At 71.0% G+C, this 112,243-nt stretch carries 110 protein-coding genes and 1 tRNA gene (2 of these 111 only partly in view); 62 read left to right on the forward strand and 49 right to left on the reverse strand.

Translation table 11 applies throughout. From position 1 onward, the window contains the following. Positions 1-338, reverse strand: the 5' portion of a protein-coding gene (locus tag ORG17_RS05640; RefSeq protein WP_214526488.1) for a class I SAM-dependent methyltransferase. It extends 274 nt beyond the left edge of the window; 338 of the gene's 612 nt are visible here — the first part of the coding sequence; the start codon lies at positions 336-338; its stop codon lies off the left edge, out of view. A 61-nt stretch (positions 339-399) separates the two neighbouring features. On the opposite strand from ORG17_RS05640, the gene hflX reads away from it, so the two are divergent. Further along, positions 400-1,941: a GTPase HflX gene (gene hflX / locus ORG17_RS05645; RefSeq protein WP_214524019.1), complete on the forward strand. Its 1,542-nt coding sequence runs from the start codon at positions 400-402 to the stop codon at positions 1,939-1,941. Positions 1,942-2,140: 199 nt separating this feature from the next. Here the strand turns inward: hflX and lexA are convergent, their stop codons facing one another. Further along, entirely contained in the window at positions 2,141-2,785 is a 645-nt protein-coding gene (gene lexA, locus ORG17_RS05650; RefSeq protein ID WP_027464773.1) for a transcriptional repressor LexA, read from the reverse strand. 235 nt (positions 2,786-3,020) lie between these two features. Here lexA and ORG17_RS05655 point away from each other — a divergent pair, with 235 nt between their 5' ends. From ORG17_RS05655 to ORG17_RS05725, 15 genes are all read left to right on the forward strand, one after another. Beyond that, positions 3,021-3,398, forward strand: a complete 378-nt coding sequence (locus ORG17_RS05655) for a LysM peptidoglycan-binding domain-containing protein (RefSeq protein WP_111057444.1) — start codon at positions 3,021-3,023, stop codon at positions 3,396-3,398. A gap of 64 nt (positions 3,399-3,462) precedes the next feature. Then, entirely contained in the window at positions 3,463-4,569 is a 1,107-nt protein-coding gene (locus tag ORG17_RS05660) for a histidinol-phosphate transaminase (RefSeq protein WP_214526487.1), read from the forward strand. Further along, entirely contained in the window at positions 4,566-5,168 is a 603-nt protein-coding gene (gene hisB / locus ORG17_RS05665; RefSeq protein WP_027464776.1) for an imidazoleglycerol-phosphate dehydratase HisB, read from the forward strand. Before ORG17_RS05660 ends, hisB begins: the two co-directional genes overlap by 4 nt. After that, positions 5,165-5,803 (forward strand): imidazole glycerol phosphate synthase subunit HisH, encoded by a 639-nt coding sequence (gene hisH / locus ORG17_RS05670; protein ID WP_071405609.1) that lies wholly within the window; start codon positions 5,165-5,167, stop codon positions 5,801-5,803. Before hisB ends, hisH begins: the two co-directional genes overlap by 4 nt. Positions 5,804-5,900: 97 nt before the next feature. Further along, positions 5,901-6,647 (forward strand): bifunctional 1-(5-phosphoribosyl)-5-((5-phosphoribosylamino)methylideneamino)imidazole-4-carboxamide isomerase/phosphoribosylanthranilate isomerase PriA, encoded by a 747-nt coding sequence (gene priA, locus ORG17_RS05675; RefSeq protein WP_214526486.1) that lies wholly within the window; start codon positions 5,901-5,903, stop codon positions 6,645-6,647. 4 nt (positions 6,648-6,651) lie between these two features. After that, a complete protein-coding gene (locus ORG17_RS05680) occupies positions 6,652-7,467 on the forward strand; it encodes an SseB family protein (RefSeq protein WP_027464778.1) in 816 nt (271 codons plus the stop codon). A 115-nt stretch (positions 7,468-7,582) separates the two neighbouring features. After that, positions 7,583-8,458, forward strand: coding sequence for a ParA family protein (locus ORG17_RS05685; protein WP_017885900.1), 876 nt, complete (start codon positions 7,583-7,585; stop codon positions 8,456-8,458). Beyond that, positions 8,442-9,245, forward strand: a complete 804-nt coding sequence (locus ORG17_RS05690) for a segregation and condensation protein A (protein WP_171907825.1) — start codon at positions 8,442-8,444, stop codon at positions 9,243-9,245. Before ORG17_RS05685 ends, ORG17_RS05690 begins: the two co-directional genes overlap by 17 nt. Continuing rightward, entirely contained in the window at positions 9,235-9,924 is a 690-nt protein-coding gene (gene scpB / locus ORG17_RS05695; protein ID WP_027464780.1) for an SMC-Scp complex subunit ScpB, read from the forward strand. The genes ORG17_RS05690 and scpB overlap by 11 nt, the downstream gene beginning before the upstream one ends. A gap of 1,252 nt (positions 9,925-11,176) precedes the next feature. Next, a complete protein-coding gene (locus ORG17_RS05700) occupies positions 11,177-11,992 on the forward strand; it encodes a pseudouridine synthase (RefSeq protein ID WP_250892209.1) in 816 nt (271 codons plus the stop codon). 58 nt (positions 11,993-12,050) lie between these two features. Then, a complete protein-coding gene (locus ORG17_RS05705; RefSeq protein ID WP_051596539.1) occupies positions 12,051-13,163 on the forward strand; it encodes a prephenate dehydrogenase in 1,113 nt (370 codons plus the stop codon). A gap of 197 nt (positions 13,164-13,360) precedes the next feature. Beyond that, positions 13,361-14,056, forward strand: coding sequence for a (d)CMP kinase (gene cmk, locus ORG17_RS05710; protein WP_051596569.1), 696 nt, complete (start codon positions 13,361-13,363; stop codon positions 14,054-14,056). 145 nt (positions 14,057-14,201) lie between these two features. Continuing rightward, positions 14,202-15,722: a ribosome biogenesis GTPase Der gene (der, locus tag ORG17_RS05715; RefSeq protein WP_027464783.1), complete on the forward strand. Its 1,521-nt coding sequence runs from the start codon at positions 14,202-14,204 to the stop codon at positions 15,720-15,722. A gap of 122 nt (positions 15,723-15,844) precedes the next feature. After that, positions 15,845-16,471 carry a hypothetical protein gene (locus ORG17_RS05720; RefSeq protein ID WP_214526484.1) on the forward strand — a complete coding sequence of 209 codons (627 nt, stop codon included), beginning with the start codon at positions 15,845-15,847 and terminating at the stop codon, positions 16,469-16,471. A 159-nt stretch (positions 16,472-16,630) separates the two neighbouring features. Continuing rightward, positions 16,631-17,152 carry a hypothetical protein gene (locus tag ORG17_RS05725; RefSeq protein ID WP_071244988.1) on the forward strand — a complete coding sequence of 174 codons (522 nt, stop codon included), beginning with the start codon at positions 16,631-16,633 and terminating at the stop codon, positions 17,150-17,152. A gap of 240 nt (positions 17,153-17,392) precedes the next feature. Here ORG17_RS05725 and ORG17_RS05730 read toward each other — a convergent pair whose 3' ends face one another. Both ORG17_RS05730 and ORG17_RS05735 read right to left on the reverse strand, forming a co-directional pair. After that, entirely contained in the window at positions 17,393-19,549 is a 2,157-nt protein-coding gene (locus ORG17_RS05730) for a RecQ family ATP-dependent DNA helicase (protein ID WP_250892192.1), read from the reverse strand. A 75-nt stretch (positions 19,550-19,624) separates the two neighbouring features. Further along, on the reverse strand, positions 19,625-21,100 hold the full coding sequence (locus tag ORG17_RS05735; protein ID WP_214526483.1) for a hypothetical protein: 1,476 nt from the start codon (positions 21,098-21,100) through the stop codon (positions 19,625-19,627). A 70-nt stretch (positions 21,101-21,170) separates the two neighbouring features. Between ORG17_RS05735 and ORG17_RS05740 the strand changes: the two genes are divergently transcribed. The 3 genes from ORG17_RS05740 (at position 21,171) to ORG17_RS05750 (ending at position 22,790) form a co-directional block, all read left to right on the forward strand. Beyond that, positions 21,171-22,001: an endonuclease/exonuclease/phosphatase family protein gene (locus ORG17_RS05740; RefSeq protein WP_214526482.1), complete on the forward strand. Its 831-nt coding sequence runs from the start codon at positions 21,171-21,173 to the stop codon at positions 21,999-22,001. Further along, on the forward strand, positions 21,998-22,579 hold the full coding sequence (locus ORG17_RS05745) for a hypothetical protein (RefSeq protein ID WP_214526481.1): 582 nt from the start codon (positions 21,998-22,000) through the stop codon (positions 22,577-22,579). The genes ORG17_RS05740 and ORG17_RS05745 overlap by 4 nt, the downstream gene beginning before the upstream one ends. Positions 22,580-22,716: 137 nt before the next feature. Then, positions 22,717-22,790, forward strand: a tRNA-Pro gene (locus ORG17_RS05750). A gap of 94 nt (positions 22,791-22,884) precedes the next feature. Here ORG17_RS05750 and ORG17_RS05755 read toward each other — a convergent pair. From ORG17_RS05755 to ORG17_RS05765, 4 genes are all read right to left on the reverse strand, one after another. Beyond that, positions 22,885-23,661 carry a hypothetical protein gene (locus ORG17_RS05755; protein WP_214526480.1) on the reverse strand — a complete coding sequence of 259 codons (777 nt, stop codon included), beginning with the start codon at positions 23,659-23,661 and terminating at the stop codon, positions 22,885-22,887. Further along, positions 23,658-24,182: a hypothetical protein gene (locus ORG17_RS05760; protein WP_214526479.1), complete on the reverse strand. Its 525-nt coding sequence runs from the start codon at positions 24,180-24,182 to the stop codon at positions 23,658-23,660. The genes ORG17_RS05755 and ORG17_RS05760 overlap by 4 nt, the downstream gene beginning before the upstream one ends. 263 nt (positions 24,183-24,445) lie before the next feature. Continuing rightward, positions 24,446-24,841, reverse strand: a complete 396-nt coding sequence (locus tag ORG17_RS18490; RefSeq protein WP_214526506.1) for a GNAT family N-acetyltransferase — start codon at positions 24,839-24,841, stop codon at positions 24,446-24,448. A 296-nt stretch (positions 24,842-25,137) separates the two neighbouring features. Further along, complete coding sequence (locus ORG17_RS05765) at positions 25,138-25,443, reverse strand: hypothetical protein (protein ID WP_214526478.1); 306 nt, start codon at positions 25,441-25,443, stop codon at positions 25,138-25,140. A gap of 82 nt (positions 25,444-25,525) precedes the next feature. Between ORG17_RS05765 and ORG17_RS05770 the strand changes: the two genes are divergently transcribed. Beyond that, the gene (locus ORG17_RS05770; protein ID WP_214526477.1) at positions 25,526-25,909 is read left to right on the forward strand and encodes a hypothetical protein; all 384 of its coding nucleotides are present in this window, start codon (positions 25,526-25,528) and stop codon (positions 25,907-25,909) included. A gap of 70 nt (positions 25,910-25,979) precedes the next feature. On the opposite strand, the gene ORG17_RS05775 is transcribed toward ORG17_RS05770, so the two are convergent. The 3 genes from ORG17_RS05775 to ORG17_RS05785 are packed head-to-tail and all read right to left on the reverse strand — an operon-like array spanning position 25,980 to position 28,683. Next, positions 25,980-26,642 (reverse strand): ABC transporter ATP-binding protein, encoded by a 663-nt coding sequence (locus ORG17_RS05775; RefSeq protein WP_214526476.1) that lies wholly within the window; start codon positions 26,640-26,642, stop codon positions 25,980-25,982. Next, the gene (locus tag ORG17_RS05780; protein ID WP_214526475.1) at positions 26,639-27,931 is read right to left on the reverse strand and encodes a hypothetical protein; all 1,293 of its coding nucleotides are present in this window, start codon (positions 27,929-27,931) and stop codon (positions 26,639-26,641) included. The genes ORG17_RS05775 and ORG17_RS05780 overlap by 4 nt, the downstream gene beginning before the upstream one ends. Further along, complete coding sequence (locus ORG17_RS05785) at positions 27,919-28,683, reverse strand: cupin domain-containing protein (RefSeq protein WP_214526474.1); 765 nt, start codon at positions 28,681-28,683, stop codon at positions 27,919-27,921. Before ORG17_RS05785 ends, ORG17_RS05780 begins: the two co-directional genes overlap by 13 nt. A gap of 750 nt (positions 28,684-29,433) precedes the next feature. On the opposite strand from ORG17_RS05785, the gene ORG17_RS05790 reads away from it, so the two are divergent. Next, on the forward strand, positions 29,434-30,273 hold the full coding sequence (locus tag ORG17_RS05790) for a helix-turn-helix domain-containing protein (RefSeq protein WP_214526473.1): 840 nt from the start codon (positions 29,434-29,436) through the stop codon (positions 30,271-30,273). A gap of 253 nt (positions 30,274-30,526) precedes the next feature. Here the strand turns inward: ORG17_RS05790 and ORG17_RS05795 are convergent, their stop codons facing one another. The 5 genes from ORG17_RS05795 to ORG17_RS05815 form a co-directional block, all read right to left on the reverse strand. Further along, positions 30,527-34,372 carry a TIM-barrel domain-containing protein gene (locus tag ORG17_RS05795; protein ID WP_214526472.1) on the reverse strand — a complete coding sequence of 1,282 codons (3,846 nt, stop codon included), beginning with the start codon at positions 34,370-34,372 and terminating at the stop codon, positions 30,527-30,529. 329 nt (positions 34,373-34,701) lie between these two features. After that, positions 34,702-36,507, reverse strand: coding sequence for a histidine-type phosphatase (locus ORG17_RS05800; RefSeq protein ID WP_214526471.1), 1,806 nt, complete (start codon positions 36,505-36,507; stop codon positions 34,702-34,704). Between the two features lie 128 nt (positions 36,508-36,635). Further along, positions 36,636-36,821, reverse strand: a complete 186-nt coding sequence (locus ORG17_RS05805) for a hypothetical protein (protein ID WP_214526470.1) — start codon at positions 36,819-36,821, stop codon at positions 36,636-36,638. A gap of 89 nt (positions 36,822-36,910) precedes the next feature. Continuing rightward, positions 36,911-37,894 (reverse strand): zinc-binding alcohol dehydrogenase family protein, encoded by a 984-nt coding sequence (locus ORG17_RS05810; RefSeq protein ID WP_214526469.1) that lies wholly within the window; start codon positions 37,892-37,894, stop codon positions 36,911-36,913. Next, positions 37,891-38,385: a MarR family transcriptional regulator gene (locus tag ORG17_RS05815; RefSeq protein ID WP_111046573.1), complete on the reverse strand. Its 495-nt coding sequence runs from the start codon at positions 38,383-38,385 to the stop codon at positions 37,891-37,893. The genes ORG17_RS05810 and ORG17_RS05815 overlap by 4 nt, the downstream gene beginning before the upstream one ends. 44 nt (positions 38,386-38,429) lie before the next feature. Between ORG17_RS05815 and ORG17_RS05820 the strand changes: the two genes are divergently transcribed. Together ORG17_RS05820 and ORG17_RS05825 are read left to right on the forward strand one after the other, a co-directional pair. Beyond that, entirely contained in the window at positions 38,430-38,852 is a 423-nt protein-coding gene (locus tag ORG17_RS05820) for an ester cyclase (RefSeq protein ID WP_110864774.1), read from the forward strand. A gap of 531 nt (positions 38,853-39,383) precedes the next feature. Further along, entirely contained in the window at positions 39,384-39,611 is a 228-nt protein-coding gene (locus ORG17_RS05825; RefSeq protein WP_214526468.1) for a hypothetical protein, read from the forward strand. Positions 39,612-39,790: 179 nt separating this feature from the next. Here the strand turns inward: ORG17_RS05825 and ORG17_RS05830 are convergent, their stop codons facing one another. Then, positions 39,791-40,273, reverse strand: coding sequence for a MarR family winged helix-turn-helix transcriptional regulator (locus ORG17_RS05830; protein WP_214526467.1), 483 nt, complete (start codon positions 40,271-40,273; stop codon positions 39,791-39,793). 55 nt (positions 40,274-40,328) lie between these two features. Here ORG17_RS05830 and ORG17_RS05835 point away from each other — a divergent pair, with 55 nt between their 5' ends. After that, positions 40,329-41,519 carry an FAD-dependent monooxygenase gene (locus tag ORG17_RS05835; RefSeq protein ID WP_214526466.1) on the forward strand — a complete coding sequence of 397 codons (1,191 nt, stop codon included), beginning with the start codon at positions 40,329-40,331 and terminating at the stop codon, positions 41,517-41,519. Positions 41,520-41,576: 57 nt separating this feature from the next. Beyond that, the gene (locus ORG17_RS05840; protein WP_214526465.1) at positions 41,577-41,915 is read left to right on the forward strand and encodes an ASCH domain-containing protein; all 339 of its coding nucleotides are present in this window, start codon (positions 41,577-41,579) and stop codon (positions 41,913-41,915) included. Positions 41,916-41,948: 33 nt separating this feature from the next. Here ORG17_RS05840 and ORG17_RS05845 read toward each other — a convergent pair whose 3' ends face one another. After that, positions 41,949-42,383: a winged helix-turn-helix transcriptional regulator gene (locus ORG17_RS05845; protein ID WP_307859265.1), complete on the reverse strand. Its 435-nt coding sequence runs from the start codon at positions 42,381-42,383 to the stop codon at positions 41,949-41,951. Positions 42,384-42,507: 124 nt separating this feature from the next. Between ORG17_RS05845 and ORG17_RS05850 the strand changes: the two genes are divergently transcribed. After that, a complete protein-coding gene (locus tag ORG17_RS05850) occupies positions 42,508-43,161 on the forward strand; it encodes an FMN-dependent NADH-azoreductase (protein WP_214526464.1) in 654 nt (217 codons plus the stop codon). A 9-nt stretch (positions 43,162-43,170) separates the two neighbouring features. On the opposite strand, the gene ORG17_RS05855 is transcribed toward ORG17_RS05850, so the two are convergent. Beyond that, a complete protein-coding gene (locus tag ORG17_RS05855) occupies positions 43,171-43,881 on the reverse strand; it encodes an SDR family oxidoreductase (RefSeq protein ID WP_214526463.1) in 711 nt (236 codons plus the stop codon). Between the two features lie 55 nt (positions 43,882-43,936). Here ORG17_RS05855 and ORG17_RS05860 point away from each other — a divergent pair, with 55 nt between their 5' ends. Continuing rightward, complete coding sequence (locus ORG17_RS05860) at positions 43,937-44,332, forward strand: MerR family transcriptional regulator (RefSeq protein ID WP_027464801.1); 396 nt, start codon at positions 43,937-43,939, stop codon at positions 44,330-44,332. A gap of 10 nt (positions 44,333-44,342) precedes the next feature. Here ORG17_RS05860 and ORG17_RS05865 read toward each other — a convergent pair whose 3' ends face one another. Beyond that, complete coding sequence (locus tag ORG17_RS05865; protein ID WP_214526462.1) at positions 44,343-44,720, reverse strand: VOC family protein; 378 nt, start codon at positions 44,718-44,720, stop codon at positions 44,343-44,345. Positions 44,721-44,816: 96 nt separating this feature from the next. Then, positions 44,817-45,512 carry a helix-turn-helix transcriptional regulator gene (locus tag ORG17_RS05870; RefSeq protein ID WP_214526461.1) on the reverse strand — a complete coding sequence of 232 codons (696 nt, stop codon included), beginning with the start codon at positions 45,510-45,512 and terminating at the stop codon, positions 44,817-44,819. Between the two features lie 100 nt (positions 45,513-45,612). On the opposite strand from ORG17_RS05870, the gene ORG17_RS05875 reads away from it, so the two are divergent. From ORG17_RS05875 to ORG17_RS05890, 4 genes are all read left to right on the forward strand, one after another. Next, the gene (locus ORG17_RS05875) at positions 45,613-46,176 is read left to right on the forward strand and encodes a hypothetical protein (protein WP_214526460.1); all 564 of its coding nucleotides are present in this window, start codon (positions 45,613-45,615) and stop codon (positions 46,174-46,176) included. 239 nt (positions 46,177-46,415) lie between these two features. After that, a complete protein-coding gene (locus ORG17_RS05880; protein WP_214526459.1) occupies positions 46,416-47,486 on the forward strand; it encodes a magnesium and cobalt transport protein CorA in 1,071 nt (356 codons plus the stop codon). Positions 47,487-47,659: 173 nt separating this feature from the next. Further along, the gene (locus ORG17_RS05885; protein WP_214526458.1) at positions 47,660-48,472 is read left to right on the forward strand and encodes an HAD-IIB family hydrolase; all 813 of its coding nucleotides are present in this window, start codon (positions 47,660-47,662) and stop codon (positions 48,470-48,472) included. Next, positions 48,469-49,683, forward strand: coding sequence for a glycosyltransferase family protein (locus ORG17_RS05890; RefSeq protein WP_214526457.1), 1,215 nt, complete (start codon positions 48,469-48,471; stop codon positions 49,681-49,683). The genes ORG17_RS05885 and ORG17_RS05890 overlap by 4 nt, the downstream gene beginning before the upstream one ends. A gap of 99 nt (positions 49,684-49,782) precedes the next feature. On the opposite strand, the gene ORG17_RS05895 is transcribed toward ORG17_RS05890, so the two are convergent. After that, entirely contained in the window at positions 49,783-50,814 is a 1,032-nt protein-coding gene (locus tag ORG17_RS05895; protein ID WP_214526456.1) for an LLM class flavin-dependent oxidoreductase, read from the reverse strand. 63 nt (positions 50,815-50,877) lie between these two features. Beyond that, positions 50,878-51,270 (reverse strand): VOC family protein, encoded by a 393-nt coding sequence (locus ORG17_RS05900; protein WP_214526455.1) that lies wholly within the window; start codon positions 51,268-51,270, stop codon positions 50,878-50,880. Positions 51,271-51,340: 70 nt separating this feature from the next. Here ORG17_RS05900 and ORG17_RS05905 point away from each other — a divergent pair, with 70 nt between their 5' ends. Together ORG17_RS05905 and ORG17_RS05910 are read left to right on the forward strand one after the other, a co-directional pair. Beyond that, entirely contained in the window at positions 51,341-52,207 is an 867-nt protein-coding gene (locus ORG17_RS05905; protein WP_176708483.1) for an SMP-30/gluconolactonase/LRE family protein, read from the forward strand. A gap of 281 nt (positions 52,208-52,488) precedes the next feature. Next, positions 52,489-53,496: an SPFH domain-containing protein gene (locus ORG17_RS05910; RefSeq protein ID WP_250892204.1), complete on the forward strand. Its 1,008-nt coding sequence runs from the start codon at positions 52,489-52,491 to the stop codon at positions 53,494-53,496. Positions 53,497-53,684: 188 nt separating this feature from the next. On the opposite strand, the gene ORG17_RS05915 is transcribed toward ORG17_RS05910, so the two are convergent. The 5 genes from ORG17_RS05915 to ORG17_RS05935 all read right to left on the reverse strand — a co-directional run bounded on the left by ORG17_RS05915 (position 53,685) and on the right by ORG17_RS05935 (position 59,333). Next, positions 53,685-54,953: a sugar ABC transporter permease gene (locus ORG17_RS05915; RefSeq protein WP_214526454.1), complete on the reverse strand. Its 1,269-nt coding sequence runs from the start codon at positions 54,951-54,953 to the stop codon at positions 53,685-53,687. Then, positions 54,950-55,714, reverse strand: a complete 765-nt coding sequence (locus ORG17_RS05920) for an ATP-binding cassette domain-containing protein (protein ID WP_110864792.1) — start codon at positions 55,712-55,714, stop codon at positions 54,950-54,952. Before ORG17_RS05920 ends, ORG17_RS05915 begins: the two co-directional genes overlap by 4 nt. Positions 55,715-55,843: 129 nt before the next feature. Further along, the gene (locus ORG17_RS05925) at positions 55,844-56,959 is read right to left on the reverse strand and encodes a sugar ABC transporter substrate-binding protein (protein ID WP_071246748.1); all 1,116 of its coding nucleotides are present in this window, start codon (positions 56,957-56,959) and stop codon (positions 55,844-55,846) included. A gap of 149 nt (positions 56,960-57,108) precedes the next feature. After that, positions 57,109-58,281 carry an ROK family transcriptional regulator gene (locus tag ORG17_RS05930; protein WP_214526453.1) on the reverse strand — a complete coding sequence of 391 codons (1,173 nt, stop codon included), beginning with the start codon at positions 58,279-58,281 and terminating at the stop codon, positions 57,109-57,111. A gap of 116 nt (positions 58,282-58,397) precedes the next feature. Then, positions 58,398-59,333, reverse strand: coding sequence for a ketopantoate reductase family protein (locus ORG17_RS05935; RefSeq protein ID WP_214526452.1), 936 nt, complete (start codon positions 59,331-59,333; stop codon positions 58,398-58,400). A gap of 78 nt (positions 59,334-59,411) precedes the next feature. On the opposite strand from ORG17_RS05935, the gene ORG17_RS05940 reads away from it, so the two are divergent. After that, the gene (locus ORG17_RS05940; RefSeq protein ID WP_214526451.1) at positions 59,412-59,978 is read left to right on the forward strand and encodes a TetR/AcrR family transcriptional regulator; all 567 of its coding nucleotides are present in this window, start codon (positions 59,412-59,414) and stop codon (positions 59,976-59,978) included. 4 nt (positions 59,979-59,982) lie between these two features. Here ORG17_RS05940 and ORG17_RS05945 read toward each other — a convergent pair whose 3' ends face one another. The 4 genes from ORG17_RS05945 to ORG17_RS05960 are packed head-to-tail and all read right to left on the reverse strand — an operon-like array spanning position 59,983 to position 63,752. Beyond that, positions 59,983-60,927 carry a hypothetical protein gene (locus ORG17_RS05945; protein ID WP_301565386.1) on the reverse strand — a complete coding sequence of 315 codons (945 nt, stop codon included), beginning with the start codon at positions 60,925-60,927 and terminating at the stop codon, positions 59,983-59,985. After that, a complete protein-coding gene (locus ORG17_RS05950) occupies positions 60,924-61,886 on the reverse strand; it encodes an NAD-dependent epimerase/dehydratase family protein (RefSeq protein ID WP_214526450.1) in 963 nt (320 codons plus the stop codon). The genes ORG17_RS05945 and ORG17_RS05950 overlap by 4 nt, the downstream gene beginning before the upstream one ends. Further along, a complete protein-coding gene (locus ORG17_RS05955; protein ID WP_071246757.1) occupies positions 61,883-62,530 on the reverse strand; it encodes a MerR family transcriptional regulator in 648 nt (215 codons plus the stop codon). Before ORG17_RS05955 ends, ORG17_RS05950 begins: the two co-directional genes overlap by 4 nt. A gap of 40 nt (positions 62,531-62,570) precedes the next feature. After that, positions 62,571-63,752 carry an epoxide hydrolase family protein gene (locus tag ORG17_RS05960; RefSeq protein WP_214526449.1) on the reverse strand — a complete coding sequence of 394 codons (1,182 nt, stop codon included), beginning with the start codon at positions 63,750-63,752 and terminating at the stop codon, positions 62,571-62,573. 92 nt (positions 63,753-63,844) lie between these two features. Between ORG17_RS05960 and ORG17_RS05965 the strand changes: the two genes are divergently transcribed. Then, positions 63,845-64,438 carry a MarR family winged helix-turn-helix transcriptional regulator gene (locus tag ORG17_RS05965; RefSeq protein ID WP_071246762.1) on the forward strand — a complete coding sequence of 198 codons (594 nt, stop codon included), beginning with the start codon at positions 63,845-63,847 and terminating at the stop codon, positions 64,436-64,438. Next, positions 64,435-65,355, forward strand: a complete 921-nt coding sequence (locus ORG17_RS05970; protein ID WP_111038929.1) for an NmrA family NAD(P)-binding protein — start codon at positions 64,435-64,437, stop codon at positions 65,353-65,355. Before ORG17_RS05965 ends, ORG17_RS05970 begins: the two co-directional genes overlap by 4 nt. Here the strand turns inward: ORG17_RS05970 and ORG17_RS05975 are convergent. The 4 genes from ORG17_RS05975 to ORG17_RS05990 form a co-directional block, all read right to left on the reverse strand. Next, on the reverse strand, positions 65,324-65,632 hold the full coding sequence (locus ORG17_RS05975; protein WP_214526448.1) for a hypothetical protein: 309 nt from the start codon (positions 65,630-65,632) through the stop codon (positions 65,324-65,326). The genes ORG17_RS05970 and ORG17_RS05975 overlap by 32 nt on opposite strands. A 5-nt stretch (positions 65,633-65,637) precedes the next feature. Continuing rightward, entirely contained in the window at positions 65,638-65,883 is a 246-nt protein-coding gene (locus ORG17_RS05980) for a hypothetical protein (protein WP_071246768.1), read from the reverse strand. A gap of 240 nt (positions 65,884-66,123) precedes the next feature. Next, complete coding sequence (locus ORG17_RS05985) at positions 66,124-66,480, reverse strand: nuclear transport factor 2 family protein (RefSeq protein ID WP_250892190.1); 357 nt, start codon at positions 66,478-66,480, stop codon at positions 66,124-66,126. A gap of 59 nt (positions 66,481-66,539) precedes the next feature. Continuing rightward, on the reverse strand, positions 66,540-72,011 hold the full coding sequence (locus ORG17_RS05990; protein WP_214526447.1) for a discoidin domain-containing protein: 5,472 nt from the start codon (positions 72,009-72,011) through the stop codon (positions 66,540-66,542). A 150-nt stretch (positions 72,012-72,161) separates the two neighbouring features. Between ORG17_RS05990 and ORG17_RS05995 the strand changes: the two genes are divergently transcribed. Then, positions 72,162-73,316, forward strand: coding sequence for a low temperature requirement protein A (locus tag ORG17_RS05995; protein ID WP_214526446.1), 1,155 nt, complete (start codon positions 72,162-72,164; stop codon positions 73,314-73,316). 194 nt (positions 73,317-73,510) lie between these two features. On the opposite strand, the gene ORG17_RS06000 is transcribed toward ORG17_RS05995, so the two are convergent. Next, complete coding sequence (locus tag ORG17_RS06000; RefSeq protein ID WP_250892189.1) at positions 73,511-75,340, reverse strand: BCCT family transporter; 1,830 nt, start codon at positions 75,338-75,340, stop codon at positions 73,511-73,513. Positions 75,341-75,394: 54 nt separating this feature from the next. Beyond that, complete coding sequence (locus ORG17_RS06005; protein ID WP_214526445.1) at positions 75,395-75,679, reverse strand: YrhK family protein; 285 nt, start codon at positions 75,677-75,679, stop codon at positions 75,395-75,397. A 353-nt stretch (positions 75,680-76,032) separates the two neighbouring features. On the opposite strand from ORG17_RS06005, the gene ORG17_RS06010 reads away from it, so the two are divergent. The 4 genes from ORG17_RS06010 to ORG17_RS06025 are packed head-to-tail and all read left to right on the forward strand — an operon-like array spanning position 76,033 to position 81,712. Further along, positions 76,033-77,304 (forward strand): ABC transporter substrate-binding protein, encoded by a 1,272-nt coding sequence (locus ORG17_RS06010; RefSeq protein WP_214526444.1) that lies wholly within the window; start codon positions 76,033-76,035, stop codon positions 77,302-77,304. A 25-nt stretch (positions 77,305-77,329) separates the two neighbouring features. Further along, a complete protein-coding gene (locus ORG17_RS06015) occupies positions 77,330-78,286 on the forward strand; it encodes a carbohydrate ABC transporter permease (protein ID WP_214526443.1) in 957 nt (318 codons plus the stop codon). Then, the gene (locus ORG17_RS06020) at positions 78,283-79,200 is read left to right on the forward strand and encodes a carbohydrate ABC transporter permease (RefSeq protein WP_214526442.1); all 918 of its coding nucleotides are present in this window, start codon (positions 78,283-78,285) and stop codon (positions 79,198-79,200) included. Before ORG17_RS06015 ends, ORG17_RS06020 begins: the two co-directional genes overlap by 4 nt. Before the next feature lie 10 nt (positions 79,201-79,210). Further along, a complete protein-coding gene (locus ORG17_RS06025) occupies positions 79,211-81,712 on the forward strand; it encodes a glycoside hydrolase family 31 protein (RefSeq protein ID WP_214526441.1) in 2,502 nt (833 codons plus the stop codon). A gap of 69 nt (positions 81,713-81,781) precedes the next feature. Here the strand turns inward: ORG17_RS06025 and ORG17_RS06030 are convergent, their stop codons facing one another. The 4 genes from ORG17_RS06030 to ORG17_RS06045 are packed head-to-tail and all read right to left on the reverse strand — an operon-like array spanning position 81,782 to position 85,087. After that, positions 81,782-82,828, reverse strand: coding sequence for a LacI family DNA-binding transcriptional regulator (locus ORG17_RS06030; protein WP_214526440.1), 1,047 nt, complete (start codon positions 82,826-82,828; stop codon positions 81,782-81,784). A 54-nt stretch (positions 82,829-82,882) separates the two neighbouring features. After that, positions 82,883-83,596 carry a GAF and ANTAR domain-containing protein gene (locus ORG17_RS06035; RefSeq protein ID WP_071405801.1) on the reverse strand — a complete coding sequence of 238 codons (714 nt, stop codon included), beginning with the start codon at positions 83,594-83,596 and terminating at the stop codon, positions 82,883-82,885. Further along, positions 83,593-84,306: a GAF and ANTAR domain-containing protein gene (locus tag ORG17_RS06040; RefSeq protein ID WP_214526439.1), complete on the reverse strand. Its 714-nt coding sequence runs from the start codon at positions 84,304-84,306 to the stop codon at positions 83,593-83,595. Before ORG17_RS06040 ends, ORG17_RS06035 begins: the two co-directional genes overlap by 4 nt. Further along, positions 84,299-85,087, reverse strand: a complete 789-nt coding sequence (locus ORG17_RS06045; RefSeq protein ID WP_071246782.1) for a helix-turn-helix transcriptional regulator — start codon at positions 85,085-85,087, stop codon at positions 84,299-84,301. Before ORG17_RS06045 ends, ORG17_RS06040 begins: the two co-directional genes overlap by 8 nt. A 185-nt stretch (positions 85,088-85,272) precedes the next feature. Between ORG17_RS06045 and ORG17_RS06050 the strand changes: the two genes are divergently transcribed. From ORG17_RS06050 to ORG17_RS06065, 4 genes are all read left to right on the forward strand, one after another. Continuing rightward, positions 85,273-85,605: a hypothetical protein gene (locus ORG17_RS06050; RefSeq protein WP_111057382.1), complete on the forward strand. Its 333-nt coding sequence runs from the start codon at positions 85,273-85,275 to the stop codon at positions 85,603-85,605. After that, on the forward strand, positions 85,599-86,639 hold the full coding sequence (locus ORG17_RS06055; RefSeq protein WP_214526438.1) for an AraC family transcriptional regulator: 1,041 nt from the start codon (positions 85,599-85,601) through the stop codon (positions 86,637-86,639). Before ORG17_RS06050 ends, ORG17_RS06055 begins: the two co-directional genes overlap by 7 nt. 134 nt (positions 86,640-86,773) lie before the next feature. Then, the gene (locus ORG17_RS06060) at positions 86,774-87,883 is read left to right on the forward strand and encodes a fatty acid desaturase family protein (protein ID WP_111235189.1); all 1,110 of its coding nucleotides are present in this window, start codon (positions 86,774-86,776) and stop codon (positions 87,881-87,883) included. Positions 87,884-87,887: 4 nt separating this feature from the next. Beyond that, a complete protein-coding gene (locus tag ORG17_RS06065; protein ID WP_307858961.1) occupies positions 87,888-88,109 on the forward strand; it encodes a cold-shock protein in 222 nt (73 codons plus the stop codon). 595 nt (positions 88,110-88,704) lie between these two features. On the opposite strand, the gene ORG17_RS06070 is transcribed toward ORG17_RS06065, so the two are convergent. Beyond that, complete coding sequence (locus ORG17_RS06070; RefSeq protein WP_214526437.1) at positions 88,705-89,385, reverse strand: hypothetical protein; 681 nt, start codon at positions 89,383-89,385, stop codon at positions 88,705-88,707. A 198-nt stretch (positions 89,386-89,583) separates the two neighbouring features. Here ORG17_RS06070 and ORG17_RS06075 point away from each other — a divergent pair, with 198 nt between their 5' ends. From ORG17_RS06075 to ORG17_RS06115, 9 genes are all read left to right on the forward strand, one after another. Continuing rightward, entirely contained in the window at positions 89,584-90,099 is a 516-nt protein-coding gene (locus ORG17_RS06075; protein WP_071246381.1) for a GNAT family N-acetyltransferase, read from the forward strand. Continuing rightward, positions 90,096-90,767, forward strand: coding sequence for an HAD-IA family hydrolase (locus tag ORG17_RS06080; protein WP_214526436.1), 672 nt, complete (start codon positions 90,096-90,098; stop codon positions 90,765-90,767). Before ORG17_RS06075 ends, ORG17_RS06080 begins: the two co-directional genes overlap by 4 nt. Positions 90,768-90,796: 29 nt before the next feature. After that, complete coding sequence (locus ORG17_RS06085; protein WP_214526435.1) at positions 90,797-92,557, forward strand: AMP-binding protein; 1,761 nt, start codon at positions 90,797-90,799, stop codon at positions 92,555-92,557. 12 nt (positions 92,558-92,569) lie between these two features. Continuing rightward, entirely contained in the window at positions 92,570-93,109 is a 540-nt protein-coding gene (locus ORG17_RS06090; RefSeq protein ID WP_214526434.1) for a GNAT family N-acetyltransferase, read from the forward strand. Between the two features lie 31 nt (positions 93,110-93,140). Further along, positions 93,141-94,001, forward strand: coding sequence for a hypothetical protein (locus tag ORG17_RS06095; protein ID WP_214526433.1), 861 nt, complete (start codon positions 93,141-93,143; stop codon positions 93,999-94,001). Between the two features lie 49 nt (positions 94,002-94,050). Next, positions 94,051-94,536, forward strand: a complete 486-nt coding sequence (locus tag ORG17_RS06100) for a luciferase domain-containing protein (RefSeq protein WP_250892187.1) — start codon at positions 94,051-94,053, stop codon at positions 94,534-94,536. Positions 94,537-94,707: 171 nt separating this feature from the next. Further along, positions 94,708-95,640 carry an ABC transporter ATP-binding protein gene (locus ORG17_RS06105; protein WP_214526432.1) on the forward strand — a complete coding sequence of 311 codons (933 nt, stop codon included), beginning with the start codon at positions 94,708-94,710 and terminating at the stop codon, positions 95,638-95,640. Further along, complete coding sequence (locus ORG17_RS06110; RefSeq protein ID WP_214526431.1) at positions 95,637-96,500, forward strand: ABC transporter permease; 864 nt, start codon at positions 95,637-95,639, stop codon at positions 96,498-96,500. The genes ORG17_RS06105 and ORG17_RS06110 overlap by 4 nt, the downstream gene beginning before the upstream one ends. A 95-nt stretch (positions 96,501-96,595) precedes the next feature. After that, positions 96,596-97,084 (forward strand): hypothetical protein, encoded by a 489-nt coding sequence (locus ORG17_RS06115; RefSeq protein WP_214526430.1) that lies wholly within the window; start codon positions 96,596-96,598, stop codon positions 97,082-97,084. An 8-nt stretch (positions 97,085-97,092) separates the two neighbouring features. Here the strand turns inward: ORG17_RS06115 and ORG17_RS06120 are convergent, their stop codons facing one another. Continuing rightward, entirely contained in the window at positions 97,093-97,698 is a 606-nt protein-coding gene (locus tag ORG17_RS06120; RefSeq protein ID WP_214526429.1) for a dihydrofolate reductase family protein, read from the reverse strand. A gap of 104 nt (positions 97,699-97,802) precedes the next feature. Between ORG17_RS06120 and ORG17_RS06125 the strand changes: the two genes are divergently transcribed. After that, entirely contained in the window at positions 97,803-99,746 is a 1,944-nt protein-coding gene (locus tag ORG17_RS06125; RefSeq protein WP_214526428.1) for a family 43 glycosylhydrolase, read from the forward strand. Between the two features lie 217 nt (positions 99,747-99,963). Next, the gene (locus tag ORG17_RS06130; RefSeq protein ID WP_081827251.1) at positions 99,964-101,376 is read left to right on the forward strand and encodes a protein kinase domain-containing protein; all 1,413 of its coding nucleotides are present in this window, start codon (positions 99,964-99,966) and stop codon (positions 101,374-101,376) included. A gap of 549 nt (positions 101,377-101,925) precedes the next feature. Here the strand turns inward: ORG17_RS06130 and ORG17_RS06135 are convergent. Then, positions 101,926-102,723, reverse strand: coding sequence for an SDR family NAD(P)-dependent oxidoreductase (locus ORG17_RS06135; protein ID WP_214526427.1), 798 nt, complete (start codon positions 102,721-102,723; stop codon positions 101,926-101,928). 110 nt (positions 102,724-102,833) lie between these two features. Between ORG17_RS06135 and ORG17_RS06140 the strand changes: the two genes are divergently transcribed. After that, positions 102,834-103,739 (forward strand): AraC family transcriptional regulator, encoded by a 906-nt coding sequence (locus ORG17_RS06140; protein WP_214526426.1) that lies wholly within the window; start codon positions 102,834-102,836, stop codon positions 103,737-103,739. 6 nt (positions 103,740-103,745) lie between these two features. Here ORG17_RS06140 and ORG17_RS06145 read toward each other — a convergent pair whose 3' ends face one another. From ORG17_RS06145 to ORG17_RS06160, 4 genes are all read right to left on the reverse strand, one after another. Further along, complete coding sequence (locus ORG17_RS06145; protein ID WP_214526425.1) at positions 103,746-104,231, reverse strand: tetratricopeptide repeat protein; 486 nt, start codon at positions 104,229-104,231, stop codon at positions 103,746-103,748. After that, entirely contained in the window at positions 104,228-105,037 is an 810-nt protein-coding gene (locus tag ORG17_RS06150; protein WP_214526424.1) for a DUF6807 domain-containing protein, read from the reverse strand. Before ORG17_RS06150 ends, ORG17_RS06145 begins: the two co-directional genes overlap by 4 nt. 10 nt (positions 105,038-105,047) lie before the next feature. Then, positions 105,048-105,737, reverse strand: a complete 690-nt coding sequence (locus ORG17_RS06155) for a class I SAM-dependent methyltransferase (protein ID WP_214526423.1) — start codon at positions 105,735-105,737, stop codon at positions 105,048-105,050. Between the two features lie 182 nt (positions 105,738-105,919). Further along, entirely contained in the window at positions 105,920-106,669 is a 750-nt protein-coding gene (locus tag ORG17_RS06160) for a FadR/GntR family transcriptional regulator (RefSeq protein WP_027465119.1), read from the reverse strand. A 240-nt stretch (positions 106,670-106,909) separates the two neighbouring features. On the opposite strand from ORG17_RS06160, the gene ORG17_RS06165 reads away from it, so the two are divergent. The 5 genes in view from ORG17_RS06165 to ORG17_RS06185 are tightly spaced (at most 25 nt apart) and all read left to right on the forward strand, a layout consistent with a single transcriptional unit that may run on beyond the window. Beyond that, on the forward strand, positions 106,910-108,328 hold the full coding sequence (locus tag ORG17_RS06165) for an MFS transporter (protein WP_027465118.1): 1,419 nt from the start codon (positions 106,910-106,912) through the stop codon (positions 108,326-108,328). Next, positions 108,325-110,091: a dihydroxyacetone kinase family protein gene (locus ORG17_RS06170; RefSeq protein ID WP_214526422.1), complete on the forward strand. Its 1,767-nt coding sequence runs from the start codon at positions 108,325-108,327 to the stop codon at positions 110,089-110,091. The genes ORG17_RS06165 and ORG17_RS06170 overlap by 4 nt, the downstream gene beginning before the upstream one ends. Positions 110,092-110,116: 25 nt before the next feature. Further along, positions 110,117-110,602 carry a ribose-5-phosphate isomerase gene (locus tag ORG17_RS06175; RefSeq protein WP_214526421.1) on the forward strand — a complete coding sequence of 162 codons (486 nt, stop codon included), beginning with the start codon at positions 110,117-110,119 and terminating at the stop codon, positions 110,600-110,602. Continuing rightward, positions 110,602-111,423: a triose-phosphate isomerase family protein gene (locus ORG17_RS06180; protein WP_214526420.1), complete on the forward strand. Its 822-nt coding sequence runs from the start codon at positions 110,602-110,604 to the stop codon at positions 111,421-111,423. Before ORG17_RS06175 ends, ORG17_RS06180 begins: the two co-directional genes overlap by 1 nt. Beyond that, positions 111,420-112,243, forward strand: partial view of a sugar phosphate isomerase/epimerase family protein gene (locus ORG17_RS06185; RefSeq protein ID WP_214526419.1) — the 5' portion only. The gene runs 22 nt beyond the window's last position; the window shows 824 of its 846 coding nt (coding positions 1-824); it begins with the start codon at positions 111,420-111,422; the stop codon falls past the right edge of the window. Before ORG17_RS06180 ends, ORG17_RS06185 begins: the two co-directional genes overlap by 4 nt.

Below are 112,243 nucleotides of genomic sequence, written 5' to 3' on the forward strand. Positions count from 1 at the left end.
ATCGTGACGTTCGACGCACCGGCAGCAGCCGCGTTGGCGCGCGCGAGCCCGAGCACCCGCTCGTTGACGTCGACGCCCCACACGTGGGCGTCGGGGGACTGCAGGGCCATGGTGATCGCGATCGGGCCCCAGCCGCAGCCGATGTCGAGCAGGGCACCGTCGGCAGCCGGTGCCGGCACCGAACCGAGCAGGACCTTCGTGCCTCGGTCGACGCCGTCGGGGCTGAAGACCCCAGCCGCGGTCGACAGGGTGAGGGGCTGACCGGCGAGCGTGACGTGCACCTGGCGCGGCCGGAGTTCGCTCTCGGGGGTGGCCGAGAAGTAGTGGTCGTTCGCCATGGATGAACCGTACCGGCAACCGAGTGTGTCGAAGGGCGTCCGGAGGTAGCCTGTGCACAGGATGACGGATACCCATCAGCAGAACCACCAGACCAACGACGACAGCGCAGACGGTGTCGTCGAGAGGGTGTTGCGCAACGCAGACCACCGCGCAGCATCGTCCATCTTCGCACCCGCCCAGGCCATCCAGACGCAGTCGGTCGACGACCGCAGCTGGACCGGCGACGGCGACCAGTACGACCGTGAGGACCGTGCGGCGTTGCGCCGTGTCGCCGGCCTCTCCACCGAACTCGAGGACGTCACCGAGGTCGAGTACCGCCAGCTGCGGCTCGAGCAGGTCGTCCTCATCGGCGTGTACCCCCAGGGCGACGCGCAGGACGCCGAGAACTCCCTGCGCGAGCTGTCCGCCCTGGCCGAGACGGCCGGCGCGGTCGTGCTCGACGGGCTCCTGCAGCGCCGGCCCCACCCGGACGCCTCGACCTACCTCGGCAAGGGCAAGGCCGAGGAACTCGCGATGATCGTGAAGGCCACCGGCGCCGACACCGTGATCGCGGACACCGAGCTCGCTCCCTCGCAGCGCCGTGCGCTCGAGGACGTCGTGAAGGTCAAGGTGATCGACCGCACGGCCGTGATCCTCGACATCTTCAGCCAGCACGCCAAGAGCCGCGAGGGCAAGGCGCAGGTCGAACTCGCCCAGCTCGAGTACCTGCTGCCGCGACTGCGTGGTTGGGGTGACTCGATGTCCCGGCAGGCCGGTGGCCAGGTCTCCGGCGGTGCGGGCATGGGTTCGCGTGGCCCCGGTGAGACCAAGATCGAGCTGGACCGCCGACGCATCCACACCCGGATGGCCAAGCTCCGCCGCCAGATCGCCGGGTTCCGCCCCGCGCGCGAGGCCAAGCGTGCCGAGCGCAACCGCAACGAGGTCCCCAGTGTCGCGATCGCGGGCTACACCAACGCCGGCAAGTCCTCGCTGCTCAACCGGCTGACGAGCGCGGGCGTGCTGGTGCAGAACCAGCTGTTCGCGACGCTGGACGCCACGGTCCGCCGGACCGAGAGCACCAAGGGTCGTGAGTACACGTTCGCCGACACCGTCGGCTTCGTGCGCAACCTGCCGCACCAGCTCGTCGAGGCCTTCCGCTCCACCCTCGAAGAGGTCGGCGACGCCGACGTCATCGTGCACGTGGTCGACGGCTCGCACCCCGACCCCGGGGCGCAGCTGTCCACCGTGCGCGAGGTCATCGGCGACGTCGGTGCGGGTGACATCCCGGAGATCGTCGTCTTCAACAAGGCCGACCTGATCGACGACGCGCAGCGCCTCGTGCTCATCGGACTCGTGCCGGACGCGGTGTTCGTGTCGGCACGCACCGGCGAGGGCATCCCGGAGCTCCTCAGCGTCATCGAGGATCGCCTGCCCGAGCCCGACGTCGACCTGACGATCGTGGTGCCGTACGACCGCGGCGACCTGGTGTCGTCGCTGCACGACACCGGTTCGGTCGAGTCCGTCGACTACGTCGAGGACGGCACGCGCCTGCGGGTGCGCGTCTTCCAGCGGCAGGTCGCCGAGCTCGAGCCCTACGTGGTCACGCCGGTCCCGACGGTCTGACGCTCGGCTCCGGCGGGCGCTGGAGAGCGCTGCCGCGCGGCCTGGAGGCCCGTCACGGGTAAGCCGGACGCCGTCGCCTCACCGAGACGCCCCGCAACACACGAAACGCCGCCGAATCCGGCGGCGTTTCGTCATGCAGGGGGCGTCGTACGGTGACGACGGCGTCTCGCGTCGGTGCAGCGCGGGTCGCGGGCCGTGGTCAGAGGGAGCGGAGGACCGCGACGACCTTGCCGAGGACCGAGGCCGCGTCGCCGAGGATCGGCTCGAAGGCGGAGTTGCGCGGCAGCAGCCACGTGTGACCGTCGCGCTGGCGGAAGACCTTGACCGTCGCCTCTTCGTCGAGCATGGCCGCGACGATGTCACCGTTCTCGGCGGTCTGCTGCGACCGGACGACGACCCAGTCGCCGTCGCAGATCGCGGCGTCGATCATCGACTCACCGACGACCTTGAGCATGAAGAGCTCGCCGGTGCCGACGAGCTGTCGGGGGAGCGGGATGATCTCGTCGACGTGCTGCTCGGCGGTGATCGGGACACCGGCGGCGATCCGGCCGACGAGCGGCACGAGCGTGGTGGCGTCGATGTCCGGGCCGCCGACGTCGGACGACGGCTCGTCGACCAGGACCTCGAGCGCACGCGGACGGTTCGGGTCGCGCCGGATCCAGCCCCCGAGCTCGAGCTGGCCGAGCTGGTGGGAGACGCTGGAGAGCGAGGAGAGCCCGGCGGCGTCGCCGATCTCGCGCATGCTCGGCGGGTAGCCCCGCGAAGCGATCGACGCACGGATCGCGTCGAAGATCGCCTGCTGCTTCGGCGTCAGCGGCTTCTGGCCCCGCAGTTCGTCCACCACGTCGTCTCGCTTTCGTCGGTGCCGGTCCGGCCGCGGCGGGAATGTCGGTGGTCCCCGTCAGGCTTGTCCCAGTCGATCGAAACAGTATCCGACCAGCCAGGGTCGGACAAACACCTGTTCGAGCGTGTCGCAAGAAAACCCCGCAGAAATCCCCTCCAGGACTTGTGCGTCGTCTGATTCGAAACTATGTTCGGTACACGACTTCGGTTCCACCGAACGGGAAGGCAAGAACGACATGAGCACCATCGCCATCGCTGACATCCAGCGCACCGCGGCGCCCGCCGTGCGTACCCGCCTGCGTCTGACGCGTCGCGGCCGCATCGTCTTCACGACGCTCGCCGCGCTCCCGCTCCTCATCGTCGTCGCGCTCGGCGTGCTGAACGGTGGGCAGGCCTCCGCCGGTGACGCCACCGCCGGCGGCGCCCGCACCCAGTTCGAGACCGTGACGATCCAGCCGGGCGAGACGCTCTGGCAGCTGGCCGAGCAGACGGCCCCCGACTCGGACCCGCGCGACTTCGTGCAGGACGTCGTGAGCCTCAACGCGCTCGACGGCTCCGCGCTGCAGGCCGGCGAAGAGATCTCCATCCCCACCAAGTACACCGACGGCGAGTAGTCACTCGGGCAGCGCCGTCCGGACGGCTGGTCGTGGCACGGTGACAGCGGCCTACGATGGATCGGTGGCATTCACGCTCGAAGACCTCCCGATCCGAGACGACCTGCGCGGGCAGAGCCCCTACGGCGCCCCGCAGAAGCACGTCCGTGTGCAGCTCAACGTCAACGAGAACACGCATCCCGTTCCGGACGACGTCGCTGCCGACATCGTCGAGTCGATCCGGCAGGCCCTGCTGACGGTCAACCGGTACCCGGACCGCGAGTTCACCGAGCTCCGGCAGTCACTCGCCGACTACCTCGGGCACGACCTGACCGCCGAGCAGCTCTGGGCGGCGAACGGGTCCAACGAGGTGTTGCAGCAGCTCCTCCAGGCGTTCGGCGGGCCCGGTCGCTCGGTGCTCGGGTTCCCGCCCACCTACTCGATGCACTCGATCCTCGCGTCGGGCACCGGCACCACGTGGATCCCGGCCCAGCGGAACGACGAGTTCCGCATCTCGCCCGAGACCGTCGTGGCGGCCATCCGTGCGCACCAGCCGGACATCGTGTTTCTGTGCGGGCCGAACAACCCGACGGGCACGCCGCTCGAGATCGAGACGATCGCGGCCGCCTACGACGCGACGGATGGCATCGTGATGGTGGACGAGGCGTACGCCGAGTTCATGCCGTCCGACGCTCCGAGTGCCCTCACGCTGCTGCCCGGTCGCGAGCGCCTCGTGGTCTCCCGCACGATGAGCAAGGCGTTCGCGTTCGCCGGTGCCCGGGTCGGGTACATGGCCGCGCACCCCGCCGTCGTCGACGCCGTCCGGCTGGTCCGGCTGCCCTACCACCTGTCCGCGCTGACCCAGGCGGCGGCGATCGCGGCACTCCGGCACGCCCCCGAGATGCTGGCGATGGTCGATGACATCAAGGGGCAGCGCGACCGCATGGTCACCGAGCTCCAGGCCATGGGGTACCGCACCTACGAGACCTGGTCGAACTTCGTCCTGTTCGGTGGTGTGGCCGACCCGCACGCCGCGTTCGAAGCGCTGCTCGAGCGTGACGTCATCGTGCGCGACCTCGGGATCCCGAACCACCTGCGGGTGAGTGCGGGGACCGAGGCCGAGACGACCGCGTTCCTCGACGCCATGCGGCAGGTCGCCGCCGAGCAGCCGCCGGTTAGGGTTGAGGCATGACCGCCCGCACCGCCTCGATCAGCCGTTCGACGAGCGAATCGAGTGTCGAACTCGAGCTCGACCTGGACGGCACCGGGACCTCGTCGATCTCGACCTCCGTCCCGTTCTTCGACCACATGCTGACCGCGTTCAGCAAGCACTCCCTGATCGACCTGCGCGTGCGCTCCACGGGTGACACCGACATCGACGTGCACCACACGGTCGAGGACACCGGGATCGTGCTCGGACAGGCGATCAAGCAGGCCCTCGGCGACCGCTCCGGCATCGGCCGCTACGGCGACGCCCTCGTGCCGCTCGACGAAGCGCTGGCCCAGGCCGTCGTCGACGTCTCCGGGCGCCCGTTCCTGGTGCACTCCGGCGAGCCCGCGGGCTTCGAGTTCCACCGCATCGGTGGCCACTTCACCGGCTCGATGGTCCGCCACGTGTTCGAGGCGATCACGTTCAACGCCGGCATCACCGTCCACGTCCGCGTGCTCGAGGGCCGCGACCCCCACCACATCGCCGAAGCCGAGTTCAAGGCGTTCGCCCGAGCCATGCGCAAGGCGGTCGAACTGGACCCGCGCGTCGACGGCATCCCCTCGACGAAGGGCGCCCTGTGACCGCCGCCAAGCCGAACGTCGTCGTCCTCGACTACGGGTCAGGCAACGTCCACTCCGCCGCCAAGGCGCTCGAGCGCGCCGGGGCCGAGGTCACCCTGACCTCCGACAAGCAGGCGGCGCTCAAGGCCGACGGCCTGCTCGTCCCCGGTGTCGGGGCGTTCGCCGCCGTGATCGACCAGCTCGAGGGCGTGCAGGGTGGCGAGATCGTCGACCACCGTCTGGCCGGCGGGCGACCCGTGCTCGGCATCTGCGTCGGCATGCAGGTCCTGTTCTCGCGCGGCATCGAGCGTGGTGCCGACGTCGAAGGGCTCGGTCAGTGGCCCGGCACCGTGCAGGAGATCCAGGCCGAAGTGCTGCCGCACATGGGCTGGAACACCGTGCAGGCCCCCGAGGACTCCGTGCTGTTCGACGGGCTGCACGACGAACGCTTCTACTTCGTGCACTCCTACGGGGTGACCGACTTCCCGCTCGAGGCGTACGGGCCGTTCCGTGCGCCCCGTCTGACGTGGGCCGAGCACGGGCAGCCGTTCATCGCCGCGGTCGAGAACGGACCGCTCACCGCCACGCAGTTCCACCCCGAGAAGTCCGGCGAGCCGGGCATCCGCCTGCTCTCCAACTGGGTGCGTTCGCTCTGAACCCGGCCATTGCCGGGCGCGACGGCCGTGCCGAACGCGCACCGGGCCTCCCGGCCGTCCGCAACCCCTTCTCCACCGCAACGAAACCGACAGGACCATGACCGACCTCACCGACACCCCGCCCCTCGTCCTGCTGCCGGCGGTCGACGTCGTCGACGGACAGGCCGTGCGACTCACCCAGGGCGAGGCGGGGAGCGAGACCGGCTACGGCGACCCCGTCGCCGCTGCCCGGACCTGGCGTGACCAGGGCGCCGAGTGGATCCACCTCGTCGACCTCGACGCGGCGTTCGGCCGTGGCGACAACCGCCGGGTGATCGCGCACGCCGTCCGCGAGGTCGAGGGCGTCTCCGTCGAGCTGTCCGGCGGCATCCGTGACGACGCCTCGCTCGAAGCGGCACTGGCGACCGGTGCGGCACGCGTGAACCTCGGGACCGCGGCGCTCGAGAACCCCGACTGGGCCGCCCGTGTGATCGGTGAGTACGGCGAGCAGATCGCCGTCGGGCTGGACGTCCGCGGCACCACGCTCTCGAGCCGCGGCTGGACCGAGGACGCCGGTGACCTGTGGGAGGTGCTCGACCGGCTGGAAGCCGCCGGTTGTGCCCGCTACGTGGTGACCGACGTCACCAAGGACGGCACGCTGCAGGGGCCGAACGTCCAACTGCTCCGCCAGGTGTGCGACCGGACCGACCAGCCCGTGGTGGCCTCGGGCGGGATCTCCACGCTCGACGACCTCCGTGCGCTCCGCGAACTCGTGCCGTACGGGCTCGAGGGCGCGATCATCGGCAAGGCGCTGTACTCCGGGGCGTTCACGCTGCCGGCCGCACTCGACATCGCCTCCGAGTAACGCCGTGGCGGGCATCTCGAACGGCCGTGGCACCGGGCCCGACGCCGACGACGCGCACACCCCCGGCGGGGCCGCGGACTCGGCGGGCTTCTCGTGGGAAGGCCGCACGTTCGACCACCACGACACCGCGTTCGCCGACGACGACGGACTCGCCGACCCCGCGGTGGTCGCCGCGATCGGTGCGCTCGCCGGGGGTGCCTCCCAGGCGGCGATCGTCGAGTCGCTCCGCACCGCCCGCCTGCTCATCCCACTCATCGCCGAGGCCGGCGACGTGGGGGAGACCGACGAGGGCAAGCTCGTCGACAAGACCCAGGAACTCTCGATCGTGACGGTCGCCGGTCCGGACGGTCGCAGCGTCATGCCGGCGTTCACCTCGGTCGACGCCATGCACGCGTGGGACCCGGACGCGCGTCCGGTGCCGGTGGAGTCCCGCCGTGTGGCGATGGCCGCTGCGAGCGAGGACACCCAGCTCGTCGTGCTCGACCCGAAGTCGCCGACCGAGTTCGTGCTGCGTCGTCCGGCGGTGTGGGCGCTCGGGCAGGACCTGCCGTGGGCCCCGTGCTTCGAGGACCCCGAGGTGGCCCGCGCCTTCGCCGCCTCGGTCGAGGGTGAGTCGAGCGTCGCCCGTGTCGAACTCGCGCCGGGCGACCCGGTCGGCCGGTTCGCCGGGCCGGAGCTGACGGTGGGCCTGGCACTGCACCCGGGGCTCGACCGAGAGCAGGTCGGCGAGCTCGTCGGTCGGCTGCAGCAGCGGTGGTCGACGGACCCCGTGATCGCCGAGCGGGTCGACAGCATGCGCGTCGCCCTGCGCGCTGCCTGACGAGCAGCAGCAACAGCGCAGCAGCAGCGACCGTGGCCAGGCTGCCAGCCAGCAGCGCAGCGCTCGCGCGGCGGTGCGACCCGGCCCAGCCCGAGGTCGCCGGTACGATGACGGGGTGAGCCCGAACCCGACGACCAACCCCACCGGCGCGACCACCCACGGTCCGACGGGGCGTCCCGTCCGGGACTTCCCCGTGCCCGAGGAGCTCGACAGCACCGGACCCGCCCGCATCATCGCGCTCTGCAACCAGAAGGGCGGCGTGGGCAAGACCACGACGGCCATCAACCTGGGCGCCGCGCTCGCCGAGTACGGCCGCAAGGTCCTGGCCGTCGACTTCGACCCGCAGGGCGCGCTGTCCGCCGGCCTCGGGGTCCGGACCCACGACATCCACACCGTGTACGACCTGCTGATGGGTGCCGTGAAGGACCCGAACCAGGTCATCCAGCCGACGAACACCCCCGGCCTCGACGTCATCCCGGCGAACATCGACCTGTCCGCGGCCGAGGTGCACCTGGTCAACGAGGTCGCCCGCGAGCAGATCCTGGCAAGCGTGCTGCGCAAGGTCGCGAACGACTACGACGTGATCCTGGTCGACTGCCAGCCGTCGCTCGGCCTGCTCACCGTGAACGCCCTGACCGCGGCGCACGGCGTGCTCATCCCGCTCGAGTGCGAGTTCTTCGCGCTCCGCGGTGTCGCCCTGCTCATCGAGACGATCGACAAGGTGCGCGACCGCCTCAACCCGGCGCTCAAGCTCGACGGCATCCTGGCGACCATGTACGACTCGCGCACGCTGCACTCCCGCGAGGTCATGGAGCGGGTCGTCGACACCTTTGACGACCGCGTGCTCGACACCGTCATCGGCCGCACCGTGAAGTTCCCGGACGCCACGGTGTCCGCACGTCCGATCACGCAGACCGCGCCGGACCACCCTGCCGCCCACGCCTACCGGCAGCTCGCACGAGAGCTCGTCCAGCGTGGCGCCGTCGCCTGACGCGGGGTTCCGGGTCCGGCTCGCCAACTTCGACGGACCGTTCGACCTCCTGCTCTCGCTCATCACGAAGCACGAGCTCGACATCACCGAGGTGTCGCTCGGTGCCGTGACCGGGGAGTTCATCCAGTACGTCCGGCAGGCCGAGTCCGCCGACGAGCTCGACGAGGCCAGCGAGTTCCTGGTCGTCGCGGCGACCCTGCTCGACCTGAAGATCGTCGGGCTGTTGCCCCAGGGTGAGCTCGTGGACGCCGAGGACGTCGCCCTGCTCGAGGCTCGCGACCTGCTGTTCGCCCGACTGCTGCAGTACCGGGCGTTCAAGCAGGCCGCCGACTGGTTCGGGGAGCGCTGGGGCGTCGAGTCGCGCCGGCACGTCCGCAGCGTCCGGCTCGAGGAGCGGTTCCGTGCGCGGACGCCGGAACTCGTCTGGACCCTGTCGGTGCAGGACTTCGCAGCACTGGCCGCGCTGGCCTTCGCCCCGCGGGAGATCCCGACCGTCGGCCTCGACCACCTGCACGCCCCGCTCATCAGCATCCGCGAACAGGCCGCGATCGTCGTCTCGATCCTCCGCACCCGTGATGGTGAGGGCGTCTCGTTCCGTGAACTGGTCGCGGGCGTCGACCAGACGGGTATCGTGGTGGCTCGCTTCCTCGCGATCCTCGAGCTGTACCGGAACGCGTCGATCTCGTTCGAGCAGCTCGAGCCGCTCGGGGAGCTGACACTGCGGTGGACCGCCGAGGACTGGTCCGACGAGAGCCTCGCGAACCTGGGAGCCGACTATGACGGATGACGTGCACGACACGTCCAGCGCCGAACCCGGCGGCGCCGACGAGATGGCCGACGCCCGCGCGATCGAGCACGAGATCCACGAGCGCACCGCATCGCAGGCCCACCCGACCATCCCCATCGACCGCCAGCTCGAGGCCATCCTGATGATCGCCGACCAGCCGCAGTCGCTCGTCGCCCTCGGCGCTGCGGTCGGTTCGCCCGTCCCCGCCGTCCGCCAGGCGATCGACCGCCTGGTCGCCGACTTCGACGGCGTCGACGGCACGATCCGCCGCGGCTTCGAGCTCCGCGAGGTCGGTGGCGGCTGGCGCTTCTACGTCCGCGCCGACCTGGACCCCGTGGTCGAGCAGTTCGTCGAGGCCGAGCGCCCCTCGCGGCTGTCGCAGGCCGCGCTCGAGACCCTGGCGGTCGTCGCCTACAAGCAGCCGATCACCCGCTCGCAGATCGCTGCGATCCGCGCCGTCAACGTCGACGGCGTCGTCCGAACCCTGGTGGCACGCGGCCTCATCGAGGAGTCGTTCACCGACGCCGAGACCGGCGCCATCAACTACGTCACGTCCGACCTGCTCCTGCAGCAGCTCGGCATCAACTCGCTCGACGAGCTGCCGCTCATCTCGCCCCTCCTGGACGACGGTGCGGACGGCTTCGAGCAGAACGAAGGGATCCCCGATGGCAGGGTTTGACGACCGGGGGCGCGGCGCGCCCCGAGACCGAGACGACCGCAACGGACGCTCAGGAGGCCCGGATCGCTCCGGCCGCCCGACCGGCGGACGCGGCGGGGCCGGTTCCAGTGCCGGTGGCCGCTCCGGCGGGTACGGTCGCGACGACCGCGGGGGCGCACGCCCGCCGCGTGACGACGACCGCCGTGGCGGGTACCCGTCGCGTGACGACCGTGGCGGCGACCGCGGCGGGTACCGCGGGGCCTCGGCTCCGCGTGACGACCGTGGTGGCTACCGGGGTCGCGACGACCGTTCCGGTGGTGGAGACCGTGGTGGCTACCGCGGCAACTCCGCTCCGCGTGACGACCGTGGTGGCTACCGGGGTCGTGACGACCGTGGGGCTTCCGCGCCGCGCGACGACCGCGGTGGCGACCGTGGCGGCTACCGCGGCAACTCGGCTCCGCGTGACGACCGTGGCGGTTACCGGGGTCGCGATGACCGATCCGGTGGCGGCGACCGTGGTGGCTACCGCGGCAACTCCGCTCCGCGTGACGACCGCGGTGGGTACCGCGGCCGTGACGACCGTGGGGCTTCGGCTCCGCGTGACGACCGTGGTGGCTACCGGGGCCGCGACGACCGCGGGACCTCCGCTCCGCGCGACGACCGTGGTGGGTACCGCGGCCGTGACGACCGTGGGGCTTCGGCTCCGCGCGATGACCGTGGTGGGTACCGCGGCCGTGACGACCGTGGTGCTTCGGCTCCGCGCGACGACCGTGGCGGCTACCGGGGTCGCGATGACCGATCCGGTGCCGGCGACCGTGGTGGCTACCGCGGCAACTCCGCTCCGCGTGACGACCGCGGTGGGTACCGCGGCCGTGACGACCGCACCTCGGCCCCGCGCGACGACCGTGGTGGCTACCGCGGCCGTGACGACCGAAACTCCGCCCCGCGGGACGACCGTGGTGGCTACCGGGGCCGTGACGACCGTGGTGCTTCGGCCCCGCGCGACGACCGCGGTGGGTACCGCGGCCGCGACGACCGTGGCAGCTCCGCGCCGCGTGATGACCGCCGCACCCCGGACGTCCAGCAGAGCCGCGTCTGGCACAACGGCCGCCGCTACGTCGGCGGCACCACGAGTGTGCGCAACAGCGACCGCACCACGCCGAAGCCGAGCGGGCAGCGCGACGACCGGGGCAACCCGGCCGAGGGCACGCCCGAGCGGCCGATCATCGAGGACTGGGACGCGGCGGACGGAACGGCGCCTGCCGGGGCCGAGCTGGGCCTCCAGGCAGAGGGTGAGCGCCTGCAGAAGGTGATCGCCGCTGCCGGCGTGGCATCCCGCCGGGTCGCGGAGAACCTGATCGTCGAGGGCCGCGTGACGGTCAACGGCGAGGTCGTGGACGCCCTCGGGCGTCGCGTCGACCCCGAGAAGGACGCGATCAGCGTCGACGGCGTGCCGGTGCAGATCGACTCGTCGCGGCGCTACATCGTGCTGAACAAGCCGACCGGTGTCGTCTCGAGCCTGCAGGACGAGCGCGGCCGCCGCGACCTGACGGAGTTCGTGGACCGCTACGAGGAGCGCCTGTTCAACGTCGGCCGTCTCGACACCGAGACCTCCGGGCTGCTCGTCCTGACGAACGACGGCGACCTGGCACACGTGCTGGCGCACCCGTCGTTCGGCGTGCAGAAGACGTACATCGCGAAGGTCCACGGCAACGTGAACCCCGCCGTGGTGCAGCGCCTGACCGAGGGCGTCGAGCTCGAGGACGGTCCGATCAAGGCCGACAAGGTGCGGTTGCTCGAGTCCTCGCGGGGTGAGTCGCTCGTCGAGATCACGCTGCACTCCGGCCGCAACCGCATCGTCCGTCGCATGCTCGAGGCCGTCGACCACCCGGTCCTCGAACTCGTCCGCCGGTCGTTCGGACCGCTGCACCTGGGCAGCCTGCCTCCCGGCAAGATGCGCGAGCTCGGCACGGTCGAGGTGGGCAAGCTGCTCAGCACCGTCCGTGACGCGAAGCCGTCCGCTCGTGACGACCGCGACGTCGCCCTCGACCAGGACGACGACGAGTACGAGGACGAGTCGGCGGACTGATCGACCCCGACGCTCGGGCATCGACCGATGCCCGAGCCTCGATCGGTAGGCTTGCCCGGTGACCGACGTGACCCCGACCGACATCGACCGCCGTCTGCGCGGCCCGGTCCGGGTCGTCGGTGCCGGGTTGCTCGGCGCCTCGATCGGTCTGGCCCTGCGCGAGAAGGGTGTGGACGTCGTCCTCGACGACGTCTCGCCCGCCGCGCTGGCGCTCGCCGTGGACTACGGCGCCGGGCGTCGACCGGCCGCCGGCGACCAGCCGGAGCTCGTCGTCGTCGCGGTACCGCCGGACGTCGTCGCGACCGTGGTGGAGCGCGAGCTCGCCGCCCACCCCGACGCCGTGGTGACCGACGTCGCCAGCGTGAAGTCCGGGCCGCTCGCTGCCCTGGTGGCGGCCGGGGCCGACGTCTCCCGCTACATCGGGTCGCACCCGATGGCCGGACGCGAGCGCAGCGGTCCGACCGCCGCCCGCGCCGACCTGTTCGTCGGTCGTCCGTGGGTGATCGCCGGGCACGACGGCATCACGTACCAGCGTGCCGCGGTGGTCGAGGACCTCGCGCTCGACGTCGGTGCCACCGTCGTGCCGATGGACCCGGAGTCGCACGACCTCGCCGTCGCGTACGTCTCGCACGCGCCGCAGCTCGTGTCGACGCTGATGGCCTCGCGCCTGCGGGACGCCCCCGACGGGTCGCTCGGCCTGGCCGGCGGCGGCGTGCGCGACGTCACCCGGATCGCCGCGAGCGACCCGGGGCTCTGGGTGCAGATCATCGGGGCGAACGCCGGGCACATCCGGCCGGTGCTCACCGACCTGCGCGACGACCTGTCCCGTGTGATCGACGCGCTCGGCGACCCGGACGGTGCCGGATCGCCGCGCACCATCGCCGAGACGATCGCCGACGGCAACCGCGGGGTCGAACGGCTCCCCGGCAAGCACGGCACCACCAAGCGCTTCGCCCAGGTGGTCGTCCTGGTCGACGACACCCCCGGGCAGATCGCCGCACTCCTGACGTTCATCGGGGAGATCGGCATCAACCTCGAGGACATGCGCCTCGAGCACTCACCGGGCGCACAGATCGGCATCGTCGAGGTGTCGGTGCTGCCCGAGCAGGAACAGCGACTCGTCGAGGAACTCGAGGGGCGCGGATGGAGGATCGCAGCAGCATGGGCCTGAACGACGACACGAACGACTCCGGCGTGATCAGTGGACGCGCTCCGGCCGGTGGGACCGACGGGCCCGACTCCGGCTTGCCGACGCCGACCCCGACTCCTGGCGACGGGGCACGCGGCGGTGCTGAGGGTGGCCCCCTCGGTGGTCCGGCCGGCGGCCTCGGCGAACCCGGCGGGGAGCCCGGTTCGACCAGCGCCCCGATGCCGTCCGGCCTGGCCGACGGCGCCTACGTGGCGAAGATCGTCATCGCGGTCGACGGCCCCGCCGGCAGCGGCAAGTCGAGCGTCTCCCGCGCGGCCGCCCGCGCCCTGGGCTACGGCTACCAGGACACCGGCGCCGCCTACCGTGCACTCGCGTGGCACGCCCTGCAGCAGCGGGTCGACCTCGACGACGCCGCGGCGATCCTGGCGAGCTGGGACACCTTCGACTACGCCATCGGCACCGACCCCGACGACTACTACGTCAAGGTGGGGGAGACCGACGTGACCGAGGCCATCCGCACCCCCGACGTCACCGGCGCGGTCGCCCACATCGCGAAGCTCCCGGACGTCCGGAAGCGCCTGGTCCAGCTGTTCCGGAACGTGATGCGGAAGACCGACGCCCCGGGCATCATCACCGAGGGCCGGGACATCACCACGGTCGTCGCACCCGATGCCGAGGTCCGGATCCTGCTGACGGCCGACGAGTCCGTTAGAATGGCCCGACGCTCGGCAGAGGTCACGACCCAGTCGGCCGCCGAGACCTCCGCAGCACTCGCTCGTCGCGACGCGGCGGACGCGAAGGTCGTCGACTTCATGAACGCCGCCGACGGCGTCACGACGCTCGACTCCACCGACCTCGACTTCGACCAGACCGTGCAGGCGGTCGTCGACCTGGCCCGTGCGGCCACGCACTGACGCAGACCGGACCGCCTCGGCGGGCCGATCACGCACTGACGCAGACCGGACCGCCTCGGCGGGACGGTCCACCACGGCCGGACCCCCGGCCCGGCCGGCAACGGCCACCGACACCGCGGCCCCGGCCGCTCGCGAGGAACCCAAGATGGCTCAGCTGGACAACCCGGACAACGACGACTTCCCCCAGTACGACGACGCCCTCGGCGAGCGGCTCGCCGGACTCGACGAGGCCGAGGCCGAGCAGCGCGCGACCGCGCTCCGCGCCGGGCTCGAGGAGTACGACCTCGAGGACGAAGACCTCGCCCTGCTCGAGGCCGGTCAGGTCGGCGAGGACGGCGTCCACTACCTGCCCGCCTACCCGGTGCTCGCGATCGTCGGCCGCCCGAACGTCGGCAAGTCCGCGCTCGTGAACCGCATCCTCGGTCGTCGTGAGGCCGTCGTGCAGGACGTCCCCGGCGTCACCCGCGACCGTGTCAGCTACAAGGCCGACTGGAACGACAAGCGCTTCACCCTCGTCGACACCGGCGGATGGGAGCCCGGCGCCGAGGGCATCAACGCCTCGGTCGCCGCACAGGCCGAGGTCGCGATCGACCTCGCCGACGCCGTGCTGTTCGTCGTGGACGTCACGGTCGGGATCACCGCCACCGACGAGCACGTCGTCAAGATGCTCCGCGGCACCGACCGCCCCGTCATCGTCGTCGCGAACAAGGCCGACGACGAGCGCCGTGAACTCGACGCCTACGAACTCTGGAACCTGGGGCTCGGCGAGCCGCACCCGGTGTCGGCCCTGCACGGCCGCGGCGTCGCGGACCTGCTCGACCTGATCATCAAGACGCTGCCCGACACCTCGGCCGTCGCCAAGCAGGAGGTCGGCGGCCCCCGCCGCGTGGCCATCCTCGGCCGCCCGAACGTCGGCAAGAGCTCGCTGCTCAACAAGGCCGCCGGTGAAGAGCGGGTCGTCGTGAACGACATCGCCGGCACCACCCGCGACCCGGTGGACGAGCAGATCGAGCTCGGCGGCAAGGTGTGGCGCTTCGTCGACACCGCCGGCATCCGCAAGCGCGTCCACATGCAGCAGGGCGCCGACTTCTACGCCTCGCTCCGCACCACCGCCGCGCTCGAGAAGGCCGAGGTCGCCGTCGTCGTCCTCGACGTCACCGAGCCGGTGTCCGTGCAGGACCTCCGCATCATCGACCTCGTCCTCGAGTCCGGCCGTGCCCTCGTGCTGGCCTACAACAAGTGGGACCTGCTCGACGACGAGCGACGCCGTTACCTGGAGCGCGAGATCGAGCAGGACCTGGCGCACGTCGCCTGGGCCCCGCGCGTGAACATCTCGGCCCGCACCGGCCGTCACCTCGAGAAGCTCGTGCCGGCACTCGAGACCGCCCTCGAGTCGTGGGACACCCGCATCCCGACCGGCAAGGTCAACGCCTTCATCGCCGAGCTCGTGCAGGAACACCCCCACCCCGTGCGCGGCGGCAAGCAGCCCCGCATCCTGTTCGGGACCCAGGCGTCGAGCCAGCCGCCGACCTTCGTGCTCTTCACGTCGGCGTTCCTCGACCCGCAGTACCGACGCTTCATCACGCGTCGCCTCCGCGAGGTCTGGGGATTCTCCGGCACGCCGATCAACGTCAACATGCGGGTGCGCGAGCGCCGGAAGCGCTGAGTCCTCCCACCCGTCACGCAGAACGCGCCCCGATCCGTCGGGGCGCGTTCTGCGTTCTGCGTTCGCGCTCGGCCTGGAGGCCCGCGGCCGGTCCGGCACGCCCGTGCGGCATCATTGGGGGCGTGCGTACCGGGCCGTGGGCAGCGGACCGACGTCGGCTCGCCCTGGCGGGCGTCCTCGTCGGTGTGGTCGTCGTGGGTTCGGTGTCCCTCTGGACGATCTCGCACACGTCCGACGACGGCGACACGGTCACCCGTGCCGACCCCGTGCCCTCCGAGCCGGCGCAGTCGCCCGACGTCCGACTGCCGCCGTCCAACGGCCTCGAGGAACCGATCGAGCCCGAACCCGTCCGTCCGGTCGACGGCTCGCCCATCGACCCGTGGTGGCGCCGCGTCCCGCCGGTGTCCGGTGACATCGTCGGCATCGGGGCTGCGGCCTCCGGGCACGTCCGGATCGCCGCGAACACGAGTGACGAGACCCTCGCGGTGGAGATCGACCACCTGGAGACCGGCGGGGACGGCCCCGTCGACGTCGTGCTGTCTGCGGGGACGGTGCGCGGTGGTTCGAAGCCGGTATGGACGCCGGCCGGGGAGTCCTACGACCTGTTCCAGGCCGCGGGGGTCGAACAGGGACTGACCGTCGTGCTCAGCGATCCGTGGTCACTGCCCGACGAGGTCCGTTCCCTGGTCCTGCTCGACGCCGGCACCGGCACCGTGCTGGGCGGCGCGGCACTCGTCCCGTCGGACTGAGCGGGGCGCACTGGCCGACGCCGGGGCCGTGCCGTGCTGTGTTGAACCGACGCCGGACGACACTGTCGTGGTCGTCCGACGTCGACAGTGTCGTTCCGCATCGGTGCTCGTGGCTGTGCCGCGTCCGCTGCCGCCGCCGGGATGGGGCACGATGTACTGGTGACGCAGCAGAACGACGGACTCGGTGTGCTCGCCGACCGCGTGTGGTGCCGTCTGCGGCTCGACCGGTTGGCCGGAGGCCGGCAGTCCGGGTACGTGATCCGCGAGGACATGCTCGGACACCCCGACACCGTCCGCTCGTTCCGGTGGATCCGGTGGCTGCTCGTCGCCGAGACCGTCGTGGGACTCACCGCCATCGTGGTCGCCGTGCTGCTGACCCGCGCGGGGGAGTCCCTGTCGTGGGCGGTGTGGTTCCGGTCCACCGTGGTGCTGCTCATCACCCTGACGCTCTACGTGTTCGCCTGGCGGGCGCAGCTCGGGTACTACTGGGCGTACCAGCGGCTGCGGTTGTTCAGCCGGATCTTCCCGATCGTGACGCTGATCGTCGCGGCGATCCCCGGGCTCTACCCGTTCTGGATGGTCATCGAGCAGATCCTGTTCTCGGTGCTCATGGTCGGCATCGGCGACGTGCTGACGAGCGACCACATGCGGGCGACGTTCCCGAAGCCCGCGCGACGGTAGGGCTCCGGTGGGCGGGTACCGACGCCGAGCGACGATGTCGGTGTCGTACGACGTCGGTGGTGTCGCTTCTTGCGGGCGCGGGTTGTTGCGCACGCTCGGGAGCGACGATGTCGGTGTCGTACGACGTCGGTGATGTCGTTCGGCGTCGACGCTCGCGCGGGCGGACCGGCACCACGACAGAACACGAGTCGATCGACACGTGGACTGTCGCAAAACAGGTGCAGGGGCGGCGCGACCGGGCTACGCGACCGTGGCCAGGGCGAACGGGAGCACGGCGGAGGCCCCGGCGCGCCGGAGCTCCCGGCCGGCCACGGTCATCGTCCACCGGCTGTCGACCAGGTCGTCGACGAGCAGCACCGGGCCCTCGTGCGCCTGCAGTGCTGCGGCGAGCGACGGATCGACCACGAAGGTGTCCCACACGCCGGACAGACGGTAGGCGCTGTTCGTCGCACCGTCGCCGCGGGGGGTCCCGCCAGCGCGGCCGAGCGTGCCGAGGAACTGCAGCCGCCCGATCGTGGACAGCGCCTGGGCGAGGGACCCCACGAGCTCGGGCCGTGACCGCGAGGACATCGCCACGACACCGGTCGGCCGGGTCTCCCACGGCCAGTCCTTGAGCGCCCGGACACAGCCGTCGACGAGCTCGCGCGAGATCGGGGCATCGGGGGTGGACGTCGAGAACAGCGCACGCAGGGGACCGCCCCAGCCGAGGTCGGTCAGACGGGCCACCGCACGGCCGGACTGCACGAGCTCGTCCGCGCCGATCTTGCCCCGCACCGAGACCCCGAGCGACGACATCCCCGAGGGCCACTGGGCACGCGGGGCGATCTCGACGCCGACCTTGTCGAGCGCGGCCGCCGCTCCGGACGAGTCGGTGTCGGACACGGCGGTCGGGAACCACGCCCCGGCGCAGTTGTCGCACCGGCCGCAGGGCTCGGCCGAGGGGTCGTCGAGGTCCTGCTGCAGCAGCTGCATGCGGCAGGCCGAGGTCGACTCGTAGTCGAGCATCGACGCTGCCTCGGCAGCACGGGCCGCTGCGACCCGCTCGTACCGGGGTGCGTCGTACTCCCACGGCTGCCCGGTCGACACCCAGCCGCCGGTGACGCGTCGGACGGCGCCGTCGACGTCGAGCACCTTGAGCAGGAGTTCGAGGGTGGAACGCTTGATGTCGACCAGGCCCTCGAGCGCCACGGTCGACATCGCGGTGTCGGTGGACAGGGCGCCGAGCACGGCGGCGGCTCGGGCCTCGGTCGGCATCGAGGCGCTGGCGAAGTACTGCCAGATCTCGCGGTCCTCACGCCCGGGCAGGAGCAGGACGTCGGCGTTGTCGGTCGCACGACCCGCACGACCGATCTGCTGGTAGTAGGCGACGGGCGACGAAGGAGCCCCGACGTGCACGACGAAGCCGAGGTCGGGCTTGTCGAACCCCATGCCGAGCGCGCTCGTGGCGACCAGGGCCTTCAGCTCGTTGCCCTTGAGCTGCTGTTCGAGCTGTTCGCGCTCGTCGGTGTCGGTGCGCCCCGTGTAGGCACGGACGGCGTACCCGTTGTCGCGCAGCAGCCGTGCGATGTCCTCGGCCGCCGAGACGGTCAGCGTGTAGATGATGCCGCTGCCGGGCAGGTCGCCGAGGTGCGCGAGGAGCCAGCCGAGCCGCTGCCGGGCATCGGGCAGCGTCAGGACGCCGAGGCGCAGGGACTTGCGAGCCAGGGACCCGCGGATGGTGAACACCGGGTCGGCCGGACCGGCGGTGAGCTGTTCGGCGACGTCCTCGACCACGCGCTCGTTCGCCGTCGCGGTGGTGGCCAGGACGGGGACGCCGTGGGGGAGCGACCGGATGAGCTCGGCCAGTCGGCGGTAGTCCGGCCGGAAGTCGTGGCCCCAGTCCGAGATGCAGTGCGCTTCGTCGACCACGAGCATGCCCATCCGGGCGATCAGGGTCGGCATCTGCTCGTCGCGGAACTTCGGGTTGTTCAGGCGCTCGGGGGAGACGAGGAGCACGTCGACCTCGTCACGGGCGAGGGCGGCCTGGGTCTCGCCCCACTCGTGGGCGTTCGCGGAGTTGATCGACACCGCACGGACACCGGCCCGCGCGGCAGCGGCGACCTGGTCGCGCATCAGGGCGAGCAGCGGCGACACCAGGACGGTCGGGCCGCCCCCGCGTCGGCGCAGCAGCAGCGTCGCGAGGAAGTACACCGCGGACTTGCCCCACCCGGTGCGCTGCACGACCAGAGCGCGCTGCCGGTGCTCGACCAGCGCCGAGATCGCCTCGAGCTGGCCGGGGTGGAACACCGCGTCGGGGCGCCCCGTGAGCGCAGCGAGCGCCTGCTGCGCCTCGGCGGCGATGTCCGCAGAGGGGGAGACGGAAGACGACGCGGTGGACCCGACACCAAGACCAGACATGCCCCCATGCTGTCAGCACCGACCGACGAAACCCGACCCGAGCCTCCTATCTGTGGACAACTCGACGGGGCGCGCTTACTGGTACGTGACCAACGACGGCGTCGGCTGCACGTCCTGCATGGTCTGCGCGGGCGTCAGCATGGGCGTGTCCTCGTCGTAGAAGTTCTTCCAGCCCCAGTGCAGCCCCTCCGGCGCGCCCTGGTGCAGTGCCTTCCACGTCGCCTGCTTGTCCGGCTGCGACCCCTGCCCGTCGACGTGCACGAGCATGTCGAGCTCCGGGTGGGTCTGCAGTGCGGAGCGGTCCTGGATCATCGACAGCCGGAACTGGTGCAGCACCAGGGCCTTCGGCGGCAGCCCCTCCTTCTGCACCAGCGCAGCCAGCCACGAGGAGACCTCGTTCACCTCGGACGCCGAGACGCTGCCGATCTGCTGCAGGGGCACCTGGTCCTTCGTCAGCCGCCACTCCGGGTCGAGCGCCAGCCACACGCCCGGCCTCTTCAGCAGCGACTCGTACTTCTTGGCCTGCGACAGGAAGTCCGACCGCCCGGGCTGCAGGTCGATGATGACCGGCATGTCCGCCTCGTGCGCGGCGTCGACGTAGGGCTCGAGCGTCGACACCGGCAGCTCCGTCGAGTAGTCGCCGTCGGCTCCGGCGTCCCCGGCGGCGACGGTCGCGATGACCTCCATCGCGGGCGTCACGAGCTCGTCGGACTCGGCCCGGTACGGCTTCGCGACCTGCTCGGCGCGCTGCACGGTCTGCTTCGGCCCCTGCTCGCCGAGCACGCCCAGCGCCGGCGCCCCGGGAGCCCCGTACAGCGCGACGTACCGGTGCCCGTCGAACGGCCGCTGGCCGCCGTTCCGCAGCTGGAACCCACCCTTGGCAGCCCGGACCGTCCACTCCGGGTCCGGCAGCGCGTCGAACGCCGCGCCGACCAGGACGGTCGGGTGCTTCGCCCGCTCGTGCAGCGCCGTCACCACGTCGGGTGCGGCAGCCGGGTCGGTCACGCCCTCCGGCATGGTCACGACGCGGGCGCCGGCGGCCTTCGCGGTCGCCACGGCGGCAGCGTCCGCACTCGCGTCCGCCACCACCACCGTCGCCTGCCGGGAGGCCCGGGTCGACTCCGGCGCGTCACCGCCGTCCGTCGCCTGCCGCTGTTCGACGTCCGTGTCGACCGACACGTCGCCCTCGGCCTGGTACCAGTCGGCACCGAGCCGGTCGAGCTCGCGGGCGACGGCAGCGCTCGTGTTCTCGGCCGTCAGCAGCACCGGGACGTGGGCGCTCGCCGCAGCCTTCGCCGCACCACGGATCCCGTCGGTGTCGCCGGCCCGGGCGACGACCGCTCCGGGAGCACTCGCGAACAGGGCCTTGCTGACGCGGACGGACCGGGCGGCGGCGTCCGAGGCGTCGGCCACCGAGACGGTGTCGGCCGAGGCCTTCGCCAGGGTCGGGCGGCTCGTGTCCGGTCCGCTCGACGTGCACCCGGCGGCTCCGAGCAGCAGCCCGGAGACCGCGATCGCGAACAGGAAGCGAGGGGTGGAACGAGAACGCATCGAGCCACCATACGAGCCAGACGGAGAGGTCCCTGGGAATCCGACGGGTGTCGTCTCGTAGAAGGGAGGCATGCCCCACCACCCCGACGACCGCCCGCTCATCGGACCGGTCCGGTCGCCCGAGGTGCACTGCATGACGCTGAACGTGCGTCGCCGCGTGCCGCGACAGCCGACCCACCCGGACGCCTGGGATCGTCGCCGCGACGCCGTGCTCGCGCTCGTCACGTCCGAAGCGCCCACCGTCCTCGCCGTCCAGGAGGCCCTGCCCACGCAGGCAGACGACCTGAGGTCCGGCCTCGGGGCGGGTTGGGAGCCCGTCCTGGCCGGGCGGGGAACGCGCGGCGGTGGCGAACAGGTCGGCCTGTTCCTCGACCGTTCCCGCCTCGACGTCGTCGAGCGCCGCACCTGGGCACTCTCCCGCACACCCCACCGCTCCGGCTCGCGGTCGTGGGCCACGTCCTTCCCCCGGCACGCCGTCGGAGCCGTCGTCGACGACCGCGCGACCGGCGTCAGGTTCCTGGCGATCGCCACCCACCTCGACGTCGCCTCGTCGTGGGCCCGGCTGCGGTCCGCCGAACTGCTCGGCCGGATCGTCCGGCAGCGCGGCCTGCCCGCCGTGGTCATGGCCGACTGGAACAGCCCCGCCGGTTCCGCACCTTGGCGAGCCCTGGCGGAGGCGGGGGTCGAGGACAGCTGGGGGCGGGCCTCCAGGCAGGTGGGTGAGCCCTACGGGACGTACCCGCACTACGGGAGTCCGCGCGTCGGTGGCCGGCGGATCGACGGGGTGCTCGTGACGTCTGAAGCACAGGTGGACCGCGTCGCGGTCGACGTGCGGCGGCCGGGCGGCGTGTGGCCGTCCGACCACGCCGCCGTGCACGCGGTCGTGCGGTGGGCGTCGTGATCCGCACGCTCGGACCGACGTTCCTGCGGCCGCGGTTCCTGGCGGCCGACGTGGTGCGGGCGCTGACGCTCGTGAGCGTCGTCGTGGCGAGTGTCGGGTGGGGCGGGACGGCGTTCCCGGTCATGGCGCTGGCGCTGCTCGGCGTCGTGGTGCCGCGGATGCTCGGGCTGCGGCCGGCCTTCGACGTGGCGGTGTGCGTGCTCGTGCTCCTCGCCGGGTGGTCGAGCGTGCTCGAGTGGTACACGACCGTCTTCCTGTGGGACAAGTTCATGCACGTCGTGCTGACGGGGCTGCTCGCGGCGGTGCTCTACGTCATCGGTGCCGATCTGCGGGCGGTACCCGCCCCGCACGCCGAGCGCCGGGTGGTCGTCGCGGTGCTCGCGCTGTGTGCGGGACTCGCGGTCGGGGCGGTCTGGGAGATGGGGGAGTGGCTCGGGCACAACTTCGTCGACTCGAAGATCTTCGTCGGGTACGACGACACGATCGGGGACCTGGCGGCCGACGGGTCCGGCGGGTTGCTCGTCGGGCTCGGGTTGCCGTGGTTGGCGGCGCGGCGCGAGGTGGTGCGGCCGGGCTGAGCGTGTCGTTCGGGTCGCGTTGCTCCGACTCGCCGTGGCACGGAGGGGGTCTGACGTCCGCTATGCTGGACCGGTCGCTCGCGCTCCGGTCGGACGCGGGCGAGGATCCTCCGGGGTCCTGAGTTCTCCGGAACTCGCGGGCTGTGGCGCAGCTTGGTAGCGCACTTGACTGGGGGTCAAGGGGTCGCAGGTTCAAATCCTGTCAGCCCGACCGAAAAGCCCCGATAGGACCGAGGTTCTATCGGGGCTTCGTCGGTCGTCTCAGAATCGAACCCTCGTAGTCCCCTCCTGATGAGTCGGGCAACTCATGCAGGGTGGAGCAGATGACGTTCTTCGACGTAGCGCTCGCCGGGTCTGAGGATCGAAAAAAGATCGTCTTCTTGATGTGCTTTGTCTTCTGCCACGAGGGCGTGCAGCGTGCGCCGTAAGTTGGCGCGCATTCCTGGCCTGACCCATGAGCGAAGCTTGCTGAAGGAAGCGCCTTCCGTGCCCGCGCGGTAGAGCAGAACCAAGCAGTACTCCCCTGCGCGTAGATCGCGCAGAACCCGAGGGAATCCGTTGACCTCCTGAACGGCCGGGACCTCCCTGGTCACGAGTCGGTCGATGGTGCGCTGTGCTTCGTCCGGGCCGACGGAGTGATACACGCGCATGAACTCCGCGAGCACCCAGCTCATCAAGCCGACGATGAGAGTGGCGTCCATCAGGTTCGGGTCAATGTCGGCTCCGAGGTGCGCCACATCACGGTCGTTTCTGATGGTGTAGATGATCTGGAGCGCCCGGGGGATGTGCTTGCGCACGCTTGCATCACCTGAGCCGTTGAGAAGTGTCAGTAAGAGCTGGTCAACCTTCGGCAGGGTCTTCCCTACCGGCGTGTACTTGCCACCAGGCTGCGTGGCCCACTGCAGTATGCGAAAGGCCGCTTCTGCGAATCGGGCACCCTCCACGGCGTTGGGACGGTGGTCGCCGAGGTAAAAACGCCTCTTTGACTCGAAGAACCCGTTCATCAGTTCATCCACGAGCTCGGTTGGCACACCGCTTCTGATGAATCCGTCGGTGACGGCTGAGAGGTCGGCGGCACTCACGCGGCAGAGACTCCGAGGGTGACCAGGTAGTCCAACCCGGCCTTGGCGACCTTGAATCGGCTGCCAACCTTGAAGGCGCGCTTCGCGGCGAGGTTGTTCTTCATCGACTGAGATGCGTTCGACAGCTTGACCCCTTGCTCGATCAGGAGCTTGTGCGCCTCGTTGGTGGAGAAGGTGCCGTCGGGGGTGGTCTTCGCGTGGTAGTAGCCGGCGAGCAAGATCTGGTCAGTCCCCGACTTGCTAGAGAGCGAGTGAAGTACTTGACCGAAAGGCTCGTCGACGGGGGAGGAAGCTCCACCTGCCGTCGTCCCGAAGTTTCCCGTCAAGTTGCCTGAACTGGCGGCGGCGGTGGCAGCGGGCACAGTGTCCACGACCGTGGGACCCTGCTCGATCAGGCGCGAAAGCAGCGCGGCGATAGACTCAGCGTACTGTGACACGAAGTCTTGGTGGCCGTCGACTTCCAGTTCTCCGGTTGCAAGGCTGATGCGGATGCGTCCCTGCGGTTCTGAGTTCGCGGTCATGGTCTCTCCTCCGGGTGAAGTTGGTAGCTGGGTCTACGCCAGCATCATCAGCATGATTCGCACTGACGAGCTTGTCAAGACCGAGTGTGAGCCAGTTTGCTCGCGTTTCTCCGCTTCTGTTGGGCTTTATCCGCATGCGGCGTAGTCATCAGTGAGGCGTGATGTTCAGCGCAAGTATTTGTATGCAGTAGGCGCTACTTCGCGTAAAAGGCTTCTGATCTGGGGTTTATCAGGTTGCAGTAGCAAGTGATCGCGGTCTATACCTAGTACAAATCACCGATGGATGACCGAGGTACGACGACGGACTGTAGGGCTACCTGCTCAGTGCTGCTTGCGGCCCGCGCAGGCGCAAGCGCCGTGGGCAAGAAGGCTTCCCAGCGGCCCTCGACGTCGACCTGAGCGCTCGGGGGCGCGAGCCCGGTCCTTCCCACCACGTGCATCGAGGCGGTGTGATCGGGATGGATGAGAGCCCGGATGTGTCGGACGTCGACCGAACGCAACCACATCACGACGGTTGATGTTGCCTCTACGGCGAGCCCTCGACCCTGTTCTTCTGACGTGACCAGCCAGGCGAGGTCTGCCTCGAGGCCGTCCTCCTTGCGTCCGAGGGTGGCTTGCCCGAATCCGATCGCGGGTCCGCCGCAGGCAGGGCGGACGATTCAGTTCGGCCAACCCGCGTGCCGTCCTCAGACTGGCCCTGGGATTGGCGGCGGTACCGTGCGCCCAGTTCGTCCAGGGTTGGTGGCTCGCCGCCAGTGAACCGGTAGAGCTCTGTTGGAGCCAGGGCGGTCAGCATCTCGGCTGCGTGGTCAACGGCAAGCGGTTCCAGGGCGAGACGATCCGAATCCAGGGGATCAGCCTGTGGCCACGACATGACCCGAGCCTCGCAGATCGCGAACGGCACGGGGTCTCCCGCAAAACATCCACAGTGACCACGGCCTGACTCCGCACCTGCTCACGAGAGCGGCTGTCGCCGGATCCACACGGTCACCCCGAGGTGACCGATGCCGGTCGCAGCGAGACAGACCATTCCCCACCCGATGACGCTGTGCCCGGTGGCGAGGAAGAAGATCCCGAAGGCGAGGACGAGGGCGACCAGGAGCGCACCGCAGAGGAGTAGCAGCAGGCTGGTCACGGGGCTGGCGTTCAAGGTGAGCTGCGCGTCACGCACCCAGGCCGGGGTCCGCACACGATTCACGAGGATCGCGACCGTACCCACCAGGACTGCGATGCTCGCTGCGAGCAGACCTGCTTCAGCCATGCCGAGATGGTACCGGCGAAGGTGCATGCTTCGGCTGGTCTGCGGCCTCGAACGCCCCGGCTGACGCTGACAAGATGAGTTCGTGCAGATCGAAGAAGTGGACGAGCGGCACTACGGCAGCGAAGGCGAGCGCGACACGTTCGTCGTGCACTTCTTCCATGCTCCGAGGGGCGAGACGGTTGCGCCCGACTGGGACGCCACGAGTTGGTCGGTCAGTGTGATTCGCGTCACCGACGCGACGTACCGTGCGGCGTTTGCACAGGCCCGGCGGATCGCCGCTGGCGAGGTGTTGCCGACACTGTTCTCGGTGTCCCTCGAGACCGCGGGGCCGAACGGCCCGGGAATCCTGCGACTGTTCGGGACCGACCTCAACGTGGAGGGACTCGAGCTCGAGCCCGATTCGCATGCGGCGAAACGGGAGATGTTCGCCGAGTTCTTCAGCCGCGACCGTACTGCGCACGCGTGATCGGGGATCTGGAGCGCAACCGCTGACGGACTGGAGGCCCGGTGCCAGCTGGCACCGTGCCTCCAGTCCGTCACGTGCCGCGCGCGATGAGCTGCTCGTGTTGTAGCTGCAGTCGACGTCCACATCGCTGTGCAACGCGCTCACTGTGGGTGACGATCACGAACTTGGTTCCCGCTTGCTGCAGCCGATCGAAGAGGGCGAGCACGTCGTCTTCGGTCGTCTCGTCCAGTGCGCCGGTGGGCTCGTCGGCGAGGACGACGGCAGGGCGCTTCGCGATGGCTCGAGCGATCACGACGCGCTGCGCTTCTCCTCCTGACAGTCGTCGCGGGCGCTTGCCAGCGAGGTGGCTGATGCCGACCGCCTCGAGAGCCTCATGTGCTCGGTCGGCCGAGTCAGCGCGAGCGGGAACGCCGAGCCGGACATTGTCGAGCACGCTGCGGTCGCCGAGGAGGCTGTGGTCCTGGGTGACGATGCCGATGTGTCGGAGCCGATGCGCCGCCATCCTGCGTGGGGTGCACTCGAGCACGTGCCCGTCGTGCTCGTAGGTCCCGCCGAAGTCGGTGTCGAGGCCGGCGAGGATGCGGAGCAGCGTGCTCTTGCCCGACCCGCTGCGCCCGGTGATGGCTACTGAGCGATCGTCTTCGCGAAGGTCGAAGTCGAGTCGGTCGAACAGTGCTCGGGTCGATCCGTCGGGCTCGGTGATGGTCTTGGAGACGTCGCGCAGCACGATCATCGTGGGGTACCTCTTCGGCGTTGGGTGGTCAGTTCGATGCGGACGGCTCGTCGACCGAGTGCGCCGTCTGCCACACACCAGAGGAGCAGGGCGGTGCCGGCGCCGAGTCGTGCCATCGCACTGTCGTTGGGGAGCAGCGCGCTGGACGTGAGGAACAGCCCGAGCGCGGCGGTGTACTCGGTCAGGCGGCTTGCGCGGAACAGTCGGTTCGTCGCGTCCGGGCTCCTCCCGAGGAGATGGTGCACCCGCGCCATTGGCGCACGACGGTGATGCAGGAGCCGGTGGAGGAAGGCCGTGATGATGCCCACGCCCGCGGTGAGGATGATGAGCAGCGCAGTGACGAGCACCAGGTTGTCCTGGATGAGCTGGCGGACGAGGGAGAGCTGCACGAGGTAGGTCGGTACTCCGAGCAACGTGTACGACCGGAAGCTGGTGTCGTCTCCGATCGCGTCGAGACGCGCGACGACGTCCCCGAAATCGAGGCTGTGATCGACGGCGAGGTCGGCGTTGAGCACCTGGAACACCAGGCGTCCGAACAGCTCGGGATCCACCCGGTCGAGCGCTGCTCGGTCGAGTCCGGCGAGTGTCGGCGGGTAGGGCACGATGACGGTGTCGTCGAGGTAGTGGTTGGGCTCACCGCGGAAGTACATGGCACTGTCCGGCTCGAGGAAACCGACGACCTCGAGCTCCTGCTCCTGCAGGATGACCGCTCCGGTGAATCGCGCTCCAACCTCGTACACGCCGCGGTACTCGTTGCCGAGCAGCACCGGGATCCGGCCGGATCCCCAGTCGACAGCGCTCCACTCGATCGGCTTGCCGTCCTGCACGGAGAGCCCCGCGAACTCGTACGCGGTCTCGTTGAGCTGGATTGACTTGATGTCCTGGACGCTCCGTCCGGACTCGTCCTGGTACTTCCCGTTGAGCGTGTACTCGGTCCCGTAGCCGACGTCGAAACGGTCGTCGCCGCGGAAGTCCTGGACGGTCACGGGCTGGTCGTACGAGGAGATGAAGTCGAATCCGGGCTCGTCATCGACGCGGTCGACGAACGAGGCGACGTCGTCGAGCGCGTGCTGGTCTCGCCGGATCGCTTCGAAAGCGTCCGGGCCGAGATCGTCGACCACGGTGTAGAGGTCGACGTCGGCATCAGCGGACAGGCCCTGGGCCACGGCCTGCGAGGTGGACTGGGTGAACGACGCCACGTTGTACCAGCAGAGTGCGAGCAGCACGAGCAGGACGATCTTGGCGACGATGATCGTCCAGTTGGACCGGAGGTCGTTCAGCAGTTCCATCGTCGGGTTCCCTGCAAGAACGAAGCGACGGACACGGCAAGCACGACGGTTCCGACCGCGACGACTGCGGTGGTGACGTCGAGGTCGAGGATGGTGGTCTGCCTCACGACTGCCGCGCCCGCGAGCGCTGTCGTACAGGCGGCGGTGCCGATCACAGCGACTCTGGCGGCCGCGCTGCGAAGGGAGTTCAGCGGTCGGATCCCGGTGGTGAAGCGGACGGCGGCAGCGCGGAGTTCCCATCGTCCAGCTTGCAGCCCGGCGACCACGGCGATGAGCACGACGACGAGGGAGCCGAGCGCGACCAGGATGGGCGACACGGCGTCGACGTTCGTCCTGCGGTTCGTGCCGTCGTCGATGATCTCGACGCTCCTGCCGGGGAACTGTGCGCGGTAGTGGTGGGCGCTGCTCGGGCCGTCGAGGAGCAGTCGTTGTGGTGATGCCGAGAACCGGGTCGGATCAGCGAGGACCACATCGTCGGACAGCAGGCTGTCGGCCCGGATGCCGAGTCGCCCCACCACGTTGTACGGCTTGCCTTCGACGGCGATGTCATCGCCGCGGAGGGCAACGTCAGCGCCGGCGAGGGCTTCGCCGGGGTGCCCGGTCAGTGCGTGGCCGTCGTGCAGTGGGACGTCTGTCCACTGTCCGGACAGGACCACGACGGAGCGGACGTCACCGTCCAGACCCACGAACACCTTCGTCCCCGGTTCGAACGCGCTCCGAGCACGCATGAGTTCGTCGATCGTCGCGGTCACCCACGCGCTCTGGCCGGAGCGAAGATCGTTGCCCTCCGCGGCAACGACACGTCGGCGAGCGTCGAACACCCCGATCAAGACCGTCAACAGCATTGCCAGCAGGAGCAGGCCTGCGATTGCTGTGATCTGTTGCTTCGTCACGTCTTCTCCTCACGGCAGCAGCGGGTGCGAGCCGTCGGCTCGCACCCGCTGCGATGTGTCCCAGAGTCAGCGATGATCCTGCTGCCGCGCTCGAGCCGAGCACTGCTGTAGTCCTCGTGTACAGCCGTTAACATGTCAGACCGGGAGCTCGTTGTCGAGGAAGCGTGTCGTCAGCGGCGACCGAGCTGCGAGCGCAGGACGGAGCGGTGTCCGTTGATCGTCTTCCGCTCCGATGCACCGCGGTGGTTCACCGCGAACACCGTCATCTCGGTCTCTGCACCATCGACGGTTCCGGTGCTTTCCGACCATCCGCCGACGACTCCCTGGCTCCCGGTCTCGCCCTGCGCATGCGCGGGGATCGCGCCGAGGAACACTGTCCCGCCCACGGCTACTGCGGCGAAGCCCGCAGCAACTCGCCGAGTCCGCTGACCGATCCTGTTCATCAATTGCCCCTTCTCGAATACTGACGTACAACCGTTAACATGTCAGACCGGGAGCTCCTTGTCGAGGAAGTGTGTCATCAGTAGCGACCGAGCTGCGAGCGCGGGACGGAGCGGTGTCCGTTTAGGATCGGCGCATGGTCGGATCTCACTGCCGGCACGGGTCCCCTTGACGGCCAACGCCTCGCTGCTCGGCAGCTACCTCCGTGCGCGACGAGCGGCGCTCAGCCCGTCCGATGTCGGCCTTCCCGCGGACAACCGACGCCGCGTCCAGGGCCTCCGCCGGACCGAGGTCGCGCAGCTCGCCGGCATCAGCACGGAGTACTACGTGCGGCTGGAGCAGGGCCGGGAGCACGTGCCCTCGGCCCAGGTGATCGCGGCCCTGGCACGCGCCCTGCGACTGGACGCCGACGGCGCGGCGTACCTCAGGAGCGTGGCGGAACCTGCACCGGCACCGGCTGCCACGGCGCGCGGCCGGCAGCCGAGCGGCGACGAACTCCGACGGCTCGTGCGCCGTTGGGACGGCACCCCGGTCTTCGTCGCCGATCGGAACCTCGACATCGTCGCGTCGAACGCACTGTGCGAAGCGATCGGCGGCGGCGTCCTCAGCCGTGGGCAGAACCGGATCGAGTACGTGTTCTCCGAGGCCTGCCGCGCGAAGTACCCGGTCGAGGAATGGCGTGCACGGGCCGCGCAGATCGTCGCCGTCTTCCGGCTCAGCGCCGACCCCGGCGACGACCGGATGCGCGAGGTGCTCAGGGGGCTGATGACGCGCTCTGCCGAGTTCGCGGACCTCTGGGAACGGCACGACGTGGCGATCCTGACCAACGGCACGTTCGTCCAGGACGTGCCGCCGTTCGGGCGGCTCGACTTCGAGTGGGAGCTCCTCGTCGTCCCGGGGACGGACGGACTGACGATCACGCCACTGTTCCCCTCCTCGCCCGAGAGTGTTGCAGCGGTCGCGTTCCTCCAGGCGCAGACGCAGGTGACTCCTCCGTCGCCATCCTGACGTCGATCAACGGCAGAGCGGACGCGGCCCACGCGAGCGAGCGGGTGATGCCCGCCGCCGCAGCCGCAGCCGCATCGCGGTCCGGCGATTGGGGATCTGCAGCGCGACCACGGACGGACGGGAGGCCCGGTGCCAGCTGGCCACGTCCCTCCAGGCACGGCCGTCACCCCGCTGGCGCGGTGCGCCGGTACCGGCTGGTGGGGCCCACCTCCCGTCCGTCATCCGCCCGTGACGGGTGACCGCTCAGGCGGGCTCAGGCACGCGCGCGGCGGCGCCGGCTCCGCAGCGTCCACACGAGTCCACCGGCCGCGAGCAGTGCCGCCGCCAACAGCCCGAGGGGGAGCAGGTTCGCGCCCGTCCAGGCCAGTGCGCCGCCCGGGGCGCTGCCCGCATCCGCGCCGCCGTTGCCCGGCGCTGCCGCGCCCGGTGCACCGGATCCGCTGTCACCCGGCGTCGGAGCGCCGCTGCCCGGCGTGCCCGCACCCGGCGACGTGGTCGGCACCGGAGCAGCCGCAGCCACCACGGTGAAAGCAGCCCGAGCCAGGGCCACACCGTCGACCGACGCGGTGACGGTCACCCGACCGGACGCGGTGCCCGGCACCCGCAGGTCGGTCGAGAACGCACCACTCGCGTCGGTGTGCGCGGTGGCACCACCGATGCGTGGCGCGGTCGCCAGAGCCACGTCGGTGTCCGCCGGGAACCCGGCGCCGGTCACGGTCTGCGTGTCGCCCGCGTCCACCCGAGGCGACTCGACCCGCAGGACCGGGGTCGCCGCGGCCTTGCTGCTGAAGGCGACGACCGTGCGCTTCGTCACGGACCGTTCGTCGACCGGCACGCTGATGGTGCGCGTGGTGGCGTCGTAGGTCCAGGCGGTGTCCGCGATCACCCGGTCGTCGATGGTGACGGTGCGGGGGCGGTCAGCGTTCGTGAACGTCGCCGTCCACGAGCGGTCCCGCACCTGGCCGGCGAAGGAACCGTCGGCGGGGGCGATGGCGAGCGAGCCGCCGGTCGCCTGCTGCGTGTAGCGGACGGCGGTGGAGGCGCTGCCCGCCGCGGCCTTCGCGGACGCTGTCGCCGTGGTCATCGCGCTCGACTTCGCGGCGCCGTTCGCAGCGCTGTCCTCGCCGGCGTCTTCGTGCAGGTCGAACGAACCGTTCGCTCCGGTCGCCACCGTCAGGGTGACGGCGTCGAGCGGTGCGGCGTCGTTCCCGACCTGCTCCGAGCGGGTGGGGACGATGCCGCCGCTCTTCACGAACACCGGCATGCTGTTCAGGTCGGTCGTCACGTCGGCGGTGGTGCCTCCGGCGTGCGTCTCACCGGTGAACCAGTCGGTCCACGAGCTGCCGGCCGGGAACCAGACGGAGCGGGTCGCCTTGCCGGAGTCGTCGTTCGCGGTGGTGACCGGGGCGACGAGCACGTCCGGGCCGTACAGGTACTCCGAGCCGGCCTGGGCGTAGGACTCCTGCGCCTCGGGGTACTGCAGGTAGAGCGGCTGCAGGATCGGGGTGCCCGTCTCGGTCGCCTGGGCGGCGAGCGTGTAGGTCAGGGGGACCAGGGCCTCGCGGAGGTTCAGGAACCGCTTCGCCGACGCCTCGGCAGCGGCCGGGTACTGCCACGGCAGTCGGTCGCTGTGGTTGCTGTGCAGACGGTCGATCGGCTGGAAGGTGCCGAGCTGCACCCAGCGGGCGTAGAGGTCCTCGGGCAGCTGGGTCGTGCCCTCCTCGGCGCCCTCGATGCCGTACTGCGCACCGTTGTGGCCACCGATGTCGTGGCTGACCGAGGCCAGGCCGGTCGCGGCGGACTCACCGGGGGTGTAGCCGACCTCGGCGAGGAGCATGTCCCACGACGACGTGGTGTCGCCGGTGAAGTGCACGGTCGTGCGCTTGTCCGCCCACGGGCCGGTCGGGACCGCCTGCGGGTTGCCGTAGCCACCGGCCGTCAGCGAGCCGTACGCCCGCGAGAACGCGAGCCCCCGGCCGCCGAGCGCCTGGTCCGTGTACTTCGCGTACTGCTGGTTGATGAACGCGTCGGGGGTGACGCCGTTCGCGGAGTACTTCGAGTTCTCGCTGCAGCACCAGTCGAGCCACCACATGTCGACGCCCTTCGGCTGCAGCGAGGTGTGCAGGTCGAAGTAGGCCTTCAGCTGGTCGGGGTCGGACCAGTCGAACAGGTACCGGTCGCCGTCGCCCTTGGTGAGCTTGCCCTTCGCGGTGGCCTGGGCCTTCGCGAACTGCGGGTCCTGGCTCGAGATCGACGGGTGGATGTTGAGGGTGTTGTGGATGCCCTCGGCGTGCCAGTCGGCGAGCAGACTGGTCATGTCCGGGATCCGGGACGGGTCGACCGACCAGCCGTTCCACTTGCTGTCGCCCTGGTTGGTAGGGCTGCCGATCTTGTAGTCGGTGTCGATCGCCATGACGTCGACGGGGACGTCCTCGTCGTCGATCTGCTTCGCGATCGCCAGGTAGTCGGCCTGCGAGCGGTCGTAGTACTCGGAGTACCAGACGCCGTACGCCCAGCGGGGGAGCAGCTTCGTCGGACCGGTCAGGACGGCGAGCTCCTGCAGGGCGTGACGGTAGTCGCTGCCGTACCCGAAGACGTAGCCGTCCTGGTAGCGCTCGCCGCCGTGGTCGCCGGCGGGGGTGACGGTGTCGGTCGCCTGGTCGTACAGCGCCGAGGCGCTGTCGTCGAGGAGCGACCAGCCGTCCTGGTAGAGCAGACCCGGGTTCGTCTTCACCGATCCGTTGGCGGTGTCGAGGTCGCGTCGGTACCCGCCGAGCGGTGCATGTGCGGCGAGGACCGGCGACGCGGTGTCGACCACGGCGACGGTGTCGAAGTTCACGTTGCAGTTGTCCGCCACGGTCGGGCACCCGATCACGACGTCGTTCGTGCCAGCGGCCAGGTGCACCGGCACGGTGGCGGTGTTCCAGTAGTCCCAGCCGCTCGTCTTCGGGAGCGGCGCAGTGGTCGACTGCTGACCGGTCGGGGCCGCGGTGAGCGTCGGCGCCCCGGCGGAGCCGTTGGCGTAGCGGACCTGCAGGGCGTAGTCGCCCGCGGCCGGCACCCCGGTGACGTGGGTCGTCAGCTGCGCCCCGGCACGCTCGAACCCGGCGACGAAGCCGTCCCCGGCGAAGCCGTTGTGGTTCGTGGCGGTCGTCGCCGGAGCGGTGCGTGCCGAGTCCTCGGCCTGGCACACGGTGCCGAACGCGCAGTCCTCGCCGGTGATCGTGGTCGACGGTGCCGGGTAGGCGGCGCCGGTGCGGACCAGGGCCAGGCTGTCGACGTTCACCCGGCCGGAGTCGTCCGCGGTGCGTTCGATGCGCACGCGGTGCTCGCCCGCCGTCAGGTCGAGCGTCGTGGCAGCGGTGGTCTTCCAGTCGTCCCAGTTCGCGCCGGGTGCGAGCCGGATCGTCTTCGCGGCACCGCCGTCGACCCTCACGCTGAGGGTGCGGGTGGCGACCTGGCCGTCGCCGCCCTGCGAGTTCGCGTAGCGCAGGGCGAGGTCGTACGAGCCGGCACGTGCCGCCGTGGTCGTGAAGGTCATCGCGTTGCCGACGGACTCGAAGCCCGCGGCGAACCCGGCCCCGGTGAAGCCCGCGTGGTCCGTCGCGAGGGACAGGCCGGTGAGCCCGAGCGTCTCGGCCTCGCAGAGCGACCCGATCGTGCACGAGGGGGTCGGCGTCGACACCCACGGCGTGCCGGTGACCCGCTGCCCGGACGCCGTGGTCACTGTGGTCTGCAGAGTGTCCTGCGTGAAGGCCCCCGAGCCCTCCTTGTACCGGACGGTCATCGCGCCCGTGTCGAGGGTCAGCCAGCCGTCCCGCTCGGTCTTCGTGAACGTCGTGGGTGCGAAGTCGTCGCGGCCGATGACGTTGAAGGTGCTGCCGTCGGTGAACTGCGAGTCACCCGCGTACTCGGTGCGGATCAGGGTGGGGGAGAGCACCTCGAACCGGGCCTGGCCCGAGACGACGGTGCGGTCGGCTGCGGGGTCCGCGGCGGCAGGGATCGCGGCGATCCCGAGCATGCCGAGGGCGGTCGCAGCGACGATGCCCGACGACAGCGCACGGCGCAGCCCTCGGGATCGGAAGGAGATGGGGCGCAAGTGGGTGCTCCTCGTGGACGTCGTCGTCCATCGGGCCGTGCAACGGCCGTGACCAGCGGGCCGTCCCTGCGGCGGCCCGTTTACAACGCTGTAAACCATACGACCAGGACGGCTTCCGAGGAAGGGGCAGCCGGGGGTCGGCGCGTTTCGCGGCGTGCGCCGCTCCGGTGAGCGGCGTGGTCGCGTCGTGCGCGGCCGTGGGCTCGAGCCGCTGACGGACTGGAGGCCCGGTGCCAGCTGGCGCCGTGCCTCCAGTCGTCCGTCACCCCGCTGACGCGGGGCGCCGGTACCGGCTGGTCATGTCGAGAAGCCGCGACTCCGCGTCGGTGTCACTCGGTGTGACGACGCCGGCGACGCAGCACCAGGGTCCCGGCACCGGCCATCAGGAGCAGTGTCGCGAGCAACGCCGGTCCGACAGGCGACTCCGCTCCGGTCGCGGCCAGCGTTCCCGTCGCCGTCGCCGGGGTCGTCGGTGTGCCGGCACCCTGGGTCGCCGGTGTCACGGTCGGGGTCGGCGCGGGCTCCGCGGTGGGCGTCGCGGTCGGTTCTGGCGTGGCTGCAGCGATCAGCGGGCTCTCGGTCATCGCCGTGCCGGTCAGGCAGTGCTTGAGCTCGGTCTCCTTCACCCAGTGCGACCCTGCGGCGACTGCACGGCAACCGGAGGCGAACGCGATCTCCCGCTCGTTGTAGAGCATGCGCACGAGCGGCGTGTAGGTCGCTCCGGTAGCGGGGTCGATGCCCGCTCGCGACACGACGTCCCACTGCACGTTCGCCGCCATCGGCGTCACCTCGGAGCCTCGCCACGGGTTGGTGGCGTCGTCGTAGACGTCGGCATCCGATGCCGGAGCAGCGTTGTCGGGCGCGGCGACGGTGGAACCCGGCAGACGCAGCAGCGCTGCGAACGGGATGATCGTCTCGGCGTGCGCGAAGCGGAAGGTCGCGACCACGTCACCACCAGCGACGCGGGCGTCGATCGTGGCGAAGAAGTCGTCGAGCAGGGGCTCGGCGATCGAGTAGGTCTCGTCGTGCCCAGCGAGGCTCGGGCCCTTCTCGTAGAAGTCCTCGGCGTCGAGCAGGTACGCGAACCACTCGGCATCCGCCGGCCGGCCAGCGAAGTACTGGGCGAAGTCGAACGCGTGCGGAGCGACGTTCTCCTGTTGCATGTCCGCCGCGATGATGTACAGGTTGTACAGCGACATCGCCGCGTCGACGGTGCTCTTGATCGACTTCTTCGGATCGCCGCAGGCATCGGGATCGGCCTTCGTGTCGGCACCGGGCGCACACGCTACCGCGCCGCCCTTGGAACCATCGGCGGTGTTGTACCAGGTGTGTGCCTTGTCCGTGCCGATCGCGGCGATGAACCCGGGCGTGAAGATGCCGGAGAGCAGGTCCTGCGCCGCCTCGACCGAGCGCGGCTTCGCCTCGATGTACTGCAAGGCTGCGGCGATCGTGCCGCCGTCACCGGTCTGCGCGGCGACGTAGTCCTCGTACGCCTGGGCGCGCTGGCGCTCGGGCGACCCTTCGGCCTTCTCGGTGCCGTCCGGGTTCTCGACGTCGTGGAAGTAGAGCAGATCAGGCCGCGGTTCGAGCTTGACGCCCGCGGCCCCGAAGCCCCGCAAGAAGTTCTCGCCCGACTCCGTGGCGCGAGACTCACCCGACGTCTCGGCGACCACTCGCCCGCCCGTCTTCGCCGCAGCTGCGAACAGCTGCTTGTTGCGCTGCGCGGCTCGCGCTCCGATGCCCTGGTGCTGGGCGGCACCCTGACCGGTGAGCATGCCGTAGCCGTTCGCGACGTTCGCCGCGGTGATGGCATCGAGGTTCGCGGAGAACTCCTTCCCGATCTCCGGCGTCAGGAACCCGTTCTCGGCCTGCGCGGTCGCGGCGAGACGGTGCAGCAGCGCGTCGTACTTGTACGCGGAGAGCCCCCGGGATCCGTGGCGGGCGACCGACTCCGTGGCGACGGGTGCGTAGCCCGTCGGTGCCGGCGAGTAGGCGTCGATGTCCGACTGGCTGGGGGCGATGTACGGCTGCTTGCTGCTGGTGAAGCTGGCCTCGGCGGCGTGCGCCGGTGCTCCGAGCATCAGCGAGGCGAGGGCAGCGACGGCGATGCAGGACAGCGCGGTGCGGGTGTTCATGGGTCCTCCGGTATCGGGACCCTCGGGCGGCGGTCCGACAAGCAGAGGTAGCGGCAGCGGGTGAACAGCCCTTGACCTGGGGGTGACCGGACGGTGCTGCCGGGCACGGCGGCGCGCGTGGGACCTGCCTAGCGGTGCCCGGATCGTCGGGTCAGCTTCGAGCTGACGACGCCGTAGAGCAGCCAGGCGACGACCACGACGAGTGCGACCGTGCCGTACATCGCCGGCAGGGCGCCCTGCACCAAGAACGGCACGAGCAAGAGACTGACCAGGCCGAGGACGGCCAAGGTGATCTTGTAGCTGCGAGGAGACATCAGACCTTCCTTCCTTGCACTGGCTGGCGCCCTTGTCGAGGACGAACGGGTTCCACCCCGAGAGCGGGGTTCCGGAGAGCCCGTACCCATCATCGGATGGTGACGACGAGCTTGCCTGACCGGGTCCCGTCCTCCATGTCGCGGTGGGCCTGCACGATCCCCTCGAGCGGGTACACCTTCGCGATCGGGACCTGCACGGTGCCGGCTGCGACGGTGTCGAGGAACGCCTGCAGCACCGATGCCGGCAGGTCGCTCGCTTCGCCGGAGTACGCGGTGAGGCGCACCCCGTTGGGGATCACCGCCATCGGGTAGAAGTCGGGGATGGTCCAGACGTCGGAGAGCATCCCGCTGAACGACACGGTGCCGTGGACGGCTGTCGCCCGGAGCGTGTCGGGCAGCGTGTCGGTGCCGATCAACTCGACCGCTCCGTTGACGCCGTCCGGCACGATTCGACGGACCGTCTCGGCGATCCTGCCCGAGTCCACCACGACGTGGTCCGCACCAGTGGTGTGCAGTCGCTCCGTGCGGTCCGGGTTGCGAGTGGTGGCAATGACGGTCATGCCCTGCTGCTTCGCCAGCACGATGCACGCCAGGCCGATCGACGACGTGCCACCGCGGATCAGGATCGTGTCGCCCCGGCGGGCACCGACGCCCACGGTGAGCGAACCGTGTGCGGTCTGCAGCATCTCGGGGACGGCGCCGAGCAGGGACCAGTCGAGGCTGCTCCGGAACGGCACGACGCTGCTGGCCGGAACGACGGTGTACTCGGCGTAGCCCCCGTCGAAGTCGCGACCCATCCCGCCCATCAGCCCGGCCACTTGGGTACCGGCGGGGAACTCTCCACCTGGGGCTGCCTCCACGGTCCCGACGGCTTCGATCCCGGGCACCCGTGGGAAGGTCCCGAAATGGCCCATGCCGCGGCGGAAGTGCAGCTCGGACCGGTTGAGCCCGAACGCTTCCACACGGATCAGCACCTGGCCCGGGCCTGGGATCGGGATCGGCAGCTCACGGAGGTGCAACACGTCGGGGCCACCGGGTGCGTCGATCACGACGGCCCGCATGGTCGCCGTCATCGCCTTGCCTCCAACGTCGACTGCAGGCGCTCGAGTGCCGCGATGCCGTCTGCGATCGCCGTGGCATCGGCATCCGAGAGCACGGCGTCCAGCGCTTGGTCGAACCGCTCGTCCGCGAGGGCGAAGGCGTCTCTCCCCTGGGGTGAGAGCACACTGCGGACACTGCGCCGATCGTCCGGGTCCGTCGAACGCTCGAGGAAACCATCGGCGGCGAGCCGGTCGAGCAAGCGACTGGCTGCAGCGATCGACGTCCCGACGCCGGTCGCGACGTCCTGCACCCGGGCGCCCGATGGGGCCGCCTGGACGATCCGCAACACTTCCAGTCGGGCCAGGCTCAGCACACCCTCGCCCCGCATCCGCTTCTCGACCGCGTTCCACACGTCGGTCTCGTGCCGCACCAGCGCGGCGAAGTACTCGTGCAGACGCGCCGCTCGCCCGGTCCGGTCATCCGCGGCGTCGATTCCAGGGAGGGGGGCGAGTTCCGTGCTCATGCTTCGACTCTACGGCATCTACTTGCTATGTAAAGTAGTTGCCCATGACCACAGACACACGCCTCTCGTTCCTGCGATTCGTCGACTTCATCAACAGCGCCGACCCGTCCATCGGTGAGACGGTCATCGCACCGGAGGCGGCGTTCTTGACGCCGTTCTCGCCCGAGCCGCTGCGCGGGCTGCCGGGGTACCTGCAAATCCTGACGATCATGCGGGGCGCGTTCTCTGACATCCAGTGGAGCATCGACCGGATCGTCGTCGAGGGCGACACGGTCGCAGCACGTTTCGAACTCCGCGGCACGCACGACGGCGAGTTCCTCGGTGTCCCCGCTACGGGGAGGACGGTGGTCGCGAACGCGAGCAACTTCTACCGTTTCGACGAGGGACTGATCGTCGACGAGGTCGGTCAGCCGGACGTGCTCAGCATCCTCGGGCAGATCGGGGCGCTCCCGCCGGCACTCGGCTGAACGGTCACCGTTGAACGCCCTCGAGAGCCCACCCGTTGTCGCAGATGCGCATCGGGGGAGTGAGCGACCTGGAACCGTGGATGCTGCTCGGGTTCGGCGAGGACATGCGCTGATCGCTACGGTGATGCGCGCTCAGCCTCGGGCGGCAGCGGCGTCCGTTGGCAAGGTGCATGGATGCAGACCGAGGACGATTGGCAGATCGCCACCCGAGCTCCGTCACCGACGCTGTTCGCGGTGTCACTCGAGACCAGCGGGCCGAGTGGCCCGGGGATCCTGCGGCTGTTCGGCCCAGACCTCAACACAAAAGGGCAGCGAGCTCGAACCTGGCTCGCTCGCGGCGAAACGAAAGGAGTTCGCCGAGTTCTCCAGTCGAGACCGCACCGAGGTCGAGTGATCGGGCGTGACCCGCGGTCGTCGTCGAGGAGGTCCGGAGCGCAGCCGGCGACGGACCGGGGTGGCCGCCACATCCGGGCACGGACGTCACTTCGCCAGCGCGCGCGGATCGCGGAGAGTCGAGAGTTAGATGGACGCATGTTCCCTCGCATTCCGCCTCGTGTGTTCGGCCTTGCGTTCGGCCTCGGGGCTCTGGTCGCGGGGCTCGTGATGGCGCTCCTCGGTGCGGGCGTCCAGTACGTCGGGCTCGTGGCCGGAGGGCTGGTCATCGCGACGATGGGGTTGCTGGCTGCGAGCGTCGGAGCGATCGGCTTCGCACTCCACGGGTCTGCCCGTTCCGAGCGTGACCGGACGAAGCGAACCTGAGTCGCTGGCAGGCTCGTTCGGCGGTTGATCCGTTACCGAACGGCGATCGTCCTGAGTGGTGAGCACATCGCCACGACGACGGCGCCGGTGAACAAGGCAGTTCGCACGACGCGTCCCTGTCCTGGTGGCCGATCGGCCAACGAGACCCCCGGTGGTCGGCCGGGCAACCGCGATGGCGTCTATCCGCGGAGCCGGTCCGCGGCGTCCGACGCGGCATCGACCATGCGGCGGATGAACGCGGCGTGGTGCTCGAGCTCCGCTGCAGGTACCTGTTGCAGGGCGGCAGCGATCTCGGCGGTCGACCGCTCCGTGAACGCCCGCGCGCGTTCCCGTGCCGCCGGTGTCGGACGGAGCGTCACCCGGCGCCGGTCGGTGTGCTCGCGGCTGCGTGTGAGCAGGCCCGCCGCTTCCAAGCGGTTCAGCAGCACCGTCACGGAGCCGGAGGTCATACCGATCCTCTGCCCGAGTCGTGCCGGCGACAGCGGGTCCCCGGACGAGTCGGCCCAGAGCACCTGTCCGAGGGCGTTCGCATCCGTGGTCGGCAGGTCGAGCCACGAGGACATCAGCTGGTTGAGTTCGGCGAACGCCACGGCCCACGTCTGGAGCGCTTCCATCGCCTCGACCTGGGGTGCGTTCCACTCCATCTCGAACACGTCGTCCATCAGATTCCTTTACTGTGTAGTATCTTTATTGTAAAGCTCACAACGGAGGAACACCATGGCAAACCGCACCGCTGTCATCTCAGGAGCCAGTATTGCTGGCCTCTCGACCGCCTACTGGCTCCGACGGACCGGATGGGACGTGACCGTCATCGAACGCGCCGCTGCGTTCCGTGACGGCGGACAGAACGTCGACGTCCGAGGCGTCGCGCGCGACGTGCTTCGCAAGATGGGCTTGTTCGACGCCGTGAAGGCACGGAACACCACCGAGACGGGCACCGTCCTCGTCGACGGGCGCGGGGCCGTCACTGCCGAACTCCCCTCCGACGGGGCTGGCGGTGCGACCGCGGAACTCGAGATCCTGCGCGGCGACCTCGCTCGGACGATCCTCGACAGCCTGCCGGCCGGCGTCTCCTTCATCTACGGGGACACCGTGTCGGACGTCGCCGACGACGCTGCGGGAGTCACCGTGACGACCGCGAAGGGGCAGTGCCTGAGCGCGGACCTGTTCGTCATCGCCGAGGGTGTGCGGTCCCGGACTCGTGGCATGGTCTTCGATGAGGACGACGTCGACCAGCGTGACCTCGACGTCACCATGGTGTTCGGGACCATCCCGCGGACCGACGGCGATGACGACCGTTGGCGGTGGCACAACGCCGTTCGCGGACGCCAAGTCCACCTGCGACCCGACCCGTACGGCACCACCCGCGCGATCCTCGCCTACTCTCCCGGGGACGACGTCATCGGCCTGACTCGTGAGCAGACACTCGCGGCGGTGCGGCGCAGGTACGACGGAGTCGGGTGGGAGGCGCCGCGGGTCCTGGACGCGCTCGACACGTCCCCGGACGTCTACATCGACCAGCTCCAGCAGATCCGGATGCGGACCTGGCACCGCGGCCACGTCGTGATGGCCGGTGACGCCGGATGGTGCGTCACGCCGATGGGTGGCGGCGGTGCCTCACTCGCGCTCACCGCCGGGTACGTCCTGGCCGCAGAGCTCGCAGACGCGACGAAGGACCAGGCGGCAGCGCTGACTGCTTACGAGACATGGATGCGCCCGCTGGTCGATGATGTGCAGGACCTCCCTCGTGGGCTCAAGGCTCTGGCGTACCCGCAGTCCCGACTCGCGCTCGCGCTCCGCGGGCTCCTGAACAAGGTGTTGATGTCACGGCCGCTCCGACCTGTCGCCATGAAGCTCACCCAGGTCGCCGAGACCGATCGCGAGTTGCCGGTCCTCCTCGATCGCTGAGTCCTCAGCGCGGGACGGGGCGCGCTCACCGCGCGTGACGTGCGGCAAGCTGGGAGCATGTCCGACACAGCCTCAGGGACCGTCCACTTCCACCAGAAGCACCACGAAGCGATCATCAGCGGCGAGAAGGTCACCACCGTCCGGTGGAACGAGTCTGTGCAGGTCGGCGCGGCGACGTTCGTCTTCGACGATCACCCGACCGCCGAACCAGTGGCTGGCACGATCACCGCCGTGCACCGGTACCGGCTCGACACCCTCACGGCAGAACAGGCGCATCAGCCGCCGGAGACGGACATGCGGCGCTTCGGCCAGCAGCTCCGTGAGAACTACTACCCCGAGATGCCGGACGATGCGATCGTCGAGGTGGCCGAACTCACGACCAGGCCGTCCCGGTAGTCGGTCGCCTGTCGCGCGCGAGCGCCGCCGTCGTCATCGATCTCGGGCGTCACCGTCGCCGTCGAAGACCTGCCGGTTGCCGGCCATCACCTGCTGGTGTTCCCGTACCCAGTCGGCGAGGGCGAGCGCCACGTACTGCAGCGACCGTCCGAGGTTGGTGAGCTCGTACTCGACGCGGGGCGGCACCTCGGCGTGGACCGTCCGCGAGACGAGCCCGTCGCGCTCGAGTGCGCGCAGCGTCACGGTCAGCATTCGGCGTGAGATGCCGGGGATGACCTCGGAGAGCTCGGTGAACCGCCGCCGCTCGTCGCCGAGCACCCCGATCACCAACAGCGTCCACTTGTCGCCCATCCGGGACAGCAGCGACCGGAAGAGTTCCGGGTCCTCGCTCGTGCACAGCTCGGCCATCGTGGGCATCGACTGGTGGAGCCGGGCCTGCAACGTCTCCAGCGCGGTCTGGTCCGGCATGGTGTCTCCCGTGGTTACTGCCGGGTAACAGGGGATCGTTTGCGGTAACGGGAACCCGGCGGGCAGGGTTACCCATCGTAACCGAAGCCCGGGTCGTCGACCCGGGAACGATCGAAGGAGTGTCATGACCCTGTTCCGCCTGGACGCCAGCATCCGCACCGACGGCTCCACCAGCCGAGCACTCGGCGACATCGTCGAGACCGAGTGGAGTGCCGTGCATGCGGGCTCCGAGGTGACCCGCCGTCACGTCGGCACCGATCCCGTGCCCGCCGACAGCTGGGCGAACGCCGTCGCCGCCTCCGCGACGCCCGAGTTCGAGCGCACGGCGGCCCAGGTCGCCGCGGTCGCCCTGGCCGCCGAGCTGACCGACGAGCTCGCCGATGCCGACGCGCTGCTGTTCGCCGTGCCGCTCTACAACTTCGGCGTCTCGCAGCACTTCAAGTCCTACGTCGACCTCGTCCTGACCGACCCGCGGATGGCACCCGGCGCCGTGCCCGCGACCGCGGGCAAGCCGGCCGTCCTCGTGACGGTGCAGGGCGGCAACTACTCCGCCGGCACACCCAGGGAGGGCTGGGACCACGCCACGGCTTGGATGCGCCGCATCCTGGAGGACGTCTGGCAGCTCGACCTCGACGTGGTGACGCGTGAGTTCACGCTCGTCGGGGTGAACCCCGCCCTCGACCAGTTCACGGAGCTGGCCGACGAGCTGCGGGTCCGTGCCGAAGAGCAGGCAGCACGACACGGCCGCACGCTGGCGGCCGTGCCGAAGGCTGCGTGAAGCCGGCTCCTACGACGCGAGCATCTGCGCCACCACGGCGTACAGCTCCTCGGGGCGGCCGGCGAGCATCTGCTTGATCAACGCGGTCTGCTCGTCGACGACGACCTCGTAGTCGTCGCGCTCGACCCCGTCCAGGGTCGCGCGCGCCACGTCCGCCGGGTCGGTCTTGGCCATCGAGATCCCCGCGGTCATGTCGGTGTCGGCCACTCCGAGGTGCACGGACATCACCGTGGTTCCTTGGCCGGCCAGCTCGTGACGCAACGCGTTGCCCATGTTCCACAGGGCGGCCTTCGACACCGCGTAGGCGGAGGCTCCGGGCATCGCGAGCCACGAGGCACCCGAGGCGATGTTCACGATGCCCCCACCGCCGTTCGCCGCCAGGACCGGCGCGAACGCACGGATCACGGACAGGGTGCCCCAGACGTTCGTGTCCATGTCGGCGTGCGCTGCGTCCAGATCGCCCAGCAGGGTCGCCGTGGTCGCGATCCCGGCGTTGTTGACCAGGAGATCGACGTCGGCGGCGACCGCGGCGGCCGCTGCGACCGACGCGGGGGAGGTGATGTCGAGGGCGAGGCGCTCGACGCCCTCGAGGTCGATCAGTTCGGGGCGTCGGGCGGTGGCGTAGACCTTCGCCCCGCGTGCGATCAGCTGCGCGGCGAGGTGGCGACCGATACCGCGGTTCGTGCCGGTGACGAGGGCAGTGGCTCCAGAGAGGTTCATGCCGCTACGGTAGAACCTGACGTTGACGTGAGAATCAAGCCCGAGGGACAGAACGATGCGGATCGGTGAACTCGCAGAACGGGCCGGCGTCAGCGTCCGGTCGCTGCGGTACTACGAGGAACAGGGCCTCCTCGAGTCCGAGCGGACCACGGGCGGACACCGGGAGTACCGCGAGCCCGATGTCGCGCGGGTGCGCTTCATGCAGATGCTCTACGCGGCGGGCATGCCGAGTCGTCGGATCGTCGAGATCCTGCCCTTCCTCGACACCGGGGTCGCGACGCGGACGATGCTCGACCACTTCGACGAGGAGAGCGATCGCATCCGACGCCAGATCGAGGCCCTCGGTGCCACCCACGACCGCCTCGCGCGGCTCCGCGACATCGCGGCGGAGTCCGTCGCGGGGCGGCCGCCGGAGGAGTGCCGCTCGTCGGCGAACGCCGCCGCCGCCTGAGCAACGCGGTCTAGCCGGCGGCGGCGGGCCTGCTGAACAGGTTGACGACGTTGCCGTCCGGGTCGCGGACCAGTGCGGAGCGGTTGCCCCACGGCATCGTGGTCGGTTCGAGGACGACGTCGTCGCTGCTGAGCTGCAGTCCGGCGAACTCGCCGTCGACGTCGGCGACCTCGAACTCGATGAGCACGGAACGGTTCGTCGCGGGCGTCAGCGCGCCGCCGAGCATGGCGACCGTGGCGGTGCTGGCGATCGCGAGGGTCCCACCCGTGCCGCTGAACTGCGCGAAGACCGGTGCGGGGCGCTCGGCCGGCTGGCGGGTGATCCGCTCGTAGAAGGCGACCATGCCTTCGAGGTCGTCGGTGATGATGCGGACGGATGCGAACGACATGGGGTTCCTCACGGTGGTGCTGCTGACTCGGAGCGACCAGCATCTCCGGCCGTCGCGACACCGTCCTGTCGGTGTTTCCGGAAACCGACGGCGCAGCTACTCGTCGAGGACCGGCCGGAGTCGTCCGTACTGGATCGCGAGGTCCTCGGATCGCAGGACGCGCTGCGCGGGCCGCTCGTCGGTGACCTCGACGGACAGCATCCGGTCGCCCCGGAACGCCCGCACCCCGTCGCGCATCCGGCACCAGGCGATCAGGTACCACTGACCGTCCTTCCCGATCGACCCCAGCGGTTCGACGTCCCGGACGGACTCCGCTCCGTCGGCGTCCCGGTACCGGAGTCGCACGACTCGATCCGCGCGCAGGGCCGCCGCGAACTCGGCCGGGACGACCGTGTCCTCGTCGTCCTCCAGGAAGTGCACCCGGGAGGCCAGCGCGCTGGCTCGTGCGGCATCGCCGGCGGGCATCACCGCGAGCGTCTTCCTGGCCGCGGTGTGCGCCGCGTGCCGGAACGGACTGCGCCCCAGCGAGCCGAGCCCGATCAGCACCGCGAGGGCTTCATCCGGCGTGAAGCCCGCCGGACCGAGCGTCGCGGACGCGTCGATGACGTACCCACCCGTCCGGCCGGGCTCCGCCCAGATGGGCACACCCGACTGCTGCAACGCGGAGATGTCCCGTTCGATGGTCCGGACCGACACCTCGAACCGCTCCGCGAGACGTCGCGCGCTCCGCGGTTGCGGGGAGGCGGCGCGCAACTCCTCCACGAGGCCGTAGAGCCGATCGGTGCGATTCACCTGGCCATCCTCGCTGCCGTGCCGAGGGTTCCGTCAGATCCACGCCGTCTCGTCTGCCACGTGCTCGTGGGGCTCGCATCCGTCCGCCTAGGCTGCGGGGGTGTCTGCAGCCCTGACCGTCGAACTCCTCCGGACGTTCGGCGTTGCGATCGAACGCGGGTTGTCCGAACGGGAACTGGCCCGGGCCGAGCGTCGGTACGGCGTCCGGTTCGGCGCGGACCACCGAGCCCTGCTTTCCCTCGCAGTGCCGAGCGGGGACGGCTGGTTCGACTGGCGCGCTCGGAACGACGAACGGCTGCGACGGGCGATCCGGTGGCCGGTCGAGGGTGTCCTGTTCGACGTCCGTCACGACGCCTTCTGGCCCGGGTCGTGGGGCGAGCGACCCAGCGATGAGTCGCAGCGTCTCGAGGTGGCCGAGCGGCACCTGCTGCAGTGGCCGCAGCTGGTGCCGTTGTACTCGCACCGCTACCTGCCTGCCGCGCCGGTCGGCAGCAGGGCGCCCGTCTTCTCGGTGTACCAGACGGACGTGGTCATCTACGGCGATGATCTCGTCGACTACGTCAAGCGGGAGTTCCGGCCGGATCGTACCGAGCGGGAGACCAGCGTCGGGATGCACGACCTGGAGCCGTGGACGCTGCTCGCCTTCGGCGAGGACGTCCCCTGAACGCAACGAGCGGATCCGGCTGCCGGCGGTTCTGAACGCAACGGCTGACGGACTGGAGGCGCGGTGCCAGCCGGCACCGTGCCTCCCGTCCGTCCCGGGGTCGCGCCCAGGGCGTGTCAGGACTCCGACAGGAATCCGGCGCGCAGCGTGAGGGGTCCGTCAGGGAAGCGCTCGCGCCGTCGGCGGTCCGGCATGCTCGGCAGGTTGCCCGCACGCACCACGGAACCAGGAGGACACCGGTGGCCCTCATCGACAACGGCATCTACGTCAACGGAACGCGGACGGACTCGCCCGCGGACCTCGGGCGCACGTACGAAGCGCTCGACGCCGCCGGGAGGGGCGCGATGGCCTGGATCGGGCTGTTCCGACCGACCGCCAACGAACTGGCCTCCGTCGCCGACGAGTTCGGGCTGCACCCGCTCGCCGTCGAGGACGCGCACAAGGGGCACCAGCGGGCGAAGCTCGAGCGGTACGGCGACACCCTGTTCGTGGTGCTGCGACCCGCCTGGTACGACGAGGACGAGGAGACGGTCGAGTTCGGTGAGGTGCACCTGTTCACCGGGCGCGACTTCGTCGTCACCGTCCGGCAGGCGGAACGGCCGAACCTCGCCGACGTGCGGAAGCGACTCGAAGCCGACCCGGACGCCCTGGGGCGCGGGTCCGAGGCGGTGCTCTGCGCGGTCCTCGACGAGGTCATCGACAGCTACGCCCCGGTCGTCGCCGGGCTGCAGGACGACATCGACGACATCGAGGACGACCTGTTCGACGGCGACGTCGACCCGGCGTCCTCGCGGCGGATCTACCAGCTGCTCAGCGAGGTCATCGGGTTCCAGCGTGCCATCGGCCCGCTGCCCGGGATGCTCAACGCGTTGCTGCGGGGTGCCGAGAAGTACGGCACGGACACCGAGGTGCAGAACCAGCTGCGGAACGTCCTCGACCACGCGATCCGCGTCACCGAGCGGGTGGACACGTTCCGGACGCTGCTCGAGAACGCCCTCACGCTGCACTCGACCCTGGTGACGCAGGAGCAGAACGACGCGATGCGCCGGATGACCAGCGCGAGCCTGGCACAGGGGGAGGAGAGCCGGCGGCTGGCTCGGGCGTCGATGGAGCAGGGCGAAGAGGTGAAGAAGATCTCGTCGTGGGCGGCGATCCTGTTCGCCCCGACGTTGGTGGCGTCGATCTACGGCATGAACTTCGAGCACATGCCCGAGCTGCGGTGGGCGTGGGGGTACCCGGCGGCGATCGTCGCGATGGTCCTGCTGGCGGTCGTGCTGTGGGCGGTGTTCAAGCGGCGGCACTGGCTCTGAGCGTGCGTGACGACGGACTGGAGGCGCGGTGCCAGCTGGCACCGTGCCTCCAGTCCGTCCGCTGGTCGCGTCGCGCGACCGACGCCGGCTTGTTCACCCAACCGACGCATGCGCGTGGCAGGGTGGTCCGGGGCATCGTCGCCCGCAGCCCAGCCAGCCGCCAGCGGAGCACGATGCCAACACCCGACCTGATGATCGTCACGGACCTCGACGGGACGTTCCTCGACCACCACGACTACTCGTTCGACGCGGCCCTGCCGATGCTGGAACAGCTGCGGGCGGACGACGTCCCCGTGGTGTTCTGCAGCAGCAAGACGCGTGCCGAGATCACGGCGCTGCAGGCGCGCACCGGGCTCGACGGGCACGCGTTCGTGGCGGAGAACGGCGCGGTCGTGGTCGGATCGGCGGGCGAGGTGCTGGTCGGACCGGTCGACGGCGACCTCGAGCGGCTGCACGCCGAACTCGCTCGCGTCCGCCGGGCACTGCATCTGCGGTTCGAGACCTTCGGCGGCGTGACCGACGCGGTCGTCGCCGCGTGGACCGGCCTCGACCTCGAAGCGGCCGGACGCGCGCAGCAGCGCGAGGCGTCCGAGGTGCTGCTCTGGCACGCCGAGGACGACGACCGGGCCGACGCGTTCCGCGCGGCGCTCGCCGCGGTCGGCCTCGACCTGGTGCGGGGCGGCCGGTTCTGGCACGTGCTGCCGGCGGGCCGCGACAAGGGTGCGGCGGTCCGGACGCTGATCGCCGACCGCGAGCGTCGGACGGGGACCACCCCGCGCACGATCGGACTCGGTGACGGCCCGAACGACACCGCGTTGCTCGACGCGGTCGACTTCGCCGTCGTGGTCCGCGGGCACGGCCCGGCACCCGGACCACTCGCCGACGACCGCCCCGAGCGCGTCCACCGCACGACCGCCCCCGGCCCGCAAGGCTGGACCGAGGGCCTCACCCGGTTCACCACCCCGTCCGTCAGGAGCCACCGATGAGCGACTTCCACCAGAACGGCGTCATCACGACGTTCCACGACCTCGGTCGCCGCAGCACCGCGAGCCTCGAGGAGGACCTGCGGGGCTTCGCCGAGAAACGCCCGATGAGCCTGATCCTGCCGGCGCTGTACTCCGAGCTCGAGCGTCCGGCCCTGTCGCGGATCGTCGACGAGCTGGCCGAGGCCGACTGGCTCAGCGAGATCGTGATCGGGCTCGACCGGGCCGACCGCTCCCAGTTCGAGCACGCCCGCGAGTTCTTCTCGCGGCTGCCGCAGCGGCACCGCATCCTGTGGAACGACGGGCCGCGGCTGCGCGAGCTCGACGCCGAACTGGAGCGCGCGGGACTGGCGCCGGGGGAGCCGGGCAAGGGCCGGAACGTCTGGTACTGCACCGGGTACGCCCTGGCGTCGGAGCGAGCGGACTGCATCGCCCTGCACGACTGCGACATCACCACGTACGAGCGGGGCATGCTCGCGCGGCTGTTCTACCCGGTCGCGAACCCCGCGTTCGACTACGAGTTCTCGAAGGGCTACTACGCCCGCGTCGCCGACGGTCGGATCAACGGCCGCGCCGCGCGGCTGCTCGTCGGGCCGCTGCTCCGCTCGCTCCGCCAGGTCTACGGGGAGTCCGAGTACCTGGAGTACCTGAGCAGCTTCCGGTACCCGCTGTCCGGCGAGTTCGCGATGCGCGCCCACGTGCTGAACGGCCTGAAGATCCCCGGCGACTGGGGACTCGAGATCGGCATGCTCTCCGAGGTGTACCGCGACTACGCGACCCGGCAGGTGTGCCAGGTGGAGATCGCCGACGCGTACGACCACAAGCACCAGCCCCTCGCCGAGGCCGACGGCACCGGCGGCCTCGCCCGGATGGGCAACGACATCGTGCAGTCGCTGCTCCGGAAGCTCGCGACCATGGGCGTCCCACTCACGTCCGACTCGTTCCGCGTGCTCAAGGCGACGTACTACCGGAACGCGCTCGACATCGTCGAGGTGTACCGGCACGAAGCCGAGATGAGCGGGCTCACGTTCGACCAGCACGCCGAGGAAGCCGCGGTGGAGCTCTTCACCAAGGCGATCCTCGATGCCGGCGGCGCCTTCACGGCGCGGCCGAACGACAAGCCGTTCATCCCGAGCTGGAGCCGGGTGCGCTCAGCGGTGCCGGACGTGCTCGACCGGCTGCGGGACGCGGTGGAGGCGGACCAGCAGGACTGATCTGGCGCCGTGAGCGCGCCCTGGGCGCGGGTCAACGGCGGACGGGAGGCACAGTGCCAGCTGGCACTGTGCCTCCCGTCCGCCGTTCTGGCGCCGTTCTCAGACCGCGCGCTCCGGCGCCCAGCCGAGTTCCGGACCCAGCCGCTCGGCGATGTCCGTGATGATCTGGGCGTAGTCGTCGGGCTCGAACGAGAACGGGAGTGCGAAGGCGACCTCGGTGACCGCCTGGTAGCCGACGTCGGCACGGAGCCGGTCCGCGATCTCGGCCGACGTGCCCACCAGGTCGGCGGCGAAGAGCATCCCGGCGGGGCCCTGCGGCACGCCGACGCGACCCGAGCGGCTGTCGACGTAGGCGCGGTAGCGGGCCTCTTGCTCGGCGGTCGCGGTGTCGGTCGGGATGACGACCAGGCCCTGCGAGACGCGGGCGCCAGCGGGGTCGGGGTGGACGTCGAGGTAGGCGTCGATCTGAGCGCGCTGGTTCGTGGCGAAGTCCGTGCCGTTCTCGCTGCGGGTGACGCTCGAGGTGAGCAGGTGGAAGCCGTTCTCACCCGCCCAGACGGCCGACTTCGTGCTGCCGGTGCCGTACCAGATCCGTTCGGCCAGGCCGGCGCTGTGCGGCTGGACGGTGCTCGCGAACTCTTCGATGCCGCGGCGTTCGACGGTCTCGGTGGCCGTCACCGGGTCACCGCGCACCAGGGCACGGAAGCGCAGGAGCCGGTCGTTGCCGAGGTCCTCGTGCTCCAGGGTGTCGGGGTAGATCGCGTCGCGGTACAGGTCGAAGTTCATCGGGGTGCCGACCGAGAACCCCGGGTTCAGGCGGCCGCCGAGCAGGACGTCGACCGTGCTGAGGTCCTCCGCGAGGCGGAACGGGTTCTCCGCGCCGATCGGGGTGACGGCGGTGCCCAGGTCGATGCGCGAGGTGCGCTGCGAGGCGGCGGCCAGCACCGCGACGGGGGAGGAGATGCCGTGCTGCAGGTGCCGGTGGCGCAGCCAGGCGCTGTCGAAGCCCAGGGCCTCGGCGCGCTCGATCACGCGCAGGGTGTCCTCGTGGCCCTCGGACGGTCGTGCGGGGTCGAACGACCCGATCGTCAGGAAGCCGATCCGGTGCAGGGGAGTTCCGTCGAGGGGCATGGGTCGATCGTGCCAGATGCGTCGTGCCGTTCGTCCGTCGGTGACCGTTCCGCAGCCGCCGGCTCAGACACCGGTCTCCTTGATCAGGGCCTCGACGTTGTTGCCGTCCGGGTCGGACACGAACGCGGTGTACGCGCCGTACTCCGGCCAGTAGCGCGGCTCGTGCCGTGACACCCCGCCGGCGGCGACGGCTTCGCGGTGGAAGGCGTCGACCTCGCTCCGTGACCCGGCCTCGAACGCCAGGTGGAGTCCGCGCGTCGTCGCCTCGGGGGTCCGGGCGGTCTCGAGCGAGACGCTCGGGGTGTCGTCCCCGTGCTGCCAGAACTCGGCGACGGCATCCGTGCGGTAGCCCACTCCGATGCCGAGGGGCGCGAGGGCGGCGGTGTAGAACGCGTCGCTCGCGGCGAAGTCGCTGGCGAAGACGCCCAGGTGGTGCATGAGGTGACGACCCGGCATGGGACGACCCTAGGCCGCCGTCACGGCATCCGTCCGGGCAGCGTCCCGGTCCCGCTGGCAGGCTGGGTCCGTGCACATCACCCTGGACTCCGCAACCGACATCGTCATCTCCGGCATCCGTTTCCCGGAGGGGAACCGCTGGCACGACGGGCGGCTCTGGTACTCGGACATGCACACCGGCGAGGTGTTCTCGGTCGACCCGTCCTCGACCGACGGCCCCCGGCTCGAGGCCACCGTCGACGGGCAGTCGTCGGGGCTCGGGTGGCTCGCCGACGGGCGGTTGATCGTCAGCTCGATGGAGTCCCGCACGGTCGTCGCCGTCGACCCGGACGGCAGCACCTCGGTGTTCGCCGACCTGTCCACGATCGAGTCGTCGCTCGTGAACGACCTGGTCGTCGACGCCCAGACCGGCCGGACCTACATCGGTGCCTTCGGCTACGACCTGTACGCGGGCGAGGAACTGCGCCCCGGCCCGCTCTACGTGATCGACCCTGACGGCTCGGTCCGCCTCGCCGCCGAGGGCCTGGTGTTCCCGAACAGCGCCAACATCCTGCCCGGCACCCGGACCCTGGTGGTCAGCGAGACGTGGGGTGGCCGCCTCACCGCCTTCGACATCGAGGACGACGGCTCACTGACCGGACGTCGCGAGTGGGCAGCCCTGCCCGGCGGCGTGACCCCGGACGGCAGCACCGTCGACCGTGACGGCGCGATCTGGGTCTGCTCGGTCGACACGGGGGAGTTCCTGCGGGTCGTCGAGGGCGGCGAGGTGACGGACCGCATCGACGCACCCGGGGACTGCGCGATCGACTGTGCGCTCGGCGGCGAGGACGGTCGCACCCTCTACCTGGCGACCGCCGACAGCTACGACCCGGCCGTGACGGCGCAGACGCGTGCCGGCCGGATCAGTTCGGTGCGGGTCGAGGTTCCGGGGTGGTGAACCCGAGCGACCTCGCCGAGGCGACACGTCGTGCGGAGTACTGACGTCTGACCCCCGACGCGTGGCCGGGCGGGCGGCTCGGGGTCGATGGATGCACGCTCGGTGCGAGGTTGCACTCCTGGTGCGAGGCATCGAGGGTCGCACCAGGTGCGCAACCTCGCACCAGACGACACGGACGCCAGACGACACGCGCACCAGGCGACACGCGCACCAGACGACACGGACCCCGCACCCCTCCGGGTACGGCAGACTGCACGGACAAGCATCCAGGAGTGATCGTCATGTTCGTCGCCGCCATCGTCTTCCTCGTCATCGCGCTCGTCGCGCTCTTCTTCCGAACACGCACCTACTCCACCCCCGCACGACCGGCCACACCCGGTCGCGAGGCACGCCCCGCCGTCCCGACCCGCCGCCCGAACCTCATCGCGACGTGGACCGCGGTCGCCGCCGGCGTCCTGTTCGTCGGGCTCACGCTCGGCAGCACCCTGTACGCGCAGGACACGGGTGAGTCGAAGGTGCAGGTCGACATCTCCGGCAACATCGTCGGGCAGAGCACGGACTCCGGGTTCCACTTCAAGGCGCCGTGGGCCACGCTGCACACGTTCAACATCCGCAACCAGACCGTCACCTACATCAACGCGGTCAACGGCTCCGACTCGGACAACAACGGCAACGTCCGCTCCGGCCCGTACGTCACGGTGCAGGACCAGGACGGCGTCTCGTCGAACGTCAGCCTCAACCTGCAGTACAGCATCGACGCGAAGTCGGTCACCGACATCTACCGGTCGTACAAGACCGAGGAGAACTTCAAGACGCAGTTCATCGGCAACTCGGTGCGCAGTGTCGTGCGCCAGGTGCCGAACGACTTCACCACCATCGAGCTGATCACCAAGCGCGGCACCGTCGAGAAGGCGATGATCCAGGCGCTCGAGAAGCGGTGGAAGGGCTCGGGCGTGCACGTCGACAACTTCGCCCTGCAGGAGATCACGCCGCCGAAGTCGGTCATCGACGCCTACGCCACCGCGCAGCAGGCGCAGATCCAGGTCACGAAGGAGCGCGCGCTCCTGGACGCCAAGAAGGTGCAGGCGCAGCAGCAGGTCGCCGAGGCACAGGGTCAGGCCGACGCCAACGAGGTCCTCAACGAGCACCCGCTCTCCGACGCCGCCCTCAAGCAGCGCGAGATCGAGGCGCTCAAGAGCGCCGGCGACAACGGCTCGCTCATCGTCGTGCCGCAGGGCACGGACAACATCCTCAGCCTGCCGGGGACCTCGGGTTCGAAGAGCAAGTAGCGCGCGCCGAGACGCCGCCCAGTCGCCGAGACGCCTCCGTTTTCGGAGGCGTCTCGCACACGGGGCGGCGTCGGGGGAACACGACGGCGTCTTCCGGATCCGAGACGCGCGCCGCGACGGACGGGAGGCACGGTGCCAGCTGGCACCGTGCCTCCTGTCCGTCGGTGTGGCGGGGTCCAGAGCCCCGCTCAGGCCGCGCCGTGACTGGCGCGGCTGCGCCGCGAGAGCGAGTCGATGATGACGGCGAGCAGCAGGACCGCGCCGGTGATCATGTAGCGGATCGACGAGTCGAGGCTCAGCAGGGTGAGCCCGTTCGAGATCGACTGGATCACGATGATGCCGAGCAGCGCCGACCAGGCGCTGCCTCGGCCACCGAACAGGCTGGTCCCGCCGATGACGGCTGCGGCGATCGCGTTGAGGTTCGTGTCTCCGGCGCCGGACGACAGGCTCGCCGAGTTCAGGCGGGCGGCGGCGAGGATGCCGCCGACGGTGGCGAAGAGCGAGGTCAGCATGAACACCGAGATGTAGATGCGGTTCACCCGGATGCCGGAGCGCCGTGCGGCCTCGACGTTGCCGCCGACCGCGAAGACCGAGCGGCCCCAGCGGGTGCGCTTCAGCACGAAGTTCATCAGCACGACCAGCACGACGAAGAACACGAACGAGGTGCCGGTGCCGAAGTCGCGCGACAGGTACCAGACCATCAGCGCGAGGCCGAGGAACAGGGCGACGGCCTTCACGACGGTCAGGGACATCGCTCCGGTCGACAGTCCGGCACGACGGCGACGGGCAGCACGGCGGACCTCGGTGAAGAAGAGCCCGCCGGCGGCCAGGACGGCGAGCAGGTACGCGAGCCACGGCGGCAGGTACGAGGCCGAGGCGAACTGCACGATCGGCGAGTCGTACGGCAGGTTGATCGAGCCGTTCGGCCCGAGGATGAGCAGCTGCAGCCCGAGGAACCCGAGCAGACCGGCGAGGGTGATGACGAAGCTCGGCACCCCGAAGCGGGTGAACAGCAGGCCGTAGAGCAGGCCTGCGGCGGCACCGACGGCCAGGGCGACGGTGAGCACGAGCCACAGCGGCCAGCCGAGCGTCGTGAGGCCCTGGCCGAGGATCGCGGCGGAGAGTCCGCTGACGCTGCCGACGGACAGGTCGATCTCGCCGAGCAGCAGCACGAGGACGATGCCGATCGCGATGGTGCCGACCGCGGCGCACTGCAGGGCGAGGTTGACCAGGTTGCCCGGGGACAGGAAGTCGGGGGAGAGCGCCTGGAACACCGCCCAGATGACGATGAGCCCGACGACCACCGGCAGCGAGCCGATGTCACCGCCGCGGACCCGTCGGACGAACGCCTTCGCCGCGCCGCCGAGCCCGGCGTCACGCAGGAGCCGCTCGTCCTGCAGGTCCGCGGCCGAGGGCGTCGGGGTCGCTGCGGTGAGGGTCTCGTCGGTCTTGCTCATGCGGAGGTCTCCTGCTCGGTGCGGGCGGCGGCGCGACGGGTGACGGCGTTGTCGGTGGCGCCGGTGATGGCCGCGATGATCTCCTCGTAGGAGACGTCGTCGATGCGGAAGGTGCCGTTGTTGCGGCCGAGTCGCAGGACCGCGACCCGGTCGGCGACGGCCTGCACGTCCGCGAGGTTGTGGCTGATGAGGACGACGCCGAGTCCGCGCTCGCGCAGGCGTTCGACGAGGTTCAGGACCTCGGCGGTCTGTGCGACACCGAGTGCGGCGGTGGGCTCGTCGAGGACGACCACCTGCGGGTCGCCGATCAGCGAGCGGGCGATCGCCACGGTCTGCCGCTGCCCACCGGACAGCGACGCGATCGGGATCCGTACCGACGGGATCCGGGCGGCGAGCTGCTGGAGGAGCTCCCACGATCGGCGCTCCATCTCCTCTTCGTCGAGGAACGGGTGGGCGATCTCGCGCCCGAGGAACAGGTTCGAGACCACGTCGAGGTTGTCGGCGAGGGCGAGGTCCTGGAACACCGTGGCGATGCCGAGGGTCTGGGCCGCCGCGGGGTTCGGGACGCTGACCTCGTCGCCGCCGAAGGTGATCGTGCCGCCGTCGGGCGTGTAGACCCCGGCGAGGATCTTCACGAACGTCGACTTGCCGGCGCCGTTGTCGCCGACGATGGCGACCACCTCGCCCGGGTACACGTCGAAGTCGATGTCGCTGAGGGCCTGGACGGCGCCGAACCGCTTGGTGATCCCGCGCAGGGACATCACCGGGTCGGCGGAGGGGTGTGCTGCTGGTGACGCGTTGCTCACGGGTGTCGTGCTCACGGGTGTCGTCCTCGATCGGTGAGGCCCGCCCGGTCCGCAGTCGGACCGGGCGGGCAGAGGGGGTCGGACCTACTTGATGCCGGCGCTGTCGCAGGCTGCCTTGTACTGCGCGGTGCAGATCTTCGACACCTCGTACAGGCCGTCCTTGACGACCGTCGACTGGACGTTGTCCGTGGTGACGGCGACCGGGTCGAGCAGCGTCGACTGGACGCTGGCGCCCCCGGCGGTGTCGACGGTGGTGTCGCCCTTCGGCGTCTCACCCTTCGCGAACTGGATCGCCAGGTCGGCGGCCTTCGACGCCTCGGGCTTGAAGGCCTTGTAGACGGTCATGTACTGCTCACCGGCGAGGATCCGCTGGATGCCCGCGAGCGAGGCGTCCTGCCCGGTGACGGGCGGGAGCTCGGTGACACCGGCCGACTTCAGGGCCGCGATGACGCCGCCGCCTGTGTCGTCGTTCGCCGCGTAGACGCCGGTGATCTCGTCCTTGCCGAGCTTGCTGATCTGGCCGGCTGCCCAGTCCTGCGCCTTGGCGGGGTCCCATCCGGGTGTGTCGTACTCGGCGAGCACCTTGTAGCCGCTGTCGTCGATGACCGAGTGCGCACCCTTCTTGAACTGCGAGGCGTTGTTGTCGGTGGGGGACCCGTTCACCATGATGATGCCCGAGCCCTCCGGGACCTTCTTCGCCTTGAGGGCGTCGACCAGGGCCTGGCCCTGCAGCTCACCGACCTTCTCGTTGTCGAACGAGATGTAGTAGCTCAGGTCGGGGCTGTTGATGAGCCGGTCGTAGGAGATCACCGGCACCTTCTTGGCCTTCGCCTGCTGGACGATGGATGCTGCGGCCTCGCCGTCGAACGGGTCGAGGACCAGGACCTTGACGCCCTGCGTGAGCATCGACTGGGCCTGCTGCAGCTGCTTCGACGCGTCGCCGTCGGCGTTCGCGTAGATGACCGAGCAGCCGCTGCACTGCTTCTTCACCTCGGCGGTGAAGAGCGGGCGGTCGGCGCTGGCGTAGCGGGCGGTGACGGAGTCGGGCAGGAGCAGGCCGATCTTGGCCTTCGACGCGTCCCCGCCGCCTCCGCCGGAACCGGTCCCGGCGTCCGCGCCGTTGGAACAGCCCGCCAGGGTGGTGATCGCGAGCAGCAGGGCGCTGACGCCCAGCATCGCTCGTGTGGTGGATTTCTTCATTGAAACGTCCTCCAACAGTGGACCGCCCCCATCGGCGGTGCCCTGAGTGTGACAGCGAGCGTTCTTGGCTGCAAGAGTTGAACGCAAGGACCGCGCGCCGTGACGAAAACGTTATCCGGAGGGCGCGGGGCGCCCCGGCTCGCCCGCGCCTATCGTGCGCGCGTCACGTCCACGGCTTCGATCGCCAGGGCCAGGGCGCCGGTCACCGAGGCCTTCTCGCCGAGCTGCCCCTGCACCACGTCCGGCGTGCCGTCCACGTCGACGATCAACGACGACTCGAGGGCGTGCCGCATCGGGCCGAGCAGGAGTTCCCCGGCCCGTGCGAACTCGCCCGTGACCACGACCCGCTCCGGGTCGAGGACGTTGCAGAGCCCCACCGCCGCCGCACCGATGGCCCGCCCGGCGTCGGCCACGGCGCGCATGCAGACCTGGTCGCCGCCCATCGCGCGCAGGATCAGGTCAGCCAGCTTGAGGGTGCCGACCTCGTCGCGGACGCCCTCGAGCACGGCGGGTGCGCCGGCGATCGCCTCGAGGCACCCGCGGTTGCCGCACCGGCACAGGGGTCCGTTGGGCAGGACGGGGGTGTGCCCGAACTCGCCGGCGATGCCGTGGTGCCCACGGAACAGGTGCCCGCCCAGCACGAGTCCGGCGCCGATGCCGTTGCCGACGTCGAGCGTCACCACGGTGTCGCGGCCGCGGGCCGCCCCGCTCCGGTGTTCCGCCAGGGCGGCGAGGTTGGCCGAGTTGTCGACCTGCACGGGCTTGTCCATCCGCCGGGCGAGCGACTGGCCGAGCGCGATGCCGTCCCAACCCCGCAGGATCCCGCCGCGCGCCGTCATCCCGGTGCGGGCGTCGATCGGGGCGGCCACGGCGAGGCCGACGGCGAGCACCTCGTCCATCGACGACTCGATGGACTCCACCATGTCCAGCACGAGCAGCGCGGTCTTGTCGAGCTCGGCGTCGGCGCGGTGGTCACGGGCCAGGGGCATGTGCCGCTCGGCCAGGACGGCGCCGTTCAGGTCCGACAGTGCCAGCCGCAGGTGCCGCGGCGAGACGTGCACCCCGGCGACCAGCCCGAGGCCGTGCGGCAGGGTCACGCGGAGCGCCCGACGGCCGCTCGAGGTGCTCGGCGTCGCGTGCAGGGCACCGGTCGCGACGAGTTCCTTGACGATGTTCGAGACGGTCGCGGGGGAGAGTCCGGTCACCCCGGCGAGCTCGACCTGCGTCAGCCCGCCGTGCCGCTTCACCGCGCTGACGACCCGGCCCCGGTTGGCTTCACGCAGTGAAGCTTGGTTCCCCGGACTGCGGCGCGGCTCTGACACGGGGACAGCGTAACGGGCGGGTCCGGAACGCTCGCCGTGACGGACTGGAGGCACGGTGCCAGCTGGCACCGCGCCTCCAGTTCGTGGGTGGTCGCGTCCACCGCCCGCACCCGTCGTCAGACGCGTCGCGCCGTCCGGTCGAGGCGCGGGGTCGGGACGCCCAGGGCGGCGGCGGTGCGCCGGACGTCCTCGAGGACCGCCAGGGGTTCCGCGGCGGTCGGGTCGTCGTGCGCGGCGAGGCTCGCCCGCGCGATCGGGACGAGCGCCGTGGCCGCGGCCACCACGGCGGCCGTCACCCCCGGGCGTCGGACGGGCAGGGTCGTGGAGCGGTGTCGGGAGAGGCCGACGCCCCGTGCCTCCAGGACCGGCAGGAGTTCCCGACCGATCAGGAACGCCTCGCGGAGCGCCTGCCGATCCCCGACCATCGTCGCCAGGCCACCGCTCTGCAGGGCCTGTGCGAACATGCCGGCGTCGAGCACGAAGTGCAGCCACAGCCACCCCCGGATGTCGTCCTCGTCCTGCACGGTGAACCCCGACTGGCGGAACACCGACCGCACCAGCTCCCGCCGGTCCGGAGCCGCGCCCGTCGTCCCGAGCCGGACCGAACGGAGGACTGCACCGTGCAGGACCCCGTCGACGTCGAACCCGCCGCCGGCGCCCGGGAACCCGAACAGCACCCGGTCCGCGGCGAGCGGTGCGACCGCGACGAGGGGTTCGTCCCACACGTTGCCGAGGACCAGCACCGTGGCGTCGCCGATGTGGGGCGCCAGGGTGGCCACGGCCTCCTGCAGTCGGTGGTGGCCGACGCTGAGGACGACGAGGTCGTACGCGTCGCCCGTGTCGATCGACTCGACCAGTCGCGTCGGCGACGTCGATCTGATCAGCCGACCCAGGGGTCCGCGGCGGCCGTCGATGACGTCGGTCTGCACGCTGTCGCCGTACTCGGCAGCGCGCCCGGGCCGCACCAGGTGGTCGACCTGGTGCCCGGAGTGCTGGAAGGCCTGGCCGTAGATCGTGGCGATGACGCCCCGTCCGAGCATGAGGATCCGCATCAGGCACCTGTCCGCTAGTCTGGAGACGATCTCCACTTGGAAGATATGGAGATTGTTTCCACTTGTCAAGGAGTCTCTGTGCCGGTCGAGGAACCCCTGCCTGCCGCGAAGCCGATGCGCGCCGACGCCCGTCGGAACCGCGACGCGATCGTGGCCGCTGCCCGGACGGCGTTCGAGCGTGATGAGCAGCTGCGCTTCGACGACTTCGCCGGACGCGCCGGCGTTGGTGTCGGCACGCTCTACCGACACTTCCCGACGCGTGAAGCGCTGGCGGCGGCGGTCTACCGGGGCGAGGTCGACGTCCTCTGCCAGCGTGCTCGTGACTCGACGCGGCCAGCGGCTGAGAGCCTCGACGACTTCCTGCGCGGTTTCGTGGAGTACGTGGTCGACCACGCGGCGCTCGCCCGCACCCTCGCCGCCGTGGTCGACGCCACCACGCAGGCCGAGGGTGGGGGCGACCTGGAGCGGACGCTCGCCGAGCTGATGGCGCGCGCGGCAGGTGACGGGACGATCCGGTCCGACGTCGCCCCCGGGACGGTGCTCATGCTGCTGCACGGCATTGGGGCCGGGATCGATCGCCCAGGGTGGGCGGTGGAAGCCCGTGCTGCCGCCGACCTGGTCTCCCGAGGGCTCCGGACCCGCTGATCCGTCAGCGCGGTCGCACCACCGGAGCGGTGTGGGCGCGGAGCAGGACGGCCACACTCGCGGCCGCAGCCAGTACGACGAGTGACCACGCCACCGCGGCCACCGTGCCGGCGGGGTGGACGACCGACTGTCCGACCGCGGCCTGCACCGTGAGGAGCACGGTGCCCGCCGCCCACGTGACCGCGACGACGACCACGATCCGGACCTGCGTGGTCGGGTGTGCCAGCCACGGCAGGTGCCGACCCGCAGCGGCGACGAGGAGCGCCACCAGCGGGAGCATCTGCAGGGCGTGCATGCCGACGAAGTGGGCGACCCGGTAGTCACCGCCGACGGTGCTCCACCCGAGCAGCGGAACCCCGGGTCCGCCGTCCGCGATCCCCACCGTGTGGGCGCCGACGATCCCGTCCGGCGCGGTGAGCTGGGTGGGGGTCGGGCCGGTCATCAGGAACGCGACCCCGATGCCGAGGAGCGCGATGACGGCACCGGCGCGGACGGCGACCGTCAGTGCCGGGGTGGGCAGGCGCAGGAAGAACAGTGCGATCGAGGTGACGAAGGTGCAGAGGTAGAGCGTCGTGATCGCGACCGCCATCACCGCCCACACCACCACGTGCACGCTGTTCGACACGTTGAAGTGACTCGTCGTGCCGGTCGCGGCGGCCCACCCGATGAGCACCTGTTCGACCACCAGGGCCACGGCCACCACGGTGCCGAGTCGGCGAGCGAGCGTCCGCCACTTCGGCAGGTGGGCGATGAGCCACGCCCAGGTGACGGCGTAGAGCAGGATCGACAGCGAGAACTTCAGGGGCTTCATCCACGCCGGTGCCCCGAGGATGGTCCGGGGATCCACGACGAGTCCGACGAGGCAGACCGCGGTGGAGACGACCATCAGGCCGGCGACGGCCATGAGTGCCGGGTGCCACGCGACCGCTCGACGGACGGCGGCGATCACCGGGCCACGCTCCGGGCGTGCAGCAGGGCGGCGGCCACGACGTCGGCGGTGGGGGTCGGGTGCACGCCGAACGTCTGCTCGAACGCCGACGAGTCGAAGACGTAGGGGTCGGTGTACTGGTACCGCAGCTCGAGCGTCTCCCGGGCGGACGTGGTGAACAGCGCACCGAAGCGCAGCGTGGCCGACGACATCACGGCGGTGTCGGCGGCGGGGACCCCGGTGAGCTCGACGTACTGCCGACCGGTCAGCGCCGGAGCGGTCGGCAGGTGCCAGGTCCGGCCCGTCGCACGGTCGTCGGTACCGAGGGTCACGAGTGCGTCGCCGATGTCGGTCGTGGCGGTGAGGGAGTGCGGTTGGTCGGCGTCGAGCAGCCAGGTCGGGCGCTTGCCGGCGGCGATCCGGTCGACGACGAAACCGTTGAACGCGCTCGTCGTCGCGCCGGGGCCGGTGAAGTCGGCGCTCCGCCCGACGGTGACGGCCAGTCCGCGGTCGGCCGCGGTCCGCAGCTGCTCGAGGGCGGCCGCGCGCACCGCACCCTTCCGACCGGAGGGGTTGATCGGGGTCGCCTCGGTCATCGGCCCGGACACGCGGCCGTAGGCGTAGACGTTGTCGAGGTACACCAGGTGAGTGCCCTCGGCCAGGGCTGCTCCGACGGTGTTGTCGACGATCCTCGGCCACTGGTCCGCCCAGACCCCCGACGAGTACGGCAGGCCGGCGACGAGGTACGCGACGTCGGCGCCGTGCAGCGCGCGGCGGACGGCGGTGGGGTCGAGCAGGTCGGCGATGACGTGGTCGGTGCGGGCGTTGCCGCTCTCGCTCTCGTTGTTGCCTGCCGTTGCTGTTGTCGACGGGCGCCGGCCGACGGACACGGCGGCGACGTCGTGCTCGCGCAGTGCACGGAGTGTCTCGCGCCCGACGACACCGTTGCCGCCCAGGACGACGTGCAGCGGAGCGGTCATGCGCCGGCCTCGTCCGTGTCGGCGACGGGGAACAGGTCGTGGGTGGCGTCCTGCTGCGCCAGGCGCCGGAGTCCCGCGAACAGCGGATCGCCGAGGACGGTCCCGATCACCATCAGCTCCGCCATCGCGGTCCGGCCGTCGCGGTGCTGCAGTGCTGCGACGTCGGCCCGTGCCGCGCTCGCCGCTGCCGACACGTAGGCGTCGAGGTAGTCGTCCGGAGCGTCGAACCCGATGGTGCGCAGCCCGTCGAGCGCCCGGGCCGCGGTCTCGAGTCCCGGGTTGTCCGACGTCGCGCACCAGCCGGCGGCCGACACCCGTTCCTCGATCCGGGCGCGGGCCTCCGGGGTCGCCTCGGACTCGGGGGAGCGCGGGGTGGTCATGGCGTACTGGGCGACGGCGAAGACCTCGGCCAGCGGTGCGGTCTCGGCGTCGAGCACGGCCAGGACCTGCTTCGTCACGGCGACCGAGAGCCCGCCGGTCTCCAGGAGTGCCCGGACGAGCCGGACCCGTTCGACGTGCCGCTCGTCGTAGGCGGTCTGGTTCGGCGCAGACTTCTCGCCGGGGGGCAGGAGGCCTTCGCGTTGGTAGTACTTGACGGCGGTGACCGGCGTGGACGCCGCTCGGGCAAGTTCAGATATTCGCACTATCGGAGAGTAGCGGTATCCGCTCGCTCTCCACAAGGCATCAGCGCAGGTTCCGGAAGGTCGCACGGACGTCGTCGACGAGTAGCTCCGGCTGTTCGAGCATCGCGAAGTGCCCGCCGCGCGCGACCTCGTTGAAGAACACCAGGTCGGTGTACCGGCGCGCTGCCCAGCGGCGCGACCGGCGGACGTACTCGCCCGGCATGATGCTCAGGCCGACGGGCAGGGTCAGTGGCTCCTCGACGGTGCCCGGGCTGGCCCAGCCGGTGCGGGTCGCCTCCCAGTAGATGCGCGCCGCGGACGCGGCGGTGTTCGGCAGCCAGTACAGCATGACGTCGTCGAGGATCTCGTCGAGCGGGAAGAGCCGCTCGGCATCGCCGTGTTCGTCGTGCGAGCCGCCGACGTCCTGGAACATCGCGTAGATCCACGACGCCAGCCCGACGGGGGAGTCCGCCAACGAGTACCCGATGGTCTGTGGGCGGGTCGACATCTGCTGCGAGTAGGCCGACAGCTCCTGCCAGTAGTGGCCGCTCTCCTGCAGCATGACCTGTTCGTCGGGGGAGGCGTTCCGGGCCTCGTCGTCCGTCGGCATGAACAGCGCCATGTTGAGGTGGATCCCGGCGAGTCCGATGTCCCCGGCGTCCTGCAGGGCTGCGAGCTCCGCGGTGACGGTGGCGCCGAGGTCACCGCCCTGGGCAAACCAGTCCGTGTACCCGAGCCGGGACATCAGCACCGACCAGGCCCTCGCGGTCCGGGCGGTGTTCCACCCGGTGGTCGTCGGCTTCCCGGAGAAGCCGAACCCGGGCAGGCTCGGGATCACGACGTGGAACGCGTCCGCCGCGTCGCCGCCGTGCGCCACCGGGTCGGTGAGCGGGCCGATCACGTGGCGGAACTCCAGGACGGAACCGGGCCAGCCGTGGGTGAGCAGGAGCGGACGGGCACCGGGGACGGCGGACCGGACGTGCAGGAAGTGGACCTCGAGCCCGTCGATCCGGGTCGTGTGCTGGCCCCAGCCGTTCAGCAGGGCCTCGGTCCGGCGCCAGTCGTACTCCGTCGTCCAGTGTTCGACGAGGGCGCGGACCTTCTCGAGTCGGGGTCCCTGCGAGGTGTCCTCGACAGTTTCGGCATCGGGCCAGCGGGTCGCCAGCAGACGGCGGCGCAGGTCGTCGAGCTCCGCCTGGGGGACGTCGAGGGTGAACGGGGTGATGGCTGCGGTGTCCGACATGGGGTCCTCGGTGCTCGGCGTCTCGGCGGCTGTCCGTCTTGATCACAGATGATCTTTGCACAAGACGATCTTGTTCCGGTACGGTCTCCCGTATGGACAATCCGACGCCGACCGATGCACTCCCCGAGATCGACTGGGGTGCCGAGGGCATCGAATCCGAACTCGGGTGGGCGCTGCCGCTGGCGCTCCAGGGCTTCACTCGGCTGGGCAGTGAGGCGGTCGCCGACGTGCCGGGTGGTCCCCGTGGCTACCAGGTGCTCGTCGCGACCACCACCGAGGAACCGTCGTCGCAACTCGGACTCGCGCAGCGCCTCGGGATCGACAAGACCCAGATGACCTACATCGTCGACGCGCTCGAGGCGGGCGGGTTCGTCGAACGTCGCCCCGCCCCGACGGACCGGCGGGTGCGGCAGGTCCACCCCACTGACGCCGGCCGTGCCCTGCTCGCCCGGACACGGTCCGCCCTGCGCGGCGCCGAGGGCGTGCTCATGCGGCACCTCGACGACGACGAACAGACGACGCTGCGCCGGCTGCTGGCCCGCGTCGCGCTCACCGCCGGGCACGGCACCGCCGGACCGGACCAGGCAGACCCCACGTTCCAACACCCCCTCGCCGTCCCGGAGCGATCCCGACGGCGCACCGCGACGACCACGTCGACCACCACTGCAGTGAGGCCCCGCCCATGACCACCACCATCCTCGTCGCCGGCGCCACCGGCGACCTCGGGCACCGCATCGTCCGCGAGCTCACCCAGCACGACGTGCGGGTCCGGGTCCTCACCCGGCCCGGCAGCAGGACCGCCGCAGAACGCTTCGGCGACGACGCCCGTGTCGACGTCGTCGCCGCCGAGTACGGCGACCACGACGCCCTGACCCGGGCCGTCAGCGGGGCCGACGTCGTGGTCTCCGCCGTGAGCGGGACACGTCCGGTGATCGTCGACGCCCAGCGCGCGCTGCTCGCGGCGACCGTGGCGGCGGGCGTCCGGCGGTTCATCCCGTCCGACTACTCGGCCGACTACCGGCGGATCGCACCCGGCACCAACCGCAACTTCGAGCTGCGGCGCGAGTTCGCCGCCGACCTCGACGCGGCCCCGGTGCAGGCGACCTCGATCCTGACCGGCATGTTCACCGACCTGCTGACCGGCGAGGCCCCGATGATCCTGTCTGGCCGACGGCTCGTGCTGTTCTGGTCGTCGGCGGACCAGGTGCTCGACTTCACCACGAAGGACGACGTCGCCCGGGTCACGGCCCTCGCCGCCCTGGACGATGATGCTCCGCGGGTGATCGAGATGGCGGGCGACCAGGTCACCGCCCGCGACGTCGCACGCACTATGAGCGAGCTGACGGGGGAGCGCTTCCGGCTGCAGTGGGCCGGCACGACCGGGACCCTGTCCGCGATGAGCGCCGTCGGTCGGCGCCTGTCGAAGGACCCCGACGAGACGTTCCCGGCATGGCAGGGGATGCAGTACTTCGTGAGCATGTTCAGCGGGCAGGCGCAGCTGCACCACGTCGACAACGACCGCTACGGCGTGCAGTCGTGGACGAGTGTCCGTGACGTGCTCCGCGCACACCTCAGTGGGCAGGGCCACCCGGCGACGGACTGACGGGCGCGGTGTGCGGTCGTCGGCGGCGGAACAGGAACGCGAGACCGACGACGACGACCGGCACCAGTGCGAGCGCGGCGAGCCAGACGAGGACGTCCCACTCGGGTGAGAGCGGCACGCCGAGCGTGCTCGACGAGGTCCGCCAGACCTGATCGCCGGGCCCCTCGTGCTCGTCGGCCCCGGCGACCGGGAACAGCAGCGCCGTCACGACCGTCCAGCCCACCAGCACCACGACGGCGATCAGCGTCCACGGCCGCGGAGCGGACGGGGCGGACACCTGTGTCACCGGACCGCGGCACGCGAGCGCTCGGCCCGGGCGTCCCACCACGTCGCGACCAAGGCCGCTGCCCCCAGTGCGAGCCCGACGACGCCTGATCCGAGACACGGGATGAGGACGAGGCCGAGGCCGATGTTCGCGCCGCCGCCCTCCGGGCCGTAGGACGCGTCGTACATCAGGGCGCCGACGCCGAGGAACCCCACGGCGAGGAGCACGGTGCTGATCCAGTGGAGCGTGCGAGCTGTGGCCATGGTGGTCGTTCCCCTCGGGATTGCGGTTGACGAATCCTCGCACGGCCGTTCCACCGCACATTCCCGGAGCGGCATCAGTCCCTCGGCATGCGGCCACACCGGACCGCCCGGATGATCCGCCACACGCAGACCGCGAGCACGACTGCGCCGGTGGCTCGACCATGCCGCACGCCGGACTGGAGGCCCGGTGCCAGCTGGCACCGGGCCTCCAGTCCGTCAGCGACCTGCGGGAGGTGGTGGTCAGGCAGTCAGGATCGTGTAGACCTTCGCGATGACATCGCCCTCGATGAAGCAGATGTCCATGCCGGACACGACGGGCGGTGCTCCCTCGGGGCCGAAGTACCAGGCGAGGTACCCCATCCCGTGGTTCTCGTAGACCGGGCCGGCCGGCGAGAACACGAACCCGGGGGCGTCGTCGAGCAGGCGCTGCGCCTTGGCGTGCAGGGCGTCGTGGCCGGTGACGACCTCGTCGGGATCCAGGAACTCGACGTCCGGGGCGTACGTCCGCTCGATCGCGGCGCGGCGACGCTCGGGGTCCCGCTCCCCGAACACCTCGAACAGGTTGGCGTGCATGAGCGATTCGAGCGGTTGCGACATCGTGTCTCCGTCGGTTGTCGGCTGTTCGGTCGAGTGTGCGTGCAGCGGGGGCGTCAGCGCTACCGGATCTCGAGGTCGTACAGCGAGTAGCCGTACGGGGTCGCCCGTTCGACACCGTGCACGCGGACGTACCGCCACGAGCCGTCCAGGGCGTGCCGGTCGGTCCCGCCGTCACCGTCGGTCTCGGTGGCGAGCGTCGTCCACCCGTCGTCGCCCGCGTTCCGCGCCTCGATCCGGTAGGAGCGTCCGAAGGCGTCCTCCCAACGGAGCACCGCGCCGTGCAGGCTGTGCGGCGCGCCGAGGTCGACGGCGAGCCACTGGTCGTCGGTGTGTCCGCTCGCCCAGCGCGATCCCGGGTCGCCGTCCACGGCGTTGTGCGCGGGCACGCCGTCGCCCTCGTCGGCCGACGCCGACACGCTCGCCCGTCGTGCCAGGTCCGGGGTCGGTTCGCCCTGCGTCGAGGTGACGCGGAGCGCCCAGAGCGAGACGCCGAACGCGGTGTGCCGGCGGTCCGCGACGACCCGGACCCAGCGGCCGGTGACGTCGTCGCCCTCCAACCGGTGGATCACCTCGCCGCCGGTCCCGTGGGCTTCTTCCACGACGGTCCGCCAGGGGGCGTCTTCGTCGTCGCGGACCTGGACGCGGTAGGCCTCGGCCCACGCGGCCTCCCAGTCGAGCTGCACCTGGTCGATCGGCACGACCTGCCCGAGGTCGACCGCCAACCACTCACCGTCGCGTGCTGCGCTCGCCCACCGGGTCCGGGCGTCGCCGTCCACCGCATTGCCGCCGGACAGGTCGCCGCGCTCGTCCGACGAGGTGGTGACGGGCTTGCCGTCGGCCACGTCGCGAGAGCGGGCGGGTGCCGTTCCGCCGTCGTCGTCACCGTCGGTCGCCTCGTCGAGGGTCGTGACGGTGGCCGTCCCGGATGCTCCCGGCACGGTGGCCGTGACCGTCGCGGTCACACCGCCCTCGGCCGCTGCGGTGACGACACCGTCCGGTTCGACACTTCCGCCGCCGTCGACGGTCCACTCCGGACGGTCCGCGGCGAGCCGCCCACCGAACCCGTCGTGGTCGAACCCGTAGGCCACCATCCGGACCGTGTCACCGGCGCGGACGGTCGCGGTGCGCGGCGCGACGAGCACGTCCTCGACGTCGACGGTCGAGGCCGCCGGGGTGCCGGACACGTGCACCTCCCAGATGGAGTACCCGTACCCGGTGAGGCGATCGGTCAGGTGCAGGCGCACGAACCGGGCGGTCTCGCCCACGGCCACCGTGTCCGCGTCGGCGGTGGTCTTGTCGACGGTTCGCACGTCGCGCCAGGGGTCGTCGGCGGTGTCCCGGACCTGCAGCACGTACCGTGCGGCGGCCGCGTTCTCCCAGTCCACCCGCACGGTGTCGACGTCGGTCAGCCGCCCGAGGTCGATCGTGTAGTCGACCTCGTCCACACCGTGCGCGCTCTCCCACCGGGTGCTGCGGTCCCCGTCGACGGCCTTCCCGGCGACGTTCCCGCCGTCCGAGGAGCTCGCGTCGACGTCGGCACCCGCTGCGGCGTCGGGGATCGACGTCACCGAGGCGACGACCGCCGAGCCCTCGACACCGCCACCGGTCGCGACGACGTACCCGGAGCCCGCGGCAGTGGTCGTCACGGTGCCGTCGTTCCCGGCGCTTCCGGCACCGGTGTACGACCAGGTGACGTCGGCGGGCAGGGACGCCGGGTCGCCGTACTGGTCGTGGCCGGCGGCACGGAACCGCTGTGGCGTCCCGACGACGAGCCGGTCGAAACCGGGCGTGACGTCGAACCCGGTGAGGACCGGTGCCGGTGCGACCCGGAAGGCGTACGACCCGTGCACGCCGCCGATCGTGGCGGTGACCGTCGCCTGCTCCGCGCGCTCCGATGCGCGGTGGACGCCCTCGGCGCTGATCGTGCCGGTGTCGGTCGACCAGGTGACGTTGTCCAGGGCGACGGTGGCGCCGTACTGGTCGTAGCCGGTGGCGGTGAAGGTCGTGGTCGCACCGGGGACGATCGTCTTCGGGGCTCCCTGGGCGCTGACGACCACCTCGGTGAGCCGCGCGTCCAGGTGCGAGGTGATCTGCGTCTGCGCCGGGACCGCGATCTGGCCGATCACCTCGGTGCCCTCGTAGACGTCGTACGTGTGCTGCACGGTGTCGGGGTTGTCGAGCACGTAGCTGATCGTGCCGTCCGGTGCGCGGAACACCTGGCTGAGCGGGTCCGAGGTGTGCCGGTCGGTGACCTCGGTGCCGACGGTCCGGTTCGACATCGCCTGGTGGTAGACGAGGCCGGCCATCGACTGTCCGGTCACGGCCGGGTCGTCGGCCGCCCACAGTGCGGCGTGCACGTCGGCGTAGGTGTCCGGGTCGTACTGCCCGAGGAACCCGAGCACGACGTTGCCGAGGGCGTCACCCATGCCGCTGAACACCCGCGCGGCGTGCTCGGTGTCCTCGCCCGGGGTGTGGTCGGTGAGGTCGACGCCGTACAGCTGGTCGATGGTCGCGGTGTCGGCGCGGAAGTCGTCCACCAGGAACGGCATCAGCGGGGACGGCGTCGGCCAGTCCTGGGGCTTCCGGTCGGCGGTGGGACCGTCGAGCTCGGAGGGCACCAGCGAGTCGGGCAGGTTCTCCGGGGTCCAGTACCGGTCGGGGAACACCACCCGTCCGTCGTCGTCCACGCTCACCAGCAGGGTGTCGGTGGCCGGGTCGTACAGGGGGTTCGCCGCGGTTCGCCGGGTGACGTACCCGGGGTGGTTCGTCTCGACCGCACGGATCGCGTCCTGCAGCTCACCGATCGCGGCCGGGCGGTCGCGGGTGATCTTCACGTCGCCGTAGCTGCCGACGCCCCACCACTTCTTCGTGAGCATCTGGATGCGTGCCGCGTTGCCGTCCGTGACCCCGGCCTGCCCGATGGACTCCGGGCGGGCGGCCATCATCTCGCGCATCAGGGCCTTCGAGAAGCCCGGGTCCCAGCCGAAGTAGTCGAACCACGGGGCGATCGGCATCCACTGGATGCCGGAGATCCAGGCGGGGTCGCCGGAGAAGTACGTCGCGTGGGCCTGCCCGGAGTCGAACAGGATCCCCGCCTGCCCGTGCTCGTACTCGTCCGGGAACGCGCCGTTGCCGTCGTACGACGCCGAGGCGGGGTTGCCGCGGACGTTCTGCCAGTAGTCGCGGACGGCCGCGCGCTCGGTGACGTACTGCAGCGCACCGGCGGCCTGCATCTCCTCGTCGCCGAGGACCGAGCCGAGCAGGAAGAGCCCCGCCTCGGACTGGATCGCCTCGGACGACGACTCCTGGTTGTTGCCGCCGGGTGACGACACACCGCCGGCGTTCGACCGGCCCTCCCAGACGCCGAACGTGCGCATGTGCGGGAACCGGGCGTCGTCGCGGTCCCAGTTCGCGTACTGCTTCGCGACGAGCGTCGCCATGCCCTGGTACTTCGCGGCCCACTCGTGGTCGACCCGGCCGAGCATGGCCGTCGCGACGGCGAAGTACCCGTAGTGGAAGTGGTTGTCGTTGAACTGGGCCGACCCGTACGAGTCGGCGAACCCGATCAGGGCCTTCCACGTCGGGTACATCGCGAAGAAGTGCTCTGCTTCGCCGTCCGTGTACGTGTACCAGTCGGTCAGGGCGCGTTCGAGGGTGGCCTGCAGCGTCCGGGCGTCCTCGGTGGCACCGATCTGCCGCGCGATCGTCATGTACTCGGCGAGCTGCAGGACGTCCTTGCCGCCCCAGTAGGTGTCTCCGCCGTACGTCGTCTTCGCGGCGTACTCGTGCAGGTACTCGCGCATGACCTCCTCGGAGTACGGGGCGTCGCCGACCGTCTCGGGCGTGGCACCGATCGGCGTGATGCCCGTGAACGCGTAGTCCAGGGTCCAGCCGTCGTGGCCGACGGTGGTCCGCATGGTGCCGCGCGGGGTCTCGTAGGTGGCGCCGGTGAAGCGCAGGTTCGTGGTGGCGTCGGCGTACTGGTGCTGCAGCCAGCCCTGCACGGTGTCGTGGTTGTCGCCCTGCAGCGTGTCGGTGCGGATCGACCACTGCTGGCGGACGTTCGCCGCCGCCGGGTCGTACGAGTACGTCATCGTCGTGTCGCGGGGGACCGCGAACGCGGTGCGGTGCAGGTCGTCGAGGGACAGCCCCTGCTCGGGTACCGCGCTGAGCACCAGGTAGGGCGTGCCGGATGAGGCCTCCAGCGCGTTCCCGACCCGGGTGAAGGTCGTCCCGTCGGGGGCGTGCACGCCGAAGACGTGGGCGTCCTGGCGGATCTCGAACCGGTCCGTCGTCACCGGCAGGTCGAGCGGTTCGCCGTCTCCGTCGGTGATCTCGGCACCGTCCTGCAGGGTGAGGCGCGGGGTCATGCCGTGGAACTCGAACCACTCGTACGGCGAACCCTGCACGCTCGTGACGTCCATGTACTGCCCGCCCGGGCCGTCCTGCGGCATCCGCCAGCTGATGTTCCAGTCGCCCCAGCGGAGCGCGTCGGCCTGCTTCGCCCGGAACGTGGTCGCGAAGCGGTCGGCGAGACCGTCCGGGGCGTCGGTGAGCAGGACCTGGTCGACCAGCACGTGTGCCCACCCGGCCCGCAGGTCGTCGACGATCCGCAGCTGCGCGGACTGTCCTCGGTGGGCGGCGACGTCCCAGCTGTCCCAGCGCAGCTGCTCGCTGTCCGTCCCGGTGCTGCTCGCCACGACGTCGCCGTCGACCAGGAGCTGCACGGCTTCGTGGTCGGGGTGCCGGCCACCGCCGACCAGGAACGCCAGGGTCGAACGGTCGATCGTGAACGCCGGCGAGGTGAGCGTGCCGGTCGCGCCGTCGCCGTCCTCGTCGCTGAACGAGTTCAGGAAGCGTCCGCCGAGCCACCCGGAGACCGCGCTCTGCCCGCTGGCCGTCCCGGTGGCGGTGGCCGTGAAGGCGTCACCGGTCGCGGTCCAGCCGTCGGGCAGGCCGTCCTCGAAGTCGGCGAGGGTGCGGTCGCTCGCGTCGGGGGTCGGCTCCACCGTCCCGCCCACCGTCACGGGGGACTCCAGGCGCATCGCCGTGCCATCGTTGTTCCACCGCGTCGGGATCGTGAGCTTCGTGCCCGCGGCACTGTTCGACGAGACGAACGGGTACGCCCACATGTCGCCGGAGTACTTGCTGACCAGCAGGTCCGTCCACCACTGGTTCGTCGGCACCGGCTCGCCGGCCTTCGACGGGTCGATGTACAGCCGCTGGTCCAGCGTCTTCCGCACGTCGGCGATGTCCGTGATCTCGTCCGGCGGGGCCGGCGCGTAGGAGCCGAAACCCACCTGCACGCCGTCCGCGGCCGGACCGACGCGGGACGAGCCTCCAGGCTGTTCCTGCGGTGCGGCCACCGCAGCGGTCGGATCGGCCGGTGAGCGCGGGGTGTCCGAGGTCGCGGCGTGCGCCGGGGTGACGGCGAACGCCAGCAGCGTGGCGGCGGTCAGTGCGCCGGCGGTGGCGCTGACGGCCGCTCGGCGGAACGACCTGGGACGGACGGCGGGACGCGGTGAGGTCACCGGGACTCCTGTCGGAGGGGTTCGGCCGGACACGACGTCCACGGCCGAGACGGGCTGGTCTGGTGGTGCGGGGCCTGCACACGGACAGATCGGCAGGGCCGGTCCCGCCGTCAGTGGTCCGCGTTCTGGGGATGCCCTACCGTTGGCCCCATGACGACCATCGGACTCCGCCGGATGGTGCCGCGCGACCCCGACCAGCGACACCGGGCGGCGAGCCCCCTGGAGCTCCTGTTCGACCTGGTGTTCGTCGTCGCGGTGGGCTTCGCCGCCACGAACCTGCACGAGATCGAGCTCGAGGGACATGTCACCTCCGCCGTCCTGGCCTACGGGCTGGTGTTCTTCTCGATCTGGTGGGCCTGGATGAACTTCACGTGGTTCGCCACGTCGTTCGACACCGACGACTGGCTCTACCGCGTGATGACCTTCGTGCAGATGGCCGGGGTGCTCGTCCTCGCCGCCGGGGTGCACGCGGCCATGGTCGAGAACGACTTCACGATCGGCATCATCGGCTACGTCGTCATGCGGCTGGCCCTGGTCGGGCAGTGGATCCGCGCCGCTGCGTCCTCCACCCGCCACCGCCGGACCGCCACCCTGCACGCCGTCGGCATCACGGTCGTGCAGCTGCTCTGGGTGGTCTCGCTGGCCCTGCCTGACGACGTCTGGGGGTACGCGGCACCGTTCCTCGTGCTCGCCGAACTGTCCGTGCCGATCTGGGCGCAGACCTCGACGGGGACGGCCCCGTGGCACACCCGGCACCTGGCCGAGCGGTTCTCCCTGTTCACCCTCATCGTCCTGGGCGAGGGGCTGGTGGCCTCGGCCGGCGCGGTGATCGACGCCGTCGCGCACACCGAGCACCTCGGAGCCCTGCTGGCGCTCGCGGGTTGCGGGCTGGTGATCACCGTCGGCATGTGGTGGATCTACTTCTCCCGCGAGCAGCACGCGCACATCCGCTCGCTGCCCACCGCGCTCGTGTTCGGCTACGGCCACTACTTCGTCTTCGCCGCCGCCGGTGCCCTGCCGGCCGGCATCGAGGTCGCGGTCAGCGCCGATGCCGGACACGTCGAGCTGTCGTCCGCCTCGGTCGCCGCGACCGTCGCGGTGCCGGTCGCCGTGTTCGTGCTGTCGATCTGGGCGCTCGCGATCCGGCCGTCGCTGTCGGCACGGGCCAATGCCGTCGTGGTGGCCCTGGTGCTCGTGGTCCTCGCGTCGATCGCGGTGCCGGCGGTGTCGCTGCCGGTCACGGCGCTCGCCGTGGTGGCGGTCGTCGTGACCCTCGAGGTCGCGTCCGCACGGACCGACACCTGACGCACTGACGGACGGGAGGCACGGTGCCAGCTGGCACCGTGCCTCCCGTCCGTCAGGTGGTCGCGTCGACGGCCCGTGCGCGGTTCCGTCTCCGGTGCGAGGGCACGTTCGTCGCACCGAGAACGGAACCTCGCACCACACGGCGCGGGTGGCGCGCGGCGCGTGGCGCGTGGCACCTGCCGCGCCGCGCCGCGTCAGCGTTCGGGCTGCTCCGTCGCGGGCCCGTCGTCCGACGTCGGACGCGCGTCGAGGCTCGGGTCGACCGCCGGGTCGGCCGAGACCGACGACGGCCGCACCGGGAAGTCGTCGAGCGCGCCGGCCTCCACCGTCGGCGACGTGGTTCCGCGGCCACCGCGCACGCGGTTCTTCACCGCGGCCCACGGACGGCCGAGGCCGGACCGTGCCGGACGCTCGTTCGGCGCCTCGACCTCGAGGCCGTAGTAGGCGCCGACGTGCTCGAGCAGGACCTCGCGCTCGGCCTTGTCGTAGGCACGACGCTCGCGGGTGAAGGCGATGATCGTCGACCAACAGGTGAGCAACAGGACGATGCTGAACGGCAACGCGGTCGTGATCGCCGCCGTCTTCAGCGCGTTCAGTCCACCGCTGAGCAGCAGGGCGACGGCGAGCAGCGCAGCGACACCGGCGAAGAAGACCCGCAGCCAGTTCTTCGGCTCGATGTCACCGCCCGACGCGATCATCGCCATCACGAGCGACCCCGAGTCCGACGAGGTCACGAAGAACACGCCGATGAGCAGGATCGCGCCGTAGGTCAGGACCATGCCGGCGGGCAGGTCGCCGAGGACCGCGAACAGCGAACCCTCGATGTCGACCGAGCCGTCCGAGCCGATCAGGCCGCCCGAACCGTCGGTCTGGCGGTGGATCGCCGTGCCACCGAGGACGGCGAACCACAGGAACGTGAGTGCGGTCGGCACGAGCAGCACACCGAACACGAACTGTCGGACGGTGCGGCCCTTGGAGATGCGGGCGATGAAGACACCGACGAACGGCGCCCACGACATCCACCATCCCCAGTAGAAGGTGGTCCAGGCGCCCTGCCAGGCCTCGCCCTCGGCACCCTGCTGGGCGGTGACGTTGAACGACAGGCCGACGATGTTCTGCAGGTAGGAGCCGATCGACTGCACGAAGTCACGGAGCAGGAACTGCGTGGGGCCGACGATGAGCACGAAGAGCAGCAGTGCGGCGGCGAGCAGCAGGTTGAAGTTCGACAGGATCTTCATGCCCTTGGTCACGCCGGTGACGAGCGACACGATCGTGACGGCGGTGATCACCGCGATGATCGCGATCTGGCTGACGATGCTGCTGTCGGCGATGCCGGCGCTCTCGAGTCCGGCGCCGATCTGGATGACCCCGAGGCCGAGCGAGGTCGCGACGCCGAACAGCGTGCCGACCAGGGCGATCACGTCGATCAGGTTGCCCCAGCCGCCGCGCACGCGGTTGCCGAGCAGCGGTTCGAGGGCCCAGCGGATCGACACCGGGCGTCCCCGGCGGTGGATCGCGTACGCCAGGGCCAGGCCGAGGACGACGTAGATCGCCCACGCGTGCAGGCCCCAGTGCAGGAACGTCTGGGTCAGTGCCTGCTGCGCGAGCTCCTTCTCGGTGCCGGTGACGCCGGGGCGCGGGGAGACGAAGTGGCTGAGGGGCTCGGAGACGCCGTAGAAGACGAGGCCGATGCCCATGCCGGCGGCGAAGAGCAGTGCGAACCACGAACCGGTCGAGAACTCGGGCTCGTCCTGGTCCTTGCCGAGCTTGATGTCACCGAAGCGGCTGAAGCCGACGAACAGCGAGAAGCCGACGAAGAACGCGGCGATCAGGACGTAGTACCAGCTGAAGTTCTTGACGATGCCGTCCTGCAGACCGAGGAACAGCGCCTCGGCGGTGGAGGGGGAGATCAGGGTGAAGGCCACGAACCCCAGCACGATGACGGCGGCGGGCCAGAACACCCACCGCCGCAACTGCGGTGTCGTGGTCACGGGTCCGGGCAGGGGAGGAGTGGTGCTTGCCATGCAGTCCATGGTGCCTGCTCGCGATCCTGTGTGTTCGCCCAGGCGTGTCGTGGTTCAGAAATCGCGCGCAGACTCGGTGGGGTTCCCCCGGCCGACCCGTCCGAGGTGGAGTCTCCGCGACAGCCGGATGACGGGACGGATGAGCAGCTGGATGCTCCCGATCAGGAACAGCCACGTGCCGGCCGTCGTGGTGCTCTCGGAGAAGAAGAGGACGCTGCCGACGATGAACCAGAGTGCGACCATCACGTCGTTGATGATGCTGATCGTCTCGTAGACCCCGCGGATGCGGAGCTCCTCGTGCCCCACCCGGAGTGCGATGTCCCGTTCGTCCTGAGCCATCAGACGATCCTGCCAGCTCCGTGCCGTGTCCGTCCCAGCGGCCGTGCTCGTCCCGAGGGCGGGGTGCTCTCCGTGCGAGGTTCCACACTCCGTGCGGCGCTGCGGGCGCCGCACGGAGTGCGCAACCTCGCACCAGGCGGCGGCTCGCGGCCGTGGACGCGTGGTACGGCGGCCGGGAGGCGCGGGGCGGGCTGGCACCGTGCCTCCCGTCCGTGGGGCGCACCGCCCACTGCCACATGCGATTACAACGTTGACGTACGCTTTACAGCGCTGTAAACAGGACCCTGCGCGACGATGCGCAACGAGGGAGAGACCCGATGGTGGGAAGCAGGACCGCAACACTCCAGGCGGCGGTGAGCCGGCGGGGGTTCCTCGCGGGCGCGGCCGGTGGCATCGCACTCGGCACGATGGCGCTCGCCGGGTGCGCGACCCCGGGGCGTGCCGCCGGTGGTGCCACGACGCTCCGCTTCTACGAGCAGAAGCAGGAAGTCATCGCGTACTTCGACAAGCTGCTGCGGCAGTTCGAGGGGGAGCACACCGGCATGTCGGTCGTGCACGACAGCACGGCGGCCATCGCCCCGCAGTTCGTGCGTGGCGAACCGGCGGACGTCGGGTGCTTCAACGACAACCTCGAGCTCGCCCGGTACATCTCGCGCGGCGTACTCAGCGACCTCAGCGACCTGCCGTCGGCAGCGCGGGTCCGACCGGACATCGACACCCTGACGAACCAGTACGCGAAGTTCGAGGACCGCACGAGCGTGCTGCCGTACTCGCTCGCGGCAGCCGGGGTGATCTACAACAAGCGGATCTTCGCCGAGCACGACCTGCCGGTCCCGACGACGTGGGACGAGTTCGTCGAGGTCTGCCGGACGCTGCAGAAGGTCGGCATCACGCCGATCTACGCCACCGACCGGGACACCTGGACGCTCTGGCAGGGCCTGTTCGACTACTCGGTGGGCAGCCTCGTCGACACCGGCTCGTTCTTCCGCAAGATGAAGGCCCTCGGCGCCGACGTCGGCCCAGACTCCGAGGTGTCGTTCGAGAAGGACTTCGCGGTGCCGATGGAGCGCGCGAAGACCATCTCGTCGTTCTTCAACCGCGACCACGCCACCCGGGCCTACGCCGACGGCAACCTGGCGTTCGGCAAGGGCGAGGCCGCGATGTACCTGCAGGGCCCGTGGGCGCTCGGGCAGATCGCGCTGATCGACGAGAAGCTGCCCGTCGGCACCTTCGCCCTGCCGGTGTCGAACGACCCGGCCGACCGCAAGGCCCGGGTCAACATCGACCTCGGGCTCTGGATCCCCACGGCGTCCGAGCACCCGGAGCAGGCGAAGGAGCTCGTCGAGTTCCTCATGCAGCCCGACGTCATCGACGCCTACAACCGCGACAACCTGGCGTACTCGCCCCGCATCGACGCACCGCCGCAGCAGGACGAGCGCCTCGCCGGCCTGCAGCAGTACGTCGACGACGCGGCGTTCTACCAGGGCGCCGGCACCTTCATCCCCACGTCGATCCCGCTCGGCAACTACCTGCAGTCGGCGATCCGGAGCGGGGACTTCACCTCGATGCTGCAGCGGCTCGACTCGGACTGGCGGCGGCTCGCCGGCCGTTCCGCGACGGTCTGAGCCGGACCAGGACACAGGAGTCACCATGACCATGCAGACCCCGCTCTCCCGCGACACCGACCCGGCAACGTCCGGACCGGCGACCGCGGCGTCCCGTACGCACCGCCGTGTGGGTTCCCTCCACCGGACGGAGGGCATGTACTACCTGTTCCTCGTGCCGGCCCTCGTGCTGTTCACGGCGTTCGTCGTCGCCCCCGCCTGCGTCGGCGTCTTCTACAGCTTCACCGACTACCTGGGGTTCGGGCAGTGGGACTTCATCGGCGTCGAGAACTACAGGGCGCTCGTCTCCGACCCGGCGATCCTGGCGTCGTACGGCTTCACGCTCGGCTTCGCGGCCGTCACCGTCGTCGTCACGCAGGTCGTCGCGCTGTCCCTGGCGATCGCCCTGGCCAAGAGGATCCGGTTCGCTGCCGGGTTGCGGTCGGTGTTCGTCATCCCGATGGTGATCTCGGGGATCATCGTCGCCTACGTGTTCAACTTCCTGTTCTCGAACACCGTGCCGGCCCTGGCCACGAGCGTCGGTTTCGGCCCGCTCGAGCAGAGCATCCTCGGCGACCCGAACCTCGCCTGGCTCGCGATCGTGATCGTGTCCGCCTGGCAGACCGTGCCCGGCGCGCTCCTCATCTACACGGCGGGCCTGACGTCGATCCCCGAGGAGCTGTACGAGGCCAGTGCGCTCGACGGTGCGACCGGCTGGAAGCAGCTCCGCTCGATCACGCTCCCGCTGCTCGGCGGCTTCATCGTCATCAACACCGTGCTCGGCGTGAAGGGCTACCTCGGCGCCTACGACGTGATCGTCGGTCTGACCAACGGCGGCCCCGGCAGCGCGACGAGCAGCGTCGCGATGACCATCTTCGGCGGCTTCACCGGCGGCGACTACGCCTACCAGATGGCGAACGCGACCGTGTTCTTCATCATCACCGTCCTCATCTCCGTGCTGCAGCTCGCGGCGACCCGCGGAAGGAACCTGCGACTCGCATGACCACCATCGACACACGACCCCCGACCGACACCCGCGCCGTGACCACCGGCGGCACCGGTCGCTCCGGCCGCGGCCGCGGCCACCGCCGACGACTCGGCGGCACGAACTGGACGCTGACCGTGGTCCTCGGCCTCGCGTCGCTGACCGTGCTCATCCCGCTGTACGTGACGCTCTCGATGGCGTTCAAGACGACCGAGCAGTCCGTCGACGGCAACGCGCTCTCGCTGCCGTTCCCGTTCAACCCGGGCTCCTTCGCCGAGGCCTGGCAGCTGACCCGGTTCCCGGTGTCCTTCTCGGTGTCGCTGGGCGTCGCGGCGCTCACCGTCGTCGCGACGCTGCTGCTCAGCTCGTTCGCCTCGTACGCGATCGTCCGGAACTGGCACAAGCGATTCTTCCGGTACTCGTTCGTCTACCTGCTCGCGGCGATGTTCCTGCCGTTCCCGGTGGTGGCGCTGCCGCAGATCAAGCTGACCGCCGAGATCGGCCTCGACAACCCGATCGGCGTCGGGATCCTGCACGCCATGTTCCAACTGTCGTTCAGCGTGCTGCTCTACTCGGCGTACCTGCGGTCGATCCCGGTCGAACTCGAGGAGAGCGCCCGCATCGACGGGGCGTCCACGTGGCAGATCTTCTGGCGGATCATCCTGCCGCTCCTCGGCCCGATGAACGCGACGGTCGGCATCTTCGCGTTCCTGGCATCGTGGAACGACTTCATGATGCCGTCGCTCATCACGGCGGATCCGGGGTTGCAGACCCTGCCCGTGGTGCAGAACATCTTCCAGAGTCAGTTCGGCACCAACTACAACGTCGCCTTCGCCTCGTACCTGATGGCGATGGCGCCCACGATCATCGTCTACCTGTTCGCGCAGCGCTGGGTCATCAGCGGCGTGACGCAGGGCGCGGTCAAGAGCTGAGAGGCACCACGTGAGCAGCAGCACCACCGGCAGCAGCACCACCGGCACCACCGGGGCGGTCCTCCCCACCATCCGTCCGTTCCCGGGTTCGGACCCGGTCGCCGACCCCGCAGCCGTCGTCACCGGCGACCACTGGCGCATCACCGTGCTCGACGCCGGGGCCTTCCGCATCGAGTGGAGCGACGACGGCGGGTTCGAGGACCGCGCATCGACCTTCGCGATGCGCCGCCGCCTGCCCGTGCCGGCGTTCACCGTGGAGCGGACGGCCGTCGCCGACGGCACCGGCACCGCCGCAGGCGTCGTCGTCACCACGGACCGCGCCCGCCTGCGCTACGACGGCCGCCCGTTCAGCCCGAGCGGCCTGGTCGTCGAGACCACCGGCCCGGACGCCAACCGCTGGCGCTGGGGGCAGGAGCCGCGCGACCTCGGCGGCACCGGCCGCACCCTCGACGACGTCGACGGCCGGATGCCGCTCGAACCGGGGATCCTGGCCCGCGACGGCATCACCGCGCTCGACGACAGCGAGTCGTTCCTGTTCGCCGACGACGGCTGGATCGGCACGCGGGTCCCCGGGCGCCGCGACGTCACGGTCTTCGCGTACGGCCGCGACTACGACGCTGCGCTCCGCACGTACCACGCCGTCTCCGGGCCGCCGTCACGGATGCCGCGGTGGGCACTCGGCAACTGGTGGAGCCGGTACCACCCGTACAGCGACACCTCGTACCTCGAGCTGCTGGACCGCTTCGCCGACGAACACCTGCCGTTCTCGGTCGCCGTCATCGACATGGACTGGCACCGGGTGGACTCCGTCCCGCCGCGCTTCGGCAACGGCTGGACGGGGTACTCGTGGGAGCCGTCGCTGTTCCCGGACCCGCGGGCGTTCCTCGCCGAACTGCACCGCCGGGGGATGCGCACGACGCTGAACCTGCACCCGGCCGACGGCGTCCGGGCGTTCGAGGACGCCTACCCCGCGGTGGCCCGGGCGATGGGCGTCGACCCGGAGACCGAGCAGCCGATCCCGTTCGACCCGACCGACCGGCGGTTCCTGCAGGCCTACTTCGAACAGCTGCACCGCCCGCTCGAGGAGCAGGGCGTCGACTTCTGGTGGATCGACTGGCAGCAGGGTCGTGAGACCGGGCTGCCCGGGGTCGACCCGCTGTGGCTGCTCAACCACTTCCACCTGCTCGACTCGGCGCGGCACGCGGCATCGGGTGACGCCGACGCAAGGCCTGACGACGGCGCGGACACGGCTCCAGACGACGAAGGAACAGCAGCCCCCGTCGACGGCATGACCTTCTCGCGCTACGCCGGCCCCGGCAGCCACCGGTACGCCGTCGGGTTCTCCGGCGATGCCGTCGTGTCGTGGGCGTCCCTGGCGTTCCAGCCCGAGTTCACCGCCACCGCCGCGAACATCGGCTACCCCTGGTGGAGCCATGACATCGGCGGCCACACCCGCGGCGTCCGCGACGACGAGCTCGCCACCCGCTGGGTGCAGTTCGGGGTGTTCTCACCGATCATGCGCCTGCACTCCGCGAACAACCCGTTCATCCGCAAGGAGCCGTGGGTGTTCCCCGCTGAGGCCCGCGCCGCGATGGGCGAGGCACTCCGCTTCCGTCACCGCCTGGTGCCGTACCTGCACACCATGAACCACGGCACCGCCGAGGGCACCGCGCTGGTCCGGCCGATGTACCACCTGGAGCCGCGCCGCGACGAGGCGTACCGGGTGCCGAACACCTACGCGTTCGGTTCGGAGCTGCTCGTCGCCCCGATCGTGACGCCGCGCGACCCGGTGAGCCGGCACGGGGTCGCCCGGGCCTGGCTGCCGCCGGGCACCTGGACCGACGTCTTCACCGGCACGGTGTACGCGGGCGACCGGTTCGTGGACCTGCACCGCACGCTCGACACGGTGCCGGTCCTGCTGCGCGCCGGTGGGATCCTGCCGCTCGCGGCGGCCGACCAGCTCGACGCCACCGTCAACCCGACGGCGTTCGAGGTCCTCGTCGCGCCGGGTGCGCCCGGCGAGTTCACCCTGGTCGAGGACCACGAGGGCGAGGGCAGCCGCACCGCCCGGACCCGCCTGACCTGGGACCCAGCGCACGCCGAGTTCCGGGTGCACGCCACCACCGGGGCCCTCGACGTCGTTCCCGCCCACCGCGACTGGCGGGTCACGTTCCTCGCCGCGCCGGCCGACGGGCAGCCGACGTCGGCACGTGCGGCCGACCGGTTCTCGGTCGACCTGTCCGTCGACTCGGCGTCGGGCGGATCGGTCACGCTGGTCGGCGCTCCGATCGTCGGTGTCGACGCTCGGGAGGCCGTGCGGTGGGTCCTCGAGGGCGCGCAGGCCGGCAACCCGGAGAAGCTCGAGGCGTGGGAGGTCGTGGCGAAGGACCTGCCGCGTGCGGACCGCATCGTCGAGCTCGGCACCGTCGGGCTGCCCGACGCCCTGCGGGACGTCGTCGTCGAGCTGCTCGGCAGCGTGCACCCGGGGGAGTCGGCTCCCGCAGGCCGCTGACGGCAGTCGACGGGGGAAAGGCGGACGGGAGGCGCGTGGCCGCACCGCCACGGGCCTCCCGTCCGCCGTTCACGCGCGCTGGTGCGCCGCCCGGTCGGACGTGCCGTCCGCGTACGGCGCGCTCTCGCCGACGAGCAGGCGGTGGCCGACCGTGACCAACCGGCCGGGCACGTCGGAGCCGTCCATCCGCTCGACCAGCAGGTCGAGCGCGGTGTCGGCGAGGGCAACCGTGTCGGGCGCGACGGAGGTCAGGCTCGGCACCAGGCTCGACCCGAGTCCGACCGCGTCCCACCCGACGACGGCGACGTCGCCGGGGGCGTCCAGGCCGCGCAGGCGCATCGCCCGGAGCGCCCCGAGCGCGGCCAGGTCGTCGCGGCAGAGCACACCGTCGACGCGGAGTCCGGCGTCGAGCGCGGCGCCGAAGGCGACCTCGGCGCCGGCGGCGTCGCCGACCTCGCGGGGGACCAGCAACGCGTCGTCGAGCGGCAGGCCCGCGGCGACGAGTCCGGCGCGGTAGCCGTCCAGACGCAGTCCGGACGTGCGCGACGACGGGCCGGTCTCGTGCCCGAAGAACCCGATGCGGCGGCAGCCGAGCGCCACCAGGTGCGCGACGGCCTCGGTGGCGGCCCCGGCGTTGTCGATCACGACCTGGTCGGCGTGCGGGGGCCGGACGTCCTCGCCGAGGAACACCACGGCGGTGTCCCCGCGGATCCGGTCGATGGCCTCGGGTGTGAGCACCTGCGGGTGGATCACGACCCCGTCGACCACACCGGCCTCGCGTCCCCGCACCGCTGAGCGTTCACCGTCGGGGTCGCCGCCGGTCTCCTCGAGCAGGAGCTGGTAGCCGCGGTCAGCGCACACCCGCGAGAACACGTGGGCCAGTTCGGCGAAGTACGGACGCCGCAGGTCGGGGAACGCGAAGGCGAGCATGTTCGAGCGTCCGGTCGCCAGGGACCGGCCCGAGACGTTCGGGCGGTAGCCCAGCTCGTCGATGGCGGCCTGCACCCGGCTGCGCATCGGGTCGCTGACGTGCTGGTAGCCGCGGACGACGTTGGACACGGTCTTCATCGAGACGCCGGCGTGCGCGGCGACGTCCTGCAGCGTGACCTTGCCCATCCGCTCACCGTAGCGGGCGGAGGGTCACCGGACCCGGCGGACCGGCCGGGGTCGTCAGGGGACGAGTCGGCGCTGCACGATCGCGCGGGCGACCTCGGAGAGCGGCTCGTGGTGCTCGAGCGCGTACCCACGGATCACCGCGAAGGCGTCCTCGATGGAGACACCGCGCAGGTACGACACGACGCCCTTGGCCTGCTCGATGACCTCGCGTGACCCGATGGTCCGCTGCAGCTGCGCGCGGACGACCTCGTGCTCGCGCAGGGAACGTTCGTGCAGGATGCCGATCGTCGCCACGTCCGCCAGGGCGCGGGCGACGCGCAGGTCCGACTCCGCGAGCGCACCGACGCCGGCCCCGAACAGGTTGAGCGTGCCGATGACGTTGCTCCCCAGCCGGAGCGGGACGGCGTGCACGGACCGGAACCCGAGCGCGAGCGCACCCGTGCGGAACATCGCCCACTCCGCCGGGGCGACCTCGATGTCCGGGCACGTCACGACCCGTCCGGTCGCGAACGAGGTCATGCAGGGGCCGGCCTCGGCGTCGAGCTGCAGGACCTCGACGAGCCGGGTCGCCTCGGAGGTGGAGGCCACGACCTCGAGCTCCTGGTCGTCGTTCGCCAGGAGGATGCCCGCGGCGTCGATGCCGAGCACGTCGGCGCAGGTCTCGACCAGGGTCTGCAGCAGTTCCACGACGTCGTAGGCGTCCACCAGGGTGTCGGCGAGCGACGTGAACGTCTCCAGGATCCGGGCTTCTCGGCCTGCCGTCGTCACTGGACCTCCTCGATCAGGTCGCCTCGCTTCTCGAACCGGACCGTGCCGTCGAGGATCTCCTCCGCCACCCGCCGCATCGTCGTCCGACGCGCGAAGGCGTGGCCCTGCAACAGCAGGTAGGCGTCCTCGGGGCTGATGTCGAGCTGCGCGAGCACGACCCCGGTGGCCTGGTGCACCACGCGCCGCGACGACGGGCTCCGATCCAGCAGGGCGTCGTCCTCGTCCGCGATGGAGCGGAGCGCCCGGCGCAGGACCCGGCGGCTGACGGCCGAGGCGAGGGTCATGGCCTGCCGCACGGTGTTGTCCTCGATCGTCGCGGGCTCCGGCACGTACACGTCGACGGCGCCGAGCGGGAACGGTCCGAACGCGACCGGGAACGCGAAGACCGCCCCGACGGGTTCGCTGCGCACGGCTTCGTTGAAGGCGGGCCACGCGGCGTTCGGTCGACGGACGACGTCGGTCTCCAGGACCGGGGCATCGTTCGCCAGTGCGGTCCAGCAGGGTCCCTCGGACAGGTCGAATTGGATCTCGTCGACGCGGGTGGCGACCTCGTCCGTCGCGGACACGGTCTCGCTCGGGCACAGTTCACCGAACGTCGAGATCGAGACACCGCCCATCGGCAGCGCGAGCGCGAACGGCCGACTGAGTTCGTCGTCGGCGATCTCTGCCGACCGGAGCGCACGGAGTGCACGCTCGAATGCGTCATCCATGGGCGCCTTCCCTGCCGTCTCTCGATCCTACGCGCTGGTCGGTGTCGGACGATCCGGACGGCGCAGGCACGTTCGGCGGTGGGCCGGCGCGCCAGGCCGGCAGCTCTGCGGGCGGGTACGACCCCTGCTCGTCCTGCACCCGGAGCATCGCATCGAGGGCGACGAGGCTCACGCCCGGGGTCTCACGCACCACCGTCCGCACCGCGTTGCCGAGCAGGAACGCCATCAGGTCCTCGCTGCCCCCATCCGGTCGGTAATCACGCCACGGCCCGGCCCCCGCGCGTTGCAGGGCACCGGCGAGCACCGCCTTCGCGTCGTCGACGTCGACCTCGCAGTCGAGCACCAGGCGGAAGCGTCGCTGGCTCCGGTCCGACAGGCTCGGTGCGCCGTCCTCGTCGTCCTCAGGCACGAAGGAGCGCAGCGCCGACGACGGCGCGATGCCGTACGCCGCGCGGAACGCCGCGGCCATCCGGCCCGCGTTGCTGAACTGCCAGCGCTCGGCGATCTCCGCGATGGTCCGCCGGTCCGGCGCACCGGACGCCGCCTGCAGGTCACGACGGACCCCCTCGAGGCGCACGGCGCGCAGGAAGGTTCCCGGAGACTGCCCGATCTCGGCCTGGAACCGCTTCTGCAGGCTCCGCGGCGACAGCTGCACGGCCGCGGCGACGTCGGCGACGGTGATGTGGGTCGCCGCCTGCTCGTGGACGAACCGCATCGCATCCCGGACCGCACGCGAGAGTCGGGGCGGGCCGTCCTGGGTCGCGCTGCTCCCGTCGCTCATGTGCCGACCGTACGGGACCCGCCGATGGCGCGCTCCCAGGGCTCCGATCGAGGCCGCGGATGATCCACCTTGCGCGGTACGAAGTCAACCCCTGACATGACCGGAATCGTCCTGTCGATACTGAAAGTGTCTCGTGCACCGCCGTCGAAATCGGTGCGCCACATCGAACCGACAGGGAGGGCGCGATGGGACACCGCCAGGGATCCACGACCGTGATGACCGAGGCTGCCGTCTGGCAGCAGGTCGTCCACACCGATCGGATCCGTGCGCTCGCCGCGACGGACCCGACGGACATCCGTGTCCAGCCGGTCGACGCCGGGTGCTGGCGGGTCGTCGACGCCGCGGCCGCCTGGGGGGACCCGGACATGCTCCTCGGCTTCATCGAGCGCACGGTGGACGGTTTCGACTGCACGCTCATGGCGGCGCTGCACGAGCACGACCGGCGAGCGAGCCTGCAGGACGCCCGCGCCTGGTTCGAACACCGCTGCGGACAGCACGTCGACGAGGCACCGTGCTGACCGCGGTCCACGGGACCGACGCCGCCCGGACCGTCACCGCGAGGATCGACGCGCAGCGACGCCGCACCGAACGATCCGGTACCGACCGGGCCTTCGCCGCACGCGTGCTCGCCCAGGCCGGGCACGGCCGTGACGTGCGGTTCGACGTCGAGGACGACGCCTTCCGGCTGCCGTTCCGGTTCCGCTACCGGACCCGACGGGACGGTTGCGTGAGCCTCGTCACGGCATCGGCGACCTCCGGCTTCTCCGGGGTCTTCGAGCCCATCGACCGCATCGTCGTCGGGTGGTCGAGCACCGGCGGTGTCCGCATCGCCGTCGAGGACGGCGTCGTGCTCGAGACCCGCCCGGGCACGCCCGTCCTGATGCCGACGTCCGGCGAGTTCTCGGTGCGCGCTCCGAAGGGCACGCTGCAGCTCGTGAGCATCGACCGGTCGCTCCTCGACCAGGTGCGCTCGTCGCTGGGAGCAGCGTCCGAACTGCCGACGCGGGGTGCCGAGCCCGCCGTCGCGGCCCTCGAACACCTCCGCCGGTGCGTCGAGCAGGTGGCCGTCACCGCGACACGCGACGGGTTCACCTCCGGCGCCCGGACCGGTGCGCAGGTCGCGCTGGTCGAGGCCGTGCTCGGAGCCTTCGGGGTGCGGACGCCCGCGGTCCTCCGCCGTGCTGTGACGCCGTCGACGGTCGAGCTCGCCGAGGCCTACCTCGAAGGACACTGCGAGCGGACGTTGTGCCTGGCCGACATCTGCGATGCCGTGGGTGTGAGCCCGCGGACCCTGCAGACGGCCTTCATGCGGGAACACGGCGTCTCACCGATGACGTTCCTGCTACGGATGCGGCTCGACCGGGTGCACGCGGTGCTGGAATCCGGCAGCCGGCACGAGACCAGTGTGAGCGAGGCCGCGATGGCCTGGGGCTTCCGGCACCTCGGGCGGTTCTCGGGGACGTACTTCCGCCGGTTCGGGGAGTACCCGGGGCAGACGTTGCGTGCATCGTCCGGTCGGTGCGCGGACGGTCCGGAGCGCCACGCGGGCTGAGTTCGTGCACTACGCAACGTGTTCTGGACACCACGGTGAACACGCAAGTTCGGCCCCTAGGGTCGCCGCAAGCGCAATCGCGTGAACTCCCTCGAACCGGTTGAAGGACCGATCCGTACCGGAAGGCGGTCCACATGACCACCACTCCGCTCGCTCCGGGTTACACCCGCACTCGTCCCGCTACGGGGGCCCGCAAGGGCACCTCGACCTACTCCGCGCTCCTGGCGCAGGTGAAGGAGAACGGCCTCCTGCGCCGTCGTACCGGTTTCTACTGGGCACTCTTCGGCGCACTCGTCGGCAGCCTCGCCCTCGCCTGGGTCGCGTTCGCGTTCCTCGGAGACTCGTGGTTCCAGCTCATCGTGGCCGGCGCGCTGGGCGTGCTCTTCACACAGTTCGCGTTCCTGTCGCACGAGGCTGCGCACCGTCAGGTGTTCGAGTCCCAGAAGTGGAACGACCGCGCGGGCCGCTGGCTCGGCACGTTCCTCGTGGGCCTGAGCTACTCGTGGTGGATGAACAAGCACACCCGCCACCACGGCAACCCCAACACCGTCGGCAAGGACCCGGACATCGCCCCCGACGGCATCCGGTTCCTGCCCGAGGACGCCGCCGCCGTCAAGGGCGGCGCGATGAAGACCTTCATGCGCTTCCAGGGGTGGCTCTTCTTCCCCCTCCTCACGCTCGAGGGCCTGAACCTGCACCGCTACGCCGTGATGTCGATCGTCACCGGCAACGGCACCAAGGCCGACAAGAAGCACCGCCTCATCGAGGGCGCCCTGCTCGTGGCGCGTTTCGCGATCTACCTGACGGTCGTGTTCTGGTTCCTGCCGTTCGGGATGGCGTGTGCGTTCCTCGGGGTGCAGCTGGCCGTGTTCGGCGTGATGATGGGTGCTTCGTTCGCCCCGAACCACAAGGGCATGCCGACCATCGCGCACGACGCGAAGGTCGACTTCTTCTCCCGTCAGGTGCGCACCTCGCGCAACATCCGTGGCGGCTGGTGGGTGTCGTTCCTGATGGGTGGGCTGAACTACCAGGTCGAGCACCACCTGTTCCCGTCGATGCCGCGTCCGGCGCTGAAGCAGGCCCGCCTGCTCGTCCGTGACCACTGCGACACCCTGGACGTGCCCTACACCGAGACCACGCTGCTGCGTTCGTACGGGATCGTCGTCCGGTACCTCAACCGCGTCGGTCTCGCCGCCCGCGACCCCTTCGCGTGCCCCATGGTCGCGCAGCTGCGCATCCACTGACGCCGTGCTGACCGCCATGCCGACGGGCACCGTCAAGTGGTTCGACCACAGCAAGGGGTTCGGCTTCATCCACCCCGACGACGGGTCCCAGGACCTGTTCGCGCACTTCTCCAGCATCGTCGCGGCGACCGGCTCCCCGCCGCTCGCCCAGGACGACCACGTGCAGTACGAGATCGGGCCCGGCAAGAAGGGCCCGCAGGCGGACAACATCTCGATCATCCGCTGATCGGCACCACCACGAGCAACGCCCCGACCGGTCCGGTCGGGGCGTTGCTCGTTGCGCGAGTGGCCGCGGCCGACCGAGTCTCGCCCTGCCGGACGGACGGCAGCTCCCGGTGCCCGCAACGTGACCGCGGAACCGAGTCTCGGCAGCGGCGCCCGCGCCCGCCCCCGCCTGCGGGCTGGGCTGTGTTTCGCGCTGAGCGACAGTTCTCGCGAACGTGAGCGCGTGGGGTGTCGCCCAGCCCGTGACGACGGCGGCCGCCGGCCCGGCGCGCGACGAGACGGACGGGAGGCCCGGTGCCAGCTGGCACCGGGCCTCCCGTCCGCCTGCGCGCCCGTTCTTTCCCATCGCAAGCGCGTTGGTTCGCAAGAACGGGCGTACCTGGTCGAAAGAACTCACCAGGTACGCCCGGTTCCACCAGGCACGCCCGGTTCTGCCAGGTACGCCCGGTTCTGCCAGGTACGCCCGGTTCTGCCAGGTACGCCCGGTTCTGCCAGGTACGCCCGGTTCCACCAGGCGCACGACGCTCGGCGCGCAACGCAAGTCGGCCCGGACCGCGCTGCTGCGTGGTCCGGGCCGACTGTGGTGGTGCGGGGTGTTACTTGATCTGGGCGGTGATGGTGGCGGTGCCGACGAGCAGGCCGCGCTTGACGGCGTCGGTGCCGAAGGTCTTGTTCAGCAGGCCGGCGGCGTCTTCGGAGATGTGGACGGTGGTGCCGGTGAGGATGGCGTTGTCGCCCTCGAGCTGGAGGGGCTTGAGGGAGCCGCCGTGCAGCTCGAACAGGAACGCGTTGGCCGCGGCGACCTTGCCGTTGACGAGGACGTCGCCGTAGAGCTTGGACGAGCCCGGGTTCACGACGAAGTTCTCCAGCGTGACGGTGGTGTCGCCGGCCTTCAGGGTCAGCCCCGAGTCGTCGTGGTTCAGCAGCCCCTGCACGTACGGGCGGTAGTTGCCATCCGGGGACCAGTAGGTGACCGATCCGGCGGTGATCGGGAACGACACCGACCCGTCAGCCAGGGTCGCATCGCCGGAGACGCCGGGGGTGAGCTTCAGGGCGGTGAGGGCGTCGGTGAAGCCGGAGTCGAGCTTCACGGCGGTGGAGCCACCGAGGACCTCGGGGACCGAGGCGACGGGTGCGGGGATCTTCGACGACGACGAGGACACCGTGTGCACGTTCGGGGTCGCGGCCTGGGCGGAGGAGATCCCGAACGCGGCACCGCCGAGGACGAGGGCGCCGGTCGTGGCGAGGGTGAGGGAGGTCTTGAGGCTCTTACGCATCGTGATCAGTCCTTTGCTGTTGTCGCGCTCGGCGCGGTTGCTGTGTGCGCGCCGAACACACCCTTGGTGGGGTGGAGAACCAGCGATGTGCGGCTGGTGAGCGCTCCGGGTGTTTCCCGGTCGTTGCAGGTGATTCGGCGTCGTCCGCCAGACGGATTGGAACGAGTTCTCCGGGCCTGTCGCCCCTAGGCTCGGGTCATGCGGGGAACAACGATCCGACCGACCACGGAGGACGACTGGGAGTCCGTCCGGGCACTGCGGCTCGAGATGCTCCGGGACACCCCGAAGGCGTACGGGGAGCGGCTCGCCGACGCGGAGCGGCTGCAGGAGCGTGACTGGCGTCGACGCGGCCGCCGTGAGCACGACGTCGGCGGGACCACCCTCGCCGCGATCGACGCCGACGGCCGGTGGCTCGGGACGATGGGGGTGTTCGTGCCCGGCCCCCGAGTCGGGCCGCTCCTGGTCGGCGTCTACGTCGCACCGTCGCACCGGGGTCGCACCGCCGGTGTCGCCGATGCGCTGCTCGACGAGATCGAGGTGTGGGCGGCTGCACACGGGTCGGCACTTCGGCTGCACGTGCACGAGGGGAACACCCGTGCGCAGGCCTTCTACGCCCGACGTGGCTACGAGCCGACGGGGGCGACCGAGGCGTACGTCCTCGAACCGAGCGAACTCGAGGTCGAGATGATCCGGCAGCTGCGGGGATCGCTGTGAGCGGCGGGACGGCCGGAGCTGCCGGGCCCGCCGTGCGGTGGCTGCTGCTCGACGTGGGCGGGGTCCTCGAACTCGTCGACGACGCCGCCTGGCCCGGACGCTTCCGAGCGCGGTGGGCCGAGCGTCTCGGGATGACGACGGACGACTTCTCCGCTCGCCTCGTCGCGGCCGACCTGCCCGACGCCTCCCGTCGGACCGGCGTCGTCGACCGGTACTGGGGCGCGATCGGTACGGCGCTCGGGCTGGGGGCCGACCAGCTCGCCGTCATGCGGGCCGACTTCTGGGATGCGTACTGCGGAACCCTGAACCAGCCGTTGTACGACTTCCTCGCCGGACTCCGCGGCACGATCGGCCTCGCGATCCTGTCGAACTCGGGCGATGGTGCTCGAGAGGAAGAGGAGCGGCGCTTCCGGTTCTCGGCGGTGTTCGACCCGATCTGCTACTCCCACGAGATCGGTGTGAACAAGCCCGATGCCGACGCGTTCCGGATCACCCTCGAGCGCCTCGGGGCTGACCCGGACGAGGTGTTCTTCGTGGACGACGTGCCCGAGAACATCGAGGCCGCACGTGCGCTCGGCATCGGGGCGCACCTGCACGTCGACACCGACGAGACGATCCGGGTGCTCGGTGCGGTCGTGCGGGGGAGCGGCCGGGCGACCGGGCGCTGACGGCGGTCTTCGTGAGCATGCCGAGACGGATGCGGCATGATCGGTCCGTGCCTGATGTGAACCCGACCGCCGCGTACCGTGCCGCCCGCGACCAGCTCCTCGCCGCGGACTCTCCGGAAGCGGCACGCGCCGGGTTCCGCTGGCCGGACGTCGGCGACACGTTCAACTGGGCGACCGACTGGTTCGACGTCATCGCGACCGACAACAACCGCACCGCGCTCTGGATCGTCGAGGAGGACGGTCGTGAGCAGCGGCTCAGCTACGCCGACCTGGCCGCACGGTCCGATCGGCTCGCCGCGCGCCTGCACGGCTTCGGCGTGCAGCAGGGCGACCACGTCCTCGTCATGCTCGGCAACCAGCTCGAGCTCTGGGAGACGATGCTCGCCGTGATCAAGCTCGGTGCGGTCATCCTGCCGACCTCGACGATGCTCGACACCGCCGACCTGCAGGACCGTGTCGACCGGGGCTCGGTGGCGCACGTCGTCACGAACCGGAGCGAGACGCACAAGTACGACGACGTCCGCGGGTCCTTCACGCGCATCGTGATCGGCGGTCCCGCTGACGGGTGGACGGAGTACCCGAGCGACCTGGGCGAGCCCGCTCCCGCCGACGAGGTCCGTCCCCACGTCGTCACCCGCACGACCGACCCGTGCCTGGTCTACTTCACGTCCGGCACGACGTCGAAGCCGAAGATGGTCGTGCACACCCAGACGACGTACCCGGTCGGACACCTCAGCACGATGTACTGGCTCGGCGTCCGGCCCGGCGACGTGCACCTGACCATCAGCTCGCCCGGGTGGGGCAAGCACGCCTGGAGCTGCTTCTTCGCGCCGTGGATCGCCGAGGCCACCGTGTTCATCCACAACACCGCGCGCTTCGACCCGGCTGCACTCCTCGCGCAGCTCGAGCGGGCCGAGGTCAACACGTTCTGCGCGCCGCCGACCGCGTGGCGGATGATGCTGCAGTCCGACCTCGGCGTGAAGCCGCGGGCGCTCCGCGAGCTCATCTCGGCCGGCGAGCCGCTCAACCCCGAGGTCATCGGTCGGGTCGAAGCGGCGTGGGGGCTCACCATCCGCGACGGCTACGGGCAGACCGAGACGACGGCGATCATCGGCAACGCACCGGGCGCCGCCGTGACGCCCGGCGCGATGGGAAAGCCGCTCCCCGGTGTGACCGTGACGCTGCTCGACCCCGTGTCCGGTGAACCGGGCGACGAGGGCGAGGTCTGCCTCGACCTCACCGAGCGGCCCGTCAACCTGATGGCCGAGTACCTCGGCGATCCCGACCGCACGGCCTCGTCGATGCGCGACGGCTTCTTCCACACCGGCGACATCGCCGTCCGCGACGCCGACGGTGAGCTGACCTTCATCGGCCGCACGGACGACGTGTTCAAGTCCTCGGACTACAAGGTGTCGCCGTTCGAGGTGGAGAGCGCGCTGCTGGAGCACCCGGCCGTGGCCGAGAGCGCGGTCGTCCCGGCCCCCGACGACGCCCGTCTCAACATCGTCAAGGCGTACGTCACGTTGGCCACCGGATGGGAGGCGTCGGCCGACACCGCCAGGCAGGTCCTGGAGTACGCACGCACGGCTCTCCCCGCCTACGCGCGCGTCCGCCGCGTCGAGTTCGCGGAGCTCCCGAAGACCATCTCGGGCAAGATCCGCCGCGTGGAGCTCCGGGAGCGCGAGGAGCAGTCGGTGAGCAACGGCACGCGCGCCGAGGGGGAGTGGCGCGACGACGAGTTCCCCGGCCTCCGAGCACCCCGCCCGCAGGCCGGGCCCGCTGCCGGCTGACGGAGATCACCCATGGTCGTCGTGCTGCGCCCGTGGTCGCTCGACGATGCGGCTGCGCTCGTCGCCGCCAGCCGGTCGGACCCGGACCTCGCGACGCAGTTCCCGGACGTCGGGCTCGGCGACGATGAACAGGCCCGCGCGCACATCAGGGGCGCCCTGCGGTTCGACGAGCAGGCGAAGAACTGGGCGGTCGTGGAGGACGGAGTCGCGGTCGGCAACGTCGGACTCGCGGCGATCGAGTTCCGGCACGCCACGGCGTGGGCGCACTACTGGTTGGCGGCCGGTGCTCGCGGCCGTGGGCTCGCCGCTCGTGCGTTGACGAGTGTGTCGACCTGGGGCTTCGATGCCGGGCTCTTCCGCCTCGAACTCGGACACCGCTCGAACAACCCCGCGTCGTGTCGAGTCGCCACGATCGCCGGGTTCCGCGCGGAGGGCGTCGAACGGCAGAAGCTCCGGTACGGCTCGGAGCGGTTCGACGTGGAGACGCACGCCCGGCTGGCGACCGATCCGGTGCCGGACCTGTCCGGTTTCGCGGTCCGGACGACGTCCTGACGGCTGCCCCGGTCAGTCCTAGGCTCGACACGTGGAACTGATCGAGGACGCCTCGCGCGGCGACTGGTTGCTGGCCCGGGCCGGCTCGTTCGCCTCGTTCGGCGGCGTCGCGGGCACCGGGTTCGAGGCGTACGCCCGGATCCTGCACCCGCTCCGAGCGGACCGCGAGGACCGGACGACCGTGGACGAGTACGACGAGCACCCGGTCCTCGAGTCGACCGAGTGGCGCTGGGCCGACGTCGCCGAGCGCACCCGTCGGACGATCGACCCGCTCGTGTCGTGGCAGACGCTCAGCGGTCGGGACGACGAGTCTGACCTGCCCTTCGACGACGGCTGGGTCGTCCATCCACCCGAAGAGGGCTGGTACGAGCCGAGGCAACTCGCCGCGCTCACCGAGCTCCTCGCCAAGGCGACGTCGACCCCGGACGACCTGGTCGGGGCGATCTGGGACGGATGGGGGGACCTGAACGGGACGTCGACGTTGGGCTTCGGGTGGCAGGGGAGCGGCGAGCCGACGGCGGCCGAGCGCGTTGAGATGCAGGCGCACATCGACCGGGGGCAGGCGCAGCACCGGCGGGAGCAGGCCGCGCTCCAGGAGTCGCTCGCGGGTCCGCGCTTCCTGTGGCCGGCCCGCGAGTGCTCCCTGCTCTCCATGTCCCTGCCGCAGCTCAGCGACCCGTCCTGGACGGACGACGCCCGCGTGGGCACGTACGTCGGCTTCGGGCACACCCCGCAGATGCTCTGGCCCGAGGGGCACGAGTGGGTGCTCGCCACCGAGATCGACTGGGACTCGACGATCGTCGCCGGGTCGCGGTCGCTCGTCGACGCGATCCTCGCCGATGCCCGGTTCGAGGCGTACGAGGTCGACGCGGACGCTTCCCCGTCCTCGTGAGGGCCCGAACATCAGCGATGCAGCCCGGCCGAGACGGTATCGTCGAGTAATGATCAGGTCCATCCGCCGCGGCGAACGGCCCGCCGTGTCCGACGCCGGTCCCCAGCGTCAGCTCACCGACCGCGCGACGCCGGAACTGTGGGGAGCGCTCGTCGGGAGTGCCGTCGCGCTGCCCGGCGTCGAAGAGGGGCACAGCCAGGTGTCGCCGGCGTCGTCACGCGCGTTGTTCCTGCGCGATCAGCTCGACCACGTCGTCCCGTGGACGTCACTGGCGCCGGACGGACGACTCGAGCCCGTGCACCTGCACGGCGTCGAGGACACCTCGGTCCACCTCTGCCTCCCGGTCGCACGGGGAGCCGAACTGACCGAGCTCGGCTGGGCGATCCCGCACCAGTACGAGGACCACGGGACCGAGTTCATGGTCTACGGCCCGCGCAACGTCGAGGAACTCGCGGTCGTGCTGTCGATCATCGAGGAGAGCCTCGCGTTCGCTCGCGACCCTGGCGACGAACGCCCGGCGCACCACCCCGCCTGATCACTTCGCGTCCAGCGACACCTCACGGCCGGCCGCGCGCGTGAACTGTCGCCCAGCGCGAAAACCCGCCCGCACCCGCACCCGCGCCACCCCCGCGTCACCCTGTGGGAGCACACATCTCCCCCCAACGGCGGACGCGGCGACGCCGAGCGCTCCCGTAGCGTCGAGGCCGTGATCGAAGTCAGCCATCTCACCAAACAGTACGGTCCGAAGACCGCCGTGGACGACGTCTCCTTCGTCGTGCGTCCCGGCAGTGTGACCGGCTTCCTCGGGCCCAACGGCGCCGGGAAGTCCACCACGATGCGCATGATCATGGGGCTCGACCGGCCCACGTCGGGCAGTGCCACCGTGAACGGCCAGCCCTACACGAGCTTCCGCGACCCGCTCCGGCAGGTCGGCGCCCTGCTCGAGGCGAAGGCCGTGCACTCGGGGCGCAGCGCCTACAACCACCTGCTCTCCCTCGCGGCGACCCACGGCATCCCGAAGTCCCGCGTGCACGAGGTCATCGACATGACCGGCCTCGACTCCGTCGCGAAGAAGCGCGTCGGCGGGTTCTCGCTCGGCATGGGGCAGCGCCTGGGAATCGCTGCCGCACTGCTCGGTGACCCGAAGACCCTGATCCTCGACGAGCCCGTGAACGGCCTCGACCCCGACGGCGTGCTCTGGGTGCGTCAGCTCGCCCGCCGCATGGCCGCCGACGGCCGCACGGTGTTCCTCTCCAGCCACCTGATGAGCGAGATGGCACAGACCGCCGACCGCGTGGTCGTGCTCGGCCGGGGCAAGGTCCTCGCCGACGCCCCGATCGCCGAGTTCGTCGCCGGTGGTGGCGCCGCTGCCGGCACCGATGCGGCCGTCAGCCGCGTCATCGTCCGCACGCCGGACCCGAACGCCCTGTTCACCGCGATCGGCCCGAACGCCGCGGTCACCCAGCGCGAGGACGGCTCGTTCCTCGTCGTCGGGCCCGACGCCCCGACGGTCGGCAACATCGCCGCGCAGGCCGGCGTCCCCCTGCACGAACTCACCCCGACCGGCGCGAGCCTGGAAGAGGCCTACATGGCCCTCACCCGCGACGACGTCGAGTACCGATCGGAGGGCACCCGATGAGCGCCACCACCTCGCCCACCACGCCGTCGACCCGGATGAGCGGCTCGACCCGCCTGTCGTTCCCGCACCTGGTGCGGAGCGAGTGGATCAAGCTGCGGAGCATCCGGTCCACGTTCTGGTGCTACGCGATCCTGGTCGTCGTCACGATCGGCATGGCCGCGCTGGTCGGTGCGAACACGAACAGTGGCGGGCAGGACCTGCCGACGGACGTCGCCAACGGCACGTTCGTCAACGCCAACACCGTCGGCGTCCTGCTCTCGTCGCTCGTCGTCGGCGTGCTCGGCGTCCTCATCATCACCGGTGAGTACGGCACGGGCCAGGTCCGCTCGACCTTCACCGCCGACCCCCGTCGCACCGGCGTGATCCTGGCGAAGGCCACCGTCCTCGCCGTCACGACGTTCGTGGTCAGCGCGGTCGCCACCTGGATCGGCGTCCTCATCTCGCTCCCGCTGCTCGCCGGCAACGGTGTCGAGCCGGAGATCGGTGACCCGTCGGTCTTCATGCCGATCCTCGGTTCGTCGGTCTTCCTGACCCTGCTGGCGCTCCTCGCTTACAGCATCGGTCTGCTCGTCCGTTCGAGCGCCGGTGGCATCGCGATCACGCTCGGCATCCTGTTGGTCCTGCCGGTGGTCCTGGGCCTGATGGCCGGGCTGATGAAGGTCGACTGGCCGATGGACATCATGTCGTTCCTGCCCGACTCGGCCGGTGGCCAGCTCTACGCCTACTCGTACGACGGCGCGAGCGCCGCCGCCACCGGCGGCGTCAAGCTGAACGGCTGGGGCGGTTTCGGCGTCCTCGCGGCCGAGGTCCTGGTCATCGGCGGCCTCGCCCTGACGCTCGCGCGCCGTCGCGACGTCTGACGCGACCACCCCACGGCCGGGAGGCGCGGTGCCAGCCGGCACCGCGCCTCCCGTCGTTCCGCGGTGCGCGTCCACCGCGTCACTAGGCTCACAGCGTGCGTTCCGTCCCCGCCCTGCTCCTGCCCGCGATCGCGGGCGTGCTGCTGCTCGCCGCCTGCTCCGGGTCGCCGCCCGTCGACGAGGCCGCGCTGTCCGCCTGGGAGAAGCGCCAGATGGCCACCCACTCGGACCGGGAACTCGGGGCGATGTACGCCGAGGAATCCGCCGGGCAGAGCGCGACGGGGAACGACGACGAGATCGACCGTGGCGTCACGATCACGTTCGCGCACCCGGAAACGGTCGACCACCTCGAGTTCTCGTGCTTCGGTGACGGGCACATGAGCGGTTCCGTCACGGTCGTCTCCGGGAGCACGTCGCGGAACGACATCACCGAGTCGATGCCCTGCGGCGACGGAGCGCAACGCATCGACTTGCGGCGGACCTGGCGTGCCGACGTCGACAGCATCTCCTTCAACGGGTTCGACAGCGACCGCGACAGCGCCTGGAACGTCCGCGTGATCGGCGCAGAGCCCGTCGAGGACTGACCGAGCGCTCAGGACCGCCGGACGTCGTACCGGTGCAGGGTGACGCCGTTGTCGTAGCGCTGCTGCTCGAGCAGGTCGAGCTGCACGAGCGGGCGGTGCCCCGAGCGCGGCGGATCGAACAGCGGCCGACCGGCGCCGAGCACCGACGGGTGTGTGAAGAGCATGACCTCGTCGAGCAGCGCGGCATCGAGCAGCTGACTCGCGATGCTCGGTCCGCCCACTCCGATGTCGCCGTCGCCGGAGGCACGGATCGCGGCCAGCTCGGTGATCGCGTCGCCGTCGCCACCGATGACCCGGGTGTCGTGGTCGGCGGTGGTCCGGGTGCGGGACACCAGGACCTTCGGCTGCGCGGTCCAGATCTCGCCGTACTCGCGCAGGTACTGCGGCATCGACTCGTCGTGCCGGGCGTCGGGCCAGAACGGGTCCATCATGTCGCGCACCACCCGGCCCTCGACGGACAGGGTCATCGCGGCGGCGCGGGCGTTGAACTCGCGGTGCAGCGGTTCGTCGATCCGGATCCAGTCGGGTCCGTCCAGGCCGTCGTGCTCGCCGGGGGCCCGTTCGACGAACCCGTCGACGGAGACGTTGATCCAGTAGACGAACCTCGCGGGCATGGCATGACTCCTTCGTCGAGCCGAGCGTACGCTCGCGCACGTCGCCCGTCGACACCCGCAGTCCCTCCAACAGCACCTCCCTCAACGACGAGAGCAGGTCAGGCATGCGCCGATCGTCCACCGCACTCCTCGCCGTCGTGACGTTCCTCGGCGTCGCGACCACGGGCCTCCAGGCTGCACCAGCGGATGCGTCCGCGGTGCCGGGCGGAACCATCCGGGCGACCACCACCACGACCGTGGCGTCGAGCGCCGCCAGCCGGCACGGCCGCACGGCACCCAACCACCAGAACCCGGTCGCGCTCAGCCTGCCCGACGGGCAGACGGCCGCGAGCTGCGCGGACCCGACCGTGATCCACGGAGCCGGACGCGACCGCAACTGGTACCTCTACTGCACCACCGACGCGCTCACCGCGACGGAGCAGAACCCGGACGGGTCACTCGTGCAGCACGCCGTCCCCACGTACCGGTCGACCGACCTGACCCACTGGACGTACGTGAACGACGCGTTCCCGACGAAGCCCGCCTGGGTGGGCGACGCGAACGGGATCTGGGCGCCGGACGTCGTGTACCGCGCCGGAGACCGTGGTCGGGCCGGCACCTGGTACCTGTACTACGCGGCGTCGGACACCCCGTCGGCGACGGGGCCGAGCGGCGGCGGCTCCGCGGTCGGGGTGGCGACGAGCTCGAGCCCGACGGGGCCGTGGAAGGACTCCGGCGGACCGGTCGTGGCACCGCAGACCGCGCCGAACGGCGACGGCGCGCGGTGGGCCTTCGACCCCGAGGTCATCACCGACGGCGGCACGACCTACCTGTACTTCGGCAGCTACTTCGGCGGCGTGAACGTCCGGCGGCTCAGCGCGGACGGCCTGCGCTCCGACCCGTCGACCGAGCGGCAGATCGCGATCGACAACCGCTACGAGGGCGCGTACCTGATGCGGCACGGCGGCTGGTGGTACTTCATGGGCTCCGCCACGAACTGCTGCAACGGCGCCCTGACCGGCTACGGCGTCTTCGTCGCCCGGTCACGGAGCCCGCTCGGGCCGTTCACGGACCGCGACGGTGTGGCGATCACGAGCACCCGGGTCGGCGGCACGCCCCTGCTCGCGCAGAACGGCAACCGGTGGGTCGGTACCGGTCACAACACCGTGGTCACCGACTTCGCCGGCCAGGACTGGGTCATCTACCACGCGGCCGACCGCACCGACCCGTACTACGCGGGGCAGCCGACCTACACGAAGCGGCCGGCGCTGATCGACCCGCTCGACTGGCAGGGCGGCTGGCCGGTCGTCCGCGGTGGTGCCGGGCCGTCCGACACGGTGCAGCCGGGGCCGGTCGCGCAGCCCGGGCAACGGCCGACGTACCGGGCATCCATCGCCCCGCTCGACGTGCCGGGTCGGACGATCCGCGGGCTGTCGACCTCCTTCGACGGTGCCGCGCTGCCCGGGGAGGAGCCCGGAGCGCTGCCCGCCGCGCTCACGTGGACGCGTGCGCCCGACCCGTCCACCTGGACCGTCGCCGACGGCACGTTCCGCTGGCAGACGCAGGACGCCGACATCCACCCGCCGGCGACGCCGCTCGCGTCGGTGTTGTCCGAACCGGCGCCCCGTGGGGACTACGTGCTCCAGACCACGGTCGGGGTGGACACCCCGGCCACCGGCGACGGGCTGAACTACGTGCAGGGCGGCCTGATCGTCTGGGGTGACGACGGCAACTACGTCCGGCTCACCTCGAACTCGATCTTCAACACGCGCCAGACCGAGTTCGGCAAGCAGGTGTCCGGGCAACCGGCCGGGGCGCCGAGCTACGGCAACATGGTCGTCGGTCCGGTCGGGGACACCACCACGCTCCGGATCGTCCACCGCGAGTTCCGGGGCGAGGACCGGTACACGGCGTACACCAGCCTGGACGGGCGGCACTTCGTCCGGGGCGGGACCTGGACGGCGGACCTCGGCAGTGCACCCCGAGTCGGGCTCATCTCGCTCGGAGGCTCCGGCTTCACCAGCACCTTCGAGGACCTCCGCGTGAGCACGGTCGCGACGCGTCGCTGACGGCGTGGGTGCGCAAAACACCGGTGTTCGCAGGCTGAACCGCGGTCTGCGCGTGTTCGACCCGCGAACACCGGTGTCTTGCAAGCCGCACGGCCGCGCCGCCGCACGGCCGCGCCGCCGCACGGCCCCGTTCAGCCGCGAAACGTCGCCCGTCAACGAGATACCCGTCGGGATGCGAAGATGCATCGTTGGTGCCGGAGCCGAGAACGAGGGTTGGATGATCCCGACGGAAGAACACGACGCGAGCGCGCCGCTGCTCGACGGTCGGTACCGCGTGGAGCAAGCGATCGGCCAGGGCGGCATGTCCGTCGTCTACCGGGGTGTGGACGAGAGCCTGCACCGCCCGGTCGCGATCAAGCTTTTCCACGCGGGCATCGTCGACATCGCTCGGCAAGAGGCCGAACTCGGCGTGCTGGCGTCGCTCGAGCACCACAACCTCGTCAGCCTGCTCGACGCCGGTGTCGTCACCGGGCAGGACGGCACGCAGCAGCGCTACATCGTGATGTCGCTCGTCGTCGGGCAGGACCTCGAGGAGCGCCTGGCCGTCGGCCCGCTCGCCTCGCGGCACATCGCCGAGATCGGCTACGACATGGCCGAGGCCCTCGACTACATCCACGCCCACGGCGTCGTGCACCGCGACATCAAGCCGTCGAACATCCTGCTCGTCGACTACGGCAACGGCTCCGACCGGGCCCGCGCGCGCCTGACCGACTTCGGCATCGCGCTCGCCGCCGGCGTCGAACGCCTGACCGCCGACGGCGTGACCACCGGCACCGCCGCGTACCTCAGCCCCGAGCAGGCGCGCGGCGGCGAGGTCGGCCCGCCGAGCGACGTCTACTCGCTCGGCCTCGTGCTGCTGCAGTGCTTCACCCGCCGTCGCGAGTTCCCGGGCTCCCTCGTCGAGTCAGCCGTCGCCCGGCTGTCCCGCGACCCCGTGGTCCCCGAGCCCCTGCCCGAGCACTGGAAGCACCTGCTCCGTGCCATGACCGCGCAGGACCCCGCGGCCCGCCCGCTCGGCGCCGAGCTGGTCACGATGCTCCGCGACGTCGTGATCGCGGAGACCGCCACGAGCGATCACGTGGTCGAGCCGACCGACGAGACGGCTCCGGTACCGATGCGCCCCGAGACGGACCGCCCGGCGACCCTCGACACCCTGCCCGACGAGTCGCTGCAGCGCACCACGGCGATGGCGGCCCGGCTCTTCGACGCTCCGATCGCCCTGGTCGAGGTCCTCGACGAGGACCGCGAGTGGTCCCAGTCGTACATCGCCGAGGGCGTCGACGAGGCGGCCCGCAGCATCAGCTTCCGCAACGGCTTCGCCCCGGTCCCCGTCCCCGTCGTGATCCCGGACGGCTCCGCGCACCCCGAGATGCGGAACAGCCCCCTGGTCACCGGCCCGCTCGGCATCCGCTTCTACGTCAGCGTCCCGCTCGTCAAGCACGACGGCGCACCGATCGGGACCCTCGCCGTGCTCGACACCCGCCCGCGGCAGGCCACCGAGGACGACCTCGCGAACCTCCGCGACCTGGCGGCGCTCGCCGTCTCGCAGCTCGAGATCCGCCAGGAGTCCCTGCGCACGACCAGCGACTCGCTGCCGGTCCCACGGGTGGTCGGCGACCACACCGCCTGACGGGAGGCCCGGTGCCAGCCCGCACCGCGCCTCCCGACCGCGTGGTGGTCGCGCCCACCGCCGCGCCCACGCCGTCCGCCGAGCGGTCACGATCCGTCGCCTGGCGCGCTCCCGCGCGACGGTCCGTGACCGCTCGACCACCTGCCAGCGGTGCGTCGTGACCACTCGCGGATCCGATGCCCGGCTGACCGACTCCCGCCGAGCGGGCGAAATGCCCGGGTGCGTCCGTGTGCCGACCCGGGTGTTCCGCCCGTTCGTGGTGGTGGGGGTTCGCGCGTCGGTTGGTGCTGCCGAGCGGGCGGAATGCCGGGGTGCCTCCGTGTGCCGACCCGGGTGTTCCGCCCGTTCGTGGTGGTGGGGGTTCGTGCGCGTCGATTGGCACTGCCGAGCGGGCGGAATGCCGGGATGCGTCCGTGTGTCGACCCGGGCGTTCCGCCCGTTCGTGGTGGTGGGGGTTCGTGCGCGTCGGTTGGTGCTGCCGAGCGGGCGAAATGCCGGGGCGCGTCCGTGTGCCGACCCGGGTGTTCCGCCCGTTCGTGCGGCGCGCGCTCAGCCGAGGCGGGTCGCGGCCAGGCCGCCGTCCACGTCGATCGTGGCGCCGTGCACGAAGGTCGCCTCGTCGGAGGCCACCCAGCGCACGGCGAAGGCGACGTCGACGGGGCGGACGGGTGCTCCGGCGGGGGTGCCCGCCGTCATCTGCGCGAGGACGTCGTGCGAGTCCGCGTTGCCCGGTGTCACGGTGGCCCCGGGCGACACGGTCGACACCCGGACGCCGTGCGGTCCGAACTCGGCTGCCCAGGCGCGGGTCAGCTGCTCGACCGCGGCCTTCGTCGCCGGGTAGAGCGCCGTGAACGGGACACCGACGCGGGACATCCACGAGCCGACGTTCACGACGACGCCCGAGCCGCGTTCGACCATCGCGGGAGCCAGCGCTCCGACCAGCACGTGCGGCGCGCGGACGTTCGTGGCCCAGAGGGCTTCGGCGTCCTCGTCGGCGAGCAGCGCGGTGGGGCCGACCGGGTAGACGCCGGCGTTGTTGACGAGCACGTCGACCCGGCCGCCGAGGGCCTCGGTTGCGCGGGCGGCGAGGTCACGGACCGCGTCGGGGTGGGTGTTCAGGTCGCCGATCACGGCCACGGCGGTGCCTCCGGACGCGGTGATGGTGTCCACCACGGCCTGCGTGCGCTCCGCGTCGCGGCCGGCGACCGCGACGGTGGCGCCGGATGCGGCGAGGACACGGGCGACGGCTTCACCGATGCCGCTCGAGGCGCCGGTCACCAGCGCGGTGCGGCCGACCAGTCGGTCGTCGGTGGTCAGGGAGTCGAGGAGTGCTTCGTTGGTCTGCATGCTCCGATGCTCGGTCCGACGGACCCGGCGGTGATTGCCCAGGACTCCGGAGTGCTTGCCGGATCCCGCACGGGCACCACTCGCGTCGGATGCCTCGACAGAATGGGCACATGGACGACGTCACCTCGGACCGGCTGGACCGTGCGCTGCAGAGCGTCCTCGCCCACCTCGACGACACGGAACGCGCCGGACGGCTCGGCCTCCGCCTGGCCCGGGTCGACCGTCCGACCGACCTCGGGTACCAGCGCTACACGCCGTCGGTGTCGGTGGTGCTCGCCGGACGGAAGCGCTCGATAGTGGGGGATGACGACCAGCTCTGGGGTCGGGAACGCTTCATCATCACGCCCGTCGACCTGCCCGTGATCGCCGGGGTGGTCGAGGTCGAACCACCCGCGGGGTTCGTCGCGGTCGTCTGGCAGCTCGACCCCGCGGTGGTGGCCGAGGTCGCGACGGCGATGTCCCGCCCGCACCAGGACGAGGCGCCGCCGGCACGACTCGGCAGCTGGACCCCGGCCCTGGCGGACGCGTTCGCCCGACTCGTCGGACTGCTCGATGCTCCGGAGGACATGGCCGTCCTCGCCCCGCTCGTCACCCGCGAGGTGGTGCTCCGCCTGCTGCAGACGGACCAGGCACCGCGCATCCTGGCCGCGATCGGCAACCGGGACGGCGACGTCGTCGCCGCGGCAACCGCCCTGCTCACAGAACGGCTGGCGGACCCGTGGTCGGTGGCGGTCCTGGCTGCAGCGGTCCGGACGAGCGAGTCGACGCTGTTCGCGCGCTTCCGGCAGGTCACCGGGATGAGCCCGGTGCAGTACCTGCGGCGGCTGCGGCTCGGGGAGGCACGGCGGCGGATGATCGTGCTCGGTGACACCGCCGCCCAGGCTGCTGTGGCGGTCGGGTACCGGAGCGCCTCGCACTTCTCGCGCGACTACCGCGCGCTGCACGGTCGGCCACCGGCTGCCGACGCCGGTCGGGCCCGTGCACTGCTCGCACGGGGTGTGGTCGCGATCGCCTGAGGCGCGTCAGTCCTCGGTGAGGGCCGCAGCGTAGGCCCGGACGGACCGGTGGTACCGGGGGAGCGTCGGCTCGACGGCTTCGATCGCGACGCGCAGGGCCTCGGCGGAGCGTCCCGCGCTGTGCAGTGCGAGCGCGAGGAACACCCGCGGTGCCGCCCCGGTGGCGGGGTGCTCCGGCGCGTCGCGGAGCATCGCGATGGCCTCGTCGATCCGGCCGAGGTTCCGCAGCGTCGAGGCGTGCTGGACGACCATCCTGGCTGCGCGGTCCGGGTCGACTCTGCCCAGACCGGCTGCGGTCGCGGCGGCGTACTGCACGTCGGCCTCGGCCTCGTGGCCGCCCGAGTCGAAGGCGCCGCCGAGCTCGAACGCGCCGAGCGCTGCGTGCGGAGCGTCGGCGGCGAGGTCGCGCATCCGCTCGATCCGCTGCTGGTCGTCGATCGTCTCGTCGTCCCACAGCGCCGCGACGCGTGACTCCCAGTCCCCGGTGCTCATCCAGCGAGCCTAGCGCCATCGGTGATCGTCGCGCGGAACGAGCGGACCAGCGGTTCGCCGGGCTGCACGACGGCGGGGGTGTCCCACGCCAGGGCCGAGCCGATCGCGGGGTACTCCTCGGCGCGGACGAACCAGGGGTCGTGGTGGTCGACGGCCTCGATCCGGATCGTCGCCGGACCGCCGTCGAACACCGCCGACCAGGTGATCCAGGGTGTGACCGAGCCGTGCACGGCGGTCTCGCCCTCGGCGTCGGCGGTCCGGACGGCGACCCCCGTGCACTCGGGGAACCGCCAGAAGAAGCCGCCGTAGCCGGCTCCGGTCCGGCCGTTGCTGCCCGGGCCCCCGAGGTGCACCGGGGTGTCACCCGGGGTGCGGAACGTCGACGACCAGGACAGCTCCCACCCGCTGGTGACCGCGCGCCAGCCGAGGGTGCGGTCCTCGCGCAGGACCACCGCGCGGTCCGGGGCCCGCCAGACGAGTGCCTCGGCGGACATCGTGTCGTGCTGCTCCGCGTGCACCAGCTCGACCGAACCGTGGTCGTCACGCCACACGTAGCCGAGCCCCGCGACGTAGGTTCGGCCACCCCAGCAGTTCACGCCGTCGACGTCCGGGATCGCGACGCCGACGCCACAGTGCCAGTCGTGGTCGCCGGGGTGGTGCGCGCTGACCACGGTGCCGCCGAGGGTCCGGACCGGGTGCAGGTACGGCCGAGGGGACGACGTGGCGATCGTGCCGGCGCCGCTGCGTTCGACGGCGACCTCGACGCCGTCCACGACGAGTGCGCGGATGCCGTCGTCGGTGCTCACGCCACCGACGCTACCCGCGCGTCAGCCGGGCGAGCACGACGCTGTCGAGCACCTCGTGCGGATCACCCTCCGGTGTCGTCGCGGTGCGCGGCCGGACCTCGGCGACCAGGACGTCCCACCGGTCGTCGAGCTGCAGGGCGGCGAGGTCGTCGGCCGGCGCGGGGAACCGGTACTCCCGCAGCTCCGGCGGCAGGTCATCGTGCGGGGGAGCGGCGTGTGCGGTGACGAGCAGGTGCCCACCGACGTCGACGAAGCCGGCGGCCCGACGCAGGATGTCGGCTCGGGGGATCTCCACCGGCCACGACTGCAGGAACGACGCGGTCACCAGGTCGAACCGCGCGGCGGTGTCCCACCGGCCGAGGTCAGCGGCGACGAACGCCGTCCGCTCCTGGACCCCGGCGGCGACGGCAGCCCGCGAACCACGCTGGAGCGCCGTCACGGACAGGTCGATGCCCGTCACGTCCCAGCCCTGCTCGGCGAGCCACACCACGTCGCCGCCCTCGCCGCAGCCGAGGTCGAGCGCCCGCCCCACCGGCAGCCCCCACGTCACCGAGGCGAGCACGGCGTTCACCCGGCCGGACCAGATGCCGTCGCGCTCGGCGTAGCGGCCCTCCCACCACTCCCGGGCGGACGGTGCGGCGGTGACATCGGTGACATCGGTGGCAGATCCGGCGGCGGAGCCGTCGTCATGGGTGTGCATGCACCTACTCCAGCGCACGTGCCGGGCCGGACCCAAGCGGTGTTGCCGACCCGGCAACACCGCACCGTGCGAGGCGGGCGCGACCCGGGCCTCCCGTCCGCCCCGATCGTGAGCAGAAGGTGTCGGGTCGGCTCGACGGACCCGACCATTCCTGCTCACGAAGCGGGCGAAGCGAGCACCCCCTACTCGTCGGCGGGCAGCGGCTCGGCGTGCTCGATGCGTGCGCTCGCCGTGGCCATGTGCGCGTCCATCGCGCGCTGCACGGCGGACACGTCGCGGACGCGCAAGGCCTCGAAGACCGCGCGGTGCTCGTGGAACGCGGCCTCGGTCGCCTGCCGGGTCTGCACGCGCCGCGCGACCCAGACGCTCAGCATCGAGCGCAGGCTCTGCAGCAGGTCGGCGAGCACGTCGTTGCCCGACGCCCGCGCCAGCAGGACGTGGAACCGGACGTCGGCGTCGATGAAGGCCTGCGGGTCGTCGAGCGTCGCCTCCTGCCGGACCAGGTACTCGCCGAGCTCGGTGATCTGCTCATCGGTGGCGCGCTGCGCGGCGAGGATCGCGGCCGTGCGCTCCAGCGAGGACCGGATCTCGAGCAGCTCGCGGGTGCGGTTCGACGCGAGCATGAGGCCCCACGACAGGGTCGTCGGGAGCAGGTCCGAGGTGCCTCCGCGCAGGTAGGTGCCCGAGCCGGGGCGGATCTGCACGATGCCCAGGATCTCGAGGGCGGCGAGGGCCTCACGGACGGCCGAGCGTCCGACGCCGAGCCGCTCGGACAGGATCCGCTCCGAGGGTAGCCGTGAGCCGGGGGCCAGCTCGCCGGCGGTGAGCAGCGAGACGAGCTGTCGGGCGACCACCGAGGCGGGGGACCCGACGGGCACGGACTCGAGTTCGAGTCGGATGTTGAGGGGGTCGTCCGGGCTGAACGCGGGCATGCAGTGAGCGTACCGGTCGGTCAACCGGTTGCGTGCGGAGCGGCGCCGAGGCGACCGACACCGTGCAACAAGCAGCGCGGAGCGCGTGGAATGGTCAACCGGTTGACAAGTCGGCCGACCGCGACGCACACTGGATCAGGCGCACCGATGCGCCCGCTCTCGATCCGCGCAGCAGCACGGAGCGTCCCGGCGCAGCCGCCAGGACGGGAGTCGTACCAACCCCACCGAGCAGGAGTCATCGTGGACATCCCCGCCACGCGAGGCATCCCCACCTCGGTCGTCGAGAAGACGGCCATCCGCAAGATCGCGATCCGCATCGTGCCGTTCGTGGCACTGATGTTCTTCATCAACTTCCTCGACCGCACCGCGATCTCCTTCGCCGCCCCCAACGGCATGGAGGCCGACCTCGGCCTGACCGCCGCCCAGTTCGGCTTCGCGTCCGGTGTGTTCTTCATCGGTTACCTCGTGCTCGAGGTGCCGTCCAACCTGGCGCTGCACAAGTTCGGCGCCCGGATCTGGCTGGCCCGCATCATGATCACGTGGGGCATCGTGTCCCTGCTCTTCACGTGGGTGCAGAACTACCCGCAGCTCGTCGGCCTGCGCTTCCTGCTCGGCATCGCCGAGGCCGGCTTCTTCCCCGGCGCGATCCTGTTCCTGTCGACCTGGGTCCCGGCCCGTCACCGCGGCAAGATGCTCGCGCTGTTCTACCTGGCGCAGCCGCTCACGAGCGTCATCGGTTCCCCGCTCGCCGGCTGGCTGATGACCCACGAGGGGATCCTCGGCGGCCTGGCCGGATGGCGCTTCATGTTCCTCTGCGTCTCGATCCCGGCGATCATCGTCGGCGTCCTGTGCCTCTTCGTCCTCAAGGACAAGCCGTCGCAGGCGAAGTGGCTCGACGAGGACGAGAAGATCTGGCTGGAGACGACGCTCGCCGCCGAGAGTGCCGCGAAGGGCGGCGGAGACGGTCACGGCAAGGGCGGCCTGCGTGCGGCCTTCGGCTCCGGCCGCGTCTGGATGCTCGCCGCGGTGTACTTCGGCTTCATCTACGGCCTCTACGCGCTCAGCTTCTTCCTGCCGACGATCATCGACGGCTTCCAGGAGCAGTTCGGCACCACGTTCGACCTGTTCCAGAAGGGCCTCATCACGGCCATCCCGTACGTGCCCGCCGCGGTGGTCCTGTACTTCTGGTCGCGTGACGCCTTCCGTCGTGGCGTCCGGGTCTGGCACATCGCCGTCCCGGCCCTGGTCGGTGGCCTGAGCATCCCGGTCGCGCTCTACATGAACAGCCCGGCCGCCACCGTCGCGGTCATCGCGATCACCGCGTGTGCGATCTTCGCGGCCCTGCCGAACTTCTGGACGGTCCCGACGCAGTTCCTGACCGGTGCCGCCGCAGCCGCGGGGGTCGCCCTCATCAACACCGTCGGCAACCTCGGTGGGTTCGCCGCCCCGTACATCACGGGTGCGGTCAGCGAGTGGACCGGCGGGTACCAGGTGCCGATGTTCATCGTCGGGTTCTTCATGGTGCTGTCGAGCGTGCTCATGTTCGTGCTCGGCCGGAACACGAAGCGCAACGAAGCGGCCGCCGCGGCGTCCGCAGCCGACACCGCGGTCGCCGCCACGGACGGACCGACCGCCATCGCGAAGGAGGCCGGCGCATGACCCGCCTGTTCAACGACCCGGCGGACTTCGCCGACGAGATGGTGGACGGCTTCGTCGCCGCCAACCGCGCCCGGGTCCGCAGGGTGCACGGCGGCGTCGCCCGCTCCACCACCAGCCCCGAGGGCACCGTCGCGCTGGTCGTCGGCGGTGGCTCCGGCCACTACCCGGCCTTCGGTGGCCTCGTCGGGCACGGCCTGGCGGCCGGTGCCGCGATGGGCAACCTGTTCGCCAGCCCGAGTGCCCAGCAGGTCACCGCGGTCGCGAGGGCGTCCGAGCACGGCGGCGGCGTGCTGCTGAGCTACGGCAACTACGCGGGTGACGTCCTCAACTTCGACGCGGCGGCACGGGCACTCGAGGCACAGGGCATCGACGTCCGCACGGTCCGCGTGACCGACGACGTCGCGTCCGCGCCCGCCGACCAGGCACACAAGCGCCGCGGCATCGCGGGGGACCTCTGCGTGTTCAAGGTGGCCGGCGCGGCCGCTGAGCGCGGCGACGACCTCGACGCGGTCACCGCGATCGCGACCAGGGCCAACGACCGCACCCGCAGCTTCGGGGTCGCGTTCTCGGGGTGCTCCCTGCCCGGCGCCGACGAGCCGCTCTTCACCGTCCCCGAGGGGCGCATGGCCATCGGCATGGGCATCCACGGCGAACGCGGCATCGCCGAGGCCGACGTCCCCACCGCGGACGGCCTGGCCGACCTGCTCGTTGACAAGCTCCTCACCGAGCGACCCGACGACACCGGCACCGGCACCACAACACACGGCACGGCACCAGACACCGCAACAGCACCCGCCGGCCCCCGCGTCGTCCCGATCCTCAACGGCCTCGGCTCGGTGAAGTACGAGGAACTCTTCGTCGTCTTCGGCGCCGTCCAGCGGAAGCTCACCGACGCCGGCATCGTCGTCGTCGAGCCCGAGGTCGGCGAACTCGTCACGAGCTTCGACATGGCGGGCGTCTCGCTCACCCTGTTCTGGCTCGACGACGAACTCGAGCAGCTCTGGGCAGCCCCCGCCGACGCCCCCGCCTACCGCAAGGGCGGCGCCGTCCCGCAGCAGCCCGTGCCGGTCGAGGTGCTCGAAGCCGGCGTGGTCGTGCCCGTGACGCCCGGCACCGAGGAGTCCCAGGCCTCGGCTGCCCGCATCGCGAGCGCGATCACCGCGATCCGCGCCACCATCGACGACCACGCCGACGAGCTCGGCCGCATCGACGCCGTCGCCGGGGACGGCGACCACGGCATCGGCATGCAGCGCGGCTCCACCGCCGCCGACCGTGCGGCACAGGACGCCGCCGCCCGTGGCGCTGGCGCCGGTTCGGTCCTCGCGATCGCCGGCGACGCGTGGTCCGACAAGGCCGGTGGGACGTCCGGTGCGATCTGGGGTGCTGCCCTGGAGGCCCTGGGTCGCGTCCTCGGGGACGAGTCCCGTCCGACACCCGCCACCGTCCAGAGCGCGGTGCACGCCGCCGCCGAAGCCGTCCTGGCCTTCGGAGCCGTCCCCGGCGACAAGACGATGGTCGACGCGCTCGTGCCGTTCGACCAGGTCTTCACCGCCCGGGTCGACGCCGGCGACGAACTCGTCGACGCCTGGTCGGCCGCCTCGGCCGCAGCACAGACCGCGGCGGACGCCACGGCCGACCTGTTGCCCCGGATGGGCCGCGCCCGCACCCACGGCGAGGACGCCGTCGGCACCCCGGACGCCGGCGCGATCTCGTTCGCGCTCATCACCGCCGCTGTCCTGACGACCATCGCCGTCCCCGCCTGACCCCCACCACGAAAGGCACACCCGCATGAGTGAGCAGCAGTTCCGCATCGTCGTCGGTTCGGACGACGCCGGCTTCGACTACAAGGAGGTCATCAAGGCCGACCTGGCGAAGGACCCCCGCGTGGCCTCCGTCGTCGACGTGGGCGTGGACGCCGACGGCCACACCGCCTACCCGCACGTCGCCGTCGACGCCGCCCGTCTGGTGGCGAACGGCGAGGCCGACCGCGCGATCCTGATCTGCGGCACCGGCCTCGGCGTCGCGATCGCGGCGAACAAGGTCTTCGGCATCCGCGCCGTGACCGCGCACGACTCGTTCTCGGTGGAGCGCTCGATCCTGTCGAACGACGCCCAGGTGCTCTGCATGGGCCAGCGCGTCGTCGGGGTCGAGGTCGCGCGCCGGATGGCGAAGGAGTGGCTCGGCTACACCTTCGACCGGACGAGCGCGAGCGCCGAGAAGGTCAACGCGATCTGTGCCTACGACGGCTCCACCCCGGTCGGGACCGACGCCTGATGCCCGCGACCACGGCGGCCGCCCCGGTGACGATCGGGGTGTCGCTCAAGATGTACTTCAGCCATGCCCGGACGCTCGAGTGGGCGGCCGCCGTGGCCGACATCGCCCGGAGCCACCCGGCGGTGCGGTCCGGCGCGGTCGAGCTCTTCGTGGTGCCGACGTTCCCGTCGCTCGTCCCCGTCCGGGCGATCCTGACCGGGTCAGGCGCTCCGGTGCTGCTCGGTGCCCAGGACCTCGCCTGGGCCGACGAGGGTGCCTTCACCGGCGAGGTCTCCGGCGCCGAACTCCGTGAGATCGGGGTCGACCTCGTCGAGATCGCACACGCCGAGCGCCGCTCCCTGTTCCACGAGACGGACGACGAGATCGCCGGCAAGGTGCACGCGGCGTACCGCAACCACCTGCGGCCCCTGGTCTGCATCGGCGAGACCGAGCGCGCTGCCGACGGCGACCCCGCGGCCGCGATCGCCGAGGTCACCGCGCAGCTCGACCGGTTCCTGGCGACCGCGACCGCCGACGGCATCGCCGGACCGCTCATCGCCGCGTACGAGCCGGTGTGGGCGATCGGCGCCCCGCAGCCGGCGCCCGACGAGCACATCGTCGCGGTCCTGGCCGGCATCGAGCAGCACCTGGCGACCCGGCCGGAGCTCGCCGGCTCCGTCGCGATCTACGGCGGCAGTGCCGGTCCGGGCCTGCTGACCCGCGGTGCCGGACGCATCGGCGGCCTGTTCCTCGGCCGCTTCGCCCACGACCCCGAGGCGATCCGCACGATCCTCGACGAAGCCGAGGCGCTGGCCGCGACGCAGGACGGAGCACCGGCATGACCTCCCTGCTCGGCCTCTCCACCTACGCCTACTTCTGGCGCATGTCCGACCGCGTCCCGTCGCCGATGTCCCTCGACGACGCCCTGCGCGACGGCGCGTCACACGACGGCGTCGACCTGTTCCAGATCTGCGACCACCTGCCGCTCGACACCGCGACCGACGAGCGCCTGGCCTCGATCCGGTCCCTGGCCACCGACCTCGGTCTCACGCTCGAGGTCGGTACCCGAGGCACCCGGCCGAAGCACCTCGCCCGGTACCTGCACGTCGCGCAGCAGCTCGGCGCAACGCTCGTGCGGAGCATGTGGACGAGCGGCGACGACCAGCCCGACGCGGCCGAGACCGAACGACGCCTGCGGCAGACGCTCCCCGCCTACGAGCGCGCGGGCGTGACCCTCGCGCTGGAGACCTACGAGGTCGTCGCCACCGCCGACCTCGTCGCGGTCGTCCAGGCGATCGGCTCCGACAACTTCGGCATCTGCCTCGACCCGGCGAACACCGTCGCCCGGCTCGAACACCCGGGGGACGTCGTGGCGATGACCGCCCCGCACGTCGTCAACTGGCACGTCAAGGACTCCGCCTTCACCCGCTCACCGGGCTGGGTCGGTTTCCAGTACACCGGCGTCCCGATCGGCAGCGGGGTCCTCGACCACGACGCCGTCCGCGCCGCGCTCGAGCCCGACACCCGGGGGATCAACCGCGTCATCGAGTTCTGGCTGCCGTGGCAGGACGAGCACGCGGGCGCCGAACCGCTGCCGGGGGAGACCCCCGCACAGACCACCACCCGCATCGAAGCGGCGTGGACCGAACACACCATCGAGTA

The organism is Curtobacterium flaccumfaciens pv. betae (genome assembly GCF_026241855.1).
Lineage (GTDB): Bacteria > Actinomycetota > Actinomycetes > Actinomycetales > Microbacteriaceae > Curtobacterium > Curtobacterium flaccumfaciens.

What these genes read in the sequence shown, in the direction of transcription:
- hflX (WP_214524019.1), top strand. Translation starts at nt 400, where the DNA reads ATGACGGATACCCATCAGCAGAACCACCAGACCAACGACGACAGCGCA.
- ORG17_RS05655 (WP_111057444.1), top strand. Translation starts at nt 3,021, where the DNA reads ATGAGCACCATCGCCATCGCTGACATCCAGCGCACCGCGGCGCCCGCC.
- hisB (WP_027464776.1), top strand. Translation starts at nt 4,566, where the DNA reads ATGACCGCCCGCACCGCCTCGATCAGCCGTTCGACGAGCGAATCGAGT.
- priA (WP_214526486.1), top strand. Translation starts at nt 5,901, where the DNA reads ATGACCGACCTCACCGACACCCCGCCCCTCGTCCTGCTGCCGGCGGTC.
- scpB (WP_027464780.1), top strand. Translation starts at nt 9,235, where the DNA reads ATGACGGATGACGTGCACGACACGTCCAGCGCCGAACCCGGCGGCGCC.
- cmk (WP_051596569.1), top strand. Translation starts at nt 13,361, where the DNA reads ATGCCGTCCGGCCTGGCCGACGGCGCCTACGTGGCGAAGATCGTCATC.
- der (WP_027464783.1), top strand. Translation starts at nt 14,202, where the DNA reads ATGGCTCAGCTGGACAACCCGGACAACGACGACTTCCCCCAGTACGAC.
- ORG17_RS05730 (WP_250892192.1), bottom strand. Translation starts at nt 19,549, where the DNA reads ATGTCTGGTCTTGGTGTCGGGTCCACCGCGTCGTCTTCCGTCTCCCCC.
- ORG17_RS05735 (WP_214526483.1), bottom strand. Translation starts at nt 21,100, where the DNA reads ATGCGTTCTCGTTCCACCCCTCGCTTCCTGTTCGCGATCGCGGTCTCC.
- ORG17_RS05740 (WP_214526482.1), top strand. Translation starts at nt 21,171, where the DNA reads ATGCCCCACCACCCCGACGACCGCCCGCTCATCGGACCGGTCCGGTCG.
- ORG17_RS05760 (WP_214526479.1), bottom strand. Translation starts at nt 24,182, where the DNA reads ATGACCGCGAACTCAGAACCGCAGGGACGCATCCGCATCAGCCTTGCA.
- ORG17_RS05765 (WP_214526478.1), bottom strand. Translation starts at nt 25,443, where the DNA reads ATGGCTGAAGCAGGTCTGCTCGCAGCGAGCATCGCAGTCCTGGTGGGT.
- ORG17_RS05775 (WP_214526476.1), bottom strand. Translation starts at nt 26,642, where the DNA reads ATGATCGTGCTGCGCGACGTCTCCAAGACCATCACCGAGCCCGACGGA.
- ORG17_RS05780 (WP_214526475.1), bottom strand. Translation starts at nt 27,931, where the DNA reads ATGGAACTGCTGAACGACCTCCGGTCCAACTGGACGATCATCGTCGCC.
- ORG17_RS05800 (WP_214526471.1), bottom strand. Translation starts at nt 36,507, where the DNA reads ATGAACACCCGCACCGCGCTGTCCTGCATCGCCGTCGCTGCCCTCGCC.
- ORG17_RS05805 (WP_214526470.1), bottom strand. Translation starts at nt 36,821, where the DNA reads ATGTCTCCTCGCAGCTACAAGATCACCTTGGCCGTCCTCGGCCTGGTC.
- ORG17_RS05810 (WP_214526469.1), bottom strand. Translation starts at nt 37,894, where the DNA reads ATGACGGCGACCATGCGGGCCGTCGTGATCGACGCACCCGGTGGCCCC.
- ORG17_RS05815 (WP_111046573.1), bottom strand. Translation starts at nt 38,385, where the DNA reads ATGAGCACGGAACTCGCCCCCCTCCCTGGAATCGACGCCGCGGATGAC.
- ORG17_RS05820 (WP_110864774.1), top strand. Translation starts at nt 38,430, where the DNA reads ATGACCACAGACACACGCCTCTCGTTCCTGCGATTCGTCGACTTCATC.
- ORG17_RS05825 (WP_214526468.1), top strand. Translation starts at nt 39,384, where the DNA reads ATGTTCCCTCGCATTCCGCCTCGTGTGTTCGGCCTTGCGTTCGGCCTC.
- ORG17_RS05830 (WP_214526467.1), bottom strand. Translation starts at nt 40,273, where the DNA reads ATGGACGACGTGTTCGAGATGGAGTGGAACGCACCCCAGGTCGAGGCG.
- ORG17_RS05835 (WP_214526466.1), top strand. Translation starts at nt 40,329, where the DNA reads ATGGCAAACCGCACCGCTGTCATCTCAGGAGCCAGTATTGCTGGCCTC.
- ORG17_RS05840 (WP_214526465.1), top strand. Translation starts at nt 41,577, where the DNA reads ATGTCCGACACAGCCTCAGGGACCGTCCACTTCCACCAGAAGCACCAC.
- ORG17_RS05845 (WP_307859265.1), bottom strand. Translation starts at nt 42,383, where the DNA reads ATGCCGGACCAGACCGCGCTGGAGACGTTGCAGGCCCGGCTCCACCAG.
- ORG17_RS05850 (WP_214526464.1), top strand. Translation starts at nt 42,508, where the DNA reads ATGACCCTGTTCCGCCTGGACGCCAGCATCCGCACCGACGGCTCCACC.
- ORG17_RS05855 (WP_214526463.1), bottom strand. Translation starts at nt 43,881, where the DNA reads ATGAACCTCTCTGGAGCCACTGCCCTCGTCACCGGCACGAACCGCGGT.
- ORG17_RS05860 (WP_027464801.1), top strand. Translation starts at nt 43,937, where the DNA reads ATGCGGATCGGTGAACTCGCAGAACGGGCCGGCGTCAGCGTCCGGTCG.
- ORG17_RS05865 (WP_214526462.1), bottom strand. Translation starts at nt 44,720, where the DNA reads ATGTCGTTCGCATCCGTCCGCATCATCACCGACGACCTCGAAGGCATG.
- ORG17_RS05885 (WP_214526458.1), top strand. Translation starts at nt 47,660, where the DNA reads ATGCCAACACCCGACCTGATGATCGTCACGGACCTCGACGGGACGTTC.
- ORG17_RS05890 (WP_214526457.1), top strand. Translation starts at nt 48,469, where the DNA reads ATGAGCGACTTCCACCAGAACGGCGTCATCACGACGTTCCACGACCTC.
- ORG17_RS05895 (WP_214526456.1), bottom strand. Translation starts at nt 50,814, where the DNA reads ATGCCCCTCGACGGAACTCCCCTGCACCGGATCGGCTTCCTGACGATC.
- ORG17_RS05900 (WP_214526455.1), bottom strand. Translation starts at nt 51,270, where the DNA reads ATGCCGGGTCGTCACCTCATGCACCACCTGGGCGTCTTCGCCAGCGAC.
- ORG17_RS05910 (WP_250892204.1), top strand. Translation starts at nt 52,489, where the DNA reads ATGTTCGTCGCCGCCATCGTCTTCCTCGTCATCGCGCTCGTCGCGCTC.
- ORG17_RS05915 (WP_214526454.1), bottom strand. Translation starts at nt 54,953, where the DNA reads ATGAGCAAGACCGACGAGACCCTCACCGCAGCGACCCCGACGCCCTCG.
- ORG17_RS05920 (WP_110864792.1), bottom strand. Translation starts at nt 55,714, where the DNA reads ATGTCCCTGCGCGGGATCACCAAGCGGTTCGGCGCCGTCCAGGCCCTC.
- ORG17_RS05925 (WP_071246748.1), bottom strand. Translation starts at nt 56,959, where the DNA reads ATGAAGAAATCCACCACACGAGCGATGCTGGGCGTCAGCGCCCTGCTG.
- ORG17_RS05935 (WP_214526452.1), bottom strand. Translation starts at nt 59,333, where the DNA reads ATGCGGATCCTCATGCTCGGACGGGGCGTCATCGCCACGATCTACGGC.
- ORG17_RS05950 (WP_214526450.1), bottom strand. Translation starts at nt 61,886, where the DNA reads ATGACCGCTCCGCTGCACGTCGTCCTGGGCGGCAACGGTGTCGTCGGG.
- ORG17_RS05960 (WP_214526449.1), bottom strand. Translation starts at nt 63,752, where the DNA reads ATGTCGGACACCGCAGCCATCACCCCGTTCACCCTCGACGTCCCCCAG.
- ORG17_RS05965 (WP_071246762.1), top strand. Translation starts at nt 63,845, where the DNA reads ATGGACAATCCGACGCCGACCGATGCACTCCCCGAGATCGACTGGGGT.
- ORG17_RS05970 (WP_111038929.1), top strand. Translation starts at nt 64,435, where the DNA reads ATGACCACCACCATCCTCGTCGCCGGCGCCACCGGCGACCTCGGGCAC.
- ORG17_RS05980 (WP_071246768.1), bottom strand. Translation starts at nt 65,883, where the DNA reads ATGGCCACAGCTCGCACGCTCCACTGGATCAGCACCGTGCTCCTCGCC.
- ORG17_RS05985 (WP_250892190.1), bottom strand. Translation starts at nt 66,480, where the DNA reads ATGTCGCAACCGCTCGAATCGCTCATGCACGCCAACCTGTTCGAGGTG.
- ORG17_RS05995 (WP_214526446.1), top strand. Translation starts at nt 72,162, where the DNA reads ATGACGACCATCGGACTCCGCCGGATGGTGCCGCGCGACCCCGACCAG.
- ORG17_RS06000 (WP_250892189.1), bottom strand. Translation starts at nt 75,340, where the DNA reads ATGGCAAGCACCACTCCTCCCCTGCCCGGACCCGTGACCACGACACCG.
- ORG17_RS06005 (WP_214526445.1), bottom strand. Translation starts at nt 75,679, where the DNA reads ATGGCTCAGGACGAACGGGACATCGCACTCCGGGTGGGGCACGAGGAG.
- ORG17_RS06015 (WP_214526443.1), top strand. Translation starts at nt 77,330, where the DNA reads ATGACCATGCAGACCCCGCTCTCCCGCGACACCGACCCGGCAACGTCC.
- ORG17_RS06020 (WP_214526442.1), top strand. Translation starts at nt 78,283, where the DNA reads ATGACCACCATCGACACACGACCCCCGACCGACACCCGCGCCGTGACC.
- ORG17_RS06030 (WP_214526440.1), bottom strand. Translation starts at nt 82,828, where the DNA reads ATGGGCAAGGTCACGCTGCAGGACGTCGCCGCGCACGCCGGCGTCTCG.
- ORG17_RS06040 (WP_214526439.1), bottom strand. Translation starts at nt 84,306, where the DNA reads ATGGATGACGCATTCGAGCGTGCACTCCGTGCGCTCCGGTCGGCAGAG.
- ORG17_RS06045 (WP_071246782.1), bottom strand. Translation starts at nt 85,087, where the DNA reads ATGAGCGACGGGAGCAGCGCGACCCAGGACGGCCCGCCCCGACTCTCG.
- ORG17_RS06050 (WP_111057382.1), top strand. Translation starts at nt 85,273, where the DNA reads ATGGGACACCGCCAGGGATCCACGACCGTGATGACCGAGGCTGCCGTC.
- ORG17_RS06060 (WP_111235189.1), top strand. Translation starts at nt 86,774, where the DNA reads ATGACCACCACTCCGCTCGCTCCGGGTTACACCCGCACTCGTCCCGCT.
- ORG17_RS06070 (WP_214526437.1), bottom strand. Translation starts at nt 89,385, where the DNA reads ATGCGTAAGAGCCTCAAGACCTCCCTCACCCTCGCCACGACCGGCGCC.
- ORG17_RS06075 (WP_071246381.1), top strand. Translation starts at nt 89,584, where the DNA reads ATGCGGGGAACAACGATCCGACCGACCACGGAGGACGACTGGGAGTCC.
- ORG17_RS06085 (WP_214526435.1), top strand. Translation starts at nt 90,797, where the DNA reads ATGCGGCATGATCGGTCCGTGCCTGATGTGAACCCGACCGCCGCGTAC.
- ORG17_RS06090 (WP_214526434.1), top strand. Translation starts at nt 92,570, where the DNA reads ATGGTCGTCGTGCTGCGCCCGTGGTCGCTCGACGATGCGGCTGCGCTC.
- ORG17_RS06100 (WP_250892187.1), top strand. Translation starts at nt 94,051, where the DNA reads ATGATCAGGTCCATCCGCCGCGGCGAACGGCCCGCCGTGTCCGACGCC.
- ORG17_RS06110 (WP_214526431.1), top strand. Translation starts at nt 95,637, where the DNA reads ATGAGCGCCACCACCTCGCCCACCACGCCGTCGACCCGGATGAGCGGC.
- ORG17_RS06120 (WP_214526429.1), bottom strand. Translation starts at nt 97,698, where the DNA reads ATGCCCGCGAGGTTCGTCTACTGGATCAACGTCTCCGTCGACGGGTTC.
- ORG17_RS06125 (WP_214526428.1), top strand. Translation starts at nt 97,803, where the DNA reads ATGCGCCGATCGTCCACCGCACTCCTCGCCGTCGTGACGTTCCTCGGC.
- ORG17_RS06130 (WP_081827251.1), top strand. Translation starts at nt 99,964, where the DNA reads ATGATCCCGACGGAAGAACACGACGCGAGCGCGCCGCTGCTCGACGGT.
- ORG17_RS06135 (WP_214526427.1), bottom strand. Translation starts at nt 102,723, where the DNA reads ATGCAGACCAACGAAGCACTCCTCGACTCCCTGACCACCGACGACCGA.
- ORG17_RS06140 (WP_214526426.1), top strand. Translation starts at nt 102,834, where the DNA reads ATGGACGACGTCACCTCGGACCGGCTGGACCGTGCGCTGCAGAGCGTC.
- ORG17_RS06145 (WP_214526425.1), bottom strand. Translation starts at nt 104,231, where the DNA reads ATGAGCACCGGGGACTGGGAGTCACGCGTCGCGGCGCTGTGGGACGAC.
- ORG17_RS06155 (WP_214526423.1), bottom strand. Translation starts at nt 105,737, where the DNA reads ATGCACACCCATGACGACGGCTCCGCCGCCGGATCTGCCACCGATGTC.
- ORG17_RS06160 (WP_027465119.1), bottom strand. Translation starts at nt 106,669, where the DNA reads ATGCCCGCGTTCAGCCCGGACGACCCCCTCAACATCCGACTCGAACTC.
- ORG17_RS06170 (WP_214526422.1), top strand. Translation starts at nt 108,325, where the DNA reads ATGACCCGCCTGTTCAACGACCCGGCGGACTTCGCCGACGAGATGGTG.
- ORG17_RS06175 (WP_214526421.1), top strand. Translation starts at nt 110,117, where the DNA reads ATGAGTGAGCAGCAGTTCCGCATCGTCGTCGGTTCGGACGACGCCGGC.
- ORG17_RS06180 (WP_214526420.1), top strand. Translation starts at nt 110,602, where the DNA reads ATGCCCGCGACCACGGCGGCCGCCCCGGTGACGATCGGGGTGTCGCTC.